This window comes from Streptomyces sp. NPDC012935 (assembly GCF_042900345.1).
Classification (GTDB): Bacteria; Actinomycetota; Actinomycetes; order Streptomycetales; family Streptomycetaceae; genus Streptomyces.
Map to the genome: position 1 here is coordinate 115344 of NZ_JBIBBC010000018.1, position 81419 is coordinate 196762.

The 81419-nt window shown below is 67.7% G+C and carries 72 protein-coding genes and 15 pseudogenes (1 of these 87 only partly in view); 44 read left to right on the forward strand and 43 right to left on the reverse strand.

Annotated elements, in window-relative coordinates; genetic code table 11:
• On the reverse strand, nt 1-175 hold the beginning of the coding sequence (locus ACFY5C_RS33330; protein WP_389451474.1) for an Lrp/AsnC family transcriptional regulator. 887 nt of this gene lie to the left of the window's left edge; 175 of the gene's 1062 nt are visible here — the first part of the coding sequence; its start codon is at nt 173-175; the stop codon falls past the left edge of the window.
• A gap of 104 nt (nt 176-279) precedes the next feature.
• Between ACFY5C_RS33330 and ACFY5C_RS33335 the strand changes: the two genes are divergently transcribed.
• The 4 genes from ACFY5C_RS33335 (at nt 280) to ACFY5C_RS33350 (ending at nt 3377) form a co-directional block, all read left to right on the forward strand.
• The gene (locus ACFY5C_RS33335; RefSeq protein WP_389451477.1) at nt 280-669 is read left to right on the forward strand and encodes a VOC family protein; all 390 of its coding nucleotides are present in this window, start codon (nt 280-282) and stop codon (nt 667-669) included.
• A gap of 150 nt (nt 670-819) precedes the next feature.
• Nucleotides 820-1386, forward strand: a complete 567-nt coding sequence (locus ACFY5C_RS33340; protein ID WP_389451480.1) for a DoxX family membrane protein — start codon at nt 820-822, stop codon at nt 1384-1386.
• Nucleotides 1387-1809: 423 nt separating this feature from the next.
• Nucleotides 1810-2886: a dihydrodipicolinate reductase gene (locus ACFY5C_RS33345; protein WP_389451483.1), complete on the forward strand. Its 1077-nt coding sequence runs from the start codon at nt 1810-1812 to the stop codon at nt 2884-2886.
• 2 nt (nt 2887-2888) lie between these two features.
• Nucleotides 2889-3377, forward strand: a complete 489-nt coding sequence (locus ACFY5C_RS33350) for a carboxymuconolactone decarboxylase family protein (protein WP_389451486.1) — start codon at nt 2889-2891, stop codon at nt 3375-3377.
• Nucleotides 3378-3491: 114 nt separating this feature from the next.
• On the opposite strand, the gene ACFY5C_RS33355 is transcribed toward ACFY5C_RS33350, so the two are convergent.
• From ACFY5C_RS33355 to ACFY5C_RS33425, 15 genes are all read right to left on the reverse strand, one after another.
• Nucleotides 3492-5135 (reverse strand): GMC oxidoreductase, encoded by a 1644-nt coding sequence (locus ACFY5C_RS33355; RefSeq protein WP_389451489.1) that lies wholly within the window; start codon nt 5133-5135, stop codon nt 3492-3494.
• 220 nt (nt 5136-5355) lie between these two features.
• On the reverse strand, nt 5356-6417 hold the full coding sequence (locus ACFY5C_RS33360; protein ID WP_389451492.1) for a fatty acid desaturase family protein: 1062 nt from the start codon (nt 6415-6417) through the stop codon (nt 5356-5358).
• A gap of 419 nt (nt 6418-6836) precedes the next feature.
• The gene (locus ACFY5C_RS33365; RefSeq protein ID WP_389451670.1) at nt 6837-7499 is read right to left on the reverse strand and encodes a hypothetical protein; all 663 of its coding nucleotides are present in this window, start codon (nt 7497-7499) and stop codon (nt 6837-6839) included.
• 255 nt (nt 7500-7754) lie between these two features.
• Complete coding sequence (locus ACFY5C_RS33370; RefSeq protein ID WP_389451673.1) at nt 7755-8348, reverse strand: DUF4352 domain-containing protein; 594 nt, start codon at nt 8346-8348, stop codon at nt 7755-7757.
• A gap of 380 nt (nt 8349-8728) precedes the next feature.
• Nucleotides 8729-10414 carry a ribonuclease J gene (locus tag ACFY5C_RS33375; protein ID WP_389451495.1) on the reverse strand — a complete coding sequence of 562 codons (1686 nt, stop codon included), beginning with the start codon at nt 10412-10414 and terminating at the stop codon, nt 8729-8731.
• A 537-nt stretch (nt 10415-10951) separates the two neighbouring features.
• Entirely contained in the window at nt 10952-11704 is a 753-nt protein-coding gene (locus ACFY5C_RS33380; protein ID WP_389451498.1) for a FadR/GntR family transcriptional regulator, read from the reverse strand.
• A 5-nt stretch (nt 11705-11709) separates the two neighbouring features.
• On the reverse strand, nt 11710-12756 hold the full coding sequence (gene denD, locus ACFY5C_RS33385; protein ID WP_389451501.1) for a D-erythronate dehydrogenase: 1047 nt from the start codon (nt 12754-12756) through the stop codon (nt 11710-11712).
• Nucleotides 12753-13565 carry a 2-oxo-tetronate isomerase gene (otnI, locus tag ACFY5C_RS33390; RefSeq protein ID WP_389451504.1) on the reverse strand — a complete coding sequence of 271 codons (813 nt, stop codon included), beginning with the start codon at nt 13563-13565 and terminating at the stop codon, nt 12753-12755. The genes denD and otnI overlap by 4 nt, the downstream gene beginning before the upstream one ends.
• A gap of 68 nt (nt 13566-13633) precedes the next feature.
• Nucleotides 13634-14944, reverse strand: coding sequence for an MFS transporter (locus ACFY5C_RS33395; RefSeq protein WP_389451507.1), 1311 nt, complete (start codon nt 14942-14944; stop codon nt 13634-13636).
• A gap of 54 nt (nt 14945-14998) precedes the next feature.
• Complete coding sequence (locus ACFY5C_RS33400) at nt 14999-15691, reverse strand: aldolase (protein WP_389451510.1); 693 nt, start codon at nt 15689-15691, stop codon at nt 14999-15001.
• On the reverse strand, nt 15688-16971 hold the full coding sequence (otnK, locus tag ACFY5C_RS33405; RefSeq protein WP_389451513.1) for a 3-oxo-tetronate kinase: 1284 nt from the start codon (nt 16969-16971) through the stop codon (nt 15688-15690). The genes ACFY5C_RS33400 and otnK overlap by 4 nt, the downstream gene beginning before the upstream one ends.
• Before the next feature lies 1 nt (nt 16972).
• Nucleotides 16973-17932, reverse strand: coding sequence for an L-threonate dehydrogenase (gene ltnD, locus ACFY5C_RS33410; RefSeq protein WP_389451516.1), 960 nt, complete (start codon nt 17930-17932; stop codon nt 16973-16975).
• A 274-nt stretch (nt 17933-18206) separates the two neighbouring features.
• Nucleotides 18207-18668, reverse strand: coding sequence for a hypothetical protein (locus ACFY5C_RS33415; RefSeq protein ID WP_389451519.1), 462 nt, complete (start codon nt 18666-18668; stop codon nt 18207-18209).
• 20 nt (nt 18669-18688) lie between these two features.
• Nucleotides 18689-19171, reverse strand: coding sequence for a hypothetical protein (locus ACFY5C_RS33420; protein WP_389451522.1), 483 nt, complete (start codon nt 19169-19171; stop codon nt 18689-18691).
• 660 nt (nt 19172-19831) lie between these two features.
• Nucleotides 19832-20182, reverse strand: coding sequence for a PRC-barrel domain-containing protein (locus tag ACFY5C_RS33425; protein WP_389451525.1), 351 nt, complete (start codon nt 20180-20182; stop codon nt 19832-19834).
• Between the two features lie 734 nt (nt 20183-20916).
• Here ACFY5C_RS33425 and ACFY5C_RS33430 point away from each other — a divergent pair.
• From ACFY5C_RS33430 to ACFY5C_RS33475, 10 genes and pseudogenes are all read left to right on the forward strand, one after another.
• Nucleotides 20917-22134, forward strand: coding sequence for a phosphatidylserine/phosphatidylglycerophosphate/cardiolipin synthase family protein (locus tag ACFY5C_RS33430; protein ID WP_389451528.1), 1218 nt, complete (start codon nt 20917-20919; stop codon nt 22132-22134).
• A gap of 102 nt (nt 22135-22236) precedes the next feature.
• Nucleotides 22237-22617, forward strand: a pseudogene (locus ACFY5C_RS33435) (transposase); the annotation flags it as partial.
• A gap of 165 nt (nt 22618-22782) precedes the next feature.
• On the forward strand, nt 22783-23028 hold the full coding sequence (locus tag ACFY5C_RS33440; protein WP_389451684.1) for a hypothetical protein: 246 nt from the start codon (nt 22783-22785) through the stop codon (nt 23026-23028).
• Between the two features lie 237 nt (nt 23029-23265).
• Nucleotides 23266-23688: pseudogene (locus ACFY5C_RS33445) on the forward strand (transposase family protein); the annotation flags it as partial.
• A complete protein-coding gene (locus tag ACFY5C_RS33450; protein WP_389451675.1) occupies nt 23622-24020 on the forward strand; it encodes a transposase family protein in 399 nt (132 codons plus the stop codon). The pseudogene ACFY5C_RS33445 and the gene ACFY5C_RS33450, both read left to right, overlap by 67 nt.
• Before the next feature lie 296 nt (nt 24021-24316).
• Nucleotides 24317-25771: an RNB domain-containing ribonuclease gene (locus ACFY5C_RS33455; protein ID WP_389451531.1), complete on the forward strand. Its 1455-nt coding sequence runs from the start codon at nt 24317-24319 to the stop codon at nt 25769-25771.
• 1263 nt (nt 25772-27034) lie between these two features.
• Nucleotides 27035-27208, forward strand: a complete 174-nt coding sequence (locus ACFY5C_RS33460; RefSeq protein WP_389451678.1) for a DUF397 domain-containing protein — start codon at nt 27035-27037, stop codon at nt 27206-27208.
• A gap of 595 nt (nt 27209-27803) precedes the next feature.
• Nucleotides 27804-28361: a YcxB family protein gene (locus tag ACFY5C_RS33465; RefSeq protein WP_389451534.1), complete on the forward strand. Its 558-nt coding sequence runs from the start codon at nt 27804-27806 to the stop codon at nt 28359-28361.
• Between the two features lie 347 nt (nt 28362-28708).
• Entirely contained in the window at nt 28709-29797 is a 1089-nt protein-coding gene (locus tag ACFY5C_RS33470) for a serine hydrolase domain-containing protein (protein WP_389451537.1), read from the forward strand.
• A 128-nt stretch (nt 29798-29925) separates the two neighbouring features.
• Nucleotides 29926-30354 (forward strand): DUF5959 family protein, encoded by a 429-nt coding sequence (locus ACFY5C_RS33475; RefSeq protein ID WP_389451539.1) that lies wholly within the window; start codon nt 29926-29928, stop codon nt 30352-30354.
• A gap of 337 nt (nt 30355-30691) precedes the next feature.
• Here the strand turns inward: ACFY5C_RS33475 and ACFY5C_RS33480 are convergent, their stop codons facing one another.
• Both ACFY5C_RS33480 and ACFY5C_RS33485 read right to left on the reverse strand, forming a co-directional pair.
• Entirely contained in the window at nt 30692-30847 is a 156-nt protein-coding gene (locus ACFY5C_RS33480; protein WP_389451542.1) for a hypothetical protein, read from the reverse strand.
• Nucleotides 30848-30900: 53 nt separating this feature from the next.
• A complete protein-coding gene (locus tag ACFY5C_RS33485; RefSeq protein WP_389451545.1) occupies nt 30901-31179 on the reverse strand; it encodes a hypothetical protein in 279 nt (92 codons plus the stop codon).
• Between the two features lie 198 nt (nt 31180-31377).
• Here ACFY5C_RS33485 and ACFY5C_RS33490 point away from each other — a divergent pair, with 198 nt between their 5' ends.
• A complete protein-coding gene (locus ACFY5C_RS33490) occupies nt 31378-31950 on the forward strand; it encodes a GNAT family N-acetyltransferase (protein WP_389451548.1) in 573 nt (190 codons plus the stop codon).
• Between the two features lie 7 nt (nt 31951-31957).
• Here ACFY5C_RS33490 and ACFY5C_RS33495 read toward each other — a convergent pair whose 3' ends face one another.
• Entirely contained in the window at nt 31958-32047 is a 90-nt protein-coding gene (locus ACFY5C_RS33495; RefSeq protein ID WP_389451551.1) for a type IV toxin-antitoxin system AbiEi family antitoxin domain-containing protein, read from the reverse strand.
• Between the two features lie 1446 nt (nt 32048-33493).
• Here ACFY5C_RS33495 and ACFY5C_RS33500 point away from each other — a divergent pair.
• Nucleotides 33494-34012, forward strand: a complete 519-nt coding sequence (locus tag ACFY5C_RS33500; RefSeq protein ID WP_389451554.1) for a hypothetical protein — start codon at nt 33494-33496, stop codon at nt 34010-34012.
• 1253 nt (nt 34013-35265) lie between these two features.
• On the opposite strand, the gene ACFY5C_RS33505 is transcribed toward ACFY5C_RS33500, so the two are convergent.
• Together ACFY5C_RS33505 and ACFY5C_RS33510 are read right to left on the reverse strand one after the other, a co-directional pair.
• The gene (locus ACFY5C_RS33505) at nt 35266-35652 is read right to left on the reverse strand and encodes a VOC family protein (RefSeq protein WP_389451681.1); all 387 of its coding nucleotides are present in this window, start codon (nt 35650-35652) and stop codon (nt 35266-35268) included.
• A gap of 5 nt (nt 35653-35657) precedes the next feature.
• The gene (locus tag ACFY5C_RS33510; RefSeq protein ID WP_389451557.1) at nt 35658-36044 is read right to left on the reverse strand and encodes a VOC family protein; all 387 of its coding nucleotides are present in this window, start codon (nt 36042-36044) and stop codon (nt 35658-35660) included.
• A 576-nt stretch (nt 36045-36620) separates the two neighbouring features.
• Here ACFY5C_RS33510 and ACFY5C_RS33515 point away from each other — a divergent pair.
• A pseudogene (locus ACFY5C_RS33515) lies at nt 36621-36854 on the forward strand (DUF5133 domain-containing protein); the annotation flags it as partial.
• Nucleotides 36855-37268: 414 nt separating this feature from the next.
• On the opposite strand, the gene ACFY5C_RS33520 reads toward ACFY5C_RS33515, so the two are convergent.
• Nucleotides 37269-37958, reverse strand: coding sequence for a TetR/AcrR family transcriptional regulator (locus ACFY5C_RS33520; protein WP_389451560.1), 690 nt, complete (start codon nt 37956-37958; stop codon nt 37269-37271).
• A 194-nt stretch (nt 37959-38152) separates the two neighbouring features.
• On the opposite strand from ACFY5C_RS33520, the gene ACFY5C_RS33525 reads away from it, so the two are divergent.
• The 4 genes from ACFY5C_RS33525 (at nt 38153) to ACFY5C_RS33540 (ending at nt 42468) form a co-directional block, all read left to right on the forward strand.
• Nucleotides 38153-38830 (forward strand): SDR family NAD(P)-dependent oxidoreductase, encoded by a 678-nt coding sequence (locus ACFY5C_RS33525; protein ID WP_389451563.1) that lies wholly within the window; start codon nt 38153-38155, stop codon nt 38828-38830.
• Between the two features lie 611 nt (nt 38831-39441).
• A complete protein-coding gene (locus ACFY5C_RS33530) occupies nt 39442-39624 on the forward strand; it encodes a hypothetical protein (RefSeq protein WP_389451566.1) in 183 nt (60 codons plus the stop codon).
• Nucleotides 39625-40393: 769 nt separating this feature from the next.
• Nucleotides 40394-42106 (forward strand): cytochrome c oxidase subunit I, encoded by a 1713-nt coding sequence (ctaD, locus tag ACFY5C_RS33535; RefSeq protein WP_389451568.1) that lies wholly within the window; start codon nt 40394-40396, stop codon nt 42104-42106.
• Complete coding sequence (locus tag ACFY5C_RS33540) at nt 42103-42468, forward strand: hypothetical protein (protein ID WP_389451571.1); 366 nt, start codon at nt 42103-42105, stop codon at nt 42466-42468. The genes ctaD and ACFY5C_RS33540 overlap by 4 nt, the downstream gene beginning before the upstream one ends.
• A gap of 50 nt (nt 42469-42518) precedes the next feature.
• Here ACFY5C_RS33540 and ACFY5C_RS33545 read toward each other — a convergent pair whose 3' ends face one another.
• Nucleotides 42519-42767 carry a hypothetical protein gene (locus ACFY5C_RS33545; protein WP_389451574.1) on the reverse strand — a complete coding sequence of 83 codons (249 nt, stop codon included), beginning with the start codon at nt 42765-42767 and terminating at the stop codon, nt 42519-42521.
• A 730-nt stretch (nt 42768-43497) separates the two neighbouring features.
• Between ACFY5C_RS33545 and ACFY5C_RS33550 the strand changes: the two genes are divergently transcribed.
• On the forward strand, nt 43498-43917 hold the full coding sequence (locus tag ACFY5C_RS33550) for a CBS domain-containing protein (RefSeq protein ID WP_389451576.1): 420 nt from the start codon (nt 43498-43500) through the stop codon (nt 43915-43917).
• A 125-nt stretch (nt 43918-44042) separates the two neighbouring features.
• Here ACFY5C_RS33550 and ACFY5C_RS33555 read toward each other — a convergent pair whose 3' ends face one another.
• Nucleotides 44043-44381, reverse strand: coding sequence for an ANTAR domain-containing protein (locus ACFY5C_RS33555; RefSeq protein ID WP_389451579.1), 339 nt, complete (start codon nt 44379-44381; stop codon nt 44043-44045).
• Between the two features lie 364 nt (nt 44382-44745).
• On the opposite strand from ACFY5C_RS33555, the gene ACFY5C_RS33560 reads away from it, so the two are divergent.
• The 4 genes from ACFY5C_RS33560 (at nt 44746) to ACFY5C_RS33575 (ending at nt 46983) form a co-directional block, all read left to right on the forward strand.
• Entirely contained in the window at nt 44746-44868 is a 123-nt protein-coding gene (locus ACFY5C_RS33560; RefSeq protein WP_389451582.1) for a hypothetical protein, read from the forward strand.
• Between the two features lie 13 nt (nt 44869-44881).
• Nucleotides 44882-45085 carry a hypothetical protein gene (locus tag ACFY5C_RS33565; RefSeq protein ID WP_389451585.1) on the forward strand — a complete coding sequence of 68 codons (204 nt, stop codon included), beginning with the start codon at nt 44882-44884 and terminating at the stop codon, nt 45083-45085.
• 397 nt (nt 45086-45482) lie between these two features.
• Entirely contained in the window at nt 45483-45686 is a 204-nt protein-coding gene (locus ACFY5C_RS33570) for a cold-shock protein (protein ID WP_389451588.1), read from the forward strand.
• Nucleotides 45687-46554: 868 nt separating this feature from the next.
• On the forward strand, nt 46555-46983 hold the full coding sequence (locus ACFY5C_RS33575; protein WP_389451590.1) for a subtilase-type protease inhibitor: 429 nt from the start codon (nt 46555-46557) through the stop codon (nt 46981-46983).
• A 1147-nt stretch (nt 46984-48130) separates the two neighbouring features.
• Here ACFY5C_RS33575 and ACFY5C_RS33580 read toward each other — a convergent pair.
• Together ACFY5C_RS33580 and ACFY5C_RS33585 are read right to left on the reverse strand one after the other, a co-directional pair.
• Nucleotides 48131-49036 carry an NmrA family NAD(P)-binding protein gene (locus ACFY5C_RS33580; protein WP_389451593.1) on the reverse strand — a complete coding sequence of 302 codons (906 nt, stop codon included), beginning with the start codon at nt 49034-49036 and terminating at the stop codon, nt 48131-48133.
• 363 nt (nt 49037-49399) lie between these two features.
• Complete coding sequence (locus tag ACFY5C_RS33585) at nt 49400-50224, reverse strand: SDR family NAD(P)-dependent oxidoreductase (protein ID WP_389451596.1); 825 nt, start codon at nt 50222-50224, stop codon at nt 49400-49402.
• Nucleotides 50225-50297: 73 nt separating this feature from the next.
• Between ACFY5C_RS33585 and ACFY5C_RS33590 the strand changes: the two genes are divergently transcribed.
• Complete coding sequence (locus ACFY5C_RS33590) at nt 50298-50888, forward strand: TetR/AcrR family transcriptional regulator (protein WP_389451599.1); 591 nt, start codon at nt 50298-50300, stop codon at nt 50886-50888.
• Between the two features lie 233 nt (nt 50889-51121).
• On the opposite strand, the gene ACFY5C_RS33595 is transcribed toward ACFY5C_RS33590, so the two are convergent.
• Nucleotides 51122-51313 (reverse strand): hypothetical protein, encoded by a 192-nt coding sequence (locus tag ACFY5C_RS33595; RefSeq protein WP_389451602.1) that lies wholly within the window; start codon nt 51311-51313, stop codon nt 51122-51124.
• Nucleotides 51314-51708: 395 nt separating this feature from the next.
• Nucleotides 51709-52269 (reverse strand): TetR/AcrR family transcriptional regulator, encoded by a 561-nt coding sequence (locus ACFY5C_RS33600; protein ID WP_389451605.1) that lies wholly within the window; start codon nt 52267-52269, stop codon nt 51709-51711.
• Between the two features lie 112 nt (nt 52270-52381).
• On the opposite strand from ACFY5C_RS33600, the pseudogene ACFY5C_RS33605 reads away from it, so the two are divergent.
• Nucleotides 52382-52881 (forward strand): annotated as a pseudogene (locus ACFY5C_RS33605) (SDR family NAD(P)-dependent oxidoreductase).
• 125 nt (nt 52882-53006) lie between these two features.
• Complete coding sequence (locus tag ACFY5C_RS33610; protein WP_389451608.1) at nt 53007-54011, forward strand: NADP-dependent oxidoreductase; 1005 nt, start codon at nt 53007-53009, stop codon at nt 54009-54011.
• Between the two features lie 359 nt (nt 54012-54370).
• On the opposite strand, the pseudogene ACFY5C_RS33615 reads toward ACFY5C_RS33610, so the two are convergent.
• Both ACFY5C_RS33615 and ACFY5C_RS33620 read right to left on the reverse strand, forming a co-directional pair.
• Nucleotides 54371-54602: pseudogene (locus ACFY5C_RS33615) on the reverse strand (BRCT domain-containing protein); the annotation flags it as partial.
• 81 nt (nt 54603-54683) lie between these two features.
• A pseudogene (locus ACFY5C_RS33620) lies at nt 54684-55150 on the reverse strand (DUF1524 domain-containing protein); the annotation flags it as partial.
• Nucleotides 55151-55398: 248 nt separating this feature from the next.
• Between ACFY5C_RS33620 and ACFY5C_RS33625 the strand changes: the two are divergent.
• From ACFY5C_RS33625 to ACFY5C_RS33635, 3 genes are all read left to right on the forward strand, one after another.
• The gene (locus ACFY5C_RS33625) at nt 55399-55638 is read left to right on the forward strand and encodes a hypothetical protein (protein ID WP_389451610.1); all 240 of its coding nucleotides are present in this window, start codon (nt 55399-55401) and stop codon (nt 55636-55638) included.
• Entirely contained in the window at nt 55638-56015 is a 378-nt protein-coding gene (locus ACFY5C_RS33630; protein WP_389451613.1) for a fic family toxin-antitoxin system, toxin component, read from the forward strand. The genes ACFY5C_RS33625 and ACFY5C_RS33630 overlap by 1 nt, the downstream gene beginning before the upstream one ends.
• A gap of 204 nt (nt 56016-56219) precedes the next feature.
• The gene (locus ACFY5C_RS33635; RefSeq protein ID WP_389451616.1) at nt 56220-57185 is read left to right on the forward strand and encodes a hypothetical protein; all 966 of its coding nucleotides are present in this window, start codon (nt 56220-56222) and stop codon (nt 57183-57185) included.
• 66 nt (nt 57186-57251) lie between these two features.
• Here ACFY5C_RS33635 and ACFY5C_RS33640 read toward each other — a convergent pair whose 3' ends face one another.
• On the reverse strand, nt 57252-58595 hold the full coding sequence (locus tag ACFY5C_RS33640; RefSeq protein ID WP_389451619.1) for a hypothetical protein: 1344 nt from the start codon (nt 58593-58595) through the stop codon (nt 57252-57254).
• 12 nt (nt 58596-58607) lie between these two features.
• On the reverse strand, nt 58608-59066 hold the full coding sequence (locus ACFY5C_RS33645; RefSeq protein WP_389451622.1) for a hypothetical protein: 459 nt from the start codon (nt 59064-59066) through the stop codon (nt 58608-58610).
• 253 nt (nt 59067-59319) lie between these two features.
• Between ACFY5C_RS33645 and ACFY5C_RS33650 the strand changes: the two genes are divergently transcribed.
• Nucleotides 59320-59913, forward strand: a complete 594-nt coding sequence (locus ACFY5C_RS33650) for a hypothetical protein (protein WP_389451625.1) — start codon at nt 59320-59322, stop codon at nt 59911-59913.
• 195 nt (nt 59914-60108) lie between these two features.
• Here the strand turns inward: ACFY5C_RS33650 and ACFY5C_RS33655 are convergent, their stop codons facing one another.
• The gene (locus ACFY5C_RS33655) at nt 60109-60540 is read right to left on the reverse strand and encodes a hypothetical protein (RefSeq protein ID WP_389451628.1); all 432 of its coding nucleotides are present in this window, start codon (nt 60538-60540) and stop codon (nt 60109-60111) included.
• 281 nt (nt 60541-60821) lie between these two features.
• On the opposite strand from ACFY5C_RS33655, the gene ACFY5C_RS33660 reads away from it, so the two are divergent.
• Both ACFY5C_RS33660 and ACFY5C_RS33665 read left to right on the forward strand, forming a co-directional pair.
• Nucleotides 60822-61313: an HIT family protein gene (locus ACFY5C_RS33660; protein ID WP_389451631.1), complete on the forward strand. Its 492-nt coding sequence runs from the start codon at nt 60822-60824 to the stop codon at nt 61311-61313.
• A 2283-nt stretch (nt 61314-63596) separates the two neighbouring features.
• Nucleotides 63597-64808: a S8 family peptidase gene (locus ACFY5C_RS33665; RefSeq protein WP_389451634.1), complete on the forward strand. Its 1212-nt coding sequence runs from the start codon at nt 63597-63599 to the stop codon at nt 64806-64808.
• Between the two features lie 139 nt (nt 64809-64947).
• On the opposite strand, the pseudogene ACFY5C_RS33670 reads toward ACFY5C_RS33665, so the two are convergent.
• Nucleotides 64948-65118 (reverse strand): annotated as a pseudogene (locus ACFY5C_RS33670) (threonine dehydratase); the annotation flags it as partial.
• A gap of 77 nt (nt 65119-65195) precedes the next feature.
• Between ACFY5C_RS33670 and ACFY5C_RS33675 the strand changes: the two are divergent.
• Complete coding sequence (locus ACFY5C_RS33675; RefSeq protein ID WP_389451637.1) at nt 65196-65321, forward strand: hypothetical protein; 126 nt, start codon at nt 65196-65198, stop codon at nt 65319-65321.
• A 229-nt stretch (nt 65322-65550) separates the two neighbouring features.
• Here ACFY5C_RS33675 and ACFY5C_RS33680 read toward each other — a convergent pair whose 3' ends face one another.
• The 3 genes and pseudogenes from ACFY5C_RS33680 to ACFY5C_RS33690 form a co-directional block, all read right to left on the reverse strand.
• Nucleotides 65551-66582, reverse strand: a complete 1032-nt coding sequence (locus ACFY5C_RS33680; RefSeq protein ID WP_389451639.1) for a hypothetical protein — start codon at nt 66580-66582, stop codon at nt 65551-65553.
• Nucleotides 66579-67967 carry a CHAT domain-containing protein gene (locus ACFY5C_RS33685; RefSeq protein WP_389451642.1) on the reverse strand — a complete coding sequence of 463 codons (1389 nt, stop codon included), beginning with the start codon at nt 67965-67967 and terminating at the stop codon, nt 66579-66581. Before ACFY5C_RS33685 ends, ACFY5C_RS33680 begins: the two co-directional genes overlap by 4 nt.
• Nucleotides 67968-68253: 286 nt before the next feature.
• A pseudogene (locus ACFY5C_RS33690) lies at nt 68254-69663 on the reverse strand (hypothetical protein); the annotation flags it as partial.
• 1301 nt (nt 69664-70964) lie between these two features.
• Here ACFY5C_RS33690 and ACFY5C_RS33695 point away from each other — a divergent pair.
• On the forward strand, nt 70965-71798 hold the full coding sequence (locus ACFY5C_RS33695) for a PIG-L family deacetylase (protein ID WP_389451645.1): 834 nt from the start codon (nt 70965-70967) through the stop codon (nt 71796-71798).
• Between the two features lie 326 nt (nt 71799-72124).
• Here ACFY5C_RS33695 and ACFY5C_RS33700 read toward each other — a convergent pair.
• From ACFY5C_RS33700 to ACFY5C_RS33710, 3 genes and pseudogenes are all read right to left on the reverse strand, one after another.
• Nucleotides 72125-72415: pseudogene (locus tag ACFY5C_RS33700) on the reverse strand (transposase family protein); the annotation flags it as partial.
• A gap of 262 nt (nt 72416-72677) precedes the next feature.
• Nucleotides 72678-72920 (reverse strand): hypothetical protein, encoded by a 243-nt coding sequence (locus ACFY5C_RS33705; protein WP_389451648.1) that lies wholly within the window; start codon nt 72918-72920, stop codon nt 72678-72680.
• A gap of 200 nt (nt 72921-73120) precedes the next feature.
• Nucleotides 73121-73252, reverse strand: a pseudogene (locus tag ACFY5C_RS33710) (GNAT family N-acetyltransferase); the annotation flags it as partial.
• A 223-nt stretch (nt 73253-73475) separates the two neighbouring features.
• Here ACFY5C_RS33710 and ACFY5C_RS33715 point away from each other — a divergent pair.
• Both ACFY5C_RS33715 and ACFY5C_RS33720 read left to right on the forward strand, forming a co-directional pair.
• Nucleotides 73476-74486 (forward strand): hypothetical protein, encoded by a 1011-nt coding sequence (locus ACFY5C_RS33715; RefSeq protein ID WP_389451650.1) that lies wholly within the window; start codon nt 73476-73478, stop codon nt 74484-74486.
• A gap of 88 nt (nt 74487-74574) precedes the next feature.
• Nucleotides 74575-75352, forward strand: a pseudogene (locus ACFY5C_RS33720) (IS5 family transposase).
• Here ACFY5C_RS33720 and ACFY5C_RS33725 read toward each other — a convergent pair.
• Nucleotides 75327-75722, reverse strand: a pseudogene (locus tag ACFY5C_RS33725) (TraM recognition domain-containing protein); the annotation flags it as partial. The pseudogenes ACFY5C_RS33720 and ACFY5C_RS33725 sit on opposite strands and share 26 nt — an antisense overlap.
• A 24-nt stretch (nt 75723-75746) precedes the next feature.
• On the opposite strand from ACFY5C_RS33725, the pseudogene ACFY5C_RS33730 reads away from it, so the two are divergent.
• The 5 genes and pseudogenes from ACFY5C_RS33730 to ACFY5C_RS33750 all read left to right on the forward strand — a co-directional run.
• A pseudogene (locus ACFY5C_RS33730) lies at nt 75747-75845 on the forward strand (3-oxoadipate enol-lactone hydrolase); the annotation flags it as partial.
• Nucleotides 75846-76847: 1002 nt separating this feature from the next.
• On the forward strand, nt 76848-77051 hold the full coding sequence (locus tag ACFY5C_RS33735) for a cold-shock protein (RefSeq protein WP_003973099.1): 204 nt from the start codon (nt 76848-76850) through the stop codon (nt 77049-77051).
• A 342-nt stretch (nt 77052-77393) separates the two neighbouring features.
• Entirely contained in the window at nt 77394-78884 is a 1491-nt protein-coding gene (locus tag ACFY5C_RS33740; protein ID WP_389451652.1) for a DEAD/DEAH box helicase, read from the forward strand.
• Nucleotides 78885-78930: 46 nt separating this feature from the next.
• The gene (locus ACFY5C_RS33745; protein WP_389451654.1) at nt 78931-79335 is read left to right on the forward strand and encodes a CBS domain-containing protein; all 405 of its coding nucleotides are present in this window, start codon (nt 78931-78933) and stop codon (nt 79333-79335) included.
• Nucleotides 79336-79386: 51 nt separating this feature from the next.
• Nucleotides 79387-79695 (forward strand): SCO5918 family protein, encoded by a 309-nt coding sequence (locus tag ACFY5C_RS33750; RefSeq protein ID WP_389451656.1) that lies wholly within the window; start codon nt 79387-79389, stop codon nt 79693-79695.
• A 105-nt stretch (nt 79696-79800) separates the two neighbouring features.
• Here the strand turns inward: ACFY5C_RS33750 and ACFY5C_RS33755 are convergent.
• Both ACFY5C_RS33755 and ACFY5C_RS33760 read right to left on the reverse strand, forming a co-directional pair.
• A pseudogene (locus tag ACFY5C_RS33755) lies at nt 79801-80154 on the reverse strand (hypothetical protein); the annotation flags it as partial.
• A gap of 52 nt (nt 80155-80206) precedes the next feature.
• Nucleotides 80207-80581, reverse strand: a pseudogene (locus ACFY5C_RS33760) (ATP-binding protein); the annotation flags it as partial.
• Nucleotides 80582-81419 lie beyond the last annotated feature (838 nt).

The window sequence follows — 81419 nt, forward strand, 5'->3', positions numbered from 1 at the left end:
CGAGCCCGACCACCCGGACCACCAGGGCCGACCGCAGCCGGTGGTAGCGGCGCGCGACGGTGCGCTCCGGGACTGCGAGCACGGTGGCGATCCTGCTGAACGAGGCCCGTCCGTCGATCTGGAGGGCATGGATCAGACGACGGTCCAGCGCGTCGAGAGTGACGGATTGCGCCACCAGATCCCCTCCAAGCGTCCGATCGCGTCCATCCCGGCGACTTTACAGCGTGCAGGGGAGCACCCGGCAGGACGCTGGTGGCGACCACCGAAGAGAGGCAGACCATGTTGACCGTCCTTCCGATCAGGTACGTGGCCGATGTCGAGGCGTCCCGGGACTTCTACGCCGGACTGGGGCTCGCCGTCGGGCAGGAGCCGGGCGCCGCCGTCTGGGTCCGGCTGACCGCCGCCGCGGGCGCCGTCGGCATCCACGCCGCAGCCGTCTCGCAGGGTCGGCCAACCGGTGCCACGGAACTGGGCTTCACCACGGACGAGCCACTGGCGCAGGTCGCGCAGCGCCTCGAACGCAACGGCTACCCCTACGAGCTGGTCCAGGAGAACTTCGGCAGCAGCATCAGGGTCACCGACCCGGACGGCGTCGTCGTGCAGATCCAGCGTATCGACCCGGACACCGTCCGCAGGTCGGCCGCGGCCGTGGCCGGCGACTCCGTCTGACCGGCAGACGCGGGAAGCTCCCGGCAAGCCCACCCCCCTGCATTCCCAAGACACACCGTCACGACATCCGTCACGACATCCGTCACGACATCCGTCACGACATCCGTCACGACATCCGTCACGACATCCGTCACGGCAGGAAGATCCGGTATGGAACCGCTCGTCACACTCGTCGCCGTCACGGGCCTGCTCCTGCTCGCCGGGAGGCTCAGGACCGTACGGCTTGGTCGCCCGACCGTCGCCTTGCGGAGCGGCCTTGCGGCCATGTTCATCCTCACTGCGGGCGCGCACTTCGTCGGCATGCGCGAGGAACTCGTCGCCATGGTGCCACCCGCCCTGCCGGCTCCCGGCCTGCTCGTCACGCTGACCGGCATCGCCGAACTCGCCTGCGCACTCGGATTGTTGTGGTCGCGGGCGGTCCGGGTCTCGGCCGCCGTGCTCAGCGCGATGCTGGTCGTGATGTTCCCCGCCAATGTCTACGCCGCCGGCGGCGACGTGCCTTGGTATGACGAGCTCGGCCCCCGGACCGCCATGCAGGCCGTCTTCCTGGCGGCCACCGTCACCGTGCTGGTCCGCCACGGCCGGGCGGTACCGGGAACCTCTGCGGATCCCTCGCTCAGCTCCCGCGACCGCGACCGCGACCGCGACCGCGACCGCGATTTCGACCTCGACCGCGACCATCGCCGTGTCAGGGCGGATGACCGCGGCGCTCCGTGATCCGAACCCGCGTGAGGTAAGTCAGGCGCACCCTGGACGTCATCCGGTTCGGAGGGCTGCCGTGACAGATGAGTGCAGGCGATGCTCGTAGAAGGCGAGGAAGTGGCTCACCTTGCGTTAGCCGTGCTGGTGGAGGCCCCGGCCGGCGAGTCCTCTGGATCAGATGCCCTCTCAGGCATACGGGGCTGGTGGAAGTGATCACGTAGGCGGCCGTTGCGATGCCGACGGTGAAGCGTACGTCGATGGCCTGGAGGCAACCCGCGGCACCTGCCGCCCAGTTCCATGGCTCGCAAGGGCCGCGCCGCGCCCGTACCCAGCCGCTGGTCGGGAACCGTCCTATCCGCGCCGGACTCCTCCGGCTCTGCGCCCGATTCCTCTTGCACGACTATGGGAAGTTTTGGGGTGCATAGCTACCCTCCGCCCATGATTCCCACGGTGGTTTGGGGCACAGGCAACCTCGGGCGCGCGGCCATCCGGGCTGTTGCGGCACACCCGATGCTCAGCCTTGTGGCCGTGCTGGTGTCCACTCCCGCCAAGGTCGGTAAGGACGCGGGCGAACTCAGCGGACTCGGCCGGCACCTCGGGGTGGCGGCGACGGATGATGTGGACCGGGTTCTCTCCGAAGGTCCCCGCGCGGTCGTGTACGCGGCCTCCGGTGACGTCCGCCTGGACGGCGCGATCGAGGACATCACTCGCGCGCTCCGCATCGGCGCGGTCGTCGTCACACCGTCCGTGTACGGCATGTACGACTGCACGAACGCCCCGGCCGAGATCCGCGACGTGCTGCTCGAGGCCCTAGAGGCCGGCGGCGGCTCGCTGTTCGTGTCGGGCGTGGATCCCGGCTGGGCCAACGACGTGCTCCCGCTGCTGGTCAGCGGGCTGGGGTCCGACATCGACGCCATCCGCTGCCAGGAGATCTTCGACTACTCGACGTACGACCAAGAGCAAGCGGTCCGCCACCTGATCGGCATGGGACACCCCCTGGAATATGAGCCGTTGATGCTCGCCGACGGCATTCCGACGATGATCTGGGGCGGACAGCTGCGGATGATGGCGCGGGCCCTGGGCGTCGAACTGGACGGTATCGAGGAGACACTGGAACGCCGTCCGCTGGAAACGTCCGTCGTCACGGACACGATGGGGGAGTTCTCCGCCGGCACTCAGGGTGCGGTACGCCTTGAGGTGCAGGGCCTGGTGGAGGGCGAGCCCCGCATCATCGTCGAGCACGTCACCCGTATTCACGCCACCTGCGCCCCGGACTGGCCCGCACCGTCGGACGGCGGAGCGGGCGCGCACCGCGTCATCATCGAAGGACGCCCCCGCATAGAGGTCACGGTCGAGGCCACGGACGAGGCAGAGAACAGAGCTGCCGGCGGCAATGCGACGGCAGCCGGCCGCCTGGTGAACGCCATCGACTGGCTCGCCGAGGCCGAACCCGGTCTCTACGACGCACTCGACGTCCCGCTGCGCCCCGCGGTGGGCAAACTGGGAAAGAAGTGATCATGCAGATCGACATCCCCGAGGGCGCCGAGCCCATCCCGTACGTCTGGGGCGACCTGGTGCCCGAGATCGGCCGGGCAGCCAGCACCTTCTCCCTGGCGGTCTATGAATACACGACCCTCGAGCTGCGCGAGTTCGAGGCCGCCCGCCTGCGCATCGCGCAGATCAACGGGTGTCTGTTCTGCCTGGACTGGCGCACCGAACGAGATGGGGAGAAGGTCGAGGACGGGTTCCTCGACGCGGTCACCCAGTGGCGGACCACGGACACCTTCGACGAACGCACACGGCTCGCCGCCGAGTACGCGGAGCGCTACGCACTCGACCACCACAACCTCGACGACGAGTTCTGGGGTCGGATGAAGGCGCACTACAGCCAGGCGGAGATCGTGGAACTGAGCATGAGCATCGGTTCATGGCTGGCGTTCGGCCGCCTGAATCATGTGCTGGGGCTCGACAGTGTCTGCGTGCTGCCGTCGGCACAGCATTCTTGAGGCACCCGTCCTCACACTGGCGACGCCGATCAGGCCCGACGGGCTGCGGGCCGGGGCCGCATCGGCTACGGCCCGCAGTTGTCCGCGCGACGTCCTGACGGGACGTGGGAACGGTCAGAGGTCCTCAGCGATGATCTTCTCGATGTTGCGCTCGGCGAGTGCGGTGATGGTGACGAAGGGATTGACGCTGACGTTGCCGGGGATGAGTGCGCCGTCCATCACGTACAGGCCCGGATGGCCGTGCAGGCGACCGTAGTTGTCAGTGGCCTTGTCGAGGACGGCTCCACCGAGCGGGTGGTACGTGAGATGGTCGCCCCAGATCTTGTACGTGCCGAAGAGGTCCGTGCGGTAGATGGTCCCTTCCTTGGCGTTGATCTTGTCGAAGATCGTTTTCGCCATGGTGATCGACGGCTGCTTCCACGCGGTCTGCCAGTCCAGTTCCACCTTCCCTGCCGACGCGTTCCAAGTGAACCGGCCGCGGTGCGGATTGTTCGTGATCGACAGATAGAACGACGCCCAGGTCTCGATGCCGGTCGGCAGCGGGGCCACCTCGGCGAACGCACCCCCCGCTGCCCAGTTGTCGATACCCGCCGTCGGGATCGACGACTGGAGCGCTCCGGTCGGGTCCCACAGATGGTTGGCCCGGCCGCACATGACGTTGCCGTTCTCGCCCCATCCGTTGCCGATCTCGTTGTTGAGGCCGGGGAGTGCGCCCGTGGCCTTCAGACGGACCAGCAGCTTGCTGGTGCCGACACTTCCGGCTGCGAAGAACACCCGTTGCGCCTGCACGGTCTTGGTGGCGGTGACGGCCCCGTTCGTGTCGAGTTGCTCCATGGTCACGGAGTAGCCGCCGTTTGTGGCGGGGGTGACCGCGGTGACCCTGTGCAGCGGTGAGATGCTGACCCGGCCGGTAGCGCGGGCCTGTGCGAGATAGGTCTTCGGCAGGGACTTCTTGCCGTGGTTGTTGCCGTACAGGATCTCGCCGGCCAGGGCCGATTTGGTGGCCGCGCCCGCGGCCTCCTGCTTCATGTAGTCCCAGTCGTAGACGTTGGGGACGAACATGAAGCGGAAACCGGACCGCCCGGCGTGTTTGCGGCCTACGCGCGCGTACTTGTAGCACTCCGTCGTGTCGAACCAGGCCGGGTCGATCGAGCTGACCCCGAGCGTGCTGTTCGCCCGCGGGTAATACACGTCGTACATTTCGTCGGCGTCGACCGAGGGAAGCACGCCGGGGAAGCGGCTCCTCTCGGGGGTCACCGCCATACCGCCGTTGACGAGGGAGCCGCCCCCGACTCCTCGCCCCTGGTACACCACGATGCCGCCCATTTCCTCGGCGTCCAGGATGCCCGTGTACCGCGGCACGTCCCGGTCCAGCGGGAAGCCGAGGAAATTGCTCAGGGGTTGCTTGGTCCGCGTGCGCAGCCAGAACGAACGGTAGTCGGGGGTGGTGGTGTTGGCGAAGACCTTGCCGTCCGTTCCGGGGGTGTCCCAGGCCATGCCCATTTCCACCATGTGGACGTCCACGCCGGCCTGGGCGAGACGGAGTGCGGTGACGGACCCTCCGTACCCGGTGCCTATGACGAGTGCGCTGACCTGTGCTCCGGGTTCGATCAGGGCGGCATCTCGGGGGAGCGCCGCGGCGGTCGGCAGGTCGAATGCGCCCAGAGCAGCGGCGCCTAGAATAGAACCAGTTCTACCAAGAAATCGACGGCGGGAAGGACCTCTTCCTTCCTGCGTGTCGAGTGATCTGGAGTCCATGCAGATCCCCTTCCTCTCGCATAATAGAAACGGGTTCTACTAAGAAGCGCGAAACAAGTCACGAGAAACCTACGGGTAACTTGACTACCGTCCTCGGCTTTCCCGCATCAGAAACAGACCGACAACGCACCCGCCTCATCAGCACCCACCAATACAGCGACCCATGTCTCCGAAACTGATCGCTGAGGCTTGCTTGTCGCGGCGGGGGGCGTCCGCCGGGTCAGCCCTCCGCGGCACGCAGCGGTTCGCCGACGCTACTGAGGTGGCGCAGCGCCTCACGGTACGAGGCGATCAGCCGGCTCTGGTGGTACGGGACGCCCAGCTCCGCGCAGTACCGCTCGGTGATGGCCTGAGCCCTGGCGAGTGCCGGCGTCGGCATGCTGGGGAAGAGGTGGTGCTCGATCTGGTAGTTCAGCCCTCCCATGAAGACGTCCACCAGGACGCCGCCGCGGACGTTGCGCGAAGTGAGGACCTGGCGGCGCAGGAAGTCCAGCCGGGTCCCTTCCTCGATCATCGGCATCCCCTTGTGGTTGGGCGCGAACACCGAACCGAGGTAGATCCCGAACAGGCCTTGGTGCACAGCGAGAAAGGCGAGCGCTTTGGCCGGCGAGAGGACAGCGAACAGCCCTCCGAAATACACCACGAAATGCGTCACGAGCAGCGTGCCCTCAAGGACCGGTCGTTTCACCGACCGATTTCTCAGGGCCCGGAAGCTGCTGAAGCTCAGATTCAGGCCCTCCAGGGTCAGCAACGGAAGGAAGAGTGCGGCCTGGTGCTTTCCGACGATACGAGGCAGGCCCCTGGCTTTACGGGCCTGGCGGCGCGACCACACGAGGATGTCCGGCGAGACGTCCGGGTCCTTTCCCTCGTGATTGGGGTTCGCGTGGTGTCGGGTGTGCTTGTTCATCCACCACCCGTAGCTCATGCCCAGCAGCAGGTCGGCGACCAGCAGGCCCCCGGCCTCGCTGGGCCGCCGACGGGAGAAGACCTGCTGATGGGCGAGGTCGTGGGCGGCCAGCCCGAGCTGACCGAAAACCGCGGCCAGGACGACGGCGACGACCAGCTGGCCCCAACTGTCCCCCAGGGCGAGAAAGGCGCCGAAGCACCCCACGAGAGCGAGGGCGACCAGCCCGAAACGCACCGTGTAGTACAGCGGGCGGCGCCGGAGAAGCCCGGCAGCGGTTATGCGTCGCGACAATTCGGAGAAGTCGCTGCCAACGCGTCGCTCGTGTCGTTCTCTGTGCGTCGGCGGGTCTGCCGGTATCACCGTGGGATTCGTCATGGGTGTCAGTATCTGGATCATTCTCCGGCGGCAGAATGATGGCCGCCCCCTTAAGCGGGGTGGAGGTAGCACCACCACGGCACTGAGGAAGGACCACGGCCGGCGCCGCCGAACGCCACGCGACCCCGCCCCGCCGCCCCGCCGCTCCGCCGACCCCCGGACCGCCGCCGCGGAAGCCGTGTTCTCCTGAGGCACCACGAGTCTGTTGCGCTGTGCGGGGTATCTGGAGCACCGGCTGATGGCGGCCGCGGGCGAGCAGAACGGTGAGCTTGAGTTCCTCGAACGCCCTAGGGACAGTTCGTCTTCGCTCGGCCCTAGGCCACGCTCCAGTTCGCCCCTACGCGGGGACGAGTGACTGAGCACGGTAGTTGGCCCGTCCGGCGAAGTAGGCGCTCAGCTCCGACAGTGCCCGCGAGCGGTCACTCCCCGTGGAGACCCCATTCGTCGAGATCGCCGTAGACGTGGGCCTCAAGGCATCGTGGGGCGTCCATGCCTACGGCCTCGCCCCGGTAGAGGGCGATGAGTGAGTCCTTGCCTCGCCACCAGGTGTCAGTCAGGCCCTGCACTTCAGGTACCTGCTCGTACCCTTCGAGGTCCAGGGAGTCGACGGCCTTGCCGGTGATCCTCGTGATGGTCTTGGCCCAGCGCCTCGCGTGGCTGGTCAGCGCCAGCGATTCCACCCAGCCTTCGGTACTGAGATGCAGCGGCGCCCAACGGGAGCCGTGGATCCCGAACTCGCCACCGGGGCCAATCATGAATCCGTAGGCCATGGACACCCGACAGTCCCCGGCCGGTATCCACCAGCCCTCCGTGGCCGAACCCTGGGGAACGTCTGCGTCCAGGATGCGTGGGCCGCTCTCGTAAAACGGGGCCGGAGGCAGCGCGAGACCGCCCCAGCGCTCCTGGAAGGCCGCTGCACGGTCGATCTCTGCGGCCGGGATACCACGCTCGATCCAGGCGTCGCGCAGACGCTTGATGTCCTGCCGAGGCACCCGGATGCCCTCCACCTCGACGAACCTCTTGGCTCTGCGGGTCAAGCCGACCGGCGCGACCGGGATGGGCGATACGGAAGTGGCGGCCATCATGGTGCCGAAGTCTAGTGGCGGGTCCGGTAGCGCCTCGGGCGGAGTTACTGTCCGCTGTCCTATGGGCAGGGGGCGCCGCGAGTGCAGGGCGGGCCCTTGGAACGCGAGGCCGACTGCTCTGCTCTGAGTGGCCAACTGGCATGCTCAGCCACAACACCCGCAGACCCCAGTCCACCGGGAAACCCCCTCGCCTTCACGGGGGTTCTTCGACTGCAGATTGCTGCATGATCTCGGGAACGGGGCTGACGGCGTTCAGGGTTTCGGCAGGTTCACGGAAAACACTGGGCCCTCTGAGTTGGGGTCTTCGGAACCGTTGTAGCTCACTGTTCCGCCTGCCTCGCCGACGTCGAGGATGAGGTATCCGGTGACGGACTGCCCCGGTTTATAGGCCGTGTCGAGACTCCGACCGTCGCCGGCACCTTCCAGCGTGGAGGCGTCCTGAGCGGCCGTGTCGGTGTCCTCCCACTCCATCCTGCCGTACGTCATGATCTCCGCAGGGGCGTCGCCGATGTTCTTCAGCGTGAGCGTCAGTTTGACGAACCGCCCGTTCTCTGGCTGGTTGCTCGTGTCGACGTCGTCCGGCGTCACGTACTCCGCACTGACGACCTTGACGGACATCTTCGACGTGACCGTGTAGTTCTCGCCGAGCTCGTCCGTCACGCCCGTGTTGAACTCTCCCGTCTCGCCGACCTCCAGTACGGGTCCGGGGGCGGATAAGGCTGATGTCGCGGACGGCTCGACAGCCGCTTCGTCGGCCGGTGCTTGCGACGCCGGCTCCTGCTTCGCGATCGAATCCCCAGGGTCGCTCGGCGACGAACACCCCGCCAACAGAACGGCGGACAGCATCACCGTCGGCACACAGGCGCGGCGGATGTGAGCGCGCATAGTGCATCCCCCCATGTATCAGTGACCTCCCCTGGCCACATGGAGCAGCAAGGGTAAGGCACTGGAGGTAGTTTTGTGTTCGGTTGACCCATGGAGCTATGTCGGTGGTGAGCTCCTCACGCCTCGACTTCGCGTTCGAGAGAAACCGTCAGTTTCACCTTGGCGGCCGACGGCTCCCACGCCCGCGCGGACGTGATCGGTGCACAGCCTCGTCGTCAACCGACCGCCGCACCCGCCCGCCGCACCCGCCCATCACCCGCCCACAGTGCGCTACCACCCCCGGCCCCCTGGAGTGCCGGGGAGTCCCGACCGAAACCAGGGGCGTCATGCCGGCATGTGGCTCAGGCGTCGATGATGACGGGGATGATGAGGGGCTTGCGGCGGTGGGTGCGGAACGCCCAGTTCGCCACGGCGCGGGCAAGAAGTTGTTCGAGTTGGCGTGCGTCTCCGACACCTTCCTCGGCCGCGGTGGCCAGGGTCTTCTCGATGACGGGGACGACGGCCTCGAAGGTGGTGTCGTCGTGGACGAAGCCACGGGCCAGGAAGTCGGGGGCCTCGGCGAGGGCGCCGGTGTCCGCGTCGACGATCGCCACCACCGTGACGACGCCTTCCTCTGCGAGGGTGAGGCGGTCCTTGAGGGACGCCTCGGTGGCGCCGCCGACTTCCATGCCGTCCACGTAGACGTTGCCGGCGGGGACCTTGCCGGTGATGGACGCGCGCCCGTCGACGAGGTCGACGACGACGCCGTCCTCGGCGATGACGACCCGGTCGGGGTCGACGCCCGTACGGATGGCGAGGTCGCTGTTGGCCCGAAGGTGGCGCCATTCGCCGTGCACGGGCATGACGTTGCGGGGTTTGACGATGTTGTAGCAGTAGACGAGTTCGCCGGCGCTGGCGTGCCCGGAGACGTGCACCCTGGCGTTGCCCTTGTGAACCACGTTGGCGCCCCACCGGGTCAGGCCGTTGATCACCCGGTAGATGGCGTTCTCGTTGCCGGGGATGAGGGAGCTGGCGAGCAGGACGGTGTCGCCCTTGCCGATGCGGATCACGTGGTCGCGGTTGGCCATCCGTGACAGCGCGGCCATCGGTTCGCCCTGGGAGCCGGTGCACACCAAGGTGATCTTGTGGTCCGGGAGCTTTTCCAGTTCCTTCGTGCTCACGACCAGACCGGAGGGAACCTTCAAGTAGCCCAGGTCACGGGCGATGCCCATGTTGCGGACCATCGACCGGCCGACGAAGGCGACCTTGCGGCCGTGCTGGTGGGCGGCGTCCAGGACCTGCTGGATGCGGTGCACATGGCTGGCGAAGCTGGAGACGATGACCCGGCGCGGCGCGGTGCGCATCACCTGCTCGATCGCCGGGTTCAGCTCACGCTCGGAGGTGGTGAAGCCGGGGACCTCGGCGTTGGTGGAGTCGGTGAGGAACAGGTCCACGCCCTCCTCGCCGAGGCGGGCGAAGGCGCGCAGATCGGTGATGCGATCGTCGAGCGGGAACTGGTCCATCTTGAAGTCGCCGGTGTGCAGCACCAACCCGGCCCGGGTGCGGATCGCGACCGCGAGACTGTCCGGGATCGAGTGGTTGACCGCGACGAACTCGCAGTCGAAGGGCCCGAAGCCGCGCCGGTCGCCCTCCCGGACCCGCACCGTGCGCGGCCGGATGCCGTGTTCCTTGAGCTTGGCCTCCAGAAAGGCCAGCGTCAGCTTGGAGCCGACGACGGGAATGTCGGACCGCTCGCGCAGCAGGTACGGCACGCCGCCGATGTGGTCCTCGTGGCCGTGGGTGAGCACCACGGCCACGATGTCGTCCAGCCGGTCCCGGATCGAGGTGAAGTCCGGCAGGATGACGTCCACGCCGGGCTGGGTCTCCTCGGGGAACAGCACGCCGCAGTCGACGATGAGCAGCTTGCCGGCGTGCTCGAATACGGTCATGTTGCGGCCGATCTCACCCAGGCCGCCCAGGGGGATGACCCGCAGCCCTCCTTCGGGAAGGGGCGGGGCGGCTTTCAATTCGGGGTGCGGATGACTCATACCTTGACGTTACCCGGAGAGTGGGAAGAGATGATCCATTGCCTGTGATCTCTCCTTCCGACGGAGTGGGGCACCGGCAGCGGTTGCCCCGGGATGTCGCATTACTCCGGTTACTCCGGCGGTCGGCCGGTTCCGTGCCCATGCTGCCCGCCGAGCGCGGGTCCGGATGCTCGAGTGAACGTGCTCTCCTGGACCGGTGCGGTGCTGGGCACTGTCACCCGGCCCTTCCCCTACCGCGTTCGGCTACCCCCGGGTTCCTGAGTGGGCGTGCGGGTCTACGCCGGTGCCGCGGGCCGGAGTGGAGGCCGACCAGCAGTTATGGCGCGGGGCTGTTCCGCCCGGCAGGGAACATCGAGCTGCCCGGCGCTGAAAGCCGTTGGCGATCTCCCACAGGCCGTCCGGTGCGGCCGCGAGCCGTACACGCGTCACATCGTCGATGTGATGTGTACGCGCACAGTGAGCTCCCCGGCCGTGAGTGCGAGCCCCTCCGAGGATCATGGAGCCGCGTGAAGCACGGGAAAGCGGCCGTCGCCCCGATCAGCGAGCGGCGTCCAGGTCCACGGCCAGGTCCTCCGTCTCCGTCCAGAACCGTTCGTCCGCGTCCTGGAGCCGGGAGGCCGCCTGCTTCATGTGGGTGAGCGCGGCGGCGCGGGCCGCGTCCGCATCGCCGGTGCCGATCGCGGCAAAGATCGCGTGGTGTTCCTTGCGGACCTCTTCGATGAAGTCGCCGCGGCGGGCCTCGTTGGCTCGGGTGACGCGGATGCCGCTGCGCATGACCTCGCCCAGATAGCGCACGGTCGAGACCATGACCGCGTTGCCGGTCGACTCGGCGATGGACCGGTGGAAGGCCAGGTCCTCCTCCACACCGTCACCGCCGGCCGCGACCGCCGCGTCGATCGCGTCCAGGGCCTCCCGCATACGGGAGAGGTCGGCGGCCGTGGCGCGGGTGGCCGCGAGGGACGCGGCCTCGCCCTCCATCGCGCGCCGGACTTCCACGATCTGCAGGACCTTGGACCTGGTGTCGGCGGCCTCGGCCTCCAGGTCGAGCGGCCGGGTGCGGCGCGGCAGGATGAACACGCCGCGGCCCTGGCGCGGCTCGACCAGGCCGGCGTTGCGGAGCCGGGACACGGCCTCGCGCACCACCGTACGGCTGACGCCGAGCTGCTTGACCAGCTCGACTTCCGTCGGCAGTTTGTCGCCCTCGGCCAGCCGTCCGGACTCGATTTCCTCCGCGAGGATCGCGGCGACCTGATCCGCGAGCCGGACGGGACCGCTCACCTTGGAAAACATGGTGTTCAGTCTATCGGCGCGGACTCCGTCGAACTCGCCGCGAGAGGCTCGACGACCGCCTCCGGGTGGGCCTCGATGTAGTCGCGCAGCACCGCCTCGAAGGTCGGGTCGGGCTCCAGGCCGAGGGAGGCGGCGCGGGCGTTGTCGAACTCGGCGGGCCATGAGCCCACGATGGCCTCGACCGCCGGGTCGGGTGCGATCGTCACCAGGTCCGCGACGGAGTCCCCGGCGACCCGCCGCAGTGTGGCCAGCATGTCGGCGACGGACACCGTGAGCGCCGGGAGGTTGACCGGCACCCCGCCGTCGATCCGGCCCGGACCGCAGCCGCGCTCGGCCTCGGCGATGCGCAGGATGCCGTGGACGGTGCGCTGCGGCGAGGCCAGGGCCACCCTTAGGGCGGGATCGACCGGGCAGGTCGCCGGCAGGCCCGCCAGCGGTTCGCGGACGATCCCGGACAGGAAGCCTGAGGCGGCCGCGTTCGGCCTGCCCGGCCGCACCGACACGGTCATCAGCCGGGCTACCCGCCCGTCGAGGAAACCGCGGCGCGAGTACTCGGCGACGAGCTGCTCGCAGATCAGCTTCTGCGTCCCGTAGCTCGACCGGGGGGTCGGCAGCGTCGCCTCGCTGACCACCGGCGGCAGCGGCAGCGCCGGGTCGGAGCCGTACACCGCGACGCTGCTGGAGAACACCACGCGTACCGTCGGCCCACCGGCGGCCGACTGCGCCCGCGCGGCGTCGAGCAGCGCCCTGGTCGTGTCCAGGTTGGCGCTCATCCCAAGGTCGAAGTCGGCCTCGCACTCGGCCGAGACCGCGGAGGCGAGATGGATCAGCACGTCCACCGGCTCCGCGAACACCTCCCCGATCCGGTCGGCCAGATCGCCCTGCACGACGTCGACCAGCGGATCGGCGGCTTCCGGTGCCTCCGGCGGTACGAACCGGTCGGCGAGGACGAGCCGGTCGACGGGCGCGCCGCGGAACCTCCGGCGCTCCAGCAGCGCCGCGGCGACCAGGCGGCCCAGGAAGCCGAAGCCACCTGTGATGACGATCCTCATGCGGTTTTCTCTCCTCGGAACCCTTGGACGTGGAGGTGGTTCTTCAGCCAGCCGAGCCCTTCGCTCGTACCGGCGCGGGGGCGGTACTCGCAGCCGATCCAGCCGTCGAAGCCCAGCTCGTCGATGACAGCGAACAGATGGTCGATGGCGAGTTCGCCCTGGTCGGGCTCATGGCGGTCGGGCACGCCCGCGATCTGTAGATGGCCGACCCGGCCGGTGGGCAGGTCCCTGCGCAGGGTGGTGGTGAGGTCACCCTCGACGATCTGGCAGTGGTAGAGGTCGAGCTGCACCTTGAGATTCGGCGCGCCCACCGACTGGGCCACGGCGTGCGCCTCGGTCTGCCGGCTCAGGAAGTAGCCGGGCATGTCACGGCCGTTGATCGGCTCGATCAGGATGTCGACGCCGACCGCGGCGGCGTGCTCGGCGGCCCAGGCGAGGTTGGCCAGGTACGTGTCCCGGGCCGCGGGCACGGCGTCGGGCCCGACCAGTCCGGCCATCACGTGCACCCGGGGGCTGCCGAGGGCCGCCGCGTACTCCAGGGCCCGTTCGATCCCGGAGCGGGTCTCGGCCTCGCGCCCGGGCAGCGCCGCGGTGCCGCGCTCGCCGGAGTCCCAGGCACCGGGCGGTGCGTTGAAGAGGACCTGGCGCAGGCCGTTCTCGTCGAGCAGGCGGCGCAGTTCGGCGGCCTCGTAGGCGTACGGGAAGAGGTACTCGACGGCCTCGAAGCCGTCCGCCGAGGCCGCGGCGAAACGGTCGGGGAAATCGTGCTCGGTGTACATCATCGACAGGTTCGCGGCGAACCTCGGCATGGTGCGGCTCCTCGGTCGGGCCGGCGGTTGACGCTCCAGACCGGCCAGCTGTTGACGATTCGGACCGGCTAGCGGTTGACGATCTGCTTCTTCGTGGTGAGCACCGCGCCCGCGCCGACGACGAGGCTGAGCGCCAGCACGTACATCGGGAGCTCGGTCGAACCGGTCGCGTCCTTGAGCGCGCCGATCATGTACGGGCTGACGAAGCCGGCCAGGTTGCCCACCGAGTTGATGACGGCGAGACCGGCCGCTGCGGCGGTGCCGCCCAGGAACGCGGTCGGCAGCGACCAGAACAGCGGGGCACAGGTCAACACCCCGGCCGCGGCGAAGGACAGCGCGGCCAGGGACAGTGCGGTCGACCCGGACCAGCTCGCCGCGAGCGAGAAGCCGACGGCGCCCATCAACGACGGGATCACCAGGTGCCAACGGCGCTCACGGTGCTTGTCCGCGGACCGCCCGAACACGTTCATCGCGACGAGCGCGGCAAGGAACGGCACGGCGCTCAGCACACCGATGGCGAGGCTGCCCTCGATGCCGGTCGACTGGACGAAGGTGGGCATCCAGAAGGTCAGTGCGTACTGGCCCATCACGAAGCAGAAGTAGATGAGGCACATCAGCCACACCCTGGGCTCGCGGAAGGCGTCCCACACCTTGCCGTGCACCGTCCGGTGCGCGGCGTCCTCGGCGATCGCCCGCTCGACGATGCCCTTCTCGTCGTCGCTGAGCCACTTCGCGTCGCGCACTCCGTTGTCGAGGTAGAACAGCGTCGCCACACCGATGATCAGCGCCGGGATGGCCTCCAGCAGGAACATCCACTGCCAGCCCTGCCAGCCGTTCACGCCCTGGAAACGGTCCATGATCCAGCCGGAGAGCGGGTTGCCGAAGATGCCGGCGACCGGGATGGCGGACATGAACAGCGCGATCACCCGGGCCCGCCGGTGCGAGGGGAACCAGTAGGTGCAGTAGAGGATCACGCCCGGGTAGAAGCCGGCCTCCGCTGCACCGAGCAGGAACCGGAGCACGTAAAAGGTCGTCTCGCTGTTGACGAACATGAACGACGCCGAGACCAGACCCCAGGTGATCATGATGCGGGCGATCCAGGTACGGGCGCCGATGCGCTGCAGCATCAGGTTCGACGGCACCTCGAAGAGGAAGTAGCCGATGAAGAACAGACCGGCGCCCAGGCCGTACGCGGCCTCGCTGAACCCGAGGTCGTCCGACATCTGCAGCTTGGCGAAGCCGACGTTGACGCGGTCCAGGTACGAGAAGACGTAGCAGAGGATCAGGAAGGGGACGATGCGTCGTACGACCTTGCGGAAGACGGCGTTCTCACGGGCGAGGTCGGGGGCGGCCTCGCCCGTCGTCGCAGACAGGGACATGAAGCAATCCTTCGTAAGCGGCTCAGGGGGATTCTCTGACGGGGTGGGGGCGGGTCACCACGCTGCTCGGAACGTGGACCTCAGTTCGTCGATCGCGTGTTGGGGGAGTGGCTCAGGGCGACGATCGGTCAGGAGCCAGAGCCGTGCCGTCTCCTCGAGTTCCTCGAGGACGGCGAGGGCGGCGGCCGCGTCGGGACCCCAGACGACGGGGCCGAGACGTTCCAGCAGCACGGCCCTGATCGGGGTGCCGCCCGCCGCCCGGTCGGCGATACGGGCGGTCACCAGGTCGGCCACGCGCGGATCGCCGGGCCGGTGGTACGGGACGAGCGGAACGTGCCCCACCTTCATCACGTAGTACGGGGTGATGGGCGGGAGCACGTCGTCCTGGTCCCACACACCGGTCAGGGTGAGGACGACCAGGTGCGTGGAGTGGGTGTGGACGACGAACCGGGCCGTGGGGTCGGCCTCGTAGATGCGCCGGTGCAGCGCGAGCGTCTTGCTGGCGCGGTCGCCCGCCACCTGCTGACCGGAGGCGTCGACCAGCGCGAGCCGGTCGGGGGCGAGGAAGCCGAGGGCGGCGTCGGTGGGCGTGATCAGGTGGCTGTCGCCGACCCGCGCGCTGATGTTGCCGGCGCTGGCATGCACGTACCCCCGGGCGAAAAGGCTGGTGCCGACCCGGACGATCTCGCGGCGCGCGGCGTTCACAGGGGTGTCGGGTGTGGTGTCCGTGGTCCCGTCGGCGGTCATGACGCCTGCCCGTCCAGGAGGGCCAGCGAGCCGGTGAAGAAGTCGGGGCCGCCGAAGTTGCCGGACTTGAGGGTGAGGTGGAGGGTGTCGCCGCCGGGCAGCGTCGCCGCGCACCACGGCACCCCGGGGGCGATCTGCGGTCCGATACGGAGCCGGGTGATGCCGAGCGCCTGGACGACGGCGCCCGAGGTTTCGCCGCCCGCGACGACGAGCCGGCGGACCCCGCGCTTGACGAGTCCCCGCGCCACCCGGGCCAGGGTCCGCTCCACGAGCGCACCGGCCTCGGCGCCACCGAGGCGGCCCTGGACGGCCCGTACCGTGTCGGGTGCCTCGGTGGAGTAGACGAGGACCGGCCCGTCGGCGAGGTGCGCGTCGGCGAAAGCGAGCGCCTGCCCGGCCACGTCCTCACCGGCCGCGATCCGCAGCGGGTCCACGCTGAACGCGGGCCGTCCCGTGCGCAGGAACTCCAGCACCTGCCCGTTCGTGGCGACGGATACCGAACCGGAGACGACGGCGGCATGCCCGCCTGCCGGCGGCAGTTGCGCGGCAGCGGCGGACGGCTCGAAGCCCCAGTTCGCAGGCAGCCCGATCGCGAGTCCGGAACCGGCGGTCACCAGCGGCAGGTCCCGTACCGCTTCGCCCAGCCGCACGAGATCGTCGTTGGACACGGCGTCGACGATCGCGACCCCGACACCCTCCTTGCGCAGCTCGTCGAACCGGGTCCGGACGGCGTCGGCGCCGCCCGCGACGACGGTGTGGTCGACGAGACCGACGGGCCGCCCGGTCTGCGCCTGCAGTACGGAGACGAGGCTCGGGTCGGTCATCGGCGTGAGCGGGTGGTGCCGCATCCCGCTGTCGCTGAGCAGCACGTCACCGACGAAGAGGTGGCCCTTGAAGACGGTGCGGCCGTTGTCGGGGAACGCCGGAGTGGCGACCGTGAAGTCCGCGCCCAGCGCGTCCATCAGCGCCTCGGTGACCGGGCCGATGTTGCCCGCGGGGGTCGAGTCGAAGGTGGAGCAGTACTTGAAGTACATCTGCTCGGCGCCGGCCTCCCGCAGCCAGGCGAGGGCTCGGAGTGAGGCGTCGACGGCGTCGGACGCGGGGGTCGTCCGCGACTTCAGGGCGATGACGACGGCGTCGGCGTCGATGGCCTGCCCATCGATCCGGTCCTCCGGTACGTCGATCAGCTGGACGACGCGCATGCCCGCACGCACGAGGTTGTTCGCCAGGTCGGTGGCGCCGGTGAAGTCGTCGGCGAGGCAGCCGAGTCGGATTCCCATGTCAGCCCTCCGCCTTCGGCAGGTCCGTCGGATCCGGGAGGTCGGCCGGCTTCGGCAGGTCCACACCCGGGAAGACCTTGATCACCGCGCTGTCGTCCTCGCCGCCGAGCCCGGAAGCCGAGGCGTGCAGGAACATCTGGTGCGCGGTGGAGGCGAGGGGGAGCGGGAACCTGTCGGGTCGCGCGGCGTCGAGCACCAGCCCGAGGTCCTTGACGAAGATGTCGACCGCGGACAGTGGTGTGTAGTCCCCGGCGAGCACATGCGCCATGCGGTTCTCGAACATCCAGGAGTTGCCCGCGCTGTGCGTGATGACCTCGTACAGGGCTTCGGCCGGGACCCCGGCCTTGATGCCGAGGGCCATCGCCTCGGCCGCTGCCGCGATGTGCACGCCCGCGAGGAGCTGGTTCACGATCTTGACCTTGGAGCCGAGCCCGGCCCGCTCGCCGAGCCGGTAGACCGTGCTGCTCATGGCCTCCAGGACCGGATCGGCGAGCGCGTACGCAGCGGGGGAGCCGGAAGTCATCATCGTCAGCTCACCGGCGGCCGCGCGGACGGCGCCGCCGGAGATGGGGGCGTCCAGATACAGCACCCCCTTCTCGGCCAGCCGCCCCTCCAGCTCGGCGGACCAGCCCGGGTCGACCGTTGAGCACATCACGTAGACGGCACCCGGGCGGAGCCGGTCGGCGGCGCCTTCGGGGCCGAACAGCACGGCCTCCACCTGCGCGGCGTTGACCACCACGCCGACGAGGACGTCCGTGTCGGCGGCGAGGGCGGCGGGGGAGGCGTACGCGGTGCCGCCGTCCCGGGCGAAGTCCGCGGCCACCTGCGGCCGAAGGTCGTGGACCCCCACCTCGTGGCCCGCACCGCGCAGGCTGCGTGCCATGCCGAGACCCATGGCCCCGAGCCCCACCACGCCTACGCGCGGCCGTGCCGGCCTGTACGGCCTTTGCTGGTCGTTCATGCCCATCCTCGTCCTGCCGTGCGGCTCTCTCACGGGCGCGGCCCGTCTTGTACCGAGCGCTGTCCGGCTCTCTCGCCTGGTCGTGCTGCGGTCAGGTCATATGATGACCTGACGATCAGCTCCCTGCCTACTGTGATGCCAGTCACATGAATGCGGGGCTCCTCGCCGGCCGCGAACGCGAACACTCTGAGCACTGAGCCGGATTCCACGCCATCCGCGCGGTCAGGCTCCGGTGGACCTCGATGCCGCTTTCCACTGGTTCACCTCCGAACGATCAGTGCCTCTCGATGTCCTCGTGTTCGCCCACGACCACGGATACGCCGCCCGCGGCAGGTAGTTGGCGCGATGCCTCAAGGCGTATGTGGAGTACTGCGGGTACTGGCACCACTGGGCGGCGGGAGGGCACGCCGCGCTGCTTGCCGCGCGACGGCTCGTCGCCCTGCCTTGGCGGGCCGCCTCGCACCGCAGCATCGGCCGCGTCTACACACAGACCGGGCAGCCGGACCGTGGCAGGGAACAGCGGCGAGGGCCGAACGCCAAGCTGTACGGCATCGTCGCTGACCGCGCTGACCGCGCTGACCGCGCTGACCGCGCTGACCGCGCTGACCGCGCTGACCGCGCTGACCGCGCTGACCGCGCTGACCGCGCTGACCGCGCCGACCGCGCCGACCGCGCCGACCGCGCCGACCGCGCCGACCGCGCCGACCGCGCCGACCCGGCGGCGCTGGACACGCATCTCCCGAGCGCACTGCGGCTCTACGACCGCCTTGGTGACGGCGTCGCCAAGACACACACGCACCGCGGACTGGGGTGGGTGAGCGACAAGCAGGGGCAGCGACGCGAAGCGCTCGACCACAACGGGCAGGTTCTACGGCCTTCCGCGAGGCCGGCCACCTGCCCGGGCAGGCCATGGCGCTCGACAATGCCGGCCGGCTGCACGCGATGCAGGGCGACTCCCGGCGCACGCTCGAGTACTCGGGACAGGCGGTGACCCTCACGCGGGCCATCGGCAACCGGCATGCCGAAGCGGGCGCTACGGGCAGCCTCGATTACGCCCACCACCACCTCGCCCCGTTCGGCCAAGCCGTCGACTGCTGCCAACGCGCCCGTGCCCTCGTACGCGACTTCGGCGAACGCCACGGAGAGACCGAGATCCTCCTTGCTCTCGGCCACACGCACGGTGTCGTCCAGGCCCAGGCCCTTGAGTGCGCGAAAGTCGTGCCCGATGCGCCAGCGCATCTTCGCGCACCGCGCGAGAGCGGCAGTCGGGGTCGTGACAGCAGGGTTGGTCATCCAGTAACCGGCCCGTCAACCGGGCTCGTGAAGGAGGGCAGCGTGCCGAAGTACGAGCGTCGGCGCGCAGGGCGGCGCCCGGCCGTGTATGAGGATGGCCTCCGCGGTGGGGGACAGCGAAGGTTGGTGGGCTGGGAGACCTCGCGGAGCACCGTGAAACGGCGCGGGAGGCGGAAGGGCACGGCAAACCACGAAGTCAGACGAGGCGGGGCCCTCCGGGGCGCTCCGGGACCAGCGCCCCGGAGGGCCCCGCCGGGGCTCGCCGAGAACCATACGCGGGGGAAGCTGCTGCCGGCCTGGCCAAGCCACCGGGACCCCGTGCATCACCATGCGACCCACCGGCGGCCCAGACTTGTTCGCACCTCCGGCTCAGCCGCATGCGCATCGCACGGGCGTGAAGTGCGAAGTGACGGTGGTGAGCATCAGCTCCGCCAGTCACCAGGCGGCGGGCATGATCGACGCCCTCACAGGGCAGCCCGAGCCGCGCCGTACCACCTATTCCAGCGGATCAGGGCCCATGCCCGTTGTCCTGCCGCCCGGACCGGTCTGGTTGTCGGCGGCCAGGGGTGCGGGCGCCGTCCTCACGCCCGCACCCGTGCTCAGGTCTCAGGCCCGGTGGCTGCCGTAGTAGCCGCCGAGCTGCTCGTGATAGCCCGCATCCTCAGCGTGCTTGTCCTTGTCGAACTCGGGAGCGTTCTTGATCTGCTCCTTGGTCCGGTCGACGTAGATCGTCTCGGCGGCCGTGTCGATGCCGCTGACGAGCCCGGCCGGGATCAGGACGTGCTTGCCGAAGATCCACACTCCCGTGTCGACGACGAGGTGGGAGGCGCCGACGTCGTCAGAGTGCTTGTCGACCTTGCCGATGCTCCCGTCAGTCGCTTCGACCTTGTAGCCGATCAGGCTGCTGCCCGCCGTGTACCCAGCCGTCGGCTGGTAGCCCCACATGTCCGAACTCACGAATTCATCTCCATCTTCAACGAGTTCACGGCCGAAATAGATCATCGCGGCCCGTATGCCTTGAATTGCTCATGCGCCGGGTGCCCACCCCTGCCGACCGTACTCATCACCGGCGCGTACATCGCGAGGACATCCTGGCCGCGGATCCCCCTACGCAGATAAATGCGTGTCACGGTCCAAGAGCGCGTCGGAGCATAGAAATGGGGAGGGCTCGGAGCTGTCCGCCCCCATCCCGCCTCTGACAGTCAGACGACCTCTACCAGCGCCACCAGTGGACGCGCGACCCGCTGCCGCCGACCACAGGACGGACCACAAAACCCAGCACCCACAGGAAGAGAACGACGGCCGCGACCCACCACACGGCCTCAAGTGCGAAGCCCGCACCGAAAAGCTCCAGAGCCTGCAAAGAACGAGCAGCAACGGAGCCACAGTTATCAACCTCCCACAGTTATCAACCTCCAGGAATTCTCGTGCTCCGAAACTGCCTCGTCCGGAAACGTGCGCGGCATGATTCCACCCGACATTGCGAGTGCAAGAACGTGGCGGGCGAGCAGGTTCGAAGACTCCTACAGTGCACCGGACGGCATTTCACACGGCTCTCGGGGAGACGCCTGCCATGCGCTCAGCCGGTGAGGGCCGCGCCAGCCGCACTGTCCGGCGGGTGTGTACAGTCGGCTCGCCTCGGCGGTTGCCGGAAGCGCGAGGCAATCCTTCCAACGCGCCAGGGTGGAGCCATGACGAGCACGCACCGAGAACCCGAACCGAACCCGGTTCTCCTCGCACAGCCTGGCCAGCCCGCCGAGCGCAAGCAGCGGCTGCGGCGCCGGCTGGAGCGGCTGATCGGCATCGCCGCCACAGAAGGCAACGCAGTGCTGCCGTTGCGCAACGGGGACGAGATTTTCACCGCGATGCTGGAGAGCATCCGCGGCGCCGAGCACACGATCGACATGATGACCTTCGTGTACTGGCGCGGCGACATCGCCCGCCAGTTCGCCCAGGAGCTGGCCGACCGGGCCCGCAACGGGGTGAGGGTCCGACTGCTGCTGGACGGCTTCGGCAGCAGGTCGATCGAACGGGATCTGCTGGACCTCATGGACCGGGCGGGTGCGGAAGTGGCGTGGTTCCGCAAGCCCTTGTACCTCTCACCGCTCAAGCAGAACCACCGATGCCACCGCAAGGTCCTCGTCGTGGATGAACACGTCGCCTACACCGGCGGCGTCGGAATAGCCGAGGAATGGTGCGGCAACGCCCGTAATGAGAACGAATGGCGCGACACCCACGTCCAGGTACGCGGCCCCGCGGTGGATGGCATAGCCGCTGCCTTCAACCAGAATTGGGCCGAGTGCCACGACACCCTCTTCGACGCACGGGACCGCTTCACCGGCCACGAGCCACACGGCAACGCCGTCATCCAGGTCGTCCGCGGCTCGGCCAGTTTCGGCTGGCAGGACATGCAGACCCTCCTGCGGGTCATGCTCGCATCCGCCCAGGAACGCTTCCGCCTGGCCACGGCATACTTCGCCCCCGACGCCTACTTCATCGACCTGCTGTGCGCGGCTGCCCGGCGCGGCGTCGAGGTGGAGATCCTGCTCCCGGGCCGCCACACCGACAAGCGGGTCTGCCTGCTGGCCGGGCAGAACCACTACGAAGACCTTCTCGCCTGCGGAGTCGGCATCTTTCAGTACCAGCCGACCATGATGCACGCCAAAATCATCACCGTTGACCGGGTCGCCACCCTGATCGGCTCCACGAACTTCAACCGTCGCTCCCTCGACCACGACGAGGAGATCATGCTCGCCGTTCTGGACGAAGAGTTCACCGCCACCCTCGACCGGCACTTCGACGAGGATCTGCAGGTCAGCGAGCGGATTGAGAAAGGGCGCTGGAAGAGGCGCTCCACCGCGCAACAGATACGGGAAGCTGCCGTCGCCCCCATCCGCCGCTTCCTTTGATGCTGGGGCCGAGCCTCTGCGGAAGCAGTCGAGCCCGGCACTGACTCTGATCGCAGAAGAACCGACGCACTTCTCGCCGACCGCGGCTACGACCACGACAATGACGGCAACGGGCTGCCGATCGCGGTGGGCATCCGGTGCGAATCTGCATGACAGCCAGGCCCTGATCCCGCTGATGCGCGACATGTCGGCGATCCGCTCCCACCCCGACCGCGACGCCGTCGCCGCCCGGCCAAGCTGCATGCCGACAAGGGCTACAACACTCGATCACCTGCGCGGATGGCAACACCGCCGACAGACCGTGCCGCGCATCGCCCGCCGCGGCATGGAATCCTCCGGCCGCTTGGGTGGGCACCGCTGGGTGGTCGAGCGAACGACGCCCCGGCTGAACGGCTGCCGCCGCCTGCACCGCCGCTACGAACGCAGCACGCAGTACTTCCTCGCCTTCGCCGGAACCGCAGCGCTCTCATCTGCTGCCGCCGGTGCGGGCAACCCGAATGCCTTTCCGCAGGCGGCTCCTCGACAATGGGCGGCGTGCCAGGAACCGATGCGCCCGAAGCAGAAGTGGCCCGACTCCTTCAGGAACTCCGCAGTGAGACATGGCCTGCCCGGCTCAACTCTGCCGAGCGGGCAGGCGTCGACCTCCTGATGCTCGATGCCGACATCGCCGGGTGCGTGACGACCTGGCTGAGTAACGGTGGCTTCCTCGACGCACGGCGGCACCGGATCCTGCGCCGGATGCTCTCCGCTCTGGAACAGGTCCTGCCTGAGCTCGACGAGGCAGACAACCCCCGTTTGTGGAGGCTGTGGCACGAGATGACCCGCCTCATCGCCGATACCATCCGCACCCCAGCTAAGACGACCTCTAACGACCTCGTGCATGGTTGGCCGTAGCTCGGCGTCCAGGTGCCTCGTTGAGCTGTGCATGGTGGGGCTGGGGCGCGTGAGTTGATCGTCGCGGAGTACCGGATCACCGGGTTGTCGTCGGTGGTGGTCGCTGAACTCATCGCTGAGGTGGGGCCGTTGTGGGACGAGCAGCATCAGGCACGCCTTGCGGGACGACCGCGGCGACGGGCCGTAGGAGCCGGAGCGAAGCACAAGTTCGTCTTCGTCGACCGCTTACTCGCCACCATGGTGAATCTGCGCCATGGCACCACCCATGACGTGCTGGCCTGCTGGTTCGGCGTGGACCGCTCCACCGTCACCCGTGCCATCGGAGAGGTCCGGCCCCTGCTCGCGCAACGGGGCTGCACGGTCGCGCCGGGCATCCGGCTGCGTACTCTCGCCGAGGTCGTCGAGTACCTGGGCGCCGGCGGCCGGACCGGGATCATCGACGGTACGGAGATCCGTGTGCGGCGCCCGGCCGCGGGCGGCAAGGACCGGGACAGGTTCGTCTCCGGCAAGACCAAGCAGAACGCTGTGAAGTCGATGATCTTCACGGACGCCGGGGGGCGGGTGCTGTTCTGCAGTCCGGTCCGACCAGGTAGTTGTGCGGACATCACCCAGGCCCGACAGCTGGGACTGGTCCAGCTCCTGGCCGACGGTCCACTCCTGGAGATCCCGGCCGACGGTCCATTCCTGGAGATCCTCGCGGATGCCGGCTATCAGGGCATGGGCGCGCAGACCGGCGGGCGGGTGGCGACATCGCCCATCGCAAGTTCAAGAAGAACGCTCCAGCTTGGTACGAGGAGCGACACGAGCAGCAACGCAAGGCGCACTCCTCACGGCGCATCCCCGTCGAACACGGCATCGCCCACCTCAAGAACTGGCGGGCTCTTGCTCGACACCTTGGCCGTCGCGAGCACATGAGTGACATCGTCCAAGCCGTCGCCGGACTGCTCTCACACCAGCAGACCACCACCCTCGACCGCGGTCTTCGAGCGTGAACCTCGACCACGCCACGCACCTCGACGTGTCACGGCCAACCATGCACGAGGTCGTTCAAGGCTGTCCCGCAATCCCCGGTGGATCAGCGCGCGGCGTTGCGGTGCATCGCAAGGCGGAGGGTCGTCCTCCTACTGGGCGTATTCGGGCGATCCGACAACGCGGCGAGGTGCCGTAGCTGTCGTCGCGCGCCCTCCGGCGGTGTCCCCTCCCCGCGCGGCCGCCGTCGCCCCGGTCCCCTCCGCCGCCCGGCCCCGCTCGCCGTGCCGGTTCGTGACCGCCGCCCTACGCTCGGGGCATGCAACGCCGCCCGATGCACATGTCTGCCGAGGCCCAGGACGCTCTGCGCACCGCGCTGGAGGAACTCCGCGCGGAGCTTAAGGTCCCCCTGAGCTTCCCCAAGCGCGTACTCAAAGCGGCCGACAAGGCCGCGGGTGAGGCGCGCTTGCCCGACAAGGACGCCACCCACCTGCCGTTCTTCACGATCGATCCGCCGACCTCGAAGGACCTCGACCAGGCCATGCACCTGGAACGGAGGCCCGGTGGCGGCTACCGCGTGTACTACGCCATCGCGGACGTGGCGACCTTCGTCAGGGCGGGCAGCCCACTGGACATCGAGGCGCACGACAGGATCGAAACGCTGTACTTCCCCGACCTCAAGGTGCCCCTGCACCCGCCCGTCCTCTCCGAGGGCGCGGCCAGCCTGCTGCCGAACAAGGACCGCCCCGCCCTGTTGTGGCAGCACGACCTCGACGCCCACGGCAATCTGACCGACTCGTCCGTGAGCCGGGCCATGATCCGAAGTCGGGCCCAGCTCGACTACGCCGGCGCCCAGCAGGCCATCGAGAACGGCACGGCGGAGGAGTCCCTCGCCCTGCTGCGAGAGATCGGCGAGCTGCGGGAGGCCGTCGAAATCGCGCGCGGCGGCATCTCGGTGAATCTGCCGGACCAGGAGGTCACCCTCGAGGACGGATCGTTCCGGCTGCGCTACGTTGCGACGCTGCCGGTCGAGGGCTGGAACGAGCAGATCTCCCTCATGACCGGGATGTCCGCGGCCCAGATCATGCTCGACACGGGTACCGGCATCCTGCGGACCCAGAAGGAGCAGGCCGATCAGAACGTGATCAAGCGCCTGCACGACATCGCGAAGGCCCTGGGCATCGTCTGGCGGCCCGGCATCTCGTACGCCACGCTGGTCCGCAAGCTCGATCCCCAGAACCAGCAGCACATGGCCTTCCTCACCGAGGCCACGAGCACGATGCTCAAGGCGGAGTACACCGTCTTCCGCGACAACCAGAAGCCGGCGTATGCGATGCACGCAGCGATCGCGGCCCCGTACACCCATTGCACGGCTCCGCTGCGGCGCCTGGTCGACCGGTACACCGGTGAGCTGTGCGTGATGGCGTGCGCGGGCAAGGCCCCGCCGAACTGGGTGCTCGACGCCCTGTCCTGCATCCCGTGCGACACGGCACGGGGGAAGGGCGGCCTGGCGTACCGGCAGATCGTGGACCTGGCCGAGGCCGCGGTGCTCAAGGACCGCGTGGGCGAGGTGTTCGACGCCGCGGTCATCGACACCGACGCGGAGCGGGGCAGGCCGCGCGAGGGCAAAGTGTTCCTGGCCGACCCTGCCGTGCTGGCCAAGGTCGTCTCGACCAACGGCCTGGATCTCCAGCTCGGATCCAGCATCAGGGCCAGGCTCAAGCAGGCGGACCCCGCCGCGGACGAGGACAAGGTCCTCTTCACCGTGCCCTAAAGGGTGCTGCAGATCGGCGATCACGGCAGGTTCCGGCCAGCCGCAGCAAGGTCAACTGCCCTATTGCGCGACGATTTCCACCGTTCTGGTGAGGCCTTCGAAGCCCCTGCTGCGAGATCGGTCAGCGTTCTGCAACAGCCTTTAGCGACCGTGCGTATTTGATGTTCGGGTGCCATGGGCGGTTCACTACGACCCACCCCAGGCACTCTGGATGTTCGACCCCGACCCATCACTCCCCGCTCTGTTGGCCCTTCCTGCACCACTCGTCGAGGATCCGTACCTTGTCATCTAAGCGTCGGTCTGCGAATGAAATGGGAGCACGTAGCGATGTTCGCTCGCCGTTCTTGAGGAGTATCGACACCTGCCGTACGCCCAAAGTGCTGCGCACCTCGAGTCGGCGGATGGATGTGCGGGAGATCGGGGCGCGCTGTCCTCCAATGACGATTAGTACGTCGTTGGTGAGGCTCACACCGGAGCGGCGAGACAGCAGAGGGGTCACCACGGTGGCAATCGCAGCAGCCGCGAGGCATTGGATGAGCTCGCTGGATTTCATCGGGGTTGAGGTTGTCGCCATGGCCGCGAAGACTAGACCGGTACCGGCCAGCGTGCCGGCGAGGACGGGGAGCGCGAGCTGGAGAGCACCCAGCCGAAATGAGATCCCGCCGCCCGGTGAGCGCGGCGCAGCAGTGCTGCCTGGAGGGTTCAGCAAGACGTCTTCGATTCATTACGCGGTCGTGTTGGATTGTGGCGGGGAGATGGTGTCGTCCTGGATGCCACCAGCACCTGTCGGATCAGTGCCGGGTGGGCGCTGACTCGCCTAGCTGCGCTTGCAGTACTTGTTTTCTCTTGCTGGCCTTGCCGGGACGTGCCCAGCCGTGAACTCCCCAGCCTACGGTGGCTCCAACGACGCATTCCATCTGGAGCTGAGGGACGACTGCTCCGTCCCCGACGAGGACAGTCGTTCACGAGCTGGCTTCGCGGCGACACCGTCGACTACTCCTGGACGCCGGATTCGCCAGCGGCCGGGCATTCGCGCGCGCCACCTCCTAGCCGGAGTCGAAGGTCTCCCGCATCGAGAACGGCAAGCAGCGCTCAGCGAGGACGACATCCGTATCTGGTGCGAGACGATCTGCCAGGCCGATCAGTTGGGCGAACCGAATCGCGGTCCGCGGTCTACGGCACCGCCGTCCGAGACCTCATCCTCAGGGCAATCCAGCACTTCGACCAGGTAGCAAACGACTAGGAGAGCGCACCGTGCAGCCCGTGACCCCGCACTGGCGTACCAGCACCTATATGGGGACGGAGAACTGCGTTGAAGTGGCCGACAGCGACCCCTCCATGGTGATGATTCGGGACACGAAGGCGCCCATCCGGGGAATGCTGGCCGTCCAGCGGGACGCCTGGACGCCATTCGTCGGGTACGCCAAACAGGGATAGTTGAATCCAACGACGGGTCGCTCCGCGCTCTCGTTGTTAGCCAAAGATGAGCTCAACGTCGTTGTCCACGCAGAACTGCTGAACTGCAGGACGGTGATCAGGTGACTGACGTCACCGATGCGACGTCGGAGGACGGGATCGTCACCGACAGGCTGACGTTGGTGGAGAATTGATTCCAGCCGGGGCAGCATGGCCGCGCAGTGAGCATGAGCGAGGTCGGGGCAATCATCGTCTGGATGGTTGAGTAGCGGCGCCAGCGCGGTGCAGACGCTGCACCACGTCCAGGCGTCTCCATCCACCGGCAGCAGATCATCAGCGCAGTCTGGCGCACCAGTTGGCAGGGACCGGATGCTTTTGCAGGCCTCGGTGGCCCTGGCACCGGATGCGGACGCTGTATGCACGCTTCCACCTGTGGCGGTGGGTTGCAGGCCGGGCTTCGGCGCGACGGTGTCCTGGAGGGGCTTGGTGTCGCAGCGCGGTCTTTCGATCGGGTTCGGTCTGGTGATCGTACGGCTGTCGGCTGCTTCGTCGCGGACCGTCCGTCGCGGCATTGAGGGGCAGTAAGATCCGCGGGTTGTCTTACTGGGGAGGGGTTATGGCCGAGGGCCGTGAAAACACCAACACCGGTGCGGATAGCGCCGCTGATGTTGTGGACGAGGCGGGGGTGCAGCTGGTGTACCGTCCGCAGCCCGGCGACACATTGGTGGGTCTGCGGGTCCGGCAGCGGATCAAGCGGTGGGGGTTGGTGCTGCGAGGCGTGTTCCTCGCACTTTGGGTGGGGCAGTGGCTGGTGGGCACGATAAGCCGGGGCAGTGCAGACGTGGTCTCCAGCGTTCTGTTCTTGTTCGTTGTCCTGTTGGTGGGAGGCTATCCGCGGCTGCAGGCCGCGCAGGTGCAGCGGATCGTCGGATGGCAGGGCGAGTACCGCACTGTCGTGACGTCGGCCGGTATCACCACAAGCAGCGATCACAGCACGCTGATCCAGAAGTGGTCGGTCCTGCAGGGCTACCGGGAGACGCGTGGCCACTTCGTCTTGCTCAGCCGGGACCCCAACATCATGTGCCTTGAGGTCTTGCCCAAGCACGGGCTGAGCACCGCCGGCGACGTCGACCGGTTGCGTGCCCTCCTGGACCGGTACTCCACCCGCGTCTGACGCACGCGCGTACAGGGCACAGGTCCGGACGGGTATCGGGGCCGGCGGGTGCGACGCTTGGCGACTGGCTCCTGTACCGGGCCGCTGACGTGCTGCTCGCCGTGGTGGGGGTGGGGACCGTGCATCGCGCGAGCCGGTCAGTGAGACGGCTGCAGGAGCCTACGGGTGGAGCCGTGCAGGTGTGCTGTCTGGAACGCCCGTTTGGGCTGGCGGGTTGCGCTGAGCTGGTTGAGGGAGCATCGCAGCAGGGCTAGTGACCGCTGGGGTCTGATATGGCGTTGCCCTGTGGGTACATCCCCGACGATCATGGCCTCCGGTAGTACCACCTGCTGCGAGAGGGAGCTCTGATGGGGGCTTTGGCAAGGGCTAACGGCTTCGATCCGGTTTGTTTGGAGGAGGCTGTATCCCGGGTGGTGGAGGAGGAGGGGTTTTCCGGCACGGTCCGTGTCACGCGATGCTCAGATCCTGTGTTCACTGGTGCATATGGAATGGCGTCGCGGCGATGGTCCGTACCCAATACGTGCGAGATGAGTTTTCGGGTGGCCTCGGTGGCCAAGATGTTCACCGCGGTGGCGGTACTGCAACTCGTCGAACGGAAGCAGATCCGTTTGAGCGACGCGTTGGTGGGCTTCGTGGAAGGCCGCATGCCCCAGCTCGATCCGCGTGTCACCGTGTACCACGCCTTGACCATGACAGCGGGAATCGCCGACTGGTTCGAGGAAAGCGGTCCTGATTGGGAGGCCGAGTGGGCCGCCTTGGCTTCCACACACCCCCTCTACCTGCTGCGGAGCAACAAGGACTACCTTCCGCTGTTCGCCGGTAAGCAGTCGCACTTCCCACCCGGAGAACGTCACCTGTACAACGGCGCCAGCTACATCCTGCTCGGACTGCTCCTCGAGGCGGTTACCGGCCGTTCATACGAGCAGGTCATCGCCGAGGAAGTCTTTGCCCCGGCAGGTATGACCACGGCGGGGTTTCCAGCTTTGGACAATCTAGGACCGGGGGTAGCAGATGGCTACCTGGCCACGGCCGACAGTCCCACCCCGTATCGAACGAATCACTACGCAACCACTCCCTGCGCCGCCTCGGATGGAGGTGCCACCTGTACTGCCCGTGACCTTACTTCCTTTGCCCACGCGCTACGCCACGGGCATTTGTTGGACAAGGAGACCACGCGGCTGGCTCTGACCCCGCAGGTGATCGAGCGGGAAGAGGAAGTCCGCGGCTACCGGTGGATGTACGGCTTCGGTCTCACCCACCTCCTCAACGGTGAGGGCAACATCGTCCGATGGGGCCACACAGGAGAAGAAGACGGAGTCAGCGCTCGCTTCTACCACTATCCGCAACATGATGTGGATGTAGCCGTACTCGGCAACATCAGCTGGTGCGCCGGCACCATGGGATGGGCCATTCACGACGCCATCGTCCGAGGCTGAACGCAGTCCACTGCCGCCGGCCTCTCAGAACCTCAACCTCTGCACGCAGAAGCGCTATCAAAATGGACGGCGGACGCACCCCCTGCCGGGGCGAGGATCTCGCGGTACTCGCCGATGAAGGGGTAGCTATGGACGACATCGTTCCGAGGGAGCTCATCTCCCTGGCGGATGACGAGGGAAACAGCGTTACGGTCAGCGTTCTGGGACGTAGCCCCGGGTGGGCCGCCGGCCTTGGAGCCGAGATCGTCGTCAGGACGCCCTGCTTGTCGGGCCGCTGCTACCTGGCGCTGAACGTCACGAAGTTGGAGAACTGGTCCGACGCTCTGAACAGACTCGACGCCGGCGAGGATGTCGCCTGGATGGAGATGAGCAGAGGGGCGTCCATTTTCATCCAGCTCGACGGCGAGCGGGACTGCCCGGAGGTGGTCGTGGAGGACGAGTCGGGATCGATGGTCACGGTGCGCGTGCCGATCGCCCTGCCGGACGACTGGATCGCCGATCACCGACAGCGGCTGCACCAGGTGATGAATCACTGGGTTCCGATGCTGTCAGCGTAGGGAGGCACGATGTCGCCGGCAGATGAGTGCACGTCCACTCCTCGAGCCGGCGCCCGGCACGTCATGCCCGATCCGAAGTCGAGTTCTTGCGACGGGAGTTCTGAAGCGATCCTGGTGTGCAGCACGAGCAGGATGCCCTGGAACGCCGGCCGGTCCAGGCCGCCTGCATCCTGAATGCCGGGTTCGACGCTCCACCTTGGGCCGAGGCGGCTGCGGCCGGACCACCGCCCACACCTCGTCATCGACTTCCATGGCTTCGGCCAGGCAACGCCGCACTCCCCAGGTCATCAGTCCCGGAGTGATCCAATCACCTCGAAGATCATTTCGTTCGGCGTTCTCAGTCGGGGCGGGTCCCCGCTACTGCCCCTCGTTCGGGGCAGGCCACCACGGCGGGCGCACCGGTCATCGTGAACGAGCCGCCCTCGCGGGCGGTGGCTACCGGCACTGCGTAGTAGCGCACGGCTCCGTCGGCGTACTGCGCAGTCACTGTCACCGACCAGATGCCGCTGTCGCGCTGCGTGCCGCCGTCACCGATGCCTGTTTCGGCTACGTATCCGCAGCGGGCTCGGGCGGTTCGACGTCGGGCGCTATCCATTGCGCAAGTGGTGCCTGCGCACTTGAGGCCTCATCCGCGCTGCGGCGCAGCCACGCCTGGACGAACGGCTGGGCGTAGCCGACCGGATAGGCGGCCACCGTGGTGGTGCGCGGCGCGGTGGTGGGCTTGGAGGGGATGCCTGCCTCGACCGTGGTCGGGGTGGAGGTGATGGTGAGGCCCAGAGCGATCGGGCCGGGCGCGATGGCGATCCAGACTGCCAGACGCGACAAACGCACTCGGCGTCGCATCACTTCCAGCCGGTCGCCTGCCGTCATCGGAGCTGCGGCCTCGCCCTCCCCCCGACCACAGGCGGCAGTTAGGAGCCGATGACCGGTCGCGCTCCGCTTCACATGCAATCTCAGAGGGGGTTGAGTCCGGATCAGATATTCGGTGTTCTGCCCGCCCCGTGAGGACGCAAGATGGTGCGCATGACTTTGGCCACCCCGACACTGCACACCGCCCGCCTGCGACTGCGCCCCTTCACTGAAACCGACGTGGATCCCCTCTTCGCACTGCACAGCAGCGCCTACGTGCTGCGCTACTGGGACTCTCCGCCGTGGAGCGAACGGGCTCGAGCCGACCGCTTCATCGCGACGTGCCGGAAGATGGCGGACGAAGGCACCGGGGCTCGGGTGGCCATCGACCGCGCTTCTGACGGAGCCTTCGTCGGCTGGTGCGGTCTGACCGGATGGAACCCGGACTACCGCAGCGCGTCGTTGGGCTACTGCCTCGACGAAGCGATGTGGGGACACGGCTACGCGACGGAAGCCGCGCACGCCGTGCTGAAGTGGGCATTCGACACACTGGACCTGAATCGAGTTCAGGCCGAGACCGATACGCGCAACGTGGCATCCGCCCGCGTTCTTGAGAAGGTCGGATTCGTGCGGGAAGGGACACTGCGGGAGGACTGCGTCGTGAACGGCGAGGTATCCGACTCGTGGGTATTCGGTTTGATCAGGCGAGAATGGCGGCCGTCGACCATGCCGATCCCACCCCGCTGAGCGGCCGTTACATCCGCTTCTGGTACAGGCCGCGTCCGGGCTGAGTGAGGACGCCTTGGCGGGCCAGCCGGCCGAGGCGGGAGCGGGCGATGTTCACGATGGCCTCGTCGGTGGGCAGGCCGAGCAGATCGCACGCGAGGACGCCGCCGCCGATTCGGGCCAGCCCACGAGCCCGGACGCCCGCTGGGCCCGTACTGCCGGGCTTTGTCCCGCGACACCCGCTCCACGTCCGGCACATCACCGCTGCAGGGAACTGACCTCCTCTCCCAGCCCCAGCCTGTTTCCAGCCAGGGGGACGCTTTCGTCTTCCGGTCAGCGCAGGGCCGAGGTAGCCAGCCATCGCCAGCCCCTGGGGGGGCGGGTGCGGGACCTTGCCCCTGCGCGAGCCCGGCGGCGCGGCGGATGATCTTCGGCTCGGCAGGCCCTCGTGACATCGGCCCCGGCGGTCACCGGTCGGCTTGTGGCCGAGCCCTCAGGCCGCCTGTCAGGCTGGCACTGGCTGCGCCCGCGAGTGGGGCCGGAGGCACGAGCGCCGCGCCGGCGCCACGGACCCCGACTCCCGCAGCAGCACAGGCGGCCGCTGGGGTGGCGGCCAAGACGGCGATGTGCGCCAACACCACCAGTTCGAACACCACCACGACCGGCATCACCGGTAGCAGCGACGGTTGGGATGAGACCGGCGGCAGCAACACCAGCAGTATCGTCCTCGGCGGTGTCGTGGGCGGAGCGGGACCGAGTGGGGCCGCCATCACGGCTGGGGCAGGGTAAGCACGGCCACGGCTGGGAGCCGATGACTGGTATGCAGGCCACCGCCAGCCCCGGACAGTCCGGCACGACTCCGGCGACAGCGGCGTCGTCCGGATCCGGTCCCGGAGCGCGGGCGTGCCGGAGTGCCCGTAGCCAGGGCCTCGGTCATGCTGACGCCTACGGTGTTTCTCGTGCCGGGGGTGCAAGCCGTGGGCTGGGGCCGGGGGTTTCGGCGGCGCGGATTGTCACGCCTGTGACACACGCACACGTTCATGGCCGCGGGCTGTGACCTGTCACGGCCGCCTGGGGCGTCATGGCCCTTCTCGTCGGCAGCTCTCCTTGCCGCGGCGGCGGAGGTTGCGTCTGGACGCGCGTGATCCGGTCTTCGTGTGGCGGTTTCGGCAAGCCTGTCCGAGGCGGTCGCGCGTGCCCGCTACAGTTCCTGGTGCAGGCGCTGATCAGGGCAGATCCCAATGTCCGGGAGCGCCGCCCTAGTCGTCGTGCGGAGCGTTGTCAATGCCCGACACGCGCGCAGAAGTGTGACGGGGTGTCAGTCAGGTCCCCCGTGTGGCCCAACTCCTGGGCCAAGTCGCCTCTGATGTCGCTTTTTTGACGACCCATCACATGTGCCGTTTGGGATTCCTGAACGCCCGATCGGCCTCATCCGGGTGTCTCTCATGGATTTCTGAAGTGGCGACAGAATTCGGCATGAGTAGGTTCTTTCGTAGGCGGCCGGGTCCGGCTGGCATCCCTGAGAGATGGAGAAAGCGATATGCCTGCGAGAGGGAGAAGCGGAATGCGTACGCGTACCGTGGTCGGGATCGCATTGTCGGTGGGCATCACCGTTGTCGCTGCAACCACCGTGAACTATGCGTCGGCCTCAAATTCCGTACCGGAATCCGCCGCGTCCGTGCAGGAGGCCGCTGCCTCCTTGCCTCAGGGGGGAGAGATGGGCGGAGACGGCCAGACCGGCGGGAACGGGCAGACGGGCGGGAACGGGCAGTCGAAGTACGGCGACTGGCGGGACGATGACGATCGCGGACGGGTCTACGTCAACGAGCGAACGTATTCGGTCGAGGGGGGTGAGTGCATTGCTGTAATCAGTAGTCCGGCAACCAGCTTCAACGTCCGGAACGAATCTGACAAGAGAATCGAATTCTTCACCGGAATTACATGCGACAACGGTGCTGCAATTGCGACTATCGGTCGCGGAGACTCCAGCAGTGCAATCCCCGGAACGGTCGTGTTCGACGGAACCGTGGTGCCGTTCGCGCTTGTCGGCAGCTTCCGGGCAGTCGACAGGAAGCACCACTGACCCCCATGCAGTCCAGGGGCAGCGGCAAATCGGCCCACGTGGCATGCCAGCCCCGGCCCGCCGCCATGGGGGAGGGCCCAAACCATCGAGCGGTGGGCCAGCGGTAGACATGATCCTTGCCTGTCACCCGGGCTGTCTGCGCGCGGGTCGAGACGGTCACTGCCGGCCTCCCACCACGGGGCGACTCGGGCCGGACGGGTGACCACAGCGGCAGCTCAGGGAACCAGTCCTGGATCAGTGGCGGCCGGAACGCCCGCGGCGGTGACTGCTCAGCCGCGTCCGCGCGCACGGCACCTGCGACGCCAGGGTGTTACGAGATGCGCGGATCGGTTCCCCGGGTCACGGCGACTCGATCCAGAACAGAAGTCACCCACGGTGGGCCCGGACCGCTCGGTTCGGGCCCACCGTGCGCATGGTCAGGGTCCGGCGCCTGGAGTGGTCGGGGCCCTGGTGGCGGGAGCAAAGGGTGGCGTCTCCTTCGCGCCGCCGGTCGCACGACTGGCGGTGGCTCAGGAGTTCACCGCAGAGCCTGGCCGCCCAGCTTTCCTGGTCTCGGCCATCAGCTCGGCGCCCGGGTACTCCCCGAGATCGGGGGACGACCGATCCTGATCTTGCGGACGCCCGCGGGCTCAAGGCTCACGCCGGCGCTTCACCCATCACCACGGCCTCCGGCAATAGGCTGGCCGTCACCCGCAGATGGGTGAAGAACGACCGCCTCAACCCCGCAGACCCTGGTCGACGCTGCGCTGGAGGTGGCCCACGCCGAGGGTGCCGGGGTGACTCTGGAACGCGAGACACGCCCGGTGAGGGTCGTCAGCGCCGGCCGTGTGGCAGCGGAACTGGATGAGCTGGCCGTTTACGGTCGCTGGCGGCGCAGGCCACCGGGGGCATCGCGCTGGCCCGGCGCATCATCGATGCGGAGGAATTCGCCGACCAGATGAAGATTGCGATGCAGTCTGAAGCATCATCGACCAGGCCAACGAGGGGGGAGGGGTCAGCGCCCCGCTACACCGCCGAGGGAGCCTCCGCCTGTTGCGCTCGGCCTCCCAGCACCGCAACATCAAACTCCACGACGTGTGCACCGAACTGAGCCTTCGCCAACTTGGAGTCGCAGGTCAAAGGGTTGCTGTGAACGGTTCTCGGAGTGCTCACGCTGATCGCGGGACGATGACCGGAGCACGCTCCGTACCTCGACGTGCTGCTCCCCCTTCCGGGTCGGCTGCCTCTACGGCCTGTGCGGGCCAGGGGGCGTGTCACGTGTTCCTGCCTGCGGCACTGATGCAGAAGGGCTGGCCGGAGGGGTCGAGCAGCACGGTCCAGTGCTTGCCGCCGGGCTGGTGGGCGGGCTTGGTGGCACCGAGGCTGAGAAGGCGCTGCTCGGCCGCTTCGACGTCGCTGAAGGTGAGGTCGAGATGGAAGACGAGCTCGTCCTCGGGCCAGTTTGGCGCCTTGAAGGACTCGGCGGTGTAGAAGACGTACGTGGTGGCGCCATCGCTGATCATGGCCGCGGTTTCACCGAAGGTCTGGGTGACCTTCCAGCCCAAGGCGGCGGCGTAGAAATCGGCGAGCGCGTTGCCGTCGTGGCCCCAAAAAGCCGCGCACTTCACCGCGCCGGTAGCGGCTGCATAGTTCTCGGTCATGGCGGTCACCAGGTCTGCTTCTGGGTGACGGCGATGACGTAGCCGTTGGGGTCGGTGAAGTAGAACAGCTTCTGGCCTTGGTGCTCCATGACGTCCTTCTGGACGGTGACCAGGGGCCGGATGCGCGCGACGTAAGTGTCGAAGTCGTCCACGGCCAGGTAGAACATTCCGAACGCACCCACCGGGGTGTCCTTGAGAACGGGCAGCCAGCCGCGCAGGTGCTCGTCCCGGTAGACCATGAGCGCGAACTCGCCGTCGAAGAGCAGGATGCGCAGGTCGTCGTCCGGGTCGTTGCCGGCAGGGAGGGCGGTGAAGCCGAGCTTCTCGTAGAAGTCGACGGTCGCCTGGGTGTCGGAGACTCCCAGGCACGGAGAGAGGGCAGGGGGTTTCACCAGGAATCACTCCTCGAGGGGGCGAGCAGAAGGGCCGGAGCTCCTCAGGGGCACGCAGCCTGCTTCGAGAAGTCCTACCGGAAGCATGCCCTCCATATAGGACGGAACCCGTCCTATATGGAGTGACCTGCAGAGTTCTCACACTAGTGAGGGGTGAATCCGGTCGCAGGGCGGAGGAATCACTACCCTCTGACCACCTGCAACGCAAGACCCAGCGTGCAGGATCGAGGATGGCCGCGCGAAGAAAACCAAACCGAGCAGAAACTGGCGAACGGACCGGTCTGCCAGATGATCTTCTCCGCAGACTACCGCCAAAGACCAGCATGAGCACCCCGACAGTCCGGCACACCAGCCCTTTGACCAGCAGCTTCAAGGTTGGCGGAGGCTCAACGATGGCCATCGGCCGCCTTGGGCTCACTGCCCTGCAGGCGTAGACGCTTCTATGCGGGGAACTTGGAGCTCTGCTCGTCGCTGTTCGGTCAGCAGCAGTGGCGGAAACACTCCGCCTCCAGCTCGTTCCTCGCGATGGCGATGTCACCCGAGACACGAGCTGTGCCTTGGGAAAGAGGAATCGCCATGATCCTGCCGGCCGAGAGGGAACTGCGCGCCGCGCTGGCCCGGTTCGCTTCCGCGCGCATCGAACACGACGCGCGTCCCAGTGGTGGCACGAGCCGTGCTCTCGAGGACGCCACGTACACGCTCTGTGTGATGACCGCATCTCGTAGTGTCGAGCAGGCACTGCTCGCGGCAGACGCACTGCTGGAGCGGTACGGCGCCGACCGTGAGGGCCTCCGGTCGGAGGACGGGACGCCCGGGGAAGCACTGCAACCTGGCCCACCGGTCAAGGTCGCCGCCGACACACCGCGGCTGAACATCTCCGCAATGTGAGCCGTCCTCTGCTTGAGCTGTCATGGTCGCAGCTTGGGCTGCAGCCGCAGGCCCTAGCCTCACCGGCTTTGAAGCAGTGGCAATGGAAGAAGCTCCCCGTCGCCTTACAGGCCGCCGACCAGACCGGCCACTGTCTGCGACGAGGATGCGCCGGAGGCCGCCTGCCCGGGTCGGACAGAGCCTTGGAATGTGGACGCGCAGCGGCTGCCGTCGCCCCCCGATGCCTGGCAACGCCTCGTCGCCCACGTGCTCCGCTCCTAGGCCAACCCCGGAGCCCCCTGCGCCCGATGCCCGATGCCGATGCCGTCTGGATCACTCAGCGGGTATCCGGACGGATCAGGTGATGCTGCCGCGCTCACGGGAGGCGATACTCGCCGCCCCGGCACGGAGCATGGCCTCGTACAGGGCGTCGTCCGCGGGTGCGGCGGGCAGCGGGCCCCGGGCGGGGGCCTGGAACGACTGGATCACAAGCGCGACCAGGCGGCGCCAGGCGTCCGGGACGGTGTCGCCGGCGAAGGCGACGACACCGGCGTTGGCAACGAGCAGGAGGACGAGATCCTGGGACGCGAAGTCCTCCCGTAGCTGCCCGCTGTCCTTGGCGCGGTCCACCAGCTCCAGGAATCCCTGAGACGCTGCCGCACGCCGCTCTTCCAGGCCCTCTGCGGCCGGGAACGTCGTGGTCAGCACGTCGGCGAAGCCCCGATCGGTGGCCTGCATGGCGCAGATGGCCTCGATGAACCCGGTGAAACCCGCCCAAGGATCGGGTGTGTCGAGAGCTTCGCCGACGGCGGTGACGTAGGCATCCATGCGGTCGGCGAAGACGGCGGCGATCAGGTCTTCCTTGGCGCCGAAGTGGCGGAAGAGGGTGGCGATCCCTACTCCCGCCTCGCGGGCCACGGATGCCATGGATGCGCCCAGGCCGTCACGCTCGAAGACCGTGCGTGCCGCGGCGAGGATCCGGCCGCGATTGCGCTCGGCGTCGCTGCGCAGGGACTGGGCCTCGTGCGGCTTAGGGCCAGGGGTCATGCTCGCCACCCTATCAACCGGAATGCCCTATCCATTTCTGGTGTACGGTGATGGGGAGTAAACGGATAGGGCATTCCGGTTATGAAACGGATAGCCCTGTCCGGATTCGGGTGCGGGGCATCCGGTGCCCGCCCCAGCGCACTGGAGACACCACGCCCCCTTCCCTGACGCCGCTGCACGAAAGGATCACCCAAATGACCAGCATCGCCATCGTCGGAGCCGGCCCCCAGCTAGGTCTGGCCATCGCCCGCACCTTCGGCTCCCACGGCTTCGACGTCGCCCTCGTCGCCCGCAACCGCGACAAGCTCGACCAGCTCGTCGCCACTCTCACCACCGAGGGCCTCACGGTCGCCGCGTTCCCCGCGGACGTCCTCGACCGCGACGCGCTCACTCAGGCGCTCAAGGACGCCGCTACCTACTTCAACGGCATCGACGTCCTGGAGTACTCCCCGGTCGGCACGATGGGCTCCACCACCCTGACCACACCGGCCCTCACTGAACCGGCCCATGTGCAGCACGAGATGGAGTTCCAGCTGTACGGAGCGATCGCTGCCACCCAGGTGGTGCTGCCCGCGATGCGCGAGGCCGGTGCGGGCACCCTGCTGTTCACCACGGGCGCCGGCTCTATTGACCCCGTCCCGCAGGTCGGCAACGTGAACGCCGCGGCGGCGGCGCTGCGCAACTGGGCGATCAACCTGCACAAGGAACTGGAGGGCACCGGCGTCCAGGCCGCCCACGTCGGCATCGACGTCTCCATCGGCGTGTCGGTCGTCCCTGGCTTCCCGACCGCCCCGCCCGAAGAGATCTCCCCGGTCTACTGGGACCTGCACACCACCAAGCGCGACCAGGCCGAACTCGTCTTCAGCCGCTGACACCAAGGGGGTTCACGAGCGCGTCGCGGCTGGCCGGCTGCAACGCGCTCGCCACGAAGGCCCCGGATCCGGTGTTCACAGGAGTCAGCGGGGCAGGAGTTCACCGGAGCCCGCCGCCGGGCCAGCGACATGCGCGGCGCGTGCGTGAAGTCGTGGGGCCAGCCTCCAAGCTCCCCACCGGGCCAGCGTGTCCCGGACCGGGATCTTGCCCCTCATCTTGTCGTCCCCTGCCCGGCTGGCGGACCGTCCCCGGCGCTCTCGTCATCGCGGGCGTATTGGTCGGCTGTGTGCCTGGCCGTCTTGTAGAGGGGGCGGGGCCCTACGTGGTCACCGAGCAGCGGCGCCGGACGCGGTTTGCCGTGATCGCGTCGGCTACCTCCCTGCCCGGCGCGAGACGGTGTGTCGGTGGGTGGAGGCTGTTTGTCAGGGCGGTCCGCGAGGACGGCTCGGGTCCGGGGCGGCGGCTTGCACCACGCTTGTCAGGATGGGGCGTGGGCCCGGTCGGCCCGCCGCGTGCTGACGTATCGTTCCGATCGCCTGGGCCTCACTTCTCCAGGGCGCGACGCATGCACCAATTGCACAGCGGCTGCCCACCGCTGCCGTGCCGTGCCGTGTTCGACACCGTCGCGTCTGTGCTGCCCGGCGCCCGGGCCGTCCTGCGCCGCCTGGTCGAACTGGGCTGCACCGCCTCGTTCGACGACGTCCAGGCGTACTTCGCCGACCACCCCACGACGCTGAACCCCCCGAACGAGATCGGCGGGACGCTCACCAGCATTGGTACGACGCGGGGGTAGGCCCGGACAACCGGTCGAACCTCCCGGAGCGGGACGACCGCAGGCGCATCCGGGGTCGAACTCGCCCTCGTAGGCGGCCTGTAGCGGGCCTTGGACACGCCCGCCCCGACCTGCTCCGCCAGGGCCCAGCCGACTCAGAACCGGATGCGACGCCCCGTAGGAGGCCGCGCGGCACGCGGACCACTACAAACGAACGCGGCGCACCTTACCGCGAACAGCACGTACAGGACCGGCGCGGCGAGGGCGGTGAACACCGCGGCCGCCGTCGCGAGTACTCAAAGTCTGAGGACCCGACCGGCCTGGCAGCGCCTTCGACTCCCTGAACCCCCGACAGTGCGCGGCTACAACGTCCTGCGGTCACTCTCGTTCGTGCACTCGCGGAGCTCCCACGTCCGCTGGAGCTCCCTCAGCAGTCCGTCCATGTCTTTGGACTGGCAGAGGTCTCCGCCATCGGTGAGGTGGGCGTGCCGTCTTCGCGGATGTCGTCGCGTGCAGCAGCACGTCGTCGCTGGCCCCGTACGTCATGGACCGCGCCGACATGGTCGTCACTCCGAGCCAGTGCTGGGCGGTCTGGGATAGCGAAGGGGCGGCCGGATGGATGGTCCCGTCAGCCAGTCAGGCCCAAATCAGCCACGGCAAGGGCGTGGGGCGGTAGGACTGGGGCCGCTGGGCTGATTGCGCGCAAGCAACACGTCTGAACCGGCGGGGGCGATGGGCCGCTGTCTCAGTTGGCCTGTTCGTGTGCTGATGGCTGTCGATCGAGGGACTGATGGCAACACATACTGAACCGGTTTCTCCGGTGCCTGCGGTGGAGCGCCGCAGTAGGGGCGAAGTAGTCGTCACCTGGCTGACCACGACTGACCACAAGAAGATCGGGCACCTCTACCTGATCACGTCGTTCGCGTTCTTCCTGGTCGGCGGAGCGCTGGCGATGGCGATCAGGGCGGAGCTGGCCCGGCCGGGGATGCAGATCCTGTCCAACGAGCAGTACAACCAGGCGTTCACCATGCATGGCACGATCATGCTGCTGCTGTTTGCTACGCCGACGTTCGCCGGGTTCGCCAACGCGATCATGCCGCTGCAGATCGGTTCTCCGGACGTCGCCTTCCCGCGGCTGAACATGTTCTCGTACTGGCTGTTCCTGTTCGGCGGCCTGATCGTGCTCGGCAGTTTCCTGACCCCCGACGGCGCCGCCGACTTCGGCTGGACGGCCTACACCCCACTCAGCGGGGGAGAGCGCACCGCTCACGTGGGTGGTGACCTGTGGATCATGGGGCTGGCCTTCACGGGTTTCGGCACGATCCTAGGCGCGGTCAACTTCATCACCACCATCATCTGCATGCGCGCCCCCGGCATGACCATGTTCCGGATGCCGATCTTCACCTGGAATGTGCTGCTCACCTCGGTCCTGGTCCTGTTCGCCTTCCCTGTTCTGGCCGCCGCGCTGTTCGCGCTGGAAGCTGACCGGAAATTCGGCGCGCACATCTTCGACCCGGAGAACGGCGGCGCGGTCCTGTGGCAGCACCTGTTCTGGTTCTTCGGCCACCCTGAGGTCTACATCCTCGCGCTGCCGTTCTTCGGCGTCGTGACTGAGATCCTGCCGGTCTTCTCCCGCAAGCCGATCTTCGGCTACATGGGCTTGGTCGGTGCCACTATCGCCATCACCGGCCTGTCCGTGACGGTGTGGGCGCACCACATGTTCGCGACCGGTGCCGTGCTGTTGCCGTTCTTCTCCTTCATGAGCTTCCTTATCGCCGTGCCGACCGGCGTGAAGTTCTTCAACTGGATCGGCACGATGTGGAAGGGCTCGATCTCGTTCGAGCCGCCGATGCTGTGGTCGGTCGGCTTCCTCGTCACGTTCCTCTTCGGCGGCCTGACCGGCGTCCTGCTCGCCTCACCGCCGCTGGACTTCCACGTCACCGACAGCTACTTCGTGGTCGCACACTTCCACTACGTCGTCTTCGGCACGGTCGTCTTCGCGATGTTCGGCGGATTCAGCTTCTGGTGGCCGAAGATGACCGGCACTATGCTCGACCACCGTCTGGAGAAGATCCACTTCTGGACCCTCTTTGTCGGCTTCCACACCACGTTCCTCGTCCAGCACTGGCTCGGCGCGGAGGGAATGCCCCGCCGCTACGCCGACTACCTCTCGGTCGACGGCTTCACCGCACTCAACACCGTCTCCTCCATCGGCTCGTTCCTCCTGGGCTTGTCCACCCTGCCCTTCCTCTACAACGTCTGGAAAACCGCCCACGAAGGCAAACTGGTCAAGGTCGACGATCCGTGGGGTTACGGCCGCTCCCTGGAGTGGGCCACCTCCTGCCCGCCGCCCCGCCACAACTTCCTCACCCTGCCGCGTATCCGCACCGAGTCCCCGGCCTTCGACCTGCACCATCCTGACCTGGCTCAGCTCGATGAGGCGGAGAACACCGGCAAGCGGGACGTGGTGGAGGCCGAAGGGCACAAGGGCGAGCGGCCATGAGCAAGAGCAGGCGGGGCCGTGCGCAAGTCGGCCAGGGCTCGGCCCTCGTCGGCGAAGTCGAGGGCTATCTCAGGGCCAAGACGTACTACCTTGAAGCGCGCGAAGAGGCGGAAAGGCTGTGCTCGGGCATGCCGTGGTTGACCACAGCACAAGCCGAACAGGTAACACGCCACTACATTGAACTGCGCATCGGCCTCACCAGGCAGACACTGGCCCACCACATCGACGATCTGCGCGAGCAGTACGAAGCCCGCTACCACGAACTACGGCATCATCTGCTCAGGCGCCACGCCGCCGCTGCCTGCGTCCTACTGCTCTGCAGCGGCGGGGTGAGTGTACTGGCGTGCCTGCTCGATCGCTGACGTCGCCTGACGTGGAGAGCCTGTCAGCTCTGGCAAACCGACGTGCCGCATCAGGCCGCAGCGCCGGCGCGTGGCCCGCCCGTCAGCGTGCTGTGACTCGTGAGCCAGGTGAGCGGAAGGGTGAACCCGATCGCGGCACGGCTAAGCGCGGCTTCGTTGAGGGCGGCCATCAGGTCGAGCACCCTCTGGTCGACCTGACGGTCCTCGATCTCACAGATCTTCCGGTAGCGGACCCTGCCCGTGTCCTCCAGGTGGTACTGGTGAAAGCTGATGCTGTGGTTCTCGGTCGCGCTGGCCACGTTGACGGGCACTGTGTCATTGATTGAACCAAACACGGAATATTCGCTGGTCAAAGGCCGTCGCGAGGGACCGGGTGAGCCGCCGGGGTGCGCGGGACTTCGCCCGGTGGATGCAGATCGCGCCGGAGGTTTCGCGGTGCACTGGCGGCCACCGTGCCTACCGCGAGGGGACTTCCGGGCCGGTGATACGGCCTGACAGCAACCCAGTTCCGCGGCCCGGACGGGCTGGAATCGAGCGCTCAGGCGGCTTGCGGGGCAGCTGCCCGCTCCCGGCCGTGATCTCCGGGAACGCTGGCGCCATGTCCGTGCCGCGCCTGGAGCGCAGCGCCACACACGTCCAGCGTCCATGGAGAACAGGGCCCGAAATCCGTCCCACTTGGGCTCGCTGGCCCACCTCTGCGGCAATGCAGGATCAGGCACAGGGGTGGCCAGCATCGGCTCCGGCAGTTCCACATCACGCCCCCATGCCTCCCACCCGGAGTGGGCCGCTGCTCACGTAACCGCTGCGGGTACGGGGGGCTGGGCGGCTGTGGTCGGGAATCCGGGGGGAGCGTCTGTCCGCTGTTCGGGGCTTGTAGGGCGGCCGACGCGAGGGGGGGAGTCACACGAATGCGCACTCCGGCTTCGGCCGCGTCCAGAATCCCCGAGGGGCGGATGGTTCTGCAGTGCGCCGGGTACCCGGTAGTCGCAGTGCACAGGACGCCAGGACAGAGCCACATAGGGAGGCGTCATGGCTCAGCATGTACGGGACATCATGACCAGCCAGCTGGTGACAGTGGAACCGCAGGCTTCGGTGACGGCGGTCGCCAAGAAGATGCGTGACGAGGACATCGGGGTCGTGCTGGTGACCGAAGGCGACGAGCTGCGCGGCTTGGTCAGCGACCGCGACCTTGTGGTCCGGGCCCTTGCAGAGGGCGGGGACCCGGAACAGACGACCGTCGCCTCCGCCTGCAGCGACGATCTTGTCACCGTGACCCTCGACGAGGATCTCGACCGTGCGGTGGAGATCATGCGGGAGCACTCCGTGCGCCGTCTGCCCGTCGTCGACGCCGGGCACCCGGTGGGCATCGTCTCCATCGGCGACATGGCAATCGAACGGGACGCAAGGTCCGCGCTCGGCGACATCAGCGCCGCCAAGCCGAACCAATAGAAAACCCCGCAGCGCGACGTGGATGAGGCTCCTTGCACTCCCAAAGAACCTCATCAACCTCCGAAGGCAGCCGGACAGATGGTGGCCGCCATGGCAGCTGGGCAGGCTGGCCTGCCCAGCTGCCCTTAGGTTTCCCGCTCAGATTCCCGGTGGTCCAGCCTGCGCGAGAGCTCGCTGCGGATATCTGTCGCCAGGTGACCGGTCGCACCCCAGGTGACGATGAGTTCGGCCACGTGGCGGAGCTTGATGTTGGTACTCATGGACGTTTCCCGGAGCACGTCCCAGGCCTCACCGGCTGAGATGCGTCCGACGGCGATGAGGACCCCCATCGCCTGGTCAAGGACGGCATGGGATTCCACAGCTTGTTCCAGCTGGTCGACCTTGGATTCCAGCTCTCGAATCCGGGTCGCCGGGGTCTCGTCAGTCTGAACTGCGCTGGGGCTTGGACCGACGTTGCTGCGCACGGATGCCTCCTGGTGTCGTCTCGGGGGCGTCGACGTTTCGGTGGTTGCCTGCCCTCGTGATGCCTGCCGTATACGTGCGGCTGAGGTTCTGTCTGGTGTCCAGGATCGGGCCGTCGAGGGCGGAGCGCCTGTCGATCCAAGCCCAGACCGACAGGCGCTGGAACGAATGTCCGCGCTGGTCATTGGTGGTCGTTTCGAGTGGTCGCTGGGGTGCTGCCGGAGAGCGATGACACTGGCTCATCGCCCGGAGTCGCTTCCCGCCTGGTGGGCACCTGAGAAGAAGGTTCGGTTGTTCCTCCCGCCGGGCGGGAGGGAGCACTGATCGGCCTTTTCTTCCAGGTCAGGGCCGTGTGGCGTGATCTCCATGATGGATATCGCAAAGATCACGGCCGGTCAGATGCACTGCTCCCACCAGCGCCAGACCGTCGTCGGCGAGGGCCGCCGCCCGGCCCGCACACCGCTCGCCCAAACCCAGCAGGAACCCTGATCCCGGCCGGGCCATGGATGGGCGGGGGCCCGCGGTCCGCGGCCTTGCGGCAGGCGAGGTCGTCCCTGAGGCGCAACTGCGCAACCTCTTCGGCGAGGGCCGGCACCCGCACGCTGACCGCATCGAGGCCGGCCTGCTCGCGCCGGGAAGAAGCGTGCGGCTGCACGGCGGCCGGGGCGCTCGGACGCCGGGTGAAATCGCTGCCGTGCTCGCCTGAATCGAGGACGAGGTTGGGATAGTCCGCCTTGGCGCGCAGGGCGTTTACCGGGTCCGCTCTGTGCCCGGCCTGGTCGCCGCCGGGTTCCGCCGCTACGAGGCCCGCTCCGGGATGCCGCTAGTCCATGATCACGGCGTGCGCCGACGATGCCCGGCACTCCACTCCGCCGAGAGGAGTGGACCGGCCGGGAGTGCGCGGCGCATCCGCCGCATTTCCTGACCACAGCGCGCGACACGGTTGGCGAAGCGCCCGATAGCGGGATACCAACCGCACGAAAGCTGGAATCGTGAGTGGTGAAGTAGCGCGTCGACGGGCAGGGTTCAGGAGCCGAAGCCATGATCAGACGTGGTGGGCGCGGCGAAGTCGCGCCGCAGGAAGCAGCAAAGGACACACTCCGATGGCTACAGGCAAGGTCAAGTGGTTCAACGCCGACAAGGGCTTCGGCTTCATCCAGCAGGATGACGGTGGGCCGGACGTGTTCGTCCACTTCTCCGCCATCCAGACCACGGGGTTCAAAGAGCTGTATGAGGACGACAGGGTCTCCTACGACGTGACCCAGGGGGCCAAGGGTCTGCAGGCGGAAAACGTCGTTCGGGAGTAGGAGACGTTGCTCGTCGGCTCGTCGGCTCGGCACGCGTGGTCATCCGCACCGGCTGGTGCGCACCGATGCGCAGCGCATGGTGCGCAGGTGCGGCTCTTGTCGACTGGGGCCGCGGGGACAGCCACTCGCACCTGTGCGACGACTGCAAGGCTCGGGCGCTCGAAGCGGAGCGGAAATCAGAGCAGGCTGAACTCGAGCGCCAGGAGCAGGAGCGCCAAAGGGCGGAAGCGGCGCGGCTTCGAGGGCCGGCGGCTGGCTCGGAGGCTGGCTCGACTGACCCAGGCAAACCCTCCCGGCAGCGCGAGGGCATGCGCAGGCGGCCCTAGGCATGCCCTCGTTGTCGGCGGCGGCGCGAGGCTGGACGACATGGACAGCGACGATGAGCAGCTGCTGCGCGGCCGGTTCCAGAGCCGACCACGACCTCCCCGGCCAGACTCTGCCTGACCCACGGCGCCGAGATGCCCGGCAGCTTCGGACGTTACCGATGCGCTCCTGGACTGGGCGGATGACAGGCATTTGGACCGCTGGTCGAGCTTGCCGTGCGTCGCGTGCCAGCACATCCGATCTGCGTACGCGACGTTCCGAGGACTGCCGGGCAGGTTGCTGGAGCGGGATCGGAAGGTTTAGGCCGATTGATGAGCGTGGGGAATCTAGCCAGATGAAGTGATCTTACGTCTGGGGATCAGGCGGTTTGTTGTTGGATCACTCGGAATCTGGGACTTCAGGCCAACGATTCAACGTACAAGGCTTTCTGGAACCAGTGGGATCGATGTGAGATTCCGCGGTGGCCTCGGCAGACTCTCGCCCCGCCGACCTGGTCACGATCTGACCGGGCGGCATCCTTGAATCACACGGAAAGAAGCACACAATGCGGAACACCGCTCGCTGGTCAGCAATCCTCGGCCTGACCGTCGCCACCTGCGCGCCCCTCTCTGGGGCCGCACTCGCCGCTCACGCGGCCCCCGCCTCGCTCTACGCGCCGTCGGCCCTGGTCCTGACTGTGGGTCACGGAGACACAGTTGCCGGTGCCACCCCGGAACGTGCCGTCACCCTCGACTGCGCCACGACGCCTTCCGGCACCCATCCGGCCGTTGCCGAGGCGTGCGCTGAACTGCGCGGCGTCAGCGGTGACTTCGCTGCCTTGACAGCGGGGAACGATGCGCCGTGCGCCAAAATCTGGAAGCCAGTCGTGGTCACCGCCCATGGTGTCTGGCAGGGCAAGCGCGTCTCCTACGAACACACCTTCGCCAATGAGTGCGTGAAGAAGGCCACTGCAACAAGCGTCTTCGGCTTCTAACGGACTGGGATCGTGTAGCCCCCCGCGAACCTGAAGCCCCGCAGCCGGGGCCGGTGCCTTCATCGCCTGCCATCGCATCCGAGTGAGGCGCCCTGAGGGTGTCATCAGCCAGGACTTGCGCGAGATTGCCAGGGCCATGGCGGATGCCCGGAGATCCCCAAGGCGCTACGGAAGTTCGGGGTGCAGACACGTTCGCTGTCCGTGGACAACAAACGTGGGTAGACCCGCCACCCAGCATGTACGTCCCGGCAACCCGGGATGACTCCGCCTTCGGTCGCGGCGACAATCCTCGTCGCTGATTGCCCACCCCCTCAGTCAGCGATGCAAGGGCTTGGCTCCTCCCGGTTTCGGGGAGGAGCCAAGCCCTTCTGTTCAGTGCGATGCGCCGGGCTGGGCGGCGGTCCAGGGCATCGTGGCTTCGGCCTTGAACTGCACGAGGGGCCGCAGCGAGGCGGGGTCGCGCTGCGCCACTGGCGGCTGGAGGTCGATTCCACGCTCATGTGGCCGGCCTCTGTGGTCAATTCGCGACGGGAGGCTCGTCGGACCGCTCGTGCCGTGGGCATGGCTCTGCCTCGGTGCAGGCTGCCGTGGCGGTAGACCGACCCGGCCGCGGTCAGCACGACGGCGTGGACCCTGGTGAGCGGTGTTGCGCTGCTGAGCACGGCGAGTTGGCCGCCGAGGTTGTGCCCGACGAGTACCACCGGTGAATGCGGGAGTGCCGAAGAGACCGCACGGACGACCGCAGGAAGGTGGCAGGCCGTGCCCGTGCACGGTGCCGGCGAAGGGGGCGTAGTAGCGCGCCCTAACCCCCCATCGCCGGTAATGATCGTGATCGGTTAGGGCATTGATCCACTTCGCCGCTGGGGTTCGCTCAACGCCTCTGGGTCTGCTTCGGGGGGCTGGCTGCGGTCCGCGTCCGCCCTGGAGTCCTAGCTCAGACACCAGCCGCAAACTAGCCGGGCGATCACGCGCCCGCGGCGGCTTGACCCCCTATGAAACAGCCGAGTGCGGACGGCTATACCGCGGCGGGGCCGGGGCACCCAGGACGGGACAGATGTGTCGCCCCGGCAGTCGCTTTCGGGCCCACCGTCGACGTCCCCGACCGCGACTTCGGTGATGCCCCTTTCACCTGGGATTCCTGCGGCAGTCAGCCGAGGTAGAAGTCCTTGCGGACGGCGACGAACTCCTCGACGGTCAGGGGCCGTTTCCCGGTGATGCGCTCGACGTCGGTGGTCGCCCTGTCGTAACGGTTCGCGCGGTGCAGCTGCGCCATGGTCGCGATGTGCTGCTCGGTGTGCTGTGGCAGGCCCGCCTTCGCGAGTACCTCTGTGCGCCACCATTGCAGGGGGACGTCCAGATAGGTCACTGTGCGGCCGAGTGCCTTGGAGAACTCCTGGGCTACTTCGGTCATGTCGAGCGCCCGCGGTCCGGTCAGCTCGTACACCTTCCCGGCGTGGTCCCTGGGATCGCGCAGGATGGTCGCGACCACCTGGGCGACGTCGTCGGCAGCGACTGGCGAGGTGCGTCCGGTGCCGAACGGCAGCGCCAGCGTGCCGTTCTCGCGGATCGACCGCGCCGCGAGGGCGGTGAACAAGGGATTGTCGAGGAACGTCGTCGGGCGTACGTGCACCACGGGCAGGCCCGACCAGTCCAGCACCTGTTCTGCCAGCCAGTGCAGCCGCTGCTGGTGGGATTCCGCGGTGCTGGTGGCGGTCATCTGCGACACCGTCATCTGCGACATGTCCACGAGTAGGTCGAGTTCGCCGTGCGCCTTCGCGACCGTGGCCATGACGGTCGCCGCCAGCAGGTGGTCCGGGGACACACTGAGCCCGAAGGACGTCCGGCGGACGCCGTCCAGCGCGGCCGCCACCGTTTCGGGCCGGGTCAGGTCCCCGGTGACGACCTCGGCGCCCAATGCCCGCACCTCGGCCGCGCGCTCGTCCTCGCGGCGGATCAGGACGCGGACCGGCACGTTCTGCGCGCGCAGCCGCTCGGTGACGAGGCGGCCCATGCCGCCGGCGCCGGTGACGAGAACGAGGTCGTGATCAGCCATCGGTGGTTTCCTTCCGAGGTGTTCGCCTCGGCCAGGCCCTGGCCGCTGCATGGGTTGTAGTGCGTTTGGTGCTCGATGTCGCTGCTCGGGGGGAGCGCCATTTCCGCCGCTCCGCCGATCGGTCTCGACGAAGGGCCGGCCGCACTTGTCTGTGGGTGTGGTGCTCTGGGCCGGCGGGCCCCGGTGGTGCCTTCTTCATCGGAGAAAAGAGGTTGAGGAGGGCTTCGGTGCGCTTGCATAAGGGGGCGTACAGCAGGCGGGTGGCGTTCAGCGTGCTTGTACGTGGATGCCCTTGGGGTGGCTGAGCGTGCGGAAGCCTTCGATGCCGTGGTATTTGCCCATCCGGCCGGCTGATGGTGTTCCTTAGCTGTTGGTGCTGGCGACAGGGTGCTGCGTGTGCTGGCCGCGGGCCATCCAGCCCATGAGCCGGACCATCGAGCGGCGAGGCAGGAGTTTGCTGGCGACGGCGAGCGGCCGGCCGTTGGTGATCACCGACGGGGGCGCGGATCGGCGGTCGAGCGTGTCGAGGGCAATCGTCACGACCTGCTCGGGGGTTGCCCGTTTCGTGCCGTAGTCGGCGGACTGGCTGCCGGCGACGTCGTAGAACTCGGTCCGGGTGGCGCCGGGGCACACTGCCAGGACGCGCAGGCCGGTGCCGCGGGTCTCCTCCCACAGCGATTCGGTGAAGCTGAGGACGAAGGCCTTGGTGGCGCCGTAGACGCTCAGGTAGGGGGTCGGCTGGAAGCCCAGCAGGCTCGCGACGTTGATCAGGACGCCGGTGTCGGTGGAGGTCAGCGGGTCGATGTAGGCGCGGCTGAGGTCGACAAGCGCGCTGACGTTGAGCGCGATCATGCTTTGCAGGCGGTCGGGATCCTCGTCGGTGAACGCGTCGTGGGTGCCGAAGCCGGCGTTGTTGACCAGTCCGGTGGCGTGGATGCCGCGGGATTCGAGTTCGGCGCGCAGGGTGCGGCCGGCGTCGGGCAGGCCGAGGTCGCGGGCGACGGTGGTCACCGTGACGCCGTGGGCGCGGGTGAGTTCGGCGGCCAGGCTCTCGAGCCGGTCCGCCCGGCGGGCCACCAGCACGAGGTTCGCGCCGCGGCGGGCGAGCTGGCGGGCGAATTCGGCGCCGAGGCCGGAGCTGGCGCCGGTGACGATGACGGTCTGGCGGTGGTAGTCGATTTTGCTCATGGCATTCACTCTACGCACGCTTTTGCACTGAGTGCAAGTAACTGCATCGTGTGAGGCGACGTACCATCGGTGCATGGCTCAGAAACCGACACCTCTTCGGGAACAGACCCGCTCCGTGGTCCGATCACTGCTGGCCCGGACCGCTATCGAGCTCTTCGCCGCCAAGGGCTACGACAACACGACCCTCGATGAGGTCGCCGCCGCCGCGGGCGTCTCACGGCGGACCCTGTTCAACTACTTCCGCAACAAGGAAGACCTCGCGCTCAGCGGCCTGGACGAACAGGGCGAACTGATCGCCGCGCGCCTCGCCGAGCGCCCGGCCGACGAGGATGCCTGGACGGCGCTGCGCGCGGCATTCCAGGTGCTTGAGGAGATCGACATGACAGCCGAAGGGCGCCTGGAGTTCATCACGCTCCTGTTCGGCAACGATTCCCTGCGCGCCGGACACGCCGAGAAGCAAGCCCGCTGGCAAGACCTGTTCGCACCGCAGATCGAGCCGCGACTGCCCGACTCCGACCGCCGCACCCTGCAAGCCCGCGCGATCGCAGCCGCAGCGATCATCTGCCTGCAGACAGCCAACGAGGAATGGGTACGCCTGGGCGGACAGGTCGACCTGTTCGACCTCTACGACACCGCCGTACAGGCAATCCGCCGCCCCACCTGAAGCCGGCCGCATCCAGCACCACCACACTCGCCGGCGTGGGGACCAGGGCCCGAACCGCCTAAGTGGTCTGCGCCGTAAGTCCTTCGGGGGTTGATCTGGAGCGGCTGTGCCGTGGAGTTGTAGCGGTCTTCGAAGGCTCGGAGCCGGTCTCCGACCTGGGTCAGGTCGGTGAAGTCGTTGGGCGAGAGGACCTTGCGCTGCACGACGGAGAAGTAGACCTCGACTTGGTTCAGTCAAGAAGCGGGCAAGCCGGGGGCGGGGATGAAGATCCAGGAACGGTGTTGCCAGGGCTTGATCGCGTCCTGGTCGAGCCAGCGCCGCACAGTGCAGGCGGAGGTCGTGCCGGTAGTGGCGCGGGCGGCGACCTCGCGGGCCAGCTGTGCGGCCGACCCGCGGGACAGCGACGTGCCGCTCTCCGCGGGCATTTGACAGGCCAGCTCCTTGACCTGGGCACTCTGCAACGGGTGAAGGAAGCGTCACGCCTGGAGCGCTCGCGGTCGGACAGGGCGGGCAACCGGTTCCCGGCGAAGCGGTCGCGCCAGGTGCCGGACGGAGTCCGGGTGCAGCCCAGTCTCGCGGGCGATGCGCGCGTTGGAGCGGCCGCGCGCCGCGTGCAGAACGACCTGGGCGCGCTGGGACAGTGGGCGCTCGGTCTTGTGGCCGTAGGCCATCTGCTTCAGCCGCTCACACTCGGAGGCGGTTAGGAAGATCGGGCGTGCGGAGCGAGAGGCGACGTGGGAGAGCCGTTCACGAGAAGTGGATGACGACAGGGTGCGAAGAAGCGCACCCTTCCTGCGGCCTGCCGCCCTGGTGGTTCCGGTCAGTTGGTGGCCGTCAGTGCCTCGCGTGCGGTGGTAAGGAGCTCCTCGGAGAGCGGGGAGCCTTTGGTGGCCCGGGACAGGACAAGTGCACCGAGCATGGTGCACAGCCGGGTGAGCCCGTCATCGTCCTTTGCGTCGAGCCAGTCGGCGAAGTCGCTCACTCCCTGGGTGTAGACGCGGCGGGCCTCGCTTTCTCCGCCGTCGCGGGCCATGTCGGTGGCGAGTGCGGCGACGGGGCACCCGTCTGCCGCGCTGTCGCGGTGCTCAGCGGAGAGGTAGGTGCCGATCAGCGCCCGCTGGGCGGCGTCGCGCTGCCCGGCGTGCTGATCGAGCCCGTCCCTGTGGTGCTGGGCGAGTTCGCCGAACGCGCGGGCGGTGGCTTCGTCGATGAGTGCCTCCTTGGAGGCGAACTGCTTGTAGAAGCCGCCATGAGTCATACCGGCCGCCTTCATGATGTCGGCGACGCTGACGTGGGTCCCCTGTTCCCGGATCAGGCGGGACGCGGTTTCAACGACCCGCCGGCGGTTCTCCTCCGCCTGCGCCTGCGATACGCGGCCCATCGGCCACCTCCCGAATGGATGTCGACTGGCATCTATCTTAGCCCCGTGTTTAGATTGTAGTCGTAATCTAAGCGATGGCTGCTTGACGACGGCCGTGGCGCTGGGAGTGGGCATGGAACTGAAGGACGCAGTAGCAGTGGTCACCGGCGCCAACCGGGAGCTGGGGCGGCATCTGGCCGCCCAGCTCGTGGAACGCGGGGCCAAGGTGTACGCGGCCGCCCGTCTCCCCGAAACGGTGGATCTTCCGGGTGTCATCCCGCTGCGGCTCGACGTGACGGACGCGGAGTCGATCCGGGCGGCGGCTCGCACCGCCTCCGATGCGACGCTGCCGGCCAACAACGCGGGTATCTCCACCGGAACGGCCCCTGATGGCGGGCAGCCCGCGCGGCTCGAGATGAACTTGCGCCCCGCCGCATCACCGTTACGGCACTGCACGTCGGATACATGGACACCGACATGGCCGCCCGTGTTCCCGCCGACCAGAAAACCGACCCCGCCGAGGTCGCGGCCCAGGCCCTGTCCGGCATCGAGCGGGGACTGCCCGAGATCCTCGCCGACGAGACCACCCGGCACGTGAAGCGGGGCCTGGCCACATCGCCGAACGCAGCGTGAGGCGCGCCCGCCGCATGTCGTGGGGCGTCATGAACCAGCAGTGAATACCAGAAAGTATCTCGCACCGGGGAAGCCCGAAGCGAGCGGAGATCCCGTCCCTGTGCGGACGAGACAGGGAGACGGCGATGAAGACCTACTTGATCAACAAGTACGGTGACCAGTCCGCGGTGCGCGCCGCCGAGATGCCCGATCCGGAGCCGGGCGCCGACGACGTGCTGGTCAAGATCCATGCGGCGAGCGTCAACCCGCTGGACTTCAAGATCCGCGACGGTGCCTTCAGGATGGTACTCCCGTACCGCCTCCCTCTCGTGCTGGGCAACGACCTCGCCGGAGTCGTGGTCCAGGTCGGCTCGGCCGTCACCCGGTTCGCGGTGGGTGACGAGGTCTACGCCCGGCCCGACAAGGACCGCATCGGCACCTTCGCCGAACTCATCGCCGTCCACCAGAACGACCTGGCCCACAAGCCGGCCTCCCTCACCATGGCGGAGGCCGCCTCCCTTCCCCTCGTAGCCCTCACCTCATGGCAGGCGCTGGTCGAGAGGGCACAGGTCCAGCCGGGCCAGAAAGTCCTGATCCACGCGGGCTCCGGCGGAGTGGGCACCAGCGCCCTCCAACTGGCCAGGCACTTGGGCGCACACGTGGCCACCACCGCGAGCGCGGCCAACGCCGCCCTGGTCAAGGAACTCGGCGCAGACGTCGTCATCGACTACCGCGCCCAGGACTTCGAGGAGCTCCTGGACGGCTACGACGTCGTCCTGGACACCCTCGGCGGCAAGACCCTGGAGAAGTCACTGCGAGTCCTCAAGCCAGGCGGGAAGGTCATCAGCATCGCCGGGCCGCCCGACGCGGACTTCGCCCGCGAGCTCGGCGCGAACCCGGTCCTGCGGCAGGCGATGAACGCGCTGAGCTTCAAGACCCGACGCCAGGCCAAGCGCCAGGGCGTGACGTACTCCTTCCTGTTCATGAAGGCCGACGGCGACCAACTGCGCGAACTCACCCGGCTCATCGACGCCGGAGAGGTCCGCCCCGTCGTCGACCGTGTCTTCCCCTTCGAGCAGACCCGCGAAGCCATGGAGTATGCCGAGACGGGCCGCGCCAAGGCCGGCAAGGTCGTCATTGCGATGGCGTGAGGGCCGGCACTCGCCACACCACCGACAGGCCCCGGCTACCCGCCACCCCGGCCCCGACGGCCGCCCTCAACATCCGCCTGCGCCACCAGATCGTCAAACTGAAGGAACTCGCGCAGCTCCGGCTTGGCGGGGGAGACCAGCCGGGGCCGTGTGCGGTGGCGTGCGGAGGGCGGTCGCCTCTCGGCGGGAGGCTCCATGGGGCTTCAGCCGGACGATCGTCCCCATGGGCTATAGGTGAGGCCCGGGGACACTGTCCCCTCCGCAGCCACAGATAGGTGAACGGTCAACCGTGATGGGTTGTTCTTTGTGCTGCAGGACTTCCGCTGCGAGGTGGGGCACGCCGCCTCACAGCGGCGGGGTCACTTGAGGAAGTCGGCGACGAGGGCGGCGAATTCGTCCGCGGCGGCCAGCCGGATCTCGAGGTTTTCGGCCTTGGCCCGCTTGGATCCGGCGCCCTCGCCGGCGACGACCAGGGTGGTCTTCTTGGAGACGTTGGAGGAGGCGCGGCCCCCGGCCCATTCGTTGAGCTCGTTTATCTGGTTATGGCTGAGCTTCTCCAGTACGCCGGGACATCGCGCCGGTCACAACCGTGTGGCACGGTGTGGCCTGGCCACTCACTTCCCCCTGGTGACGGGCCAGCGCCGTGTCCTGGGGGAGCGGGACCGTGCGCGCTCAGGTGGCGGGTTCGTACGTCACCGTCTGGTGCGGACAACACGCAGTCACTCCTTCAAGAGCGGCGAGCTCGGTGTCGTCGGCGGCCAGGTTCCAGCGGAGCTTGGTGCCAACATCGGCGAGGTACCGGCAGTGCACGTCGGTAGAGGGTGGCACCCATTCGGCCGGGTCCTGGTCGGATTTACTCCGGTTGGAGCGGGCGGTGACGGCGACAAGGGACTGCTCGGCGCCCTGGTCGTTGGCGTACGCCTCGCGGCGCAGCGGGGTCGAGGCCGAGGCCCCGCTATCCCATGCCTCAGCGAGGGGCACCATGTGGTCGATGTCGAGACCGGACGCCGACGTGACGACGGTGGCCTCGTGATACGACCACCAGCTCCCGCCAGTCAGACGGCAGCAGGCCCGACGGTGGGCGGGTCGACCGCCGCGTGGATGAGGACTTCGGCGCGGGTGTTGCAGCCGTCGGGCGGACCTTCGCATGGAGTTGGCTGCCGGTAATGGTTCCGCCTCGTTGAGGTGAGCAGCCTGGCGGTGGTCTCGCACCTGCTCCGACCGCCCTGGCGACTCACCGGCCGCCTCAAAATGTCCGAGCTCCACCCACGACTCGTAGGCCGTCGAGGTCCCTGTGCTCGGCCGAGAAGGTAGCCGGGCAGAGGCTGGCCTGACTGCGGATGGCAGCACGTTCCCCTTGGGTGGTAACAGCTGTTACCATTCGTGTATGGCGAAGACTCAGCTCGGCGTCCGTGTCGACCCCGAAGTCAAGAAGCTCGCCCAGGCCCGGGCCAAGGACCGCGGCCTGGACCTCGGCGATTACATCGCCCGTCTCGTCCGCGATGATGCCGAGGGCCTGCGCCAGCGCGGCCTGGACGCCGCTCGCCGTTTCCTCGACGAGCACCAGCAGCTCTTCGACGAGGCTGAGGACGACGACGTCCGGGCGCCGGGAGCGCACGCCGCCTGATGGATCTGCACATCGACGTTCCCTGGATCCTTCAGGTCGCTGAGCTGGCGGGTGCCGGAGACCCCGCGCCCGACGACTACGGCGTACCGGTGGCTGCTGTCGCCTGTCACAAGGCCGAGCTCCTGGACACACCTGTCTACGACGGCCCTTACGCGCGAGCCGCGGCCCTCGTGCACGTCCTCGGCCGCTGCCGCTGGCTGGAGCGCTCCAACATGGCTGTCGCCGCGGCGACTGGCGTGATGTACCTGGAGGCGTCCGGGATCCCGGTCAAACCCACCCGGGAAGACGCCCTCGCCCTGCGCGACCTACTGCGCGAGCCCGCCTGCACCAGCGACAAGATCGCTGCTGTGCTACGCGCCTGGCCCGTCCCCAGTTGACGCCGAGTGGCCCTTCCAGCCAACCACCGCACGGCAATCTCGTTAGGGGTGCCTACTCGCCGTCGGTGGTGCGGTAGTCCAACGCGCTGAGCACGGAGGCGAGTTCGGTGGCCTGGGCCGCACGGCAAGTGGCCCGCATCGCCCTGCGGCTGAGGGGCGGCGTCCCAGTGTGAGGGGCATCCATCCAGCAAGGAGCAACAGGCCGTGATCGTCGAGATCCCCGCGCACGTACGCGAGGTCGCCGCCCAGCTCGGAGCTGGCGTGCCCTACGCTCTGAAGGTCTTGGCTGGCGAGTTGGCCGACGACCCGGGCATGGGTGAGCCTTCCGCTCTGCCCGGCATCCTCACTGTGATGGTCGACGGCGACTTGTTCGAGGACTGCCCTGACCTGACGGTTGGCTACGTACGCGAGCCTGACCGGATCGAAATCCGGTACGTGAACCCGGCTACTGTCGCTGGGCCGGCCGAGGACACCGAACTCGAGGAACAGGGAGAGGAACCGGGACAGGAACAGGAGAGGGCTGCCGGCTCTGCCGCCGACGCGGTTACCGAACGGGAGGTGGCTGACGCCTGGCGGCGCATCACCGTCTGGCTTCAGCACAACGCGCCTGCTTCTTTCGCTGCGCTGCGCGCCGGTGTGAGCCCCGCCGCCATCGCTGACCTGGAGGAGGACCTCGGTATCCGGATACCCGTCGAGCTGCGCGTTCTGTGGTCGCTGACCGCGGGCGATGACGGGGTCAGCGGCTGGGGCTGGGGGTGCCTTCCGCGCAGTGAGGCTCTGATGGCCTTGGACGCGGCGGCTTCCGTCTATCGGCTGCAGAGGGGCTCCCAGGCCCAGGAGGACGTCCTCAACGCGGACCGTGTCGAGGACGAGCGGATCACACTGTGGAATCCGACCTGGATTCCGGTTGTCGCCCATGGCGCGAATGACAGCTCCTCGGGGGTGTTCCTGGACGCTGCGACCGGCTACCTGGGCCGCTGGACCCGCTACAACGCGAGGCTCGGCGAACAACTCGACACGCTGGTCACCTACCTCGAAGAGGTAGCCGACATGCTCGAGGCCCCGGCGCTGGCCACTCGGGATACGCCTGGTCTGGTCGGTGACGCGCTGGTGTGGCGCAGCAGGCTGGATGCCGCACAGAAGGGCCGGTGGCGGCCGCTGGCCGACTGATCAAAGACACGAGAAGGGGGCCGGCCCCCTTCCTGTTTCGCTTGCTGTCGCTCAGCTCAGGCTCGGTCAGCCGATCTTGCGCCACGCGCAGGTGGTGGCGGTCGACGTGCAGTGCTCGTATCCGGGCATGGTGACGAAGAATCCGTCACCGTCCAGCATCCGCCAGGCCGGGGCCGGGAACCCGCTGAACGCCTTCCGGTTCTGTTCGAAGGGGATGCCCGCACGCCCGCACCGCTCCGAGCCGCTCGGTCCGTTCGTCGCGGTTCGGGTGTCCGCGAGGAGACCGAAATTCGCCGAGCCGTCGCCCATCTTGTCGGTGAACAACTGGGCGCATTTGCTGCCCGATGTGACCAGGTTGACGCTCTTCGGGTAGCCGCCGGATTCGTGTGTCGATGCCATCGCGTACTCGTCGCAGTCGACCGACCCGACTGCTGTATCGGTCTTGTGCTCGCTCCAGGTGGTGTCGCACACCGTGTTACGGCTGTCGTCCGTCGTCCACGGCTCGCCGTCGCTGTTCTTGACCGTGGTGTCCGGGCCCAGGTAGTGCATCAGGGAGTCCCACCGCTTGGAGCCGGCGTGATCGGGCATCACCTGCTGCATGTACCAGTAGTACGCCCCGGCGGCCGGGTCCAGATTAGTGTCGAGCGTCCAGGTGGTCTTGAAGTACGGCAGTACACGGCCCGGCGCCGAGGCCGCGACGAAGTTGTCGCAGCGCGGCGAAAGCTCCCGCACGTCGTCGATTCCGGACGTTCCGAAGTTTGCTGTGTCGGTCGCGGTGTCGCTGGCGTCGACGGTGGCGGTCACCGACCAGCCCAGGTCGATGATCTCCTTGCCCGAGCCGTTCCACTGCGTCGTGACCCGGCCCCACCGGTCGGCGTACGGGGGATTGGTGCCGTCCACGTCCCAGTAGGCGGTCGATCCGGCGTCGTTGTTCTGCCCGTCCGTCCACTTCACGTTCGACGTCACACAGGACTGGCACGTCGTCCCGGCGTTCCACTTCATCGTGACGCCTTCCAGCGCCTGGTCGATCGAGACAGGCATGATCGCGATCGCTTGGTCGAACTCCGCGAAACTCGACCCGGACGCGCCCTTGTTCGGGTACGCCTTGATCCGCTGTTCGAAGTCGAACTCGGCGGTGCCGATCGTCACGTCCCGCCCCGGGTCGACGAAGATCAGTGTCGCCGATCCGATGTTCTTCAGGCAGGCGTCGGTGCGGTTCATGTAGTCCTTGCCGACAGGCTTGTCCCAGCACCAGTCGACCAGCTCCACAGCCACCCTCGCTGCCGCGGCCGCTTCTGCCGGAGACTTCCCGACCCTTCGGGCCTTGGTCTCCTCAGCCTTGCGCACCGCCTCGGCTCGCTTGTTCGCGCGCGCCTTGGACTCCTGGTGGGAGGGGACAGCTCGATACACAGCTGGCGGCCCTCAGCGTCCTGCTTGCCGCAGGTGCGCTTCTGCGTGGCCTCCCGCTTCACCGCACCGCTTGCCGTGAAAGTGGGCAGTGCCGGCCCCCGGATCCGTTCGTGTGACTTCGGCGATCTGCTGCGCGGTCTTGTCAATCGTCGGCGACGTCTGCGCCGCGGAAAATTTCGTGTACGGCTCGATGCGGAAGTCCGCATAGGGCGACCAGGTCGTCTCATACAGGCTGCCGTCGTAGGCGGAGGTGCGGAACTTGTACAGCACGCCAGGCTTCAGCAAGCCGTACGGCACCGTCACCTTCGCCGTGCCGCCGGAGACCACATACGACGACACCAGCACGTCGTACTCGCCCGTCCCGTCGAGGTCAACCTCGGCCTTCGGGGTGCCGTCCGCGTTCGTGGTCCACACCTGGAACGTCAGATTCGATTTGTCGCCGTCCGCGTCGGTGACGGTGTTGCGCAGCATCAAGTCCGGAGTGATGACCCGCCAGATACTGCCCGACTTGGTGACCTTGGGGCCGATTCCTCCGCCGCAGGGGCCACCATCGGGGAGATGTCAGGGGCTCAAGGGCCGGGTGCAGCGCTTCATGGAACGCCTACATGCTCAGGGCGACCCGGTCCTCATCTCCGCCTGACGATCACAACACAGACACACCAGCACCACATCGTCGCCGCGCGACGCATGATGTCCCTCAGCACCACAACGTCCTGGGGGGACCATGAAGACCCGCACAGCGCTCTGCAGCACCCTGCTCGTGGTAACCGCTGCCACTGCATGCAGCAGCAGCGACAGCGCTGACTCCAAGCCGGCCAAGGCAACAACAAGGGCCAGCAGCACACCCACCACGTCCGTCTCAGCCAAGGCCGACACGGGCAGCCCACTCAAGCTCGGCACAGGCCATCACTGGACCGATACCGATCTCGACGGCAGCCACATCAGCGGCACCACCACCGCACTCAGCTACACCCAGCCCGCCAAAGTCGACCTGCCCGACGGTGCAGCCGACTTCCCGGACGGCGAGTGGGCCATCCTCGAGATCAAGCTCTGCGCCGACGACACCAGCACCAACGTCCAGACAGCGCAGGGCCCGTGGAACCTCGGCTTCCCTGACGACTCGCGCCTGGCAGCCCCCGGCCTCAGCGGCGGTGGCGTGCCGAAGCCGGAGTATCCGGTCGACGGTGCCACGCTCACGCCCGGTGAATGCCTGCGCGGAAAGATCACGTTCAGTGTCGAGAAGGGCACCCGGCCCGACCGCATCATCTACGCCGTTGACGGTCGCGACCCCGTCACCTGGACCGTGCCCAAGGCGTAAGGAGGTGACGCCCGTGGCCGGTAATGCCGCAACGGGCGTCCTGCGTCAGGCTCTGCGCCTGGCTCCGCGCCAAGCGTCTTCCGTTCTGGATCTGAGGCCACAACATCAGGTACGAGCTCGATGCCCGCTGTCCTTCACACTCGACCACCCGTTCTGGCTGCGGCACCAGCACGTGCTGGTGCCGCAGCCAGAACGCTAGAACCGGGGGTCGAGGAACGAACCCCACGTGTAGGTGCCAGACGGGTTGACTACCGAAGTGCGGCTGGTTGTGGCCTCGTCCCAATCGGGGTTCTCCGGCACCAGTGTCGACGTGTGGATGTAGTCGCCGTACTCGGGGTTCAGGCAACTCTGCCAGCGGTACCAGCCGGCGCCCAGGGACATGTCCCGCGTGACCCACTGATTCTCGCCGATGCGCAGCCCCCAGTTGTAACTGCCGCTGGCCAGGTAGATGCGGCTGGACTCCGTGCAGGCGACAGCTCCACCTTGGGGGTTGGACGTCAGGTGCTGGGTCCGCAGGACCCAAGCCGTGTCCGCCGACGGAGCGGCCGCAGCGGTGCTGGGCGCGATCATCGCCGTCATGCCCAGCGCGATCAGCAGGGTGGTCGGGATTCGCATTCGTCGTTTCATCACTTTCTCCTTCCGTGGTGCGCCGGCGGAGCCCAGGCGCCCTGGTCGGCTCGGGTCCGAGCCGACCGGCGATGCCCCGCTGCACCGATTCCAGCGGCCGCCTGGTTGTTCAGAACCTCCCTCCCCATCCTGAACAAACCACGGCGCGCCCGAGACGGTGATGGCGATTCTGGAAAACGGCCGGGGTCGCTCCTCGCCTCGTTTGGTTGGCTCTTGATGTACGTGTGGAGGTTGGGGAGCGAAGGGTGTGAGCCTTGATCACCTGTCGCTAGGTTGGGGCCATGACTGGTGACTGGAGGATGGATCGGATCGGGGCTGCTCTGCGAGGTGAGAACCCCACCGTGCTGCGGCGGCTTGAGTCGGGGTTCGCGGTGATCGGCGATGTTCAGTTCCTGCCGGGTTACTCGGTTCTCCTCGTGGACGAACCAGGTGTTCAGCGGCTGTCTGATCTGCCGAAGGCGAGGCGGCTGGCGTTTCTGTCCGACATGGACCGGCTCGGAGAGGCCGTCGAGCGCGTCTGCCGACGCTTGGATCCCGGCTTTCGCCGGGTCAACCTGGAGATTCTGGGGAACACGGACCCGTTCTTGCATGCTCATGTCTGGCCGCGGTTCGAGTGGGAGCCGGCCGAGCTGGTGGGCAAGCCTGTGTGGCTGTATCCGGGTGACCGGTGGAGTGACGAGGGGTTCAGGCTGGGGCCGCAGCATGATGTGCTGCGGGACGGGATCGGGAGCGAACTGGATCGGTTGCGTTCGACGGCCGCCGGGCAGTTGTAGAGCTGCTGTCCTGCCGCTGAACATGGAGGACCTCGACTTCGCCGGCCGCCGAGCGCTGGTGAAAGCCGAGGGGTCGCAGGCCAAGTCCCGCCGCCGCGGCGTGGTACGTGAGGATGCTGCGGAGCGTTTCGTGCGCCGCAGCGCCGCCGAATCATCTCAACTGCGGCCAGGTGTTACGGGACATGCCTTTGCTCCTCAAGCTGCGATTCTGCAGATAGTGGCGGCTGCGGTCGGGCAGAGGGCCGGTGATGCGGATCGGTTCAGGGCTCGAACGTGTCCTGCGTGCTGGCCTCGGAGAGCGTTTGACACCGCTGCACGCCGAGACTTCGGTCCCGGTGGCGTCGAAGTACATAGTGAAGAACCGGGACGGTCTGTTGCGTCGATGATCCCGGTACGCAGTTGCTCGTCGCGGTGCCGAGCGAGGATCTCAACGGTCTCGTCGAGGCCGAGGGTCGTCAGGCCGCGCTTCAACGACCATCTCAGCCTGGTTGAAGCGATGCCGGCGACCATCCACTGGGGCACGTCCCTGTCCCAGACCACTACCTCGCCGCCGGCGGCGGTGCATCGCGTGCTGCCTTGCAGGCGCTCGTCCGGTCGGTGAGCATCGCGGCGATGTCGGGCTGACTTGGGTGCTCGCCCCCTCGGTTGCCATGCGGTGACTGTAGAGACCGTTGCTACAGGACCCGGTTCGTCGACTCAGTCTCGGCCCTTGGCCGGGCAGGCCCGGGGCTACGGGCGCCCCGGCTGGACGGGGGAGACCAACCGGGGCCGTGTGCGGTGACGTGCGGAGGGCGGTCGCCTCTCGGCGAAAGGCTCCATGGGGCTTCAGCCTGACGATCGTCCCCAGGGGCTATAGGTGAGGCCCGGGGACACCGTCCCCTCCACAGCCACATATAGGTAAAAGGTCAACCGTGTTGGGTTGTTCCTTGTGCTGCCGGACTTCCGCTGTGAGGTGGGGCACCCGACCTCGCGGCTGCGGTCATGTGAGGAAGTCGGCGACGGGGCGGCGAATTCGTCCGGGGTGGCCAGCCGGCCGAACAACAGTACCTGGGCTGAGGGGCCCGATCGAAGAGGCGAGAAAGGTCAGGACCGCGCGGTCCGGAACGCGAGATACCGACTGAAGGCTCCGTGGCTGTCGGGGGTGAAGCGCCACTCCAACAGGGCCGAGTGAAGCTCCGACTCAGTCAGCCAGTCATGCCAGGCGACCTCATCGGGATCGGGGGTCACAGCGTCCGGAACCACAGCTTCATCACGGCCCCACGATGCCAGCGACACTGCCCGCGCCATCGACGGCTCAGCGCGATATCCCCGCGCCCGGCCTAGCGGTCTCGATCTGGTGAGGCGACGGCAGACTTCAATCGAGGCGTGACGGCAGCTGCGGTGCGGATCTGGACCAGGCTCGGGGGGGGGAATGTCAGGTCGGTGGCGGCCGCGGTCGAGGGCATGACCGGCGCCCGGCTGAAGGCACAGCAGTACCGAGACTCGCACCGGCCGGGCACGGTGGGTGACATGGTCGGCCTTCTTGCTGAGGATCGCGGTGACTCTGGCCGCAGACATTTCCGGGGCACCGGTTTTGGAAGGGCAACCCGTCCTCGTCGCCTGATGGCCCCTGTCGCATGCTGCTCTCGGTCAAGCTTCTCGTGCATCATTCAACGTCCCGCGTCAGCCGAGACGTTCGGAAGCGGCTGCACATCGGAGCTGCTCGATCGAGAGAACTCACCGCATTGGTGGGAGAGATCGACACCAACGGGCCGGACGTATCTGGATCGAGCGCCGCGCGAAGCGGATGCAGCGGGCACAGTCCGGCTGAGGGAAGGAGCCGGCAGGTTCTTGGTCTGCTGGCGGGGCAGGGGAAACGCAACGCTGACCCTGCGTACATACGGACCATGGAAGTCGCAGGGGCACCGGCAGAGTAGATGCCGAGGGCACAGGAAAGCCTCCAGAGCCTGACCGGGCTGAACCGGGCATAAGGAGGCAAGCCTGCGGGCACCCACCCTCAGCTATGGGGTGTCCGTGATGCTCAACCCAGCGTGCGTGAGCAGATGGTGAAGAGATCGGCACAGACAATCCTGGATCGTTCCTTGGCGATTCAACCAGCGTTGAGCGCTGCACGTTTGTGCGCGGGTTGCTTCGAATGTGCGTGAACCTTGTGGAGATCCACCATCCGTCGAGCCTTCGGGTCACATCAAGAGATTGATCTGCTCGCGACAAGTCGGCACTCTCCTGAGCAGCGCAGCGCTGCCGTTCGAACGCAAATCCCCCCACTTCACGAGGAGACCCCTCTTGACGGCGCATCACAAACGCTCAGGCAAGGCCAAGATCGTCACCGCGATCGCGGCTGTCGCAACCGTCGTCGGTACCGGCCTTTACGTATCCCCCATTGCCCAGGCGGGACAGCCCGCGGAGGGCACGGTCTACGGTCTGAATGCCGAAGGAGCCGTGGCCGGCAGCTACATAGTCCTCCTGGACCAGAAGGCGTCCACGGCCGAGAAGCGGGACCTGGCCAACGAGTACGGCGGCAAGATCGGCCGGACCTACGGTTCGGCGGTCAACGGCTTCTCCGCCGGCAGTCTGACCGAGACGGAGGCCAAGCGTCTCGCGGCCGACCCCGCGGTGTCCAAGGTGGTCCAGAACAAGAAGTTCCACATCAATGCCACCCAGGACAACCCGCCGTCCTGGGGCCTGGACCGTGTCGACCAGACGGACACGGCCGCCGACGGCAAGTACACCTACCCGGACAAGGCCGGGGAAGGCGTGACCGCGTACGTCATCGACACCGGCGTACGCATCAGCCATAAGGACTTCGAGGGCCGCGCCGCCCACGGGTTCGACGCCATCGACAACGACGACAAGGCCGACGACGGCAACGGCCACGGCACCCATGTGGCAGGAACCATCGCTGGTGCCTCCCATGGTGTTGCCAAGAAGGCCAAGATCGTCGCGGTCCGTGTGCTCGACGACAACGGCTCTGGCACCACAGAGCAGGTCGTCGCCGGCATCGACTGGGTGACCAAGAACCACCAGGGCTCCTCGGTGGCCAACATGAGCCTTGGCGGCGGCGCAGATCCCGCTCTCGACGAGGCGGTCAAGAAGGCCATCGCTTCGGGCGTCACCTTCGCGGTCGCCGCCGGCAACGAGTCGGCCGACGCGGGCCAGGGTTCACCGGCCCGGGTCTCCGAGGCCATCACGGTCGCGTCCAGCACCAAGGACGACGCCCAGTCCGACTTCTCCAACTTCGGCTCGATCGTGGACCTGTACGCGCCGGGCTCGGACATCACCTCCGACTGGAACGACAGCGACCAGGGGACCAAGACGATCTCCGGCACCTCCATGGCCGCACCCCACGTCGCTGGAGCCGCCGCCGTCTATCTGGCCGGTCACCCGGACGCCACTCCCGCTCAGATCGCCACCGCGCTCGCCGGCGGCGCGACCGGCGACAAGATCACCAACCCGAGCAGCGGAACGCCCAACAAGCTGCTGAAGGTGACCGAGTAGAGCCACACAGGACATCGGGCCCGGCGGTGCCGCCGCGCGTGCGCAGCGGCACCGCCGGGCCGCGTCGTGGTCGGACCCAGGTCGTGGTCCCCAAGCGGGTCAGGCAGGTGACGCGGTGCCCCGCGCCGGACGTGGACCTCAACGCGGAGAGGGTCCAGAAGTCGGATGCCACGACGGTAATGTCGAGCCCCCGGCCGCGCCCGGACCAGGCGAGGGCTTGGCCAAGGTTGCCCGCGCTGGGGGCACCACGGCTCGCGGGCCATGCATGGTCGGCGAGTTGGCTCGCGACCACCTCGGTGCCGCGGGCCTGATGTCGCAGTACCCCGGTGCCCCGAAGGGCAGACCCAGGAGTCGTGGCTGCGACAGGAGTGCCTCAAGGGTCTGGCCATGCGCTACGGCTCCCTGATCCCCGCCAAAGTGATGGCGCGCTTCGAGACCGAGATGAAAGTCATCGGCCCGACAGGGTTCTCCTCGTACTTCCTGGTCGTCGCGGATATCTGCCGGTACGCCTGAGGCTCGCATTTCGCGTGTCCCTTTCCCATTGACGGTGGCCTTGGTCTGGCCCAAGGGACAGCGAATTGAGACGACCCTTGCCTGATCGTTCGCGTGTAGTTTTGCTGATCCGCTCTCCACGTGTTCAGCGAGTCCGGGCTCCGCTCCCGAGCCCTGCGATGCACGGGGGCATGTCCGGTGTGGTTGCGACGTCTCACGAAGGTTTCGCCGGACGTCCTGCACGGGTTGCTCAGCGCGAGTAGTCCGCGAGAGTGAGCAACAGATGGGCCGATTCCGGACGCACGTGGTCGGAGTGGGCCCCAGCCGGGCTGAGGCGGCGACCGCGGATGTACACATCGGAGGCGTCGACGTTCACGAAGTGGTGGTCCAGCGCGTTGAGCGGATACCGCTCGTCAAGCGGCAGCAGACGTGTGGTGAACATGGGCACGGGCGCTGGGCCGATCCCGGAGTGCCCAATGCCGTGCTGCCGCTCCGCCTGCAGGTGCCAGAACCCGTTCGCCCGGTCGTGGCGGGAGTACGTGGCGACGATGGGTCCCCTCAGTGGGGCGCCGTCGTGCCGGCCACTTGGCAGGATGCACGGGAAGAGCGAGAGGAAAGCGTCGCGCCGTGCAGCCATCTGGAACAGCAGCATGCTGTCCACTGTGAAGGGGCGGCTCGGTGAACGGCCCGCCGTGCTCCAGCCGAGTGTGTCCGCACGCTGCGGGTCCGCCGACCACTGCACCGCCTCGCACAGGAACCGGCAGCCGAAGGAGTGTCCGACGAGGTGGAGGTACTGCCCGTCGCGGTTGGCCAGTACCGGTGCCGCCCCGGGGTCGGCGCGCTCCGCGTCCAGGTAGCCGAGGAGCCGGCCCAGGATGTGGGCGGCGTGTCCGTCACCGTTGCGCGCACCCATTGCGTGCGCCCGGTCCCTGATTTTGCGGTAGCCGGAAGAGGTGATCGGGCTGGAGGACGGCCATCGCACCACAACGCACCACGGTCTGAAGCCCTGGTCGGCCAGGGCGGGATACCTGTCCGGGGCTGCCGCCAGGTTGGCGTGTGCCAGGTTCAGCAGCCGTTCGGCAGCGCGGTGGGCGGAGCTGGAGGACGTCTGCCAGCCGTGCACGTAAACGAAGATGTCCGTCGCCCAGGCGGGCGGGGCGAGGCGCTCCGTGAAGTAGTTGCGCAGCCAGTGGTCAGGCACTGGCTCACCGGTGCTGACGTCAAGTAACCAACCGCTCTCGTCCAGGTCAACAGCCTCGACGACCGCAACGGACCGGCTCACGCGTCACCTCCGCTTGTCAGTTCCAGACGGGAGTCCAACCCGCCGTGCAGCCCGTAGGTGAAGCCCAGCGGGTTGCGGTATCGGGCCGCGAAGTGCCGGGCCAGCTCGTGCACGATCCTGCCGGCGGTCGACTCGCCGCGCAGGTAGCGCCTGACGAACTCAAGCGCGTACTCGGCGGCGAACGCCTGCGGCATCGCGATATGCGGCCCCAGCACGCCCTGCGCACCGTGCTCGATGAGCATGCGCCCCAGGAACGCACGGTCCGCGCTCGCCCCGGAGACTCCGGCATGGCAGGCGTTGAGCAGAACGAGCGGTCGGAAGCTGCTGTGCCGGTGGCGTGCCCGCAGCTCGCGTACGGTGTGGCCGTCGAAGGAGGCGCCATCCGTGAGTCTGATTACCAGGACGTGGGGTTCGGGTTCGTTGCCGATGAACTCGCCGTGGCACCAGAAGTACATCAACTGCTCGTCCAGATGCGGATTCCGGAAATCGCGGACGAGTTCCTCGTACGTGGTGCGCACGGTGCACGCCGTGCCCTCCGTCAGTACCTTCGCGACTTCGTCAGCCCGGGTCGCGCTGCCCACGCGGACGTCGTGGTTCAGGCTGACGGCGGGCCGCTGCTGTGCAGCACGGGGCGGGCCGATCCACGCATAGGCGTCGCCCGTGTGCTCAATCTGATGGCGGTAACCGAGGAAGCGGGCGAAGAGTGCACTGAGGGTCGTTGCGGACGCGGTGGGTTCCTCGCCGGTGCAGAGCATCGGCCAGGGGAGCTGCAGATCGGAGTCGAACCGTACCCGTAGCCCCTCCCTGGACAAGGCCGAGCGGAGAAAGGAGCGGAACATCTCGATCCGCACATCGTCGCCGCGTAGCAGGGTGTCGAACAGCAGGGACTCGCCGCTGCGGGCCAGATCGGCCACCACCGTGCGCAGCTCGTCCTCCTGTTCGCCGCTGAGATCTGCGGCCACCGCGTACGGGCGCCGCCGATCCCGCAGGGCCCTGCGTTGGCCGTCGACCGGCTGGAAGTCGACGAACCGCTCCTTCCAGCGAGCGCATAGCCGGGCCGCCGCTCCGTGGACCTCATCTGGCCGGGCGATCAGGTCGGCCTTGTGCTCTGTCCCCACGAGCGCGGGAACAGACGCGCCCGTCATTCGAGCACGGATCCGGCCGCCGCCGAGGACGTCGAAACTGACGCGAAGATCGGGCGGCTCAGTCTCCAGATGCGGCAGAAAGCGGAATCCATCGCTGGGATCCTGGACAACACGGGTGGTCAATGAGCGCGGCACGTGGTCAGAACCTTCCCCTGCGAGGCAACAGCGGTTTCGTCCCTGCCCCCAGGGGATCGGCAGCCGCGACGTCCAGGTCCGTCTCCACTTGCTGCAGGGCGACACCAGTGTCGTGGTGCAGAAAGGTGAACCGGATGCGGTGCGTGCCAGGCTCCGCGGCCATGACACGGAACTGGGCGGATTCGGTGTTTTCCGGGTCGTACAGCACCGTGGCCGGCACAACGTCCGCACTGCTCAGCGGCAGGGCCACGATGTCCAACGGGGGACGGGCACCCGGGCGGGCCCAAGGATGCCCGGCCTCGGCCACCAGCTGCACGGTCAGGCGTACGGGGGTCCCGGCGCTGGGGTCGTCGTCCACGAGGGTCAGTTGAGCCCGGCATCGTGGTGGCGCCCCGGTGTGCACCTGGAAGGCGGCGCGGCGGACGGCCTTGGCGAGGGCGGGGTCGGGGTGTGCGGCGGCGAGTGCGACGAGGACCTGCACGGTTCGGGGGTGGCCGACCGCGCGCACCTCGTCGAGCAGGGCGGGGATGGTCGGCTGCACCGCGGACTCCAGGTGCCGCACGAGCATCGGGGCCTCGCCGTGGTCGGCGACGGCGGCGGCGGTGTCGACCCACAGCCAGGTGGCCTCGTCCCGGGTGAGGACCTCGAGCGCGTCCTCGGGGTCGATGCCGTCGTATTCGGCGAGCCACAGCAAGGCGTACGGCCGTAGGGCTGGCTGGTCGAGGACGGCGCGCACGTCGGGCTCGGCGGGGGCGCCGACGACGCGCAGCGCCTCGAAGGCGAGGCCACGCAGGAGGGCGTCGTCGCCGCGGGCAGCGCCGATCAGCTCGGTGACGGCGCTGCCCACCGGGCGGGCGGCGAGCCAGGCGCGGTATTCGCTGCGGGCCGCGTTGGGGCGCAGGTGGGCGCAGCCGCGGAGCATGGCTTCGGCGGACTGCTCGATGTTCCCGGCGGGACTCTGCGCGGCGACGCAGATCTGTTCCAGCTTGACCCATACCGCCCAGCTGCCGAGCGGGGTGAGCGTGGCCTGGCCGTCGCCGTAGGTGAGGGCGCCGACGGAGGCGAGGGCCTGCAGGGCCCAGTCGAGGAGCGGGGCGAGGGGCGTGTCCTCGGCGGCCGTGGCTTCGGTGGCCACGGCTTCGGCGACCGGCACGGGCTGCGGACCGTATGGAATCTCGCAGCGCTCGGTGCGCAGCTCGGTGACCCGCTGCTCTAGGAGGTCGAGGAGTTGCGGAACGGGAACGGGCCCGGCGGACAGTTGCAGGAAGGAGAGCACCTGGGGCATGGCCGCGACAACGTCAGCCGCGGCACCGTGCTCATCCTGGTTGGGTTCCGGGTGGGCGAGCGACCAGGCGTCGAACAGGGCGACCCAGCCGCGCAGTACGGCGCTGTCGTCGCGGTCCCAGGCGCGCAGCCGCCAGCCGGGGCGGGCGACGGCGCCGTGCACCTCGACGAGGCCGGCGAGACGGGCGGTGTCCCAGTCGGCTCGGACCTGAGCGATGGTCAGGCCGAGGCCCTGGGCCGCGCGTTCGGCGGTCGCGTCGGAGAGGGTGCCCTTGCCGTCGGGGCTCGCGCCGTCGCGGCCGGGGCGCAGCGCCGCGTCGACCCAGTGGGCGACGCGGGCCGCCGCGGCCAGGCCGGAGCGCGCCATTCTGGCCAGTTCTGCGGGGGTCGGTGTGCCCTCCGGGGGGCGGGGTGCGGGGCGGCGGGAGCGCCGCTGGTTCAAAGCTCGTGGGGCGGCGGCCAGGGGTTGCGGGCGGACGAGTCGAAGCAGGGAGCCACGCGGGTCACGGGACGTCACCGAATCAGTTTCCCCGGTCAGGCCCCAGAACCCAAGCCGGAGCCCGTCAGGCTACTGCCACAAAGTCCATTCAACCGGCAACGCAGATAGCGGACTTGAGCACAGTTGACATCGGCGTAGGCCGTGTGGAGCCCACATGTTTAGGGTCGAGGCTGACAGCTCATCGAGGCATGATGGGTGGCAGAACAGGCACTTCGAGCGATGAGCTCGGGTGGATCCGGTACCAAATGGGGGACCGGCTGCGTCGGCGGGAGGGCTTGGCGCAGACTGCGTCTGCACGGAAACGGGTGGGCGATCATGGTCCAAGTTCGCCTGCCCAAAGCGCCCATGGCTGCCTCCGTTGAGCGGGATGGAAGCCGTTGGAGGCAAGCGGTGGGGCTGAGGTACCCGAGACATTCGCGGTCAGGACTCAGGCACGCAGGATCTGTTCGACCAGTGCCAAAGGCTCCGGAAGGCTCTTGGCGAAGACGCCCCACTCGGCGCAGCGGACTGGGCACGGACACTTCTGGCTACAGAGATCGTCTTCGTTAGCGACCTCGCCGAGTCGGGCGTCGACTGGTCAACGACCACGGGGCGCGACGATGCGGAGACGATCAGGATGCTGCGGGTGATCCAGCGGAAGCTGGCCCGGACTGCCAGTCGCTACTACGGAAAGCGACCGAGCGAGTAACGAAGAGCACCACTCGGTCAGCTTCCACGACTCGAAGATCACTCGACCGCTTCACTGTGGCTGCACCCGGGGCAACGAGAAGATCGTGGTGCGAGCTCTAACAGTGCAGCTCAGTACCGCGTACAGGTAACGGTGCACATCGCACAGCACATCACCACGTGCAGATCCGAGGCGGTGAGGGCGGGTTCGGGGCTTTCCACATCGCAGCACCATGGAGACGGCGATCTCCGACGGATACCGTTGGCGATTTTGACGGCGCTTCCTCCATCTATCACGAACGAGACTTCCGCAAAGTCTGGGTCGTTTGAGAGCGCTGGCCACTGGCGCTCTCAAACAACCTGGCAACCGCGCAGGTCAGCAGCCCACCACACGCCAGACGCAGTGCGACAGGACAATGCAGGTCGCGCCCGTACCTCGTTCGCGTTGAAAACGCCGACGCCCGGAAGGCCAAGCGGCCGCGCCGGGAACAGCCGGTCCGGCGGCACGGTTGCATCGACCGAGGGACCCGGCGCCGCACGGGCGGGGCACACGGAGACCAGAGAGTCGTCCGCCCCACCAGGAACCGGGCCCCAGGAGCGGTACGCCCGCCACGCCGTCGGACCAAGACGTATTTCTGCAGGAGGACTGTTTTATGACTGACCGGCCCTTGACGCTCATGGCAGTACACGCCCACCCCGACGACGAGGCCACCGGAACCGGAGGGGTCCTCGCGCGATACGCGGCGGAAGGCATCCGCACGGTTCTCGTGACGTGTACCGACGGCGGTTGCGGTGACGGACCGGGGGGTGTCAAGCCGGGCGACCCCGGGCACGATCCGGCGGCGGTCGCCCTGATGCGCCGTCAAGAACTCGAGGCCAGCTGTGACGTCCTGAAGGTCAGCGATCTGGAGATGCTGAACTATGCCGACTCCGGGATGATGGGCTGGCCGAGCAACGACGCCCCCGGATCCTTCTGGCAGACCCCCGTGGACGAAGGCGCGGCCCGACTCGCAGAACTCATGCGGCACTACCGACCTGATGTGGTCGTCACCTACGACGAGAACGGCTTCTACGGCCACCCCGATCACATCCAGGCCCACCGCATCACGATGGCGGCGCTGGACATGACCGCGCTGACACCGAAGGTGTACTGGACCACGATGCCCCGCTCGGGGATGCAGCGGTTCGGCGAGATCATGCGCGAGTTTCATCCGGACATGCCGGAGCCGGATCCTGCCGAGGCCGCCGCGATGGCCGAGATCGGCCTCCCCGACGATGAGATCACCACGTGGGTGGACACCACCGCGTTCAGCGGTCAGAAGTTCGACGCGCTGGCCGCGCACGCCAGTCAGGGCGAGAACATCTTCTTCCTCAAGATGGGCAAGGAGAGGTTCGGCGAGTTGATGGGCATGGAGACCTTCGTACGTGTCCAGGACGCCACCGGCGCGGCCGTACCCGAGAACGATCTCTTCGCCGGACTGCGCTGATCCACCCATCCGGAGCGGAGCTCGGGAAAGCTCATCTTCCGCACGGCGCTATCGAGCGCGTCGCACACTCGGAGACTTATCCACGCGGGTTCCGCTCCGGCAGCCCGCGACCAGGTCGGCAGGCCTCGCCGACGGCGTCGATGCGTGCCCGCACTGCCGACTCGGAAGGAGCGCGAGAGCTCAGGTCACCAGCCCGACGGTCTGCTCCGATCAAGACAGACCGCCGAGGAAATGACACAAAGCTGAGACTACGTTGTCCGACACGCAGTGAGACTGCGGAAGAAACTGCAGGTCACGAGGGATAGCCGGTCCGCGGCATCGGCTGCGCGGGCGACGGGTTCGAGCGCGAGCAGCGGCCCGAGTCGCTGGACGACACGGTGCACCGTGGAGGAGGAGATGCCGCACAGCGGGCCCAGTTGCCGCATAGTCAGGTTCGTGCGGTAGTAGACGGCCACCAGCTGCACCCGCTCGGCCAGCGGCAGGGACCACGGACGCCCCCGCAATGTGCCATTGCCACCTCGCTCGCGCACGACCTTCAAGAAGCGTGCAAACTGCGTCACCTGCAGCCCCGTGAATGTCTCCACCCACACCCGCTCAGCCCTTAACACCCCGGCCATACACAGAAGATGCCCAGCTCAGAGCCTTGGGCAACACGCTTTGGATGACGAAGAGAAGGGTGGGCCGCCGGACGCTTCCGACGGCGTTGCCGGACACGTCCCGGCCCAGCCGGTAGCCGGCCGATCTGCTGGGCAACGGGAAGCGTCGCTCCTGCACGAGCATCAGGGCATGCCCTGCTCGGTCTTCGGCGACCGCGGTCCTCGTGTGCCCGAGTGACCGCGGGCGCGCGGAGGTCGCTGGGTTCGCGGACCTGCTCGGCCTTCAACCGCCGGCCCCCTGGTACGCACCCTGCTTGGAGGTCACGCACAGCGCTTCGGTGAAGAGGTCCCATGGCACGCCATCGGCCGGGCCGTCCTCGATCGCCCTCAGCTGCCCAGCATCGGCCCGCTCGCGCAGGTACTGCCACAACTTCGTGCGCAACACTGCGGCCTTGCCCACCACATTGCCCAGGCTGTCCTTCGGCTGCTTCAACTTGCCGGCGCACGTCCGCGCGTGGTCCAGCACGAGGAACAACTCCTCCGAAGCGGGGAACCGCTCGAACGTCGGATCTCCGCCCAACTCGCGCAGTCCCGCAGCCGGTTCACGATCGGACCGGCCTTGATCTCCCCCAGGCGGATCGGCTGGCGCTTTTGAAGAGGCCTCGCGTCAGCCTTCGAGTGGACGAAGCTGCGACTTGGGTACTGAAATCTCCCATGCAGGGGTCGGGGCCGCCGTACAGCATCCTCGTACGTCTCCAGACAGGCGATGGGCGCCGCCGGATCCCGCAGCGCGAGCAGCCTGAGCTCCTTCACCCGCTGCCACTCATCAGCCCGCACAGGACGTATCTCATAGCTCATTCGGCGATCGTCACCGCAGGTCAACATGCATCACAGGCATTTCTGATTACCCACAGCCCGCTATTGAACCTTCAACCCGATAACGGCGTAAGAAGTTCGTAAGACGGACGACCACCCTGCGGCGGTGCCGCGAACTGTAGCGTCGTTAACTCGGAGGCGGCTCCCTTCAGTTGGGGGTATGAAGTCGCTTTGGGCATCGCTTGGACGAAGGGAATGTACGGGAATGGCAAACACCAAGAACGGCGAAATACCACGACCAGAGCGGGCGAAGCGAGCGCTGGTGTCCATGTGCGCCATGGCGGCCGCGGCAGGCATCCTGATCGGCGCACCGGCGGCGCAGGCCGACGACCTGAGCCAGTCCAGGGAGCACGCGTCCGGGGACGTTCCCACCCTCCGGTTCGAAGGCACCTTCACCGTGGGCCCTGGCGGGAACCTGGTCGCGGGCAACTGCTTCACCGGGGGCCCCAACTCCACCGCCACCTTCGGCCTCGAGCCGAGAGACTGCGGTGTCGAGCGTGCCGTCTACAACGCCTCGGGCGGCGCGTTCCACGCCAATGCGCAGCTCCACGCCTACCTCGGGAACCAGATCAATCTCCGCGGGGGCACGGTCTATCTGGGTGGGGGCATCTTCGAGGGCAACAACATCGCTGCCGACAAGATCGTCATCCTCGGGGACGCGATCCTCGTGGGCAACAACAACTTCGACGGCGAGGTCGTGGTCGAGAATCCCGACTCGGTAGCCGGCGAGGTGTACGTCGACCGAGTACTTCGCGAGGACGTCAACTACACCCACGCCCGCCTCTACGAGTACCAGCGGACCGCCGCGTGGTTCCTGTCAGAGGCCAACTTCAACCGTCTCGACAATGAAGGGGAGCTCGGCGGCAGCGCTCCGGACGGCCGGGTCGGCATCCACAATGTCGTTGCTGCCGCAGCCGGCAACGACTTGCACGCCGAGTATGCCCGCCACCTCTCCAATACCGACTTCGCTCTGTTCAGCGCCATCGAGACGGTGAACGGACCACGCGACCCTGAAGAGGGCACCCGCTCGATCCGCCGCGAGGACTTCCAGCGCTTCCACGACCAGATCGTGGAGTGCCGGCGGGAGATGGAGCGCGCGCTCCCCTCGGGTAACGGCGCGGCCCTGGCCGCGGCGTTCAACTGCGCACGGCGCAACGCCTCGGAGAGCATGCGCTTCGACGACGTGAGCGACCGCCTGACCGACATCATGCGCTGACCCGGAACGCAAAAGGTCTCAACCCTCGGACGATGTCTGGGGGTTGAGGCTTAGATGTCATCTCATTTGGGTCGGTAGGCTGGCGGCCGTGGCCTCGATCGTTGAGCGGCTGGTGCCGGATGAGTTGTGGGAGCTGTTCCAGCGGGTGGTCCCGGAGGCTCCGTCGCGGCCCCAGGGTGGCGGCCGGCGCCGGCACGGCGACCGGGAGGTGCCGGCTGCAATCGTGTTCGTGGCCACGTCGGGCTGTGGCAGCAGTTGCCGTCCGCGTCGTTCGGGCCGTCTGGAGCGACCGCTCACCGGCGCTTTGCCGAGTGGTCGAAGGCCAGGGTGTGGGCCAACTCCACCGCCTGGTCCTCGACGACCTCGGCGCCCGCGGCGAGCTGGACTGGTCCCGCTGCGCGATCGACTCGGTGAACATGCGGGCCTGAAATGGGACCTAACAGGTCAGAATCCTGTCGACCGGGGCAAGTACGGCTCGAAGATCCACTTGATCACCGAGCGGACCGGTCTGCCCTGTCCGTCGGAATCTCGAGCGCGAACCTCCGCGACAGCCAGGCGCTGATCCCGCTCGTGAAGGGCATGCCGCCAATACGCTCCCGGCGCGGACGCCGGCGGCGCAAACCCGGAAAGCTCCACGCCGACAGGGACACGAATACGACCACCTGCGGCGATGGTCACGCGGGCTCGGCATCAGGCACCGCATCGCCCGCAAGGGCATCGAGCCCTCGACCCGCCTGGGCCGCCGCCGCTGGACCATAGAACGCACGATGCCCTGGCTCGCCGGATGCCGACGATTGCACCGCCGCTACGAGCGCAAGGCCGGGCACTTCCTGTTAGGGGGGCCTTCGCGATGGCGCGGGCGGTGATGCCCTTGGAGGCGCGGGCGGAGGCGGCGGACAGTTCGGCGGCGCCGGGCTCGAGATACCAGGGGCACAGGTCGAGCACGGCCGCGCGCATGCCGGTGGCGCACGCGAGCGCGGTGCCCTTGGGCAGCGCGCGGATGGCGTCGGCGGCCAGGATGCGTTCCTGTCGCATGGACACGGAGGTGGACTTGCCGGACTCCGAGGTTGAGGTGGAGGTCGTCTCCACGTCGTGGTCGCCGATCAGGCGAGAGAGCTTGTCGGCGAAGTCCGGGTCATCGATACCGGAGCCGATGACCTTGATGGTGGAGGCGGACCACATGGCATCCATGCCCGCATCGCCCCAGACTTTCTGTCCCTGCCGGTAGGACTGCAGGTGACAGATGAGGGGGTCGGGCGGGTGAGTGAGACACCGATGAGCACCCTGCAATACCGGTTTGACGGGCCAGAAGACGCCCCAGTCCTGATCCTCGTTCCCTCACTGGGTACCACATGGCACAGGATGTAGATCGCGTCGTGTGCGGTCCAGGTGGTCCACGCGAGGCGTATACGCGCAGGTCAAGGTCTTGTGGTCGGGGAGTGTCGACCCTGTTCGTGAGACGTGCGTGAGAGCGCTGGTGATACGGCAAAGCACCGCCGGGATGGCCTGGCGAATCCTCTGTGCGCGGTGGGTTACGACGGCGCGCAGCGTCCAGGGCTGGCTGTTGAGCGCGCGACCGGCTTGGGCCGGTACCTGACCCAGTGGCCCGTCGCCCGGGAGGTGAGTTCGTGGACGTTCACGCTTTCGACACCGACGGGATGCGGTAGCTGTCCAGCGGGGGGCGCAAGCACGACTCCATCGAGACTGCCGCGGTGATCGCTGGTTCATCACAGCACCACCGACCAGGTACGAGCTCGTCAGCGCCAGGCCAGTCGCTCGTGTTCGGTGGCGTCCCCTCGGAGGGACTTGCTTCCTGCAGGGTCTCGGGCGAGCTGGTCGTGAGGGAGCGTGCGGCCATATCGGCGCATTGGACGGCCCGACGTGGCAACCCGCCGCTGACGCAAGCCCTCGGACGGTCAGTGGGGGGGCCGTGATGTAGCGCCGGCACGCCGGGACGAACTGCTGGGGACGCCTTCTGGCGGCGATCGTGCGGACAGCCGCGTAGGTGACTTCTGCCCCGGCGGTCCGGGGTGCGGCTGACGACACCGCTCTTTCGAAACATCGCACCCGAGTGAAGCAATATCTGTTCCCGCGAAGTGAGAGTTTGACGGATCATGCAGGAAGAGTTTTTGCTGCAATGGACGGAGTGGAATTATGTAATGTGCGCAGGCCGTTCCGGCGTGCTACTGTCGATCTCAGTTGCAGTTGTGGTTCCCAAAAACTTCGAGTGCCCCCGTCCCGGCTTCAGTCGGTCGGGAGCACTTTTGTAAATCCGGTCATTTTCCGGGCGGGGTAATCATCGCGGCGACATGGTGTCCGTACGGTGCGGATTCCGATGTACTGCCCCAAAGGAGATATGACATGGCTGCTGGTACCGTGAAGTGGTTCAACGCGGAAAAGGGCTTCGGCTTCATCGAGCAGGACGGTGGTGGCGCGGACGTGTTCGCCCACTACTCGAACATTGCCGCGCAGGGCTTCCGTGAACTGCTCGAAGGTCAGAAGGTCAACTTCGACATCGCGCAGGGCCAGAAGGGCCCGACGGCCGAGAACATCGTTCCCGCCTGACGCTCACGCACAATCCGTAGCTGGGGCCCGCATCCTTCGGGGTGCGGGCCCCAGCTGCACGCTCTCCCGCAGCGGTTTCACCCGCGGGACGACGTGGAGGAATCCGCAGTCCAACCATGCGCAGGTGCTCCTTCAGGATCCAGGCGGATCCTGAAGAGCTGCACCCCAGCCGAGGCTCGGATCTCAAGTCCCCACCGTGTCACTCATTTCAGTATCTGCGCTCCCGGAGATTTTCTCCAGCCAGATCTGCGTTCTTTTGCCGCTGGTCCATACTCGTAATTCTCCATGCCGCTCATCGCTGCGGGAATTCCTTGATATGTGCCACATCGAGGAAGGTTCCGCATGAACCACACATACACGAACGACCGCCCCGCCCGCACCCGTAAGGGCAGCGCCGACGCCGGCAGGGGCGGCAGCCGCTTCGGCTCGCAGGCACCGCGCCGTTCGGGCGGGTCGGGTTCCGGCGGTTACGGCCGCCGACCCGCCGCAGTGCAGGGTGAGTTCGCCCTCCCCAAAACGATCACCCCCGCGCTGCCCGCCGTTGAGGGCTTCGCCGATCTCGCCATGCCCGAACAACTTCTGGCCGAACTCGGCAAGCAGGGTGTGACCGCACCGTTCCCGATCCAGGCAGCGACGCTGCCGAACTCCTTGGCGGGCCGTGACGTCCTGGGCCGTGGGCGCACCGGTTCCGGCAAGACCCTCGCCTTCGGTCTCGCCCTGCTCGCCCGCACCGCTGGACAGCGTGCTGAGCCCCGTCAGCCGCTGGGATTGATCCTCGTACCGACGCGTGAGTTGGCGCAGCAGGTGACCGACGCGCTCACGCCGTACGCCCGTTCCGTCAAGCTGCGGCTGGCCACGGTGGTGGGCGGGATGTCCATCGGCAAGCAGGCCGGCGCGCTGCGCGGCGGGGCTGAGGTCGTCGTCGCGACGCCCGGACGGCTCAAGGACCTCATCGACCGTGGCGACTGCCGGCTGAACCACGTGGGCATCACGGTGCTGGACGAGGCCGACCAGATGGCCGACATGGGCTTCATGCCCCAAGTCACCGCGCTGCTCGACCAGGTCCGCCCCGAGGGGCAGCGCATGCTGTTCTCCGCCACCTTGGACCGAAACGTCGACCTGCTGGTGCGCCGCTATCTGACCGACCCCGTCGTGCATTCGGTCGACCCGTCGGCCGGTGCGGTCACGACGATGGAGCACCACGTCCTGCACGTCCACGGCGCCGACAAGCACGCCGCCACGACCGAGATCGCCGCCCGCGACGGACGCGTGATCATGTTCCTGGACACCAAGCACGCCGTCGACCGGCTGACCCAGGACCTGCTCAACAGCGGGGTACGCGCCGCCGCACTGCACGGCGGCAAGTCGCAGCCGCAACGCACCCGCACGCTGACGCAGTTCAGGACGGGGCACGTCACCGTGCTGGTGGCAACCAATGTCGCTGCGCGCGGCATCCACGTCGACAACCTCGACCTCGTCGTCAACGTCGATCCGCCGACCGACCACAAGGACTACCTCCACCGCGGCGGCCGTACCGCCCGCGCAGGCGAGTCCGGCAGTGTCGTCACGCTCGTCACACCGCACCAGCGCCGAGGCATGGTCCGCCTCATGTCGGACGCCGGAATCCGGCCGCAGACCACCCAGGTCCGTTCGGGAGACGAGGCCCTGAGCCGGATCACCGGTGCCCAGGCCCCGTCCGGCATCCCGGTCGTCATCACCGCACCGGTGGTCGAACGCCCCAAGCGCAGCACCTCCTCCCGAGGCCGCCGCCGGCCCTCCTCGGGGGCCCGGCGCGGCCCGGTACGCAAGTCCGTCTTCGACGCGGCGGCCTAGAACCTTCGTGATCAGGAAGCTGACCCATCTCTGCAGGAGGCACCTTTTGACGCTGATTCAGACGCAGTCCCGCTCGGCGGACGTCAACCCCGTGCACAGGACGGCGGTGGAGGTCGTGGACGCGGCCGGACCGCAGGTCAGTGACGACATGAGTATCGAGGTGGCGCTCGCCGTCATGGCCGCCGCACGCACGGGCCGACTGGCCGTCTGCGACCAGGACGACCAGCACATCGGTCTGGTGACCCGAACCGACCTCACCGCCGTTCGCGACAGCGGTGCTCGCACGGACCGCGTCCGCCTGCGCGACATCCTCGGCGACCACGGATCGTTCACCTCACGCCTGACCACGATGGGCGAAGCCGAGCACGCGATGCGCTCCCGTCGGCTCGGTGCCCTGCGAGTCGCGGACGAGCAAGGCAGCGCCCCGGGCATCCTTACCCTCTCCGGCTGAACCGCCTCATCCCTGGTCGGAACGTTCTTCCCTTTCTCTCTGTGAGGCCACATGCGCTGTGTCATCGCCCGCTTCCCCTTCGAGCTCACCAAGGGCGGCGTGCTGGAATCGATGAAGGGCGTCAAGCCCGAACCGGTCACCGGTGAATCGGTGATCATCGGCCGCCGTCACTACCCCGTCAAGCAGGTCGGCCAGGTCATCACCCGCCAGGACCGCCGTGACTTCAGTGCCGCCGAAGTCCTGCGGGCCATGGCTCAGCTCGGCTTTACCTGCCGCGCCGTCCCCAAGGCCGCGCCCCTGGGCATTCTCAGCCCGATGCAGCACGCCTCCTCGATGCTCGGCACCGCCGTATCCGTCTGACCGGGGGAACCAGGCACGAGCCGACACCTGAACAGCAGTGTGGGCCCTACCGGTACGCCGGTCGGGCCCACACTGCGTGCAGCCGGTTCCCGTCGCCGTCGCTCGGTGGTCGGAATAGCTGAAGTCGCCCACGGTCCAGGCGCTGGCGTCCTCGATCGCAACCCAGTACATCCCGGTCTCCGGGATCCCCTCCGTGCCCTGGCAGGATCCGGGCGACATGGAAGTGCAGATGCGGGGGCGGCCCGTCCTTCTTCGCGGGGGAGTCGAGGACGGCGGCGAACTCGCCCAAGCGGGCGGAATCCGTCAGCACATCCGACACCCTCTTCCTCCGCATGGCCGCGAGAGCCAGTCGACCGGTCATGACAGCGCCACTGGTGACCACGGTCAGTTGCTCTGATTGCTGTGGTCGGACTCCACCAGGGCGGCGACGTCAACGAGCAGCTCGTCAGGCTGTGACATGAGGCGGACCATGTTCGCCGGCCATCCGGATGCTTGAGCGGTGACGCTCGCACGCAAGGCAGGCGCTCACGGTCTTGCCGCCGGAGGCCCGCCGGGTGACCGGCGTGGTGTGGGCGAGGCGGTTGACCATGTGTCGGCCGAAGCCCCCGGTGCCGCCGTTCAGGTCAGGGGTGCGCATGCGCGGCGCATGCCGACTGCCGTCGTGGACAGCCACCTCGATGGCGTCGGGGTGCGCAGTCAGTTCCAGTGTGCAGTGGCCCCGCCGTGGCGCAGGGCATTGGTGACGAGCTCGGACATGACCCAGGACAACAGCGTCTGCTGTGTCAGGGGCCGCGGCCGGCTGCCGCAAACCTTCGAGGAAGGCCCGTGCCGTATCGCGTGCCTCGGCAACGGCCCTTGGTGGAACGGACGGCTGCGGCGTCGGCAATCCGTGATCATCAGGTCACCCTGGTCTCTGGTTCATCCATGCCCTGCTCGTGCGTACCCAACCCGTGTGGCCCGCCCCCCCTCAGAGCCCAGTACTTGCCTCGACGCATGACGGCACCTGCTGCCGTGAGCCCGTGTCTCGGCGGCCCACGGTCTGCTCGAGCCGGGGGCGGTGCCGGTCCGGGCAAGCGGTCCGTTCACGGCGATGCCACTCGCTGGGCGAGCGCGAGAGAGACGGCGGGACGATATTCGTCATGCACTGAGGTGGTAGCAGGAGCGTCGACCCGCGGATCGTGGCGCCCGCATGCACACGTCCACGAACTACTCGACTATCCCGGGATCGTCGAGGGCGGCGCAGACCCTCGCGCCGCGCCCGTCCACGGCCGACCTGCGCGGCGTCACGGCTGGAAGCGCCTGTCCCTGGACCTGCTTGAACCAGCCATGAACCGGTCGAGGGGGATTACCTCGTCTTCGAGCGCCCGGAAATCTACTCTAGCTGGAGTAGACATTGGGTAGCGGTGTGGTTATGGTTTCTCTCGTAGCCGAGATCGAGCGAGGCCCGGCAGAGATGAACTGCCGGGCAGCAGTACCGCAGTTGCAGTTCGCAGGGCGGTGCGGTGGTGGAGTACCGAAGCCAGGGTTGGTGCAGGACGGCGACGGGACTGACGACCGGACCGGGTGGCCCGCAGTGATCAGGGGCCGCCGTGAGCAGGACCGCTGTTGACGCGGTGGCAGTACCCGTAAGTGCAGTTCGCAGTATCCAGCAGTGAAGTCAGTGAGCAGCACCTCGGTGAAGGCGTCGGCTGCGGACGCGCGCACCGGGAAGTTCGGCAGTGGGG

Bases quoted from the DNA above. Each gene is read 5' to 3' on its own strand.
- ACFY5C_RS33335 (WP_389451477.1), top strand. From the start codon at position 280: ATGTTGACCGTCCTTCCGATCAGGTACGTGGCCGATGTCGAGGCGTCC.
- ACFY5C_RS33340 (WP_389451480.1), top strand. From the start codon at position 820: ATGGAACCGCTCGTCACACTCGTCGCCGTCACGGGCCTGCTCCTGCTC.
- ACFY5C_RS33345 (WP_389451483.1), top strand. From the start codon at position 1,810: ATGATTCCCACGGTGGTTTGGGGCACAGGCAACCTCGGGCGCGCGGCC.
- ACFY5C_RS33350 (WP_389451486.1), top strand. From the start codon at position 2,889: ATGCAGATCGACATCCCCGAGGGCGCCGAGCCCATCCCGTACGTCTGG.
- ACFY5C_RS33355 (WP_389451489.1), bottom strand. From the start codon at position 5,135: ATGGACTCCAGATCACTCGACACGCAGGAAGGAAGAGGTCCTTCCCGC.
- ACFY5C_RS33360 (WP_389451492.1), bottom strand. From the start codon at position 6,417: ATGACGAATCCCACGGTGATACCGGCAGACCCGCCGACGCACAGAGAA.
- ACFY5C_RS33365 (WP_389451670.1), bottom strand. From the start codon at position 7,499: ATGGCCGCCACTTCCGTATCGCCCATCCCGGTCGCGCCGGTCGGCTTG.
- ACFY5C_RS33370 (WP_389451673.1), bottom strand. From the start codon at position 8,348: ATGCTGTCCGCCGTTCTGTTGGCGGGGTGTTCGTCGCCGAGCGACCCT.
- ACFY5C_RS33375 (WP_389451495.1), bottom strand. From the start codon at position 10,414: ATGAGTCATCCGCACCCCGAATTGAAAGCCGCCCCGCCCCTTCCCGAA.
- ACFY5C_RS33380 (WP_389451498.1), bottom strand. From the start codon at position 11,704: ATGTTTTCCAAGGTGAGCGGTCCCGTCCGGCTCGCGGATCAGGTCGCC.
- denD (WP_389451501.1), bottom strand. From the start codon at position 12,756: ATGAGGATCGTCATCACAGGTGGCTTCGGCTTCCTGGGCCGCCTGGTC.
- otnI (WP_389451504.1), bottom strand. From the start codon at position 13,565: ATGCCGAGGTTCGCCGCGAACCTGTCGATGATGTACACCGAGCACGAT.
- ACFY5C_RS33395 (WP_389451507.1), bottom strand. From the start codon at position 14,944: ATGTCCCTGTCTGCGACGACGGGCGAGGCCGCCCCCGACCTCGCCCGT.
- ACFY5C_RS33400 (WP_389451510.1), bottom strand. From the start codon at position 15,691: ATGACCGCCGACGGGACCACGGACACCACACCCGACACCCCTGTGAAC.
- otnK (WP_389451513.1), bottom strand. From the start codon at position 16,971: ATGGGAATCCGACTCGGCTGCCTCGCCGACGACTTCACCGGCGCCACC.
- ltnD (WP_389451516.1), bottom strand. From the start codon at position 17,932: ATGAACGACCAGCAAAGGCCGTACAGGCCGGCACGGCCGCGCGTAGGC.
- ACFY5C_RS33415 (WP_389451519.1), bottom strand. From the start codon at position 18,668: ATGCGTGTCCAGCGCCGCCGGGTCGGCGCGGTCGGCGCGGTCGGCGCG.
- ACFY5C_RS33420 (WP_389451522.1), bottom strand. From the start codon at position 19,171: ATGCGCTGGCGCATCGGGCACGACTTTCGCGCACTCAAGGGCCTGGGC.
- ACFY5C_RS33430 (WP_389451528.1), top strand. From the start codon at position 20,917: ATGACGAGCACGCACCGAGAACCCGAACCGAACCCGGTTCTCCTCGCA.
- ACFY5C_RS33440 (WP_389451684.1), top strand. From the start codon at position 22,783: ATGCTCGATGCCGACATCGCCGGGTGCGTGACGACCTGGCTGAGTAAC.
- ACFY5C_RS33455 (WP_389451531.1), top strand. From the start codon at position 24,317: ATGCAACGCCGCCCGATGCACATGTCTGCCGAGGCCCAGGACGCTCTG.
- ACFY5C_RS33465 (WP_389451534.1), top strand. From the start codon at position 27,804: ATGGCCGAGGGCCGTGAAAACACCAACACCGGTGCGGATAGCGCCGCT.
- ACFY5C_RS33470 (WP_389451537.1), top strand. From the start codon at position 28,709: ATGGGGGCTTTGGCAAGGGCTAACGGCTTCGATCCGGTTTGTTTGGAG.
- ACFY5C_RS33475 (WP_389451539.1), top strand. From the start codon at position 29,926: ATGGACGACATCGTTCCGAGGGAGCTCATCTCCCTGGCGGATGACGAG.
- ACFY5C_RS33490 (WP_389451548.1), top strand. From the start codon at position 31,378: ATGACTTTGGCCACCCCGACACTGCACACCGCCCGCCTGCGACTGCGC.
- ACFY5C_RS33500 (WP_389451554.1), top strand. From the start codon at position 33,494: ATGCGTACGCGTACCGTGGTCGGGATCGCATTGTCGGTGGGCATCACC.
- ACFY5C_RS33505 (WP_389451681.1), bottom strand. From the start codon at position 35,652: ATGACCGAGAACTATGCAGCCGCTACCGGCGCGGTGAAGTGCGCGGCT.
- ACFY5C_RS33520 (WP_389451560.1), bottom strand. From the start codon at position 37,958: ATGACCCCTGGCCCTAAGCCGCACGAGGCCCAGTCCCTGCGCAGCGAC.
- ACFY5C_RS33525 (WP_389451563.1), top strand. From the start codon at position 38,153: ATGACCAGCATCGCCATCGTCGGAGCCGGCCCCCAGCTAGGTCTGGCC.
- ctaD (WP_389451568.1), top strand. From the start codon at position 40,394: ATGGCAACACATACTGAACCGGTTTCTCCGGTGCCTGCGGTGGAGCGC.
- ACFY5C_RS33540 (WP_389451571.1), top strand. From the start codon at position 42,103: ATGAGCAAGAGCAGGCGGGGCCGTGCGCAAGTCGGCCAGGGCTCGGCC.
- ACFY5C_RS33550 (WP_389451576.1), top strand. From the start codon at position 43,498: ATGGCTCAGCATGTACGGGACATCATGACCAGCCAGCTGGTGACAGTG.
- ACFY5C_RS33560 (WP_389451582.1), top strand. From the start codon at position 44,746: ATGATGGATATCGCAAAGATCACGGCCGGTCAGATGCACTGCTCCCAC.
- ACFY5C_RS33565 (WP_389451585.1), top strand. From the start codon at position 44,882: ATGGATGGGCGGGGGCCCGCGGTCCGCGGCCTTGCGGCAGGCGAGGTC.
- ACFY5C_RS33570 (WP_389451588.1), top strand. From the start codon at position 45,483: ATGGCTACAGGCAAGGTCAAGTGGTTCAACGCCGACAAGGGCTTCGGC.
- ACFY5C_RS33575 (WP_389451590.1), top strand. From the start codon at position 46,555: ATGCGGAACACCGCTCGCTGGTCAGCAATCCTCGGCCTGACCGTCGCC.
- ACFY5C_RS33580 (WP_389451593.1), bottom strand. From the start codon at position 49,036: ATGGCTGATCACGACCTCGTTCTCGTCACCGGCGCCGGCGGCATGGGC.
- ACFY5C_RS33585 (WP_389451596.1), bottom strand. From the start codon at position 50,224: ATGAGCAAAATCGACTACCACCGCCAGACCGTCATCGTCACCGGCGCC.
- ACFY5C_RS33590 (WP_389451599.1), top strand. From the start codon at position 50,298: ATGGCTCAGAAACCGACACCTCTTCGGGAACAGACCCGCTCCGTGGTC.
- ACFY5C_RS33595 (WP_389451602.1), bottom strand. From the start codon at position 51,313: ATGCCCGCGGAGAGCGGCACGTCGCTGTCCCGCGGGTCGGCCGCACAG.
- ACFY5C_RS33600 (WP_389451605.1), bottom strand. From the start codon at position 52,269: ATGGGCCGCGTATCGCAGGCGCAGGCGGAGGAGAACCGCCGGCGGGTC.
- ACFY5C_RS33610 (WP_389451608.1), top strand. From the start codon at position 53,007: ATGAAGACCTACTTGATCAACAAGTACGGTGACCAGTCCGCGGTGCGC.
- ACFY5C_RS33625 (WP_389451610.1), top strand. From the start codon at position 55,399: ATGGCGAAGACTCAGCTCGGCGTCCGTGTCGACCCCGAAGTCAAGAAG.
- ACFY5C_RS33630 (WP_389451613.1), top strand. From the start codon at position 55,638: ATGGATCTGCACATCGACGTTCCCTGGATCCTTCAGGTCGCTGAGCTG.
- ACFY5C_RS33645 (WP_389451622.1), bottom strand. From the start codon at position 59,066: ATGCTGCGCAACACCGTCACCGACGCGGACGGCGACAAATCGAATCTG.
- ACFY5C_RS33650 (WP_389451625.1), top strand. From the start codon at position 59,320: ATGAAGACCCGCACAGCGCTCTGCAGCACCCTGCTCGTGGTAACCGCT.
- ACFY5C_RS33655 (WP_389451628.1), bottom strand. From the start codon at position 60,540: ATGAAACGACGAATGCGAATCCCGACCACCCTGCTGATCGCGCTGGGC.
- ACFY5C_RS33660 (WP_389451631.1), top strand. From the start codon at position 60,822: ATGACTGGTGACTGGAGGATGGATCGGATCGGGGCTGCTCTGCGAGGT.
- ACFY5C_RS33675 (WP_389451637.1), top strand. From the start codon at position 65,196: ATGCGCTACGGCTCCCTGATCCCCGCCAAAGTGATGGCGCGCTTCGAG.
- ACFY5C_RS33695 (WP_389451645.1), top strand. From the start codon at position 70,965: ATGACTGACCGGCCCTTGACGCTCATGGCAGTACACGCCCACCCCGAC.
- ACFY5C_RS33715 (WP_389451650.1), top strand. From the start codon at position 73,476: ATGGCAAACACCAAGAACGGCGAAATACCACGACCAGAGCGGGCGAAG.
- ACFY5C_RS33735 (WP_003973099.1), top strand. From the start codon at position 76,848: ATGGCTGCTGGTACCGTGAAGTGGTTCAACGCGGAAAAGGGCTTCGGC.
- ACFY5C_RS33740 (WP_389451652.1), top strand. From the start codon at position 77,394: ATGAACCACACATACACGAACGACCGCCCCGCCCGCACCCGTAAGGGC.
- ACFY5C_RS33750 (WP_389451656.1), top strand. From the start codon at position 79,387: ATGCGCTGTGTCATCGCCCGCTTCCCCTTCGAGCTCACCAAGGGCGGC.